Source organism: Pseudomonas sp. PICF141, assembly GCF_002286815.1.
Lineage (GTDB): Bacteria > Pseudomonadota > Gammaproteobacteria > Pseudomonadales > Pseudomonadaceae > Aquipseudomonas.
On record NZ_MUNM01000059.1, the window covers coordinates 1 to 104,066 of the forward strand.

A 104,066-nucleotide genomic window follows, 5' to 3' on the forward strand; every position below is an offset into this window, starting at 1 on the left:
CCCCACTTAGACGCCGGATAGATGAAAGCAAGCCAAACACGCATCAAAAACAGTATTGCAGAAAAGGGGGTAACCATAGATGTAGGAGCGAGGCTTGCCGGCGAAGCTTTTCAAGGCAAGGTCGGTGCATTTGGCACCACCTGTTCCCCAACACAAGCCCCCCGCAACTGCCCCTCGAACTGCTCGATAATCGCCGCCCAACCCTGACGACTCGCATGCTGGCGCGCATTAAGGCGCACGCAACGCAAGGTTTCGCGCTCATCCAGCAGCCAGCGTGCCGCATCGCAAAACGCCTCTTCATCCCCGGGCATGGCCAGAACGCCGTTGTAGCCATGGCGAATATGCTGGGCCGCCGCAGCCTGATCGTACGCCACCACCCCCAGCCCCGCGGCCAATGCTTCAAGCACCACATTGCCGAAGGTTTCGGTCAGGCTTGGAAACAGAAACACATCCCCCGACGCATAATAACTGGCCAACGCTTCGCCACGTTGTGAGCCGCAGAAGATCGCCTCGGGCAGTTCCTTCTCCAGTACCGGTCTTTGCGGTCCATCACCGACCACAATCAATTTCATGTTTCGCTGTGGATAAGTCGTTCTCAGCGTGTCGAAACACCGTCTGAGCAAGCCAAGATTCTTCTCTGGCGCCAGGCGTCCTACATGGATCAAGGCAATATCTTCCTCGGCCAGTCCCCATTGCTCACGCAGCGGTTTCAGCCGTTTGGCCGGATGGAACAACTGGCTGTCGACACCTCGAGAGAGCAGCGCCAGGCGCTCGAAACGGCGGCGTTCCAGTTCCAGTCGCTGACTGGCGCTGGGCACCAGGGTCAGGGTCGAGCGATTGTGAAACCAGCGCAGGTAGTGGGTCAGCAAGCGGGTCAGCAGCCCGAAGCCGTATTGGCTGGAGTACTGCTGAAAATTGGTATGAAAGCCGCTGACCACCGAAATCCCCAGGCGCCGTGCCGCGCGCAATGCCGACAACCCCAGCGGTCCTTCAGTGGCGATGTACAACACATCCGGGCGATGGCGTTTCCAGCGCCGCAGCAATTTGTGCATCGACGACTGACCCCATTGCAGCCCGGGATAACCCGGCAGCGGCCAGCCTCGACACAACAGCAATTCATCGTCGCTGCCGATGAGCGGGTCGCCACCCTGGCGTGGCCGCACCAGCTCGACCTGATGCCCGCGCGCGCGCAAACCGTCGAACAAGCGGCCAAGGGTATTGGCCACGCCGTTGATTTCCGGTGGGAACGTTTCGGTGATCAGGGTGATATGCAGAGTTGTCGTCATGACCCCAGTGTCGGCTGAGGCCATGTCGTCATTGTGACGGTTGGATGATGGATTTGTGACGCGATCAGCGGCGTTCTGCTACCAGATTTTCCGCGCCACGCTCACGCACCCAGAACAGCGTTGCTCCAGCCACTGCTGCCGGCATCATCAGAATGTTGACCACCGGAATCAGCAACACCAGATACACGCTCCCGCCGAAGCCGAGACTCTGCCAGCGTTTCTGCCGCAGCCAGGCGAGCATTTCGTTCCAGCCCAGTTTGTGGTTGTCCGCCGGGTAGTCGATGTACTGGATCGCCATCATCCACACCCCGAACAGCAGCCACAGCGGCGCGGCGATGATGTTGACCACCGGGATCAACGACAGGATGAACAGCCCGATGGCCCTGGGCAGGAAGTAGCCAAGTTTGCGCATTTCCCGGGACAGGGTGCGCGGGATCATGGCGATCAGTTCGCTCCAGCTGAAGGCCGGGAAGTCGTCGGTACCGCGCACCACCACTTCGACTTTCTCCGCGAGGAAGCCATTGAACGGCGCGGCAATGATGTTGGCGAGCATGGTGAAGGTAAAAAACACCATTAACACCACCAACACGACAAAAATTGGCCAGAGGATGTAACTCAGAAAACTCAGCCATTCGGGCAAGGACGGCATCAAGGTATCGACCCACAAACTGAACTGATGGCCGGCCAGATAGATTAATCCGACGAACAACACCAGGTTGATCGCCAGCGGCAACAACACAAACAAGCGCAGGCCAGGGCTCAGGACCAGCTTGAGGCCCTCGCGCAAGTATTGCGGGCCAGACAGAACGGGGGCGGGCATAACGTGCTCCGAGCAAAGGGTAAACGCGCCGACCTTACCGGCTTTGCCTGACAGGCGAAAGCGCGGCAGCGGCATCGACATTAACTGTAACAAAGGCGTCTATAAATTCACTGCGACGGGATAGAGACCGCCTATGAGCTGGATTGTTAAACCGTATTTCCTTAATCTTCGCCCCCTCGATACGCTGCACCCATTCTTTTACAGGACTGTCGAGCCCAAGCCTTCCCCAAGTGCTTTCAACGGTCCTTTTTTATTCCCGCCGGCAATCCGGCGTTCCGCGCCCGATATGTCGGGCCCGGTCAACAGGAGCAGGTCATGTCTGAAGTTCGTCATTCGCGGGTGATTATTCTTGGTTCCGGCCCTGCCGGTTACAGCGCCGCGGTCTATGCCGCCCGTGCCAACCTCAAGCCACTGCTGATCACTGGGATGCAGGCTGGCGGGCAACTGACCACCACCACCGAAGTCGACAACTGGCCGGGCGACGTCCATGGCCTGACCGGCCCGGCGCTGATGGAGCGGATGAAAGAGCACGCCGAACGCTTTGAAACCGAGATCGTGTTCGACCACATCAATGCCGTGGACTTCGCCGCCAAGCCGTACACCCTGATTGGCGACAGCGCGACTTACACCTGCGACGCACTCATCATCGCCACCGGCGCCAGCGCCCGTTACCTGGGCCTGCCGTCGGAAGAAACGTTCATGGGCAAAGGCGTTTCGGCCTGCGCCACCTGCGACGGTTTCTTCTATCGCAACAAGCCGGTGGCTGTGGTCGGTGGTGGTAATACGGCTGTGGAAGAAGCCCTGTACCTGGCCAACATCGCCAGCACCGTAACCCTGATCCACCGTCGCGAAACGTTCCGCGCCGAGAAGATCCTGATCGACAAACTCAATGCCCGGGTTGCCGAAGGCAAGATTGTCCTGAAGCTGAACTCGACCCTGGATGAAGTGCTGGGCGACAACATGGGCGTGACCGGTGCTCGCCTGAAGAACAACGACGGCAGCTTCGACGAACTGAAAGTCGACGGCGTGTTCATCGCCATCGGCCACACCCCGAACACTTCGCTGTTCGAAGGTCAGCTGACATTGAAAGACGGCTACCTGGTTGTGCAGGGCGGCCGTGACGGCAACGCCACGGCAACCAACCTTGAAGGCATCTTCGCCGCCGGTGACGTGGCTGACCACGTTTACCGTCAAGCCATCACCTCGGCCGGCGCCGGTTGCATGGCGGCACTGGACGCCGAGCGTTACCTCGACGATCTGCAGAACGCATGATTCTGATTCTGTAGAAGGCAAAAAACCGGCTTCGGCCGGTTTTTTTGTGCCCACGATTGGGTGGTCGATCAAAAAAACTGTGGGAGCGGGCTTGCCCGCGATGGCGGTAAGTCAGTCGACACTAAGGTTGAATGATAAATCGCTATCGCGGGCAAGCCCGCTCCCACAGGGATCGTGGGGATTTTTACTTCAGGTCAGCTTCGCCAGGCACGCCTCAAGAATATCCAGCCCTTCCTCCAGCACGACGGCTTCAGTGGTCAACGGCGCCAGCAGCCGAACGATGTGGCGCGACTTGCCGCTGGGCATCAACAGCAAGCCCGAGTTGCGCGCCAGGGCCAGCAATTGTGTCAGCTGCGCCGAAGCCGGTGTGCCATCGGTATTGATCAACTCGATGCCGCGCATGGCACCGACGCCGGTCAAGCGGCCCAGATACGGTGACAGTTCGCGGGTTCGCCAGGATTGGTAGCGGCTGACAATCGCTTCTTCCTGTTGCGCACCCCAGGCGTGCAGATGCGCGTCAGTCATTTCGTCCAGGGTCGCCAGCGCGGCAGCACAAGCGATGGGATTACCTGAATAGGTGCCGCCCAATCCGCCCTTGGGCAAGTGATCGAGTAGCGACTTACGCCCGACAACCGCCCCCAGCGGCACGCCGCCGGCAATGCTTTTGCCCAGCAGGATCAGGTCCGGCTCGATGCCCAATCGCGAGAACGCAAACCGCTGGCCGGTGCGGCCGAAGCCGGACTGGATTTCGTCGGCGATCAGCAGGATGCCTTTGTCATCACAGAACTGCCGCAGCGCTTGGGCAAATTCCACATCCATCGCCAGGAAACCCGCTTCGCCCTGTACCGGTTCGACGATAAAACAGGCCACGTCGTCAACATCGATCTCAACGCTGAATAGCCGCTCCATTGCCTTCAGTGCCTCGGCGCAGGTCACGCCGTTGTCTTTGCTGGGGAAGGGCAGGTGGAACACCGGCCCAGGCAGCACGCCGACTTTCTGCTTGTACGGCGCGACTTTGCCGTTGAGGTTGAGCGTGGCGAGTGTGCGACCGTGAAAGGCGCCATCGAAGGCGATGACTGCCGTGCGAGCGGTGGCGCCACGGACGATCTTCAGGGCGTTTTCCGCCGCTTCCGCACCACTGTTGGTAAGCATGCCGCTGACCGGGTAATCCACCGGGATAAACGCCGTCAGGCGATCCATCAGTTCGAGGTAAGGCGCATGCGGGGCGGCATTGAAGGCATAGTGGGTCAGCCGGGTGGCTTGTTCACGAATGGCCTCGACGATGCGCGGGTGGCAATGGCCGAGATTCAGTACGCCGATACCACCGACGAAATCGATGTAGCGTTTGCCATCGGTGTCCCAGACTTCGGCATTTTTGCCGTGGCCGAGCGTAACGGGATGAACGATATTGATGGACCGACTGATGTTTTCGCTGCTCATGGATTACCGGACTCAGAAGAAGGGATGCTTCTTTTTATCTAAGCCGCGAGCAGCAGTGCCCGGCAAACGAAATAAAGTCACCGGGTCAATATTAAAAGTCGGGATGTGCGGTAGGAGATGAATGGCAAAAGGTCAAAAGATCGCAGCCTGTGACAGCGCCTGCGTGGGAATCGCGTACACCCATGAAATATTGGACGGACACAAATTCTGTAGGAGCTGCCGCAGGCTGCGATCTTTTGATTTTGATCTTCCGCGAATCAGCGCCGAGTCAGCGGCTGCTGAGTGAACTTCACACCGGCCAGGCCATGGGCGATCAACGCGCGGATATTGCCGTGATCGCTGCCTTGCGGCGTGGCCACTACCGAGCGGTAATGTTCGCCAAACGCCAACAGCGCTTCTTCATCGCTCAAACCTTCCAGCAATGCCAGACCCAGGGTCTTGCACGAACCTTCGTTTTGCCCGGCGGCATTTTCCACGCCGCCGTTATTGAACGCCTGGGGCTGATAGTCGTAACCGGCGGCGATGAACGCCAAGGTATCGGCGAAAGCGTGTTCGCCGCTCTTGAGGCTGGCGCGCAGGGTGTTCAGATCACTCATTGGGTTTTCCTTTGGCGAACGCCGCTTGTTGATCGGCGCTGGCTTCTTTCTGGTATTGGGCTTTCCACTCGGCGTACGGCATGCCGTAAATCACTTCGCGGGCTTCATCGAGGCTGACCTCGATCTGGCGTTCGTCGGCGGCGGCCTTGTACCACTTGGACAGGCAGTTTCGGCAGAAACCCGAGAGGTTCATCAGGTCGATGTTCTGCACGTCCTTGCGGCTGTCCAGGTGGGCGACCAGCCGACGAAAGGCGGCGGCTTCGAGTTCCAGGCGTTGTTGATCGTTCATGGGGGTCTCTGCGAGACAGCTTTGAGCAGCAAGCTTCAAGCTGCAAGATGGGTTGCGGTGCCCTTAGCTTACCGCTTGAAGCTTGAAGCTTGAAGCTTAGCGACTTGCCGCGAGCGTGATCGACACTGATTCGGCAAAGCGCAAGGCATGAGGCTTGTCGACTTCGACTTCGGCGTACAGCACCGACTCATTGACCATGATCAGGTCCAGCAATTCCTGGGTCAGGCGTTCGAGCAGGGCAAAGCGATTGCCCTCGACGTGGGCGATGATTGCCTTGGTGATGGTGCGGTAATTCAATGCGTGATCGATATCGTTGTCACGCACGGCATCTTGAGCGGCGTACAGGATGGTCAGGTTGATCAGCACATCCTGCTTGTTGAGGATTTCGTCCTCGTTGATCCCTATGAAGGTTCGCAAACACAGGTCCTTGACCCGGATGCGTGCCATTCCTGGTTGAAGTTGTGGCATTGCTACTTGCTCCGTCCAATCAATTGCAGGAACTCCTGGCGGGTGTTACTCGACTCGCGAAAGGCGCCAAGCATCACCGAGGTGTTCATGGTCGAATTCTGTTTTTCCACGCCGCGCATCATCATGCACATGTGCTGGGCTTCGATGACCACCGCGACACCGGCGGCGTCGGTCACTTGCTGCACGGCGTCGGCGATTTGCCGGGTGAGGTTTTCCTGGATTTGCAGGCGGCGGGCGAACATATCCACAAGCCGCGCAATCTTCGACAGGCCCAGCACCTTGCCCGTTGGAATATAAGCCACATGAGCCTTGCCGATGAAGGGCAGCATGTGATGTTCACAGAGCGAGTACAGCTCAATATTGTCGACGATCACCATTTCATCGTTGTCGGAGGCAAACAGCGCGCCGTTGACGATTTCTTCGACACTTTGTTCGTAACCATGACACAGGTATTGCATCGCCTTGGCGGCGCGCACCGGGGTGTCTTGCAGTCCTTCGCGGTCGGGGTTCTCACCCAGGCCGATCAGGATCTCGCGATAGCTCTGGGACAAGGAGTTGTGTGGCGGGAATAACGTCATGGGACATCCTCGCGGGAGCGGCTTATTTGACGTGCCGTCCGCCGTTGACGGTCAGTGTCGTGCCGGTGACATAAGGGTTGTCGAGCAAATAGCGCAGGCTCTGGTAGATCACTTCGCTGCCTGGCTCGATGCCCAGTGCCGATTTGGCCAGGACTTTGGCGCGGTACGCTGCGTCGTCATCCGGATTGAACAGTAGCAGGGCTGGCGCGATACCGTTGACCTTGATGCCGGGCGCGTACTTCGCGGCAAAGGACAGCGTCAGGCTGTCGAGCCCGGCTTTGCTGGCGCAGTAGCCGATGTGCTTGCTGCTGCCCCGGCGGGTCACATCATCGCTGATGTGCACGATGTCGGCGGGGCTTGAACGCCGTAGCAGGTCGGCACAGTGCAGGTTGATCAGGTAGGGCGCCAGCATATGCACGTTGAACATGCGGGAGAACGCCGCGGCTTCGGTGCCCGGGGTTTCGGCCAGCCATTCGGAAGCGTTATGGACAATCGCCCGCAAACTGTCGGTGCGGTTTTTCAGTTCGCCGATGAACGCAAGGATCCCGGCCTCGCTGGAAAAATCCGCAAACACCGCACTCGCGCCCAGATCGCGCAGGGCTTGCACACCAGGACGTTCGCTGCGATAGCTGAAAATGACGGCATGGCCATCTTCGAGCAAACGCTGCGCACAGTGCAGGCCGACACGCTGGCCGGCACCGGTGATGAGGATTGGGGCTGCGGTAGAGGTCATGAACGGCTCGCATCGCGGTAAGAGCAAAACTATACCAGCGACGGGAGGCGTACACCTATCGTGGATCAGCGATGCTGAGTTGAGGGGCCGGCGGGCAATGGACGTGCAGATGGGGTATGCAGCCGCCCAGCCAGCAGACGCGTCGACAGCGGAATGAAGCAATACACCATCAGCGTGACGGGTGAGGTAGACATTATGTAACTCCGTAGGGCAAACGCGTCGCACACAGCGCTGGATAGTGGGCTGCGTCTAAAGCAAGCTGATTCTGCCGTAGGACGTCGGTGCCAATTAGTTCAACAACGTGTTGATCGATAATGGGGCTGTGGAGTTAAATGGATCCAATTTTTCCATGGATACACATTTCAAAATGCCTGTGCTGACCGACCTTGCGCCTGGTTTGACCCTCAGCACCTCGCTGGTTCGAGAAGAGCTGTTTCCGATTCGCGAGGTAGCACGCCTGACAGGGGTCAACCCGGTTACGCTACGCGCATGGGAGCGGCGGTACGGTCTGATACAACCCGTGCGCACCGACAGCGGGCACCGTTTGTATTCGATGACCGATATAGAGCGTATTCGTAGCATCCTTGGCTGGATCGAACGCGGCGTCGCAGTCAGCAAGGTCGGCAAGATACTGGCCAAGACCGAACCGCTCAAGGCACTGGCTCAGATCATTCCCAACGAACTCGTTCAAGCCGATTACAACCAATGGCAGCAGCAGGTCAGGGCTGCGGTGAGTGCTTTCGACGAAGTTCAACTGGAGCATGTCTACGGTCAGGTTTTTTCCAGTTACCCGTTGACCGTAGTATTCCAGGACATTCTCATTCCGGTCTGGAAGCTATTGCTACAACGCCATGAAGCATTCGGCCAGGTCAGCGAGTGGCTTTTTCTGGATGGTTTTCTGCGCGCTCGAGTGTTGCAACGTCTGTTGCTGGTGCGAGTCATGCAACCGCGACGAGTGATTGTTTGCGCCTTGGCCGATCAATGCCGGGAACTCGAAGTGTTGGTCACGGCGCTGTATCTGAGCAGCGTCGATTCGGCTATTCAATTATTGGCGATTGGCCAGCCTTTCGAAGAATTGGTTTTGATCTGCGAAAAGATCAGGCCCAAGGCACTGATACTGGTTTCCAACCATGCGCCAGCGGGCGAACTGCCTAGACGTTTGAATCGTTTGGCGATGAGCCTGGATTGTCAGGTATTGCTGGCCGGAGATGCATCGGATCTGGCGCAGGAGAGCCTGGCTGGATCGTCGATCGGTTGTCTGGGAAACGAGGGCCTGTTGATGCGCCAGCGTTTGAAGCAGTTCCTGGCGGGAAACCTGGATACCTGAGCGTAGAAAAAACAGGAAAATCAGATATGCAGTGCGGGATGGGTCAGGCGATGTTGTTGAAGGATGTACTGACGCAGACGTTCGGTTTCATCCTTGTCACTCTGGCTCAATTCGTAGGCGTAATAACCCTGCTCGGTTTCACGCTCGAAGGTACCGCGTAACGCAATCCGCTCATAACCTGACGGGCTGAACCACAGCGCGAAATGCTTTGGCGCCTTGGTCTTGTTGCGAACCTCCAGCAAAACCCCTTTAAACGATATTTCATGCACCCACATGGTGCCGGGTTGGCCCTTGGCATTTTCCAGTGCCACGGGCTCTTCGAGCACCAGGCGCCATGGCCGAATCATCGGCCCGTCTTCATAGATGCTGGGGACGCCAAGACGTAGATGCATGGCGTGAAATTCATCTTCCACCAAATGCAGCGGGAAGGTTATTTGCTGATTTTCGAAATTGGCCTGGATGGTGACTTGTTCATGCGCCGCCAGACGTGTGAGCAAGTCACGAATCTGCGAACCACCGTTGACGAGCAGACTCGACGTGGCATCCCGCACATTGAGTTGCGGGTTGTGCTGCATGTTCTGGATAAAATCCAGCTCATCCTGAGTCAAGAGTGCGTCGCGCTGCATGATTTGCTCGAAAGAAATAATTACAAAGTCATCGGTGATTGTAGTTAATGACCATTAATTCGCAGATTGGTTTGAGCCGTTCGTCGTTTTGAGAGCGGTGATTTCTGCCCGTGCCTCGGCCAATTGCGCTTCCAGCTGCGCGACTCGCTGCTGCGCCTTGACCTGAACCGTGACGTCTTTCTGAACCCCGACGAAATAGGTCCGACCGTCGTGCGGGTTTTCTATCGTGGAAAGCGACAGTTCGTTCCAGAACGGCGTGCCGTCCTTGCGGTAATTCCTGAGGATTTCCCGGCAGGAGCCGCCACTGTCCAATGCTTGGCGAATCAAGGCAAGGGCGGCCTGATCCCGGTCTCCTGCCTGCAAAAAACGGCAATCCTGATAGAGGATTTCTTCGCTGCTGTAACCCGTCAGGCGTTCGAATGCCTGGTTTACATAGATCAGGATGTTGTCCTGCTCGCCTTCCTTTTCAGCAATCACGATGCCATCGTTGGACGCATCGATGGCCATTTTCAGCAGAGAGGCATTGATCATTGCAGAGCCCTTTGCGTATCGATTGATACGCTGCATTCTAAAAGATCAACGAGGGCGGTGCTGTTAATATCTCCTACTTTTATTTAGATTCAGGATCAGATTGATGAAAGTCGCCATCCTTTCCGGCTCGGTGTACGGCACGGCTGAAGAAGTCGCCCGTCACGCTGCAAGTATTTTGAACGCCGCCGGTTTTGAAACATTCCACAACCCGCGTGCGACCCTCGCCGATGTTCAGGCGTTTGGCCCCGAAGCATTTCTGGCGGTGACCTCGACCACCGGCATGGGCGAGTTGCCGGACAATCTGCAGCCGTTGTATTTCGCCATCCGCGATCAGTTGCCGGCGGCCTGGCGTGGTTTGCCAGGTGCGGTGATCGGTTTGGGCGATTCGAGTTATGGCGACACGTTCTGCGGCGGCGGCGAACAAATGCGCGAATTGTTCAGCGAATTGGGTGTGCGCGAAATACTGGACATGCTACGCCTGGACGCCAGCGAAACCGTAACGCCGGAAACCGACGCCGAGCCTTGGCTGGCGGAACTGGTCAGCGCACTGCGAGGCTGACGTGTGGGGGGGGGCTGACAATGGATCCAGGCTTCCCCGTGTACTGACTCGCTCGGCCATCAAGCTGGCTGCCAATGCAACTACCCGAAGTACGAGGGCTGACTAGACTGCTGTAACGCAGTAAAAACAATAAAAAACCAGAAAAATAAAAAAGAGAATTCTTGCCGTGAGCGTAGCCCCCGTCCAATCGCCACACAGCATTAAAGACAAGGTCAGTGCCGCCGAATGGCAGGCTCGCGTCGATCTGGCGGCCTGTTACCGCCTGGTCGCCTTGCATGGCTGGGACGATCTGATTTTCACCCATATTTCCGCCAAGGTGCCGGGCACTGAAGACTTCCTGATCAACCCGTTCGGGCTGATGTTCCATGAGATGACGGCGTCGAGCCTGGTCAAGGTCGATCAGGCCGGCAACAAGTTGATGGACAGCCCTTACGAAATCAACCCGGCGGGTTACACCATCCATAGCGCCGTGCATGAAGTCCGTCATGACGTCGTGTGTGTCCTGCACACCCACACCGCGGCGGGGGTGGCGGTATCGGCGCAGAAGCAGGGCATCTTGCCGATCAGTCAGCAGTCTTTGTTCGTTCTTTCAAGCCTGGCTTATCACGCCTACGAAGGCGTTGCGCTGAACCATGAAGAGAAGGCGCGACTGCAAGCCGATCTTGGCGAAAACAACTTCCTGATGCTGCACAACCACGGTCTGCTGACCTGTGGCAGTACCATCGCCGACACGTTCCTGATGATGTTCACCTTCCAGCGCGCCTGTGAAATCCAGGTGCTGGCGCAGAACGGTGGCGCAGAGCTGATCGCCATCGAACCGCAGATTCTGGCAGGCGCCAAGGCGATGATCGCCGGTGTCACCAAAAGTGCCCAAGGGATGGGTGGCGCGCTGGCCTGGCCGGCGCTGCTGCGCAAACTCGATAAACAAGATCCGGGTTATAAACTCTAAATGGCCCTTGCCGAGATTCCGCTGTGTGTCTGGCGCAAGCGCGGCCAGACGTTCGTATTCCGCGGTCAGATCCTGCGCTACTGGGCCGCGGGGCAAGGCGAGCCGCTGTTGCTGATCCATGGTTTCCCGACCGCCAGCTGGGACTGGCATTACCTGTGGCAGCCGCTGGCGCAGCGTTATCGGGTGATTGCCTGCGACATGCTCGGCTTCGGCGATTCGGCCAAACCGGTGAACCACGACTACAGCCTGCTGGAACAGGCCGATTTGCAACAGGCCTTACTGGCGCATTTGAACGTAGACCAACCCGTTCACGTATTGGCACACGATTATGGCGACAGCGTGGCCCAGGAACTGTTGGCCCGGCATTATGAAACACGTGCTGATATCGCCAGTTGTGTGTTCCTCAATGGCGGGCTGTTTCCTGAAGCCCATCACCCGGTGTTGATGCAAAAGCTCCTGCTCAGCCCTTTGGGCTGGATGATCGGGCGAGCCTTTACCCGAGACGCGTTAGTGAAGAGTTTCCAGCAGGTCTTCGGCCCGCAGACACGGCCCACGGAAAGTGAACTGGATGATTTCTGGAGCCTGGTCGACAGCAATCGCGGGCAACGGATCATGCACAAATTGATCAGTTATATCCCGCAGCGCCGGGTCCAGCGTGAGCGTTGGGTCAGCGCCATGCAGCGTGGCGAGGTGCCGTTGCGGTTCATCGATGGCGAGGTCGATCCGGTTTCCGGCGCGCACATGGTGACGCGCTATCGGCAACTGATTCGCGACCCGGACACCATTCTGCTAGCCGGGGTCGGCCATTACCCGCAGATCGAAGCGCCAGCCCAGGTGCTCAAGCATTATCTGGAGTTTCGCGACCGGCTGGTTTCACCGCCACGCAAGGTGGCCTGTTCCTGACTATCCCGCTGCCTTATTGCCCACCATTCAGCCGCCCCCGTGTTCATTGTGACCGGCAGCCTCGTGGCTGACACTCGCACTCATTGTCCCCTGGCCTGCTGGAGTTTCCCCATGAGTGAGTCTGTGCGCTTCGAAGATAAAGTGGTGATCGTCACCGGTGCGGGCGGTGGTTTGGGGCGGGCGCACGCGCTGTTGTTCGCAAAGCAGGGCGCCAAGGTGCTGGTCAATGATCTCGGTGGTTCGACTCAAGGCGAAGGCGCCAATGCATCGGCGGCCGATCGTGTGGTCGCGCAAATTCGCGAAGCCGGCGGCATCGCCGAGGCCAACCACGATTCCGTCACCGACGGTGACAAAATCGTCCAGCATGCACTCGACACATTCGGCCGTGTCGATGTCGTGGTGAACAACGCCGGCATCCTGCGAGACAAAAGTTTCCACAAAATGGACGACAGCGACTGGGACCTGGTTTACCGCGTCCACGTCGAAGGCGCCTACAAAGTCACCCGCGCCGCCTGGCCGCACCTGCGCGAGCAAAACTATGGCCGCGTGATCTTCACCGCATCGACTTCGGGCATCTACGGCAATTTCGGTCAGTCCAACTACGGCATGGCCAAACTCGGGCTCTACGGCCTGACCCGTACCTTGGCCATCGAAGGCCGCAAAAACAACATCCTGGTCAACGCCATCGCCCCGACCGGCGGCACCCGCATGACTGAAGGCCTGATCCCGCCACAAGTGTTCGAACAACTCAAACCGGAACTGGTCAGCCCGCTGGTGGTGTACCTGGCCAGCGAGCATTGCCAGGAAACTTCGGGGCTGTTCGAAGTGGGTGGCGGCTGGATGGGCAAGGTGCGCTGGGAGCGCAGCCTTGGGGCCGGGTTTGATCCGCGGGTGGGGTTTTCGCCGGAAGATGTGGCGGCGCATTGGCAGCAGATTTGCGATTTTGAGGGCGCAGCGCATCCGAAGGACACTATTGAGGCGTTGAAGGAAATGATGGGGAACTTGCAGAGATATACGGTTTAAGTGGAGCAGGCCACCAAGCTGAGGCTTGGTGGCCGAGTTGCTTGTTAATATTTATTTTCGGTAATAAACTGAGGGGCTTTCCAGTTCGGTCCCTTTACGGTTTTTCCATGTTCATCGCTAGCCAGTACGCCATCGCTGAAGAGCGAGTTGTAAGTGTTTACCAGTTCACCATTTAAAATTATCTCCTGGCGGTGTCGCCCATACATTCTGTCGACCGCTTGGGCAGACCTGAAAAGCGCGAAATACGAAACGACATCTTCTACCGATTCGTTTTTGATGATTTGTTCGATAGGGCTCATTGTTCGAAGCTCCTCATGTCTTTTTCGTACTCTCTTTGGTCTTGTGCATTCATTGCGCTGATTGCTTCTTCGCTATACAAAAGTGTCAATTCGCTTCCTAGCTTGTAGTCCTCAAGAGTAGCCGTATGTGCATTGTTCCATATTTGAGACTCGTCGGAAGGAGATGCGGTGTCGCTATAGCCGAACGCCCTGTAACGCTCTAGTTCTCGTATCTCATGAGTGTAGTAGCGTAAATCTGTGTCAGTTACTTTTCCGTGTTGGCTCAGAATTTTTTCTAGGCGTCGAACCATTATGTCGTTGGCGTCCGATTGATCGAGCCGTGCGATGTGTAATTTCACTGCATCAATTCCGGTTTGGGTAATGACAGCCGTGCGCCAGTCCAGATCGAGTATCGGTCCACCCGCCAGCTCCGGATTGAAAAGACGCCCGCTGTATTTACCTTTGACGTAAGCCCCTTGATAGGGACTGCTGATAACGACATACAGCGGCGCAATACCCGAATCATCTGGAAAGACGATGATGGACCAGTCCCAACCCTCCACCAGTATGGGATGCAAATCCAGACGCCCTTCGAGCGGCACGATTGGGATTCCGGGATACGTCGGCGTATCAGCCTGAACAATCGGCCGTTCGGTCGAGCTGTTACCCGGCGTGACGGCGGGCGTCCAGGTCAGGGTATTGGTTGGCGAGTCAGGCAGGCTTAGCCGATAAACGTTGTTCTGCGCATCGAATGTGGCGTGCCTCACCGGAACGCTGGGGCGAATATCGAACCCGTCGGCGGTGATGACAAACACCTCTGCGCCTGAGCCAATGGGTCTGTAGCCAATCCCGACCGGCAGATCCAGTGTTCCTTGCCGGTCCGCTATCGCTCGCAGTGACGGTGCGCTTTCTGACGTCAGTTCCGCGAGCGGTATGCTCATCGTAAAGCGTTCGTCGTTTCCCAGGCGCGAAGGCGTCAGCAAAGCGGCGAAACCGATCAATACCGAGCCCAGTGTCGCGGCGCCTGCCGCAGTTGCCACCTGCAATGCCGAACGCAGTGCGGTGATTATCGCGGCCGATGTTTCGGGAGCGAGGATGACGGCGGTCGAGGCGAAGGAAAATACCGGGCTGGAAGAGGCGGTCGCTCCCACAGCGGGATATACACGCAGGGTTGCTGAAGCCGCCTGCTGTTTCTCATGCTCCTGCCGTTCAGCTTCAACGCGAAGCTGTTCTGCCTGGCGCTGAGCCTCGGCCAATGCTGCAAGCTGTGCCTGTTCAGCAGCGACTTGTCGCGCGGCGGCTTCGGCGGCAACCCGTGCTTGTTCGACAGCCAGTCGTTGGGCCTCGGCCAGCATCGCAAGCCGTGTCTGCTCCCGGGCACGGATGGCGGCTTGCTCGTTGATTTGGGCCAATTCGGCCGCGACCCGACGGGCTTCCTGTTCAGCCGCCAATCGCGCCTGATCATTGGCTTGCACGGCAGCCAGCCAGTTGAGTACGTTGACGTGTTGCTGATTCAGCATCTGGATGGTTTGCGACAGCAGCCTTGCCTCGTATGCTGCCTTGTACGAGGTCATCCAAGCTTGTATCGCGATACCATTCGCGGGAACTGGCTTCTCCAGGGTCAAGGCTTTTGGATAGAACGCCTGCAAAGGCTTGCCGATGGGGTCTACGCCATAAAAACTATTGGCGATCGCCGTTTTGTGGTGAAAGTCGGCGGTCTTGCGCGCCAGAAGCGTGTTGCGCACCCCCAGTTCGCGAATGATTGCCTCGGCAGGGGGAAGCGGGTGAGTCGATCCCTCGAGTCTTGTGGCTGCCAGTTCTTGCTCGATAGTTTGGGGTAGTTGACTGGATCGGACTTGAAACTCCTGTTCTGAAGTCTTGGTGGTGCTCCGCAATTTGTTCAAGATTGTCCCGACTGCCGGCTGGAAGCCGAAATGTCCGCTATTAGGGTAGTGTGGTGAAGTGGCGGGTACGGGGTGTACGCCCGGAGGCGCTATTGCTGTGGTATGCACAGCTTGAGTTAACACCAATGGTGGAGGTTTTTGCATATTCATATCCTTTTGAATGTGCGCTGTATTCAAGAAAGTATTCTTAGTAAGCGATTGTTTTGCGCAATTTAACGTTACAGCAGAAGCCGCAGGGACGAGTCTGAGAGTGTTGTAAGGAGTTACATATAGAAGAAGCGGAAGTTTCGATGGGGTAGAAATGAAGGCAGGATGTTCCTTCGCATAAAAAGACGTTTCCCATGCTGTTGCAGGAAAGATCTTTCAAAGCTGTCTTCAGAAGCAATGGGAGACGCTATCACCACAAAACCATCCCCCATAAAAAAGGCCGCTGCAAACGCAGCGGCCAAAGCAAGACGTTGGATCAAGGAGCAATAAATCAACGTCAGTGAACACGGGGCGATGAGTCGAAAATAATGCTTCAAATCATCTGGATTCTGTTGGAGGCCATCATCCCCAACGCTTCATGCTTTCAGGCCGTTTGCCGTGAAAGCCCGGCAAGAATAAGGGCTTGAGCGCAAAGGAAAAATAGCGATTCCAGACATGCTCTGTTGCAGTCTGAGCAACAGTCGCAAGCCGGCTTTTTGTAGCAGCTGCCGAAGGCTGCGTTCGGCTGCGAAGCAGTCGCAAAATCAGGTACTGCGTTCTGTCAGGCACACTGTGGGTTCAGGGTTTACGCCTGCTGCGCAGCCGAACGCAGCCTCGCGAGCTCGGCAGCTGCTACAGGCGAATGCGGTCTTCGGCAGCGGCTACGCGCCCGATTCAACCGCGTCCCATGCGCTGCGCTGATAATCCTCCATCCAGCCCATCCATACCTCGCGCAAACCCTCGTCCCAGGCGGACATTCATCCTTTGGAGGTACAACGCGAATACCTCCTTGGTGCGCTTATCGCTATCGGCGCACGGCAGTAGGGTGGGGCCTTCTGTCACTCACTGGGGAAGACGCATGACAAAAATAACAATGCGCGCCATCTTCAAACCGCAAGCGCTGGCCGCTGCGGTGGCCTTGGGCTGTTGTGCCCAGGCGCAGGCTGTTTCATTCAACATCGGCGAAATCGAGGGGCAGTTCGATTCCTCGTTGTCGGTCGGCGCGAGCTGGGGCATGCGTGATGCCGACAAGTCGCTGGTGGGCAGCGTCAACGGCGGTACGGGCCAGTCTTCGACCGGTGATGACGGGCGCCTGAACTTCAAGAAAGGCGAGACCTTCTCCAAGATTTTCAAAGGTATCCACGACCTCGAATTGAAATACGGCGACACCGGCGTGTTCGTCCGTGGCAAGTATTGGTACGACTTCGAGCTGAAGGACGAAGACCGCGAGTTCAAGCAGATCAGCGACAGCGGTCGCAAAGAAGGCGCCAAGTCTTCGGGCGCACAGATTCTCGATGCATTCGTCTATCACAACTATTCCATTGCCGATCTGCCGGGCACCGTGCGCGCCGGCAAGCAGGTGGTCAGTTGGGGTGAAAGTACCTTCATCGGCAACTCTATCAACAGCATCAACCCGGTCGACGTTTCCGCGTTCCGTCGTCCGGGGGCGGAGATCAAGGAAGGCCTGATTCCGGTGAACATGCTGTTCGCTTCCCAAGGCCTGACCGATCAGCTCACGGTGGAAGGTTTCTACCAACTGGAGTGGGACCAGACGGTGCTCGACAACTGCGGCACTTTCTTCGGCGTCGACGTGGCGGCGGACGGCTGCAATAACGGTTACACCGTCGGCAGCCCGGCGATTGCCCCGTTGGCGCCGCTGGCGTCAGCCTTTGGCCAACCTATTCAGGTCACCGGCGAGGGCGTCATCGTGCCCCGTGGCGGCGACCGCGATGCCCGGGATTCAGGGCAGTGGGGCACCGCCTTGCGCTGGCTCGGTGACGACACCGAGTACGGCCTCTACTTCATGAACTACCACAGTCGCACACCCAGCGTCGGCACTACCACCGCGGGGCTGTCGACACTGGCCAGCCTGCCGGGCATGGTCAGCATTGCCAACCGTCTGGCTCCGGGCAGCGGTTCGGGGCTGGCACAAAGCGTAATGCTCGGGCGCGGCCAGTATTACCTCGAATACCCCGAGGACATTCGTCTGTACGGCGCAAGCTTCTCCACCACGTTGCCCACCGGCACTGCCTGGACCGGCGAAATCAGCTACCGGCCCAACGCTCCGGTGCAGGTCAATACCAACGACCTGACCCTGGCGTTGCTAAACCCGATCGCCGGCGGCGCCGCATCGCCTGTCGCGACCCGGCCAGGTGCCGACAACACGGGTTATCGGCGCAAGGAAGTGACCCAGGTCCAAAGCACCCTGACGCACTTTTTCGACCAGGTTCTGGGTGCTGAACGCCTGACACTGGTCGGTGAAGCCGCCGTGGTACGAGTGGGGGGCCTGGAGTCGCGCGACACGCTGCGTTATGGCCGGGATTCGGTCTACGGCCAATACGGCTTTGGCGGCGACACGGAAGGCTTTGTCACGTCCACCTCCTGGGGTTACCGCGGTCGGGCGATTCTCGATTACGCCAACGCCATCGGCGGGGTCAACCTCAAACCGAATCTGTCCTGGTCCCACGACGTCGCCGGCTACGGCCCCAACGGGCTGTTCAACGAAGGCGCCAAGGCGGTGAGCGTCGGTGTCGATGCCGATTACCGCAACACCTATACCGCGAGCCTCAGTTACACCGACTTCTTCGGCGGTGACTACAACGTCCTGGAAGACCGTGACTTCCTGGCGCTGAGCTTAGGTGTGAACTTCTGATCTGGCTGAGAAGGATAATGTTAATGCGCAAGATGATTCTGCAATGTGGCGCCTTGGCCCTGAGCCTGCTGGCCGCCAACGTGATGGCGGCGGTCTCGCCGGAAGAAGCCAACAAGCTGGGCAGCACACTCACGCCGCTGGGCGCCGAGAAAGCCGGCAACGCCGACGGCTCGATTCCGGCGTGGACCGGTGGCATCCCGAAAAACGCCGGCGCTGTCGACAGCAAAGGCTTCCTGGCTGACCCATTCGCCAATGAAAAACCGCTGTTCACCATCACCGCCGCGACGGTTGCCAAGTACAAGGACAAGCTCTCGGATGGCCAGGTGGCGATGTTCAAACGCTACCCGGAAACCTACAAGATCCCGGTCTACCCGACCCATCGCACCGTGGGGCTGCCGGCGGAAATCTACGAGTCGGCCAAGCGCAGCGCGCTGAATGTGAACAGCATCAACGACGGTAACGGCCTGGCCAATTTCACCGGCAACCGCTACTACGCGTTCCCGATTCCGAAGAATGGCGTCGAGGTGCTGTGGAACCACATCACCCGTTATCACGGCGGTAACCTGCGACGCATCATTACTCAGGTGACCCCACAGACCAACGGCAGCTACACGCCGATCCGCTTCGAAGAAGAGATTGCCGTACCGCAATTGATGAAGGACCTGGACCCGGAAAAAGGCGCCAACGTGCTGACTTTCTTCAAGCAGTCGGTGACCGCGCCAGCGCGGTTGGCGGGTAACGTGCTGCTGGTGCATGAAACCCTCGACCAGGTGAAAGAGCCGCGCCTGGCGTGGATCTACAACGCTGGTCAGCGTCGGGTACGTCGCGCGCCGCAAGTGGCCTACGACGGGCCGGGCACCGCCGCTGACGGCCTGCGCACGTCGGATAACTTCGATATGTTTTCCGGTGCACCTGATCGCTACGACTGGAAACTGATCGGCAAAAAGGAAATGTACATTCCTTACAACAGCTACAAACTCGACTCGCCGAGCCTCAAGTACGATGACGTGGTGAAGGCCGGGCACATCAATCAGGACCTGACCCGTTATGAATTGCACCGGGTCTGGGAAGTGGTCGGCACGGTCAAGTCGAGCGAGCGGCACATCTACGCCAAACGCCACATGTACATCGACGAAGACAGCTGGCAAGTAGCGCTGGCGGATCATTACGACGGTCGCGGTCAACTGTGGCGAGTGGCCGAAGGTCACGCCCAGTATTACTACAATCACCAGACCCCGGCCTACACCCTGGAGGCGCTCTACGACATCATTGCCGGCCGATACATTGCCCTGGGCATGAAGAACGAAGAGAAGCACAGCTTCGAATTCGGCTTCAACGCCAAGTCTGCGGACTACACTCCGTCGGCCCTGCGCGCCGAGGGTGTTCGGTAGAGACACATTCAAGCCGTAATGCGATCCGTAGCAGCTGCCGAGCCCGCGAGGCTGCGTTCGGCTGCGAAGCAGTCGTGAGTCTGGCTGATGCAATCTGCCTGACGTACCGCAATTTCTCATTTTACGACTGCTGCGCAGCCGAACGCAGCCTCGCGGGCTCGGCAACTGCTACGACGAGTAGTGGCTGAAATTGCTTAACTGGCTCGCTTTTTATGGGCGCCAATCAGCGTCCTGAATACTTCTCAACAAGCGGGTTACAGAGGACTACGGTGGCCGGACAATTATAAAAAGGCACGCCGCAATGACCGCCATGACTCCGTGTCTGGACCGTTCTGGATTCCTGCCCCGTCTGTCCTCTCATCACCTGTTGCGGGCTCGTTTGAGCGAGCCGTTATTGGCTTCGACGGCCCGGGTGAAATTACTCTGTGCACCCGCCGGCAGTGGCAAGAGCGCGTTGCTCGCTGAATGCCTGTTGCAGGCGCCAACCCAATGCCGGGTGCATTGGTTGCCCATGTCTGGCGTGGCGTGGAGCGCGGCGGATTTTCGTCAGCGTCTGGCAGAAACGTTGGGGCTGGCCTCATCGGATGAACCCGGGTTGCTGGACGGTCTGGCGCGATTGCAGACACCCGCCTGGCTGTTTCTGGATGACTATTGCCGTCTGCCGAATCCGGAGCTGGACCCGTTACTCGATCGCATGCTGGCGATCAGCAGCCCGATGCTGACCTGGTGGCTGGGTACCCGACGCCGGCCGCAATGCAACTGGCCAAGGTTGCTGCTCGACGCTGAGTTATACGAGTGCGAGAGCGCTTCGCTGGCGTTCACCCGAGGTGAAGTCGAGCAGATATTGCAGCCCTGGGTACCCGAGCAAGCCGCCAAGGTGGCGGGTCGGATCATCCAGCGCACCGGCGGCTGGTGTGCCGGGGTACGGATTGCATTGCTGCACAAGTGCGACTGGTCACGTCAGGACAATTCCCTGGGACGGGCCGCCACCTTGCTCGATTATCTGGAGCATGAGTTATTCACCTCACTGACGCCTGAATTGAGTGAGGCCTGGCGCGTACTGGCCCACTTGCCCCGCTTCAATGCCCGATTGTGCGATCACCTGTTCGGGGCCGGGGAGGGCGCTCAATACTTGCGGTCCTTGCAAGCGCTGGGTTGCTTTATCGAGCCTTGGCAAGACTCCAGCGACTGGCTGCAGATTTTTACCCCTTTCACCCAGTTATTGCGCAACGAACAATGGCCGGCGGGACGCTCTTGGCATCGGCGCGCCTGCCAGTGGTTCTGTACTGAACAGGACTGGAGATCGGCTTTCGAACAGGCCTTGCTCGCCGAGGAATACGAAGTGGCGGTCAGCCTGTTGCAGCATTTCAGTTTCGAGCACTTGTTCGAAGAGCAAACGGTCGTGCTGTTGCTGCGTTTGCATGAGCAGCAAGGCGAAGAACTGACGCTAGGGAGCCCGCAGTTGGTGGGCTTGATTACCGCAGCGTTGTTGTTCGCCGGGCGTTTCGAACAGGCGACTGCCTGCATTGCTCATTTGGCGTATTTCACGCCTCAACCCTCGGCGGTGCTGCAGCGTCAATTGATTGCACGCTGGCAGGCCCTGCAGGGTTGGTTACTGCATTTGCAGGGACGAATGCAGTCTTCGCGCGCCCACTTTCTTGATGCATTGAGCGCGCTCGATCCCGACTGCTGGACGGCGCGTCTGATGTGCTTGTCCGGTCTGACCCAACAAGCGCTGCTGAGGGGCGAACTCGATGTGGCGCAAGCCCATAACCGCGAGGCGCTGTGCCTGGCGCGGGCGCAGGGTTCGCTGGTGTTCGAGGGCTTGATGGAACTCGATCATGCGCAATTGCTGGAGCAGCGGGGGGCTCCCGGGCGCGCTGAAAATCTGCTCGCCAATATGCATGAACTGCTTTGCCTGCAATCAGACCGAGCAGTGCCTCTACTGGGACGAATTGCCTTGCGTCGAGGGCGCTTGGCCTTGTGTCAGGGGCTGGATGAACAGGCCGCGGATTTTTTTCAGGCCGGGCTGGAGGACTGCGTTCGCAACCATGACAAACGTGCGCTGTACGGTTTTCTCGGGCAGGCACAACTGGCGGCCAATCAGGACGACTACGCCCAAGCCTTCGTTCGCCTGCGCGATGCCGAGCGATTGATGCAGCAGCGGCAGATTCCCGACACGGTCTACCGCAGTGCCTTGTTGCAGGTCAGCAGTCAGTGCTGGTTGCAACAGGGGCGTCCCGAATTGGCGCATGAGGCGTTGAGCCGGGTGCTCAAACACTATCGGGGGCCACAGGCCCGGCAGGCCCCCCCGGCGACACTGGAGTTGATTCCACGGATTGAGTGTTTGTTGATTCTGGCCGAGATCAAACTGCAACGGGTGGCGGATCCCTTGGCTCGACTCGCCACGCTGCTTGAGGACACACAAGCGAACGGGATGGCCAGCCTGGAAGCCGAGCTTCTGTTGGCGATGGCCGAAGCGGCCTTCATGCTGGGCGAACAGGGGAAGGCCCGGCAGTTTTTCGAAAAAGGTCTAGCGAAGGCGAACCGTTGTAACGTGCAGTCGTTGTTGGCGCAGTTGAACAGGCGCTGTCCCGGTCTCTTGTCGGAACTGCACCGGATCGATAATAACGAGCCATTGCCTGACAAGGATATTAATGAAAGTCCACTGAGCCTGAGGGAAGTGGAAGTGCTTGAGTTGATTGCGTCAGGAAATTCGAATCGACAAATAGCTGATAAGTTGTTCATCTCATTACATACCGTTAAAACACATGTCCGACGGATTCATGGAAAGTTAGGTGTTGAACGCAGGACGCATGCAGTGGCAAGGGCAAGAACGCTGGGGTTGTGCGGTTAATTGTTTTTTAATTTTGTTGTGCGTCTGTTTTGATATCTGGGTTGTTTAATGTTTTGCAAAGAGTGGTGGATATTATTATTGGTTTTGACTGCGGTAAGTTAATTGCACTGGGTTCAGGCAATGTTTCGTTGTCTGATTTTTTAAGGTGCATTAATGGAAGTGTATATGAGTATTCAGGAAACACCGTTGATACAAGAAAGTCTTGCAAAGGTGGTTGAAAGTTCTACCGCGTTGGAAGCAGTGGTGAACAAAGCCCCATCGTTTAAATCAATCGTGCAGGACGTTTTGTTAAAGGAACTTCAGCAATTGTTGCCGGAGGTCTACATCAGCAAGACTTACATCAATGCCCGACGTTCAGGCATTGCGAATCAGGAACCGACCGGTCTGTTCATGGACGTGTTCATGGAATGCCTGAGTCGTGGGCGCGCTCCTGTTTACGACGCGAATCAGTACGGCGTCTATGACTGGCCCGACTCCATGGATGAGCTGGACCGGGTCGACGGTCTGGACGTGGTTGCCCTGGGGGCGCTGATCGGCGATGTGCTGGGTGCGCTGGGACAAAAATACACGCAGGTTCTGGAGCAATACTGGGCGGCACCTCTGGGCAGGGATGCCCAAGGTCGTGAATCGGTCTCTCGCAGCAGGGATTTGCGGGACGTGTATGCGGCGCTTTTCTGGCAAGAGTTGAAAGCAACGGTACAAATGCAAGGGGTGGGGGCGGACCTGGGAAAGAGCTACGAAGTTTACATCAGGGATAACCCCCAGACGCCGGCTTACAGTCTTTCTCTGGAGCTGGAAAACGGACGATTTGCAACGCTGGCTTGTTGTTTTGTCATGTATTCAAGTGGCCGGTCCATGGATGAGCTTGTACCTGCCAATGATGATTGGGTCATCCTTTACACCCCCCCAAACGGGCTGGAAACTTTCCAGACATCGGCAATAATGCACCGCTCGCTGGAACAGCGCCTGAGCGATCCGAACAGCCGGGCGCAGTTGCTCAAGGATATTTCACTGGAGGATGCTGAACAGGTCATCAGTGTGCCTGATATCCGCTATTTAAAAACCCATGGCGAAATTTTCCAGAATGTCATCGACAACCTGCTGGATAAACAACGGCGTGATGTTGCTTATGGCATTCGCCGTTTGCTGGAGCCCGCGGCAGATCTGCCAGGCATCATCCAATCCATTGAGCAGACTCAACGCCTGTATGAGTTGAACAGTGATGCCAAGAGCCGCACCGCACGTCTGCTCGCATTGATGACGATGAACGCCAGGCCGCAATGGCTGAAGGACGCGTCCACCCCCCATCAGCAAACATTTGCCGCTTTGGAACGGGCGTTACTCAGCAGTCAGGTGACATTGCATGAGGCAATGGGGGGGCTGTCCTCCTTTCAGGACTATGTGCGGCGTATCGTCGAAGAACATATCTCCCAGGGCGATACCAATCGCGTTGACCCCGATACCGTTTGGGTATCGGTAAAGCATTCGGTGCGTATGGGCGCCAGGAACATCGAGCATGTTCAGCGTAAAACCCTGACACAGCTATTCATGTACGGTGTGCATGATGTTGCAGGGCGATACACGATTCAGTTTGAAGAATTCCATTACAACCCACGACTGTCAGCGTCCCATATCGAAAAGGCCATCCGGGAATTTGATCTGCGTTTGAGGTACGCCACTGAACGAAGTAATCACCTTAACGATCCGCAAGTTAAGGACGCCCTGCGAGAAGTACTAAGTCAACAGATTGCACTGAGCAACTTCGCCGCGCTGCTTCAAAAACATATCGGCCCGCAAGCACAGGACATCGCCCAGCGCTATCTGTTTGGCGATCCGGCAGTGGAGGCATGCGGCGTTGCTTTTCGCAGCTATTACCGACCGTTCAAAGACATGATCGTTTACCGTGCCAGAGGTGCAATGCCCGATCTTTCGATGCATGTGCTCTATGCGCCTGGCGCACCGACGGGGCAGCTATGGTATGAGTTCCCCGATCTGATGGCGTTGAAGCGACAGTTCATTGCGTGGGGTTTCGAGCAGCGCGATCGCGACTTCCTGATCGGGCAGGCTTTCAGTACGGATCGTGAGCAGTTCGTGAAGGATTATCTTTCCTACGTCGAACCGGGGCCGGTGTTCCAGCCCTGGTGGTGGGGCGGTGTCACTTTGGTGAAATGGGCCAGCCGGATGGAAGATGGACCGTTGATGGGCGCCATCCACACTATTGTCGGCTGGGAAATTGCCGAAGAACAGGTGGTCACACCCGATTGGTACAGGAAAGCCGCGCCACAAGATCGCGAACTTTTCACCAGGCTGAACACAGATTTCAAAGCCATCTACCAGGTGTCAAAAGAACTACTGCACATTGAAACGCTTGCCGCCTTCTCGCGAAAACTGGTCATGAAAGCGTTGAACGATTATCTGCGTCGATCCGGCCCACATCCGGAAATCGACCCGGATCGGGTGAGCGTCAAATTGCGTGGACACGATTGGATGACACTCACCAATGTGTTCATACAGTGGCAGATTTGGCGGGCTGATGAACCGGTGGCGTTCAGTTCCCTGGATAACTCATCGCTGGGGCGCTTGAATGAGGCCGCTGTCACGGCGCTGATCAACTTAATGCCGGGTGAGAAATATGAGCAGTACCTACGGCAGGGTTTTCTGACAACGCCTTCTTATGATCTGAAAGCAAAGCTTTACTGCAAGACCGTGCAGAACGAAATGCTCAGGGCGGCATTGACACAAAAGATTCAGGGCTCTCTTTCCGGTGAACGCTTCAATTGGCTCAAGGGGCTGATCGAGGATCTGGATCATGATCGTACGGTTCCGTTGCCGACGGGGGGCGCCCCAGGCGAAGGCGTTTATACGCTGGCGCTGGAGGGGCGACGGTTGGAGGGTGCCTATACGTTCGGGCGCAACGTGGCTGGCAGGTTGGAATACTTGATCTACATTCCGAAAGCACCGGATGGCCTGGCATTTCGTCCCATTGAGTCATTGACCCAGGACTTGAAGGGATACGCACTGGGCGATCAGGTTGTCGGCCTTGTCAGATTGGAAGACAGAGGCGTAGTGCAACGTTTTGTCGACAGTTGCCGCAACGCTTCAGATGCCTTGCCGACGCCAAGGTTGCGAGACAGTTACCTTGTGTCCCACTTCAGGTTCGAATACGACAGTATGGTGTCGCGGCTTATCTACGACGTCGACTATCAGACGAGCACGCGTGGGGAAATCTTCTGGCGTAACGTGATGATCGGCGCAGAACTGGTCGTAGATGTCATCTCGCTGTTTATCCCACCGGTGGCTCTGGTGGCCAGCGTCCTGCGTATCACGCGTTCGATCGTTCAGGGTGTGATTGCCTACAGCCTGGGAGATGAAGATGCCGGCAAAGCCTACCTCGCCTCGGCGTGGAGAGGCACCATCCTCTTGTATGTGGGCATCGTCGCGGGAATTGGCACGTCGACTTCGGCGGTGGGCCTGTTGTCGCGGATCAAGGACATCTCCGAAATTGTGTCGACCGCGACTGGCGTTCCGGTGGGCGTTGGTTATGTCACTGCGGTGACATCCGCGTACCTCATTCAGGACAGTGAAACCCGAATCACAGAGTGATCCTGCCAGGTCTTGCCGTTACTCAGGCTGATACCCCATCCGCCAACTCACGGCCCGCGTCGCCGCCAACAACCGCTGCGCCGCCGGGCCGTTTTCATCGGCATGGAACAACGAGGCCGGGCCGACAATGGTCATCACCGCCGCTACCTGTCCGACCGTATTGAACACCGGCGCCGACAACGCATCCACGCCGGGCATCAGCAAGCCGTGAACATGGTGCAAGCCGCGTTCGCGGATCTGCTCGCACAATGAGGTGTAAGCCCGCTCATCGGCCAGCGGATGCATGTCGACAGCGCGAACTTCGAGATCGCGCAACTCATCGGTTTCGCGGTGTGGCAAATAGGCGCTGAACACCAGCCCGGTCGAGGAGCTGAGCAACGGCAGGACCGAGCCCAATTGCGTGACCACCGTCACTGCCCGCACTGCCGGTTCGATATGCACCACGGTCGCGCCCTGATTGCCCCACACCGCCAAAAAACAGGTCTCATTCAAATCGTCGCGCAGTTCAGCCAGGGGCAGGGCGGCGACTTTCAGCACGTCCATACTGTTCAGGGCAGCCAGACCGACCCGAAGCGCCTCACGGCCCAGGCCGTAATGGTTGGTGGCGGGGTTCTGCTCGGCAAAACCGCTGGCGATCAGCGCCTGTAAATAGCGATGAACCTTGCTCGCCGGCATTTGCACGTGTTCGGCCAGACGCGACAACGAGGTCGATGGCGACAGCTCGGCAAGCGCCTTGAGGATATCGGTGCCGACCTCGGCCGAGCGGACTTTCTGTTTACCGTTGCTTTCGCTGGTCATGAGGCGGTGTGATCCCGGGACGAATGGGCGTCTTTATAGCTTGACGGTCAATACCAATCAAATTACGTTATGCGTAATCGAATTACGATAAAAATAACCCAGGCGTGCCAATCCCTCTGCCGCAGAGTGACAGGCCATTGCCAACTCCCGTTCAGGAGGCTCCATGAACCTCGATTCAACGGCGCCAGCGCTGGCTTATCAGTCAGGTTTTGGCAACGAATTCAGCAGCGAAGCGTTGCCCGGCGCATTGCCTGTCGGCCAGAATTCCCCGCAAAAAGCCCCTTACGGCCTGTACACCGAACTGTTCTCCGGCACGGCGTTCACCATGGCTCGCAGCGAAGCGCGGCGGACCTGGATGTACCGTATTCAGCCGTCGGCCAATCACCCGGCATTCGTCAAACTGGATCGGCAACTGGCCGGTGGCCCGTTGGGCGAGGTAACGCCCAATCGCCTGCGCTGGAACCCGTTGGACATTCCGACCGAGCCCACTGATTTCATCGATGGGCTGGTGAGCATGGCCGCCAACTCGGGCGCGGAAAAGCCGTCCGGGATCAGCATTTATAACTACTGCGCCAACCGTTCCATGGAACGGGTGTTCTTCAATGCCGATGGTGAATTGCTGCTGGTACCGCAACTGGGCCGCTTGCGCATCGCCACCGAACTGGGCGTGCTGGAGCTGGAACCGCTGGAAATCGCTGTTCTGCCTCGCGGGTTGAAATTCCGCGTCGAACTGCTCGATCCGCAAGCCCGTGGCTATATCGCCGAAAACCATGGCGCCCCTCTGCGCCTGCCGGATCTGGGGCCGATCGGCAGCAACGGTCTGGCTAATCCGCGAGACTTCCTGACGCCGGTGGCTCATTACGAAAACCTTAAGCAACCAACCACGCTGGTGCAGAAATTCCTCGGTCAGTTGTGGGGCTGCGAGCTCGATCATTCGCCGCTGAACGTGGTCGCCTGGCACGGCAATAACGTGCCGTACAAATATGACCTGCGCCGTTTCAATACCATTGGCACGGTCAGTTTCGATCATCCGGATCCGTCGATTTTCACCGTCCTGACTTCGCCGACCAGCGTGCACGGTCTGGCTAACCTCGACTTCGTGATCTTCCCGCCACGCTGGATGGTCGCCGAGAACACATTCCGTCCGCCGTGGTTCCACCGCAACCTGATGAACGAATTCATGGGCCTGATCCAAGGCGAATACGATGCCAAGGCCGAAGGCTTCGTGCCTGGCGGTGCTTCGCTGCACAGCTGCATGAGCGCCCACGGCCCCGACGGCGAGACCTGCACCAAAGCGATCAACGCGCAACTGGCACCGGCTAAAATCGACAACACGATGGCCTTCATGTTCGAGACCAGCCAAGTGTTGCGCCCGAGCCGATTCGCCCTGGATTGCCCACAACTGCAAAACAATTACGACGCCTGCTGGGCCACGCTGCCCGCGACTTTCGACCCGACCCGGAGATAACCATGACTCAGACTTCCATCACTCGTAGTTGGGTTGCTTCCGCCAACGGCCACGCGGACTTCCCGCTGCAAAACCTGCCGTTGGGCGTGTTCAGCGTGAAGGGCTCCGCGCCGCGCAGTGGCGTGGCCATTGGCGACCACATCTTTGATCTGGAAGCGGCACTGGAGGCCGGGCTGTTCGAGGGCGCTGCGCGCGCCGCAGTCGAAGCCACCCGTGGCGGTCAGCTGAATGCGTTTTTCGAACAGGGTCGCGAGGCACGCGTGGCCTTGCGTGAACGCTTGATCGAGCTGTTCAAGGAAGGCAGCACCCTGCACGGCAAAATCGAAGCCCAAGGTGCCAAACTGCTGCCACTGGCGGCGAATTGCGAAATGCACTTGCCAGCGAAGATCAACGACTACACCGACTTCTACGTTGGCATCGAGCATGCGCAGAATGTCGGCAAACTGTTCCGCCCGGACAACCCGTTGCTGCCGAACTACAAGTACGTGCCCATCGGTTATCACGGCCGCGCCTCGACCATTCGCCCGTCCGGCACTGACGTTCGCCGTCCGAAAGGTCAGACCCTGCCGGCCGGCCAGACCGAGCCGACGTTTGGCCCGTGCGCACGTCTGGACTATGAACTGGAACTGGGTATCTGGATCGGTCCGGGCAATGAGATGGGCGACCCGATCGCCATCGGTGACGCCGCCGACCACATCGCCGGTTTCTGCCTGCTCAACGATTGGTCGGCGCGCGACATCCAGGCTTGGGAATATCAGCCGCTGGGGCCGTTCCTGTCCAAGAGCTTCATCACCAGCATTTCACCGTGGGTGGTGACGGCAGAAGCGCTGGAGCCGTTCCGTCGTGCGCAGCCTGCACGCCCTGAAGGCGATCCGCAGCCGTTGCCATACCTGTTCGACAAACGCGATCAGGCCGCCGGTGCTTTCGACATCGAACTCGAAGTGCTGCTGCTGACCGAGTCGATGCGCGAGCAAAATATACCCGCCCAGCGCTTGACCCTCAGCAACACCCAACACATGTACTGGACCGTTGCCCAACTGGTTGCGCACCACAGCGTCAACGGCTGCCAGTTGCAGGCTGGTGACCTGTTCGGTTCGGGTACGCTGTCCGGTCCTGAAAACGGGCAGTTCGGCAGCCTGCTGGAAATCACCGAGGGCGGTAAAAAGCCGATCGAACTGGCCTCGGGCGAGGTGCGTAAATTCCTTGAGGACGGCGACGAAATCATTTTGCGCGCGCGTTGCCGCCGCGAGGGTTTTGCTTCGATCGGTTTCGGCGAATGCCGTGGCAAAGTGCTGCCAGCGCGCTAAGAGGATCGGGTCATGGAACTCTATACCTACTACCGTTCGACCTCGTCTTACCGGGTGCGGATTGCGCTGGCGTTGAAGGGGCTGGATTACCAGGCGCTGCCCATCAACCTTATCGCGCCGCAAGGGGGCGAACATCGGCAGCCGACCTATCTGGGCATCAACCCGCAAGGCCGGGTGCCGGTCTTGCGCACCGACGAAGGCGAGTTGCTGATCCAGTCACCGGCGATCATCGAGTACCTGGAGGAACGTTATCCACAGGTGCCATTGCTGTCCAAAGACCTCGTCGCCCGCGCTCATGAGCGTGGCGTGGCGGCGGTGATCGGTTGCGATGTTCACCCTCTGCACAACGTCAGCGTGCTCAACAAGCTTCGGCAGCTGGGGCACGATGAGCCGCAGGTAGTGGAGTGGATCGGTCACTGGATCAGGCAAGGATTGGCGACGGTGGAGCAATTGATCGGTGACACCGGTTACTGCTTTGGCGATCAGCCGGGGCTGGCGGACGTTTATTTGATCCCGCAGTTGTATGCGGCCGAGCGCTTCAATATTTCCCTTGAGGCCTATCCGCGAATTCGTCGAGTGGCGGCATTGGCGGCGACCCATCCGGCCTTTTTCCTGGCCCATCCGGCGAATCAGCCCGATACCCCTTAATGGCTCACATAGACCTGATGTGGGAGCGGGCTTGCCCGCGAAGAACGATAACGCGGTATTCCTGATGGACCGAGGCGCCTGGTTCGCCGGCAAGCCTGGCTCCTACAGGGCGCGGTGATATCGGTTGGATCGCATCTGACCTTTGTAGGAGCGAGGCTTGCCCGCGAAGAACGATAACGCGGTATTCCTGATAGACCGAGGCGCCTGGTTCGCCGGCAAGCCTGGCGCCTACAGGGCGCGGTGATCGCATCTGACCTTCGTAGGAGCGAGGCTTGCCCGCGAAGAACGATAACGCGGTATTCCTGATAGACCGATGCGCCTGGTTCGCCGGCAAGCCTGGCGCCTACTGGGAGCGGTGATTAATGCACGACCGATTTCGGTGGCAAATGCCCGAGCCGTTCGGTCAGGCGAATCCGCTGGATCGGGTCGTCACAGAGCAGCAGCGCGTGTTCCAGGTCAAAACGCTCGGCATTCGGGCAGTCCAGCCGTTGATAGAGACTGGCCCGGGCCAGGTAGTCGGAGGCGCAGGCGTTGCCCAATTCAAGCACGCGCTCGGCGTCGATCAGGGCGTCGATGTAGTCATCATTCGTGAGGTACAACTGGCGCAAATTGCGTGACAGCCGCTGCAGCATCTGCACCGGTTCAGCCGTCAGTAAATGCTCGGCGCTGAGTTGCATGTTCGGGCCGTACTGGCGTTGCAGTAACTCCCGGCAGTCGTTGGGGTACAGCCGTCGCCCACCGCACGGGTCGAGCAAGTGATCGGCGCCTTGTACCCGTAGCAGGAAATGCCCGGGAAAGTTGACGCCGACCATGGGAATCTCCAGCCTTCTGGCCAGTTCCAGTGCAATCAGGCCCAGCGCCAGCGGTTGGCCTCGCCGGCGTTCCAGCACCTTATTGAGTAACGCCACTTGCGGGCGCAAGGGCGTGGAATCGTCCTGAGCGAACCCCAGGTCATTCATTCGGCGCAACAACGGTTGGGCCAGCTCACTCACCGACAGCATCGGCAACCCGTAGCTGACCCGTTGCTGCAGGTCCTTGAAATCCGCCAGCACCGCCTCCGGATTCAGTTCCTTATCGTGTTCGACGGCCATCCACAGCGCCGCCTCGAACAGCGCGGGCGGTGATCGTTGCAGACAGTCGAAAAAACGTTGGCGCGGGGTCATCAAAATCTCCGGAGAATGCCTCGTTTTAGCCCCGTCGCGGGCTTTCGTCCAGTGTCGGGCACAGGCGGTAGCAGGTTATGTCCGAAAGCCTGAAAAGCGACGCCGCTTATTCCGGGGCGTTTCTGCAATTTTTGTGCACAAGCCTATACTGGCGACTACAAGAAGTGATTCGGGAGCCCTACGATGTTCGCTCTCATGCAAAGCACTCGCCTTGAATCGCTGCACCTGAGCGTCGATCCGGTCACCGGGTTGAAGGCGGTGATTGCCATCCACAACAGCCGTCTGGGACCTGCCCTGGGCGGGTGTCGTTACCTTGCTTACCCCACCGATGAATCCGCGATCGAGGATGCGGTGCGCCTTGCTCAAGGCATGAGTTACAAGGCGGCCCTGGCCGGCCTGGCTCAGGGCGGTGGTGTTGCGGTGATTGTTCGCCCGGCCCATGTGGAAAACCGCGCCGCGGTATTCGAAGCGTTCGGGCGCTGGATCAATCAGCTCGATGGTCGCTACATCACCGCCATCGACGCCGGAACCTCCGTGGCGGACATGGATTGCATCGCCCAACAGACCCAATTCGTCACCAGCACCACCGCCGCGGGCGACCCGGCCCCGCACGCCGCCATGGGCGTATTCGCCGGTATTCGCAGCACTGCCATGGCCCGTCTGGGCAGCGATAATCTCGAAGGCTTGCGCATCGCCATTCAAGGCCTGGGCAATGTCGGTTTTGCCTTGGCCGAACAGCTGCATGCGGCCGGTGCCGAACTGTTGGTCAGCGACATTGACCAAGGCAAAGTGCAATTGGCCATGGAGCAATTGGGCGCTCATCCAATCGCCAACGATGCGCTGCTCAGCACACCGTGCGACATACTCGCCCCGTGCGGTCTGGGCGGTGTGCTTAACAGCAACAGCGTGGCGCAACTGCGCTGCGCGGCGGTCGCAGGTTCGGCAAACAACCAGTTGATCCATATCGGCATCGCCGATCAGCTGGAACGTCGGGGCATTTTGTATGCGCCCGATTACGTGATCAATGCTGGCGGGCTGATCTACGTGTCGCTCAAACACCGCGGGGAAGAGCTGACGACCATCACCGCGCACCTGTCGAAAATCAGTTCACGGTTGACCGAAGTCTTCGCCCATGCCCAGGCGGAAAAACGCTCTCCGGCCCGGGTGGCAGATGAGTTGGCGGAGAAAGTGCTATACCGCTGATGTTGTACTGATCAACAGTTTGAACCAATGAAGGAGTGAGGGCCTATCCGGTCGACTTGCTCTTCAAGCCCCGCGTCACAAGCGTCGGGCTGAACAATGCACGCCGACTCCCGCGTGCCAGGAGCCCTGTGATGCTTCACAAGGTTGAGCTGCCGTACACCCGTTTTTTATCCCCTGATGGCCAGCCACTTGGCGATCTTCCTGCCTGGTCCGACGATTTCAATTTGTTGACGCGTCTGTATCGGCAAATGGTCCTCACCCGCCTTTTCGATCAGAAAGCTGTCGCCTTGCAACGCACCGGGCGCATCGGCACCTACGCGCCGACTCTGGGCCAGGAAGCCATAGGCGTTGCGATCGGCAGCCTGATGCACGCCGAAGACGTACTGATCCCGTATTACCGCGACACTGCCGTGCAATTGATGCGCGGTGTGCGCATGGAAGAAATCCTGCTGTATTGGGGCGGCGACGAGCGTGGCAGCGACTTTGCCGACCCGGCGGTGGCCCAGGATTTCCCGATCTGTGTGCCGATCGCCACCCAGGCCCTGCACGCCTGCGGCGTCGCCAGCGCCTTCAAGATCCGTGGCGAGCATCGGGTCGCTGTCACTACGTGCGGCGACGGCGGAACCAGCAAAGGTGATTTCCTCGAAGCCCTCAACGTCGCTGGCGCCTGGCAGTTGCCGGTGGTGTTTGTGATCAACAACAACCAATGGGCAATCTCGGTGCCGCGACGAATCCAGTGCGGCGCCCCGACCCTGGCGCAGAAAGCCATGGGCGCCGGCTTCCACGGCGAGCAAGTCGATGGCAACGACATACTCGCCGTTTACGACCGCGTGCAAGCGGCCCTTGAACGGGCGCGCCACGGGAAAGGCCCGGTGTTGCTCGAATGCTTGAGCTATCGCCTTGGCGATCACACCACCGCCGACGATGCCACGCGCTACCGGTCGGCGGGCGAGGTCAAGCAGGCCTGGCTTGAAGAACCGATCAAACGCCTGCAACGTTTCATGGCCGGGCAGGGCGTGTGGAACGAAGGCCGTGAGCAGGCGCTGGTCAGCGAATGCCAGGGCTTGGTGCAGCAGGCGGTGGATAACTTCGAAGCGGCGGGAATGCAGGCACCGGAATCGGTCATCGATTACGTCTACGCGCAATGGCCACAAGCCCTGGCCGAACAGCGCGAAGAGTTTTTGGAACGGGTGGCGCGCCGGACAGGAGGTTCGAGCGATGAGTAACGGCAAAGTGACGCTGCTGGAAGCGGTGAATCTGGCGTTGCATCGAGCCATGAGCGAAGACGAGAACGTCATCGTCCTCGGTGAGGATGTCGGGGTGAATGGTGGCGTGTTCCGCGCCACGCTGGGCCTGCGCGACAGCTTCGGTTTCAAGCGGGTGATCGACTCGCCGCTGGCCGAAACCATGCTCGGCGGGCTGGCGGTGGGCATGGCGGCCCAAGGCCTGAAACCGGTGGTGGAAATCCAGTTCATGGGTTTCATCTACGCCACCATGGAGCACCTGGTGTCCCACGCCAGCCGCATGCGCAATCGCACGCGCGGGCGGATTACCTGCCCGATGGTGATGCGCTCGCCCATGGGCGCAGGGATTCGCGCGCCGGAGCATCACAGCGAAAGCACTGAAGCACTGTTCGCGCACATTCCGGGGCTGCGGGTGGTGGTCCCGTCCTCGCCGGCCCGGGCTTATGGCTTGTTGCTCGCGGCCATCGACGACCCGGATCCAGTGATCTTTCTCGAACCCACCCGACTCTATCGAATGAACCCGCAACCGCTGCTCGATGATGGCAAGCGCCTGCCGCTGGACAGCTGTTTCACTTTGCGTGAAGGCAGCGACATTACCTTGATCAGTTGGGGCGCCAGTGTGATGGAAACCCTGCAAGCCGCCACACAACTGGCCGAGCAGGGCGTCTCGGCGGAAGTGATCGATATCGCCAGTATCAAACCGCTGGACCTCGACACGATGGAAGCCTCGGTGCGCAAGACTGGTCGCTGCGTGATCGTGCATGAAGCACCGCGCTCCTGCGGGGTCGGCGCGGAAATCGCCGCCAGTCTCTACGAACGGGTGTTTCTGGAATTGCAGGCACCGATCCAGCGAGTCACCGCGCCAGACATTCCGCCGCCGCTGTATCGACGGGAATCGCTGTACATGCCCGGCGTCGAAGACATTCTTCATGCCTGCGACACCGTCATGCAGCACTACCCCTGAACACACGCCTGAGGCCGAGGAGGTTGCGATGAAATATTTCAAACTGCCGGATCTGGGCGAAGGCTTGCAGGAAGCGGAGATCGTCCGTTGGCACGTCAAGGTCGGCGATACCGTCAAGGCCGACCAACTGCTGGTGTCGGTGGAAACCGCCAAGGCGCTGGTGGACATTCCCGCGCCCTACGATGGTGTGGTGGCGAAAACCTTTGGTGGCGCGGGCGACATCCTTCACGTTGGCGAACCTCTGCTCGGTTACGAAGGCGAAGCCGATGCGGGCACTGTGGTCGGGCGGCTGGAGGGCGGCGGCACGGATCAGGAAGATGCATTTTTTATCGGCGCCGCGCCTTCGACTCGTGAGCATCTGGCGAGCCGTGCCACGCCGGCGGTGCGTCAATTGGCGCGGCAGCTCGGCGTTGAACTGAGCGGCTTGACGGGTTCCGGCCAGGAAGGTCAGATCACCCGCAGCGACGTGGAAAACGCAGCCCAGACGGAACGTGAACGTTTCGGCGGCGAAAAACTGCGCGGGGTGCGACGCAGCATGGCGCTGAACATGGCCAGGTCCCATGCCGAAGTGGTGCCGGTGACGATCTTCGGCGATGCCGATCTGCATCGCTGGGGGCAGGCGCGAGAACCATTGATTCGTCTGGCCAAGGCGATGGCGGCGGCCTGCGCCGTAGAGCCCGTGCTCAACAGTGCCTTCGATGGCAAAACCCAGGCGCTCAAACAACATGAACGACTCGACCTGGGCATTGCCGTGGACACGCCGGACGGCTTGTTCGTGCCGGTGCTGCGCGATGTAGGCCATCGCACGGCGGCGGATCTGAAAGAAGGTGTGATGCGTCTGCGGGCCGACGTGCAGGCGCGCTCGATCCCGCCCCAGGAAATGATGGGGGCGACCCTGACCCTGTCGAATTTCGGCACCTTGTTCGGCCGCTACGCCAACCCGGTGGTGGTGCCACCGCAAGTGGCGATCCTCGCCGCCGGGGCGATCCGCGATGAACCGGTGGCGGTCGAAGGCGCGGTGGTGGTGCATCCGATCCTGCCGCTGTCCCTGACCTTCGATCACCGTGTGGTCACCGGCGGCGAGGCGGCGCGGTTCTTCAAGGCGTTGGTCGAGGCGCTGGAACAACCCGAGGTCTAGGTTCCCGCCGGCATGAAAAAGGCCCTGAGCCATTTGACTCAGGGCCTATTCAATTCGGGCATTGCTTACTTGGGTGTCTTGGCGGCTTTGGCTGGCTTGGTCGGCTCAGCGCTCGCTGCTTCAACAGGTTCAGTGGCTTTAACAGGTTCAATGGCTTCGGCGGGTACATTCAACAGTTCGGACAATGCGTCCGGCTGGCTCTTGAATGCCTTGGCGAATACATCGCGGTTCTTCGCCATGTAGATCCCGGCTTCTTCCACTTGCTGTTCGGTCAGGGACGGAACGGCTTTTTGCAACACTTCAGCCAGCAATTCGGCCAGTTCGAGCATTTTGTCATGACGGTCAGCTTCGGCTTTATCCATGAACAAGCGCTCCAGATCTCGGCTGCTGCGGTATACCACTTCGACGGCCATTCACCACCTCACATGCCTTTACATTAGTTGTCTGTTTCGACCACTGTATTTATATACAGCGAAAAGGATAAGCGAATCCCTGCGCTTTGGGTAGTGGCTTTTTAATGTAGACCGAATTCAGGGTTTGTCAGGTGAACCGTGTCCGCTCCCATCGCGAGCACCGCTGAACCCTGTGGGAGCGGGCTTGCCCGCGATGGCGTCCGTCCAACCACCACCAACGTGTCTCATGTCACGCAGCCACCATCTCACCCACACTATCTGGCCTTTTTTCTGCATGCAGAACAACCGTCACGTCCATCCCGCATCATCCGCTCGAACCGAGCTAAGGAACAATCAAAGTGAAAATCAACTGGGCCGAGAACCTGCGGCAGAGCGTGCACCAACTGGCCGAGTCCCTGGGCAACCTGTTCGTCGAAACCTTCCACTACCTGGCACTATTTGCCATCGGAGCAGTGACCGCGTGGGCGGCGGTGATGGAATTCCTCGGAATGCTCGAAAAGGGGCATATCAAGATCGATGACATCTTGCTGCTGTTCATCTACCTGGAACTGGGGGCGATGGTCGGGATTTACTTCAAGACCAACCACATGCCGGTGCGCTTCCTGATTTATGTGGCGATCACCGCACTGACACGCCTGCTCATCTCCAACGTCTCGCACCACAATCCACCGGACCTGGGAATCATCTACCTGTGCGGCGGGATTCTGCTGCTGGCGTTTGCGATTCTGGTGGTGCGTTACGCCTCCTCGCAGTTTCCTTCGGTGAAGATCGAACACCCGCAACGCAAGATCGGTGCGGGTTCCGGTGAACATCCCGAAGTGGAGAAGGGCGAGATTTAAAGCCCCATTGAAGGTCGGGGCCGGGATTTGACCAAGGGCGGCGGGGTGCGACTGTCGCCGTCGGTCATGGCTTCAAGGATGGCCACGGCGCTGTGGCCTTGTTCGATGGCGATGCCAAATTGAATGCTTTGCACCAGGCGTTTGAGGCGCTTGGGATCATTGCGCTGTTCGGTGCTGATCATCCGTTTGGCCACCACGCGACCATTTTTGGAGAGGGTCAGCATGATGCTGCCGTCCAGACCCTGAATACTCAGGTTGACTTGATAATCCGGTGCAAAGGCATCGGTAATGAGTTGAAAGGGGTTGTCCATGATGCGTCACCGCCTGATTGAACGTGCAGTTGTTGACCGGCCATGATCGGGATTAGTTCGCCACACCAGACCATCGGCCTTCCATGTTCATGTACTTTCATCCGTGCCGCGTAGGAGACATAGCAAGGGACATGCCGGAAAAATGGTCGAACAATGAACACGGCAAAAAAGTGGCGGGCACTCTGGCTAATGCCAGTCAGTCAAGGACAAATCGGATCTGTAGGAGCCAGGCTGGCCGGCGAAAGCGCACTTAAGAACGCCTTCGCCGGCAAGCCTGGCTCCTACGAAAAGCGGTTTGCTCGCTTGACTGACCGGCATTAGGCACTCTGGCCCGCCTTCTTTTTGCCTGCCCGTTTCAGGGCATGAATGAGTAAATGATCGCAGACAGTGCAATCAAACCGATCAACACCACGAACACGTTCGAGGCCAGGCCCGAATACTGGCGCAAGGCCGGCACGCGGCGGATGGCGTACATCGGCATCAGGAACAACAGGCACGCGATGATCGGCCCGCCGAGGGTTTCGATCATGCCCAGGATGCTCGGATTGAAGGTCGCCACGGCCCAGCAACTGAGGATCATGAACAGCGCAGTGATGCGGTTCAGCCAACTGGCGGACATGACGCGCCCACGGCCACGCAGGCTTTTCACGATCAGGCCCTGAAAGCCTTCGCTGGCGCCGATGTAATGGCCGAGAAAGGATTTGGTGATCGCCACCAACGCAATCAACGGCGCGGCGTAAGCGATGACCGGTGTCTGGAAGTGGTTGGCCAGGTACGACAGGATCGAAATGTTCTGCGCCTTCGCAGCGGCCAAATCAGCCGGGGACAAGGCCAGCACACAGCTGAAGCAGAAGAACATCACCGTCACGACCATCATGATGTGGGCGATTGCGAGAATGCCGCTGCTTTTGCGTTCGGCTTGCTCGCCGTAACGCTGTTTCTGATCAACGGCGAACGCGGAAATGATCGGCGAATGGTTGAACGAAAACACCATCACCGGAATCGCTAGCCACAAGGTCTGGAAGAACAGCGGCAGCGGCATGCCTTCGCTGGCGGTGGCGAAGAACGCGCCGTTCCAGTTCGGAATCAGGCTGATGCCGAGCAGCAGCAACGCCGCGACGAACGGGTAAACCAGCACGCTCATGCATTTGACGATGACACCCTGGCCGCAACGCACAATCGCCATCAAGCCGAGAATCAGCCCCAGCGACAGGATTGCCCGAGGCGGCGGGGTCATGTGCAACTGATGCTCCATGAGGCTGCTCAGGGTGTTGGTCAGCGCCACGCTGTATACCAGCAAAATCGGGAATATCGCGAAGAAATACAGGAGCGTGATCACTTTGCCGGCACCGATGCCGAAGTGTTCTTCCACCACTTCGGTAATGTCCCCGGAACGCCCGGACAACACGAAGCGCGTCAGGCCGCGGTGGGCGAAGAAGGTCATCGGAAAGGCCAGCACCGCCAGGAGCAGCAGCGGCCAGAAACCGCCGACGCCGGCGTTGATCGGCAGGAACAATGTGCCGGCGCCAATCGCCGTGCCATAGAGGCCAAGCATCCAGGTGGTGTCGTGTTTGCTCCAGCCTTTGTGGGTTATTTCTCTATTACGTGTCAGATCTACAGCAGGATTATCGGCAGCAGGTGTACGTACATCGGTCATCGTTTTTGCCTCGTTATTATTCTTGCTCGGGCTCACGTTTTGCGGACGGTCAGGCAGGCACCTGCTTCGGAGTGCTCTTCAGCACTCCACCCAGTTGACAGCCAGGCCGCCCCGTGAAGTTTCTTTGTATTTGTCGTGCATGTCGGCACCGGTATCGCGCATGGTGCGGATCACCCGGTCCAGGGAAATGAAGTGTTTGCCGTCACCGCGCAGGGCCATTTGTGTGGCGTTGATCGCCTTTACGGCAGCGATTGCATTGCGCTCGATACACGGTACCTGCACCAGGCCGCCGACCGGATCGCAGGTCAGGCCGAGGTTGTGTTCCAGGCCGATTTCGGCGGCATTTTCCAGTTGCTCGGGAGTTGCTCCGAGTATGTCGGCCAGGCCGGCGGCGGCCATGGCGCAGGCGGAACCGACTTCGCCCTGGCAGCCGACTTCGGCGCCGGAAATCGAGGCGTTTTTCTTGCACAGAATGCCTACAGCGGCAGCCCCCAAAAAGAACGCCACCACGTCATCGTCCGACGCGTCCGGGTTGAATTTCATGTAGTAGTGCAACACGGCGGGAATGATCCCCGCCGCCCCGTTTGTAGGCGCGGTCACCATGCGTCCGCCAGCCGCGTTCTCTTCGTTCACGGCGAGGGCGAACAGGTTGACCCACTCCATGGCTGACAGGGTGGAACTGATGACATTCGGTTTGCTGATTTCCAACAGGCTGCGGTGCAATTTCGCGGCGCGGCGCGGAACATTCAGACCGCCGGGCAGGATGCCTTCGTGACGTAAACCTTGCTCGACGCACTCGCGCATCACCGACCAGATATGCAGCAAGCCCTGGCGAATCTCGGCGTCGCTGCGCCAGGCCCGTTCGTTGGCCATCATCAATTCGGAAACCCGCAGACCGTGCTGGTTGCAGAGTTTGAGCAATTCGGCGGCGCTGGAAAAATCGTAGGGCAGCACCACATCGCTGGCCGGTGCAATGCCGGACTCGGCTTCCGCGGCTTCGATGATGAAACCACCGCCTACCGAGTAGTACGTCTGCTCGAACAGTTCACCGGTTTCGCCAAAGGCTGTCAGCGACATCGCGTTGGGGTGGTAGGGCAAGCTCTCGTCCAGCAGCAGGAGATCGCGCTGCCAGTTGAAGGCAATGGTCGATTTGCCGGCCAGACTCAGTTCACCGGTTTCATGCAACGCCTGGATTCGGTTGTCGATCGAATTCGGATCAATGCTGTCTGGCCATTCGCCCATCAGGCCCATGACACAGGCACGGTCGGTGGCGTGACCGACGCCAGTGGCCGAAAGCGAACCGTAGAGGCGGATTTCTACCCGCCGTACATCGGCCAGTAAATGCTGGTCAATCAGTGCCTGGGTGAAGGTTGCTGCGGCGCGCATCGGGCCGACGGTATGGGAGCTGGACGGACCGATGCCAACTTTGAAGAGATCGAAAACACTGATAGCCATGCTAAAGCCTATACAAGCAATGGAAGAGAAATCGCCGCCATTTTTGTAGGCCAAGCGCAAGGTGGGCGATACTGCCAACCTCGGTCCTACGTGACCAACGAAACTTCCTAAGACAGCCTTTAGCAGGACTAAACAATGAGTCGCCAATTGCATGCCCAGACCTACGTCTGGCTGCACGTGTTTTCGTGTGCCGCGCGGCACTTGTCCTTCACCCGTTGCGCCGAGGAATTGCACATCACGCCGGGTGCGGTCAGTCAGCAAATTCGCCAACTGGAAGAGCGGCTGGGTTTTCGCCTGTTTCATCGTCGCGCCCGGGGTGTGGAGTTGAGCGCCAAGGGCCAGCGATTGGCTATCACCGTCAATGAAGCCTACGGCAGCATCGATGCGGAATTGCGACGACTGGACGCGGGAATGATCAGCGGGATATTGCGGCTGCGCTCGATTCCCTCCTTCCTGAGCAAATGGCTGACCCCGCGCCTGCCGCGTTTGCAACAGCGTTTTCCGGACATTCAGCTGCGGCTGGTGGCCGAGGACAGCAGCGTGCCATTGCATGAGGGCGACTTCGATTTGGCCATTGACCTCAATGACGGCAGTTATCCGGGATTGTTATCCACAACCTTGCTGGATGAGCAGATCTTTCCGGTGTGCGCCCCTGGCCTGTTGCGCGCAAGGCCGCCTCTGCATGGCCCGGCGGACCTGGTGCATTTTCCGTTGCTGCACGACATCACCGCCTGGCGCGGCAGTTACGAATACGCGGAATGGGAGTTCTACCTCAACGCCATCGGCTTCGAGGGCGCGGATGTGCGGCGCGGGCATACTTTCAATCGCAATCACCTGACCATTGAAGCGGCGATTGCCGGGATGGGCGTGGCGATTGCGCGGCGAACGCTGCTCAACGATGAACTGGAGCGCGGGACGCTGATCGTGCCGTTTGGCCTGGCGGTGCCCAATCACAAGCGTTACGTGCTGCTTTATGCGCCGGGTGCGCTAAGCCATCCGGGCGTGCGCGCGGTGCATGACTGGCTGGTGGAAGAAGCGGGGGTATTTCGTAGCCTGCACCCGCTGGCGGAGCGGCAGATGTGACAGCAGCCTGGAACATCAGCCAGGGGCGACCGAACTCCCGACATTAACAGCGCTTTTACCCGTTGTCCGGCTTTTTTTGCGAATGAATATTTATCTTTTTTTAGGGGTTGAAATGTTTTGCGCGCACACCGATTGTGTAACCAAGAGGTCACGGTGATGAAGCCCAAGGGCCAGCCGAAGGGGCCTCTCGCGAGCTAGCTGAAATAAGGGATGAACTATGCAAATCCAAGTCAATAGCGATAACCATATTCAAAGCAGCATCCGACTGGAGGAGTGGGTACGTACTACCATTGAGAGCACGCTCGAACGTTATGAAGAGGACCTGACCCGCGTCGAGGTCCACCTGCGGGATGAGAACGGCGACAAGCCCGGTCCCCACGATATACGCTGTCAGCTGGAAGCGCGGCCAAAAGGCCATCAACCGATTTCTGTGACCCATAAAGCCGCTAACCTGGAAATGGCGATCGACGGTGCGGCTGAAAAACTCGAACATGCGCTTGAACATCTGTTCGGCAAACTGCGGGGCAAACCACGTGCCGCTGTGGTGCCGTTCGAAAGGCCTACGGCCGATGCGCTGCTGGAAGACGAGTTTCTGGAGAACGAACAGGCTGCACAAAACGGCTGAGGCTTGATTCACTTTTTACCTTTCCACTTTCTCTCCACCTGAAAAACGGGCCTGCTTATGCAGGCCCGTTCTTGTTTGTGGTATTCGCTGGCTCCTGTGGAAACCTGCGGCGAGGGGCTTCTGTGGTGAGGGGGCTTACTGTGGTAAAGGGGCTTACTGTGGCGAGGGGGCTTGCCCCCGTTCGGCTGCGTAGCAGTCGCAAAACCTGCTATCCGGTTTTGCCTGACACAACTCATTGGATTGTTTTGGGACTGCTACGCAGTCCAACGGGGGCAAGCCCCCTCGCCGCTCTAGCCATCATTGAATCAAAACGCGACGGAAGTCTGCATATACACCGTGCGCGGTTCTCCCACGTACTTGCCTTTGTTGTTGTCATCGAACGAGCGAGTGAAGTACTGGTGGTTGAAAATGTTCTTCACCCCCACCGCTATATTCAAGTCCGCCAACTTTGGCCCGAAGTCATACGCCGCACGGCTGCTGAACAACATGTACCCCGGAATCTTGCCGGTGCTGCCATCGGCGCTTTCGGCCGAGGTGTTGGCGTTGTCAGCGAACTGGTCGCTCTGGTAGCTGCTGTCCAGGTTCAGTTTCCAGGCGCCTTCGGTATAGCCGACGCCGATTGTGCCTTTGTGTTTCGAAGAGAATGGCACGCGATTGCCCTTGTTCGGACCGTCTTCGCGGATAGTTGCGTCGACATAGGCGTAAGTCGCGTACACATCGAAACCGGCCAGCGCCGGGCTCAAATCGTCGAGGGCGTAGTTGATGCTGGTTTCAATGCCTTGATGACGGGTTTCGCCACGGGCGATCACCGAATCATTGGTTTGATTGCTTTCATACTGATTGTCGAAATTGATCAGGAACGCGCCAATCTCGGCACGCAATGGGCCATTGTCGTAGCGGGTGCCCAGTTCCCAGGTGCGCGCCTTCTCCGGTTTGACTTCGCCGCTGGTCACCCGGTTAGGCATCTGGCTGTACTGCACGCTGCCAAATGAACCTTCGGTATTGGCGTAGAGGTTCCAGCTGTCGGTCAGGTGATAGAGCACGTTCAACGCTGGCAGGGCGGTGTTGTAGTCGCCTTTGTATTTCACGTTGGTCAGGTTGTTGGTCTGCTGCGACTCGATCATTTCGTAGCGGATGCCCGGGGTGATCGTCCACTTGCCGATGTCGATCCGGTCATCGACGAAGAACGCATTGGCCTCGGTGCCACCCCGCGTATCGCGGTCGTTGCGGCTGTTGGTGGTCGGAAGTTCGTTGCTGGCGATCGGCGTGCGGTAGCGCAGTTCGTGGCTGGCTTCGTTGATGTAGCGATAGCCGACGCCGACTTCATGGCTGGTTTGGCCGAGGTCGAAGCCTTGGGCGAAACGGGTTTCCAGGCCACGTACCCAATACTCGCGTGGCGACAGCGAGAGGAACGTGCCCTGGTCCAGATAACCGCTGCGCAGGGTTTTGGTAAAGAAGGTATTGGCGGTGAACTCCCGGCGATCTTGCTGATAGCGATAGCCGAAATTGAACATCGTGCGGCGGCCCCAGAACTGGTCTTTCGGGCGGGTCGACTGGTACGGGTCGGCGTCGTAGTCGGCGACGTTCAGCCCGCCGGGCATGTCTGCCTTGCCTTCGTAATACTGGGCCATGGCGTTGAAGCTGTTGGCCTCGTCGAGCTGGTATTTGCCCTTGAGAATCAGGTCATCGATTTCGGTGTCGCTGTGTTCGCGCCAGTCGCCACCACGGGTGCCCGAGTACAGAATCGCGCCGCCCAGACCGTTATCGGCCGTGCCACCGGCCAGCAAATTGCCGGTGGTTTTGAAGCCGTCATGGCTGGACGATGGACTGGTTTCGGTCTGGAAGCCGCCCTTGACCGTCGGTTCATCGGGAATGGCGCGAGTCACGAAGTTGACCACACCGCCGACGTTCTGCGGCCCGTAGCGCACTGCACCGCCGCCGCGCACCACGTCGACCGCGTCCATGTTGCCCATGCTGATCGGCGCGAACGAAAGCTGCGGCTGACCATAAGGTGCGAAGGGCACCGGAATGCCGTCCATCAATACCGTGGAGCGCGAAGCCAGTCGAGGGTTGAGCCCGCGAATGCCGAAGTTCAGCGCCATGTCATGGCTGCCGGTGCCGTTGTTGTCCGGCGCATTGACCCCCGGAATGCGATTGAGCACATCCTTGGCCTGAGTCGCGCCCTGGCGTTCGAATTCTTCGCGGCGGATCACATCGCGAGCGCCAGGATGTTCGAAGACGTTGGTTTGCGCCGCATCGCCGAGCCAGTCGCCGACCACTTTCGAGGTGTCCAGCTCCAGCGCCGCATCACCCGCCGGTTGCAGGCTGAAAGCATTGTCGCCCTCGGCGCGAGCTTGCAGGCCGGTGCCTTCGAGCAACGCGTTCAAACCCTGGGAAGGGGTGTAGTGGCCTTCCAGGCCGCGACTTTGCACACCGCTGGTGACTTGCGAGCCAAAGGAGATCAGCACGCCGGCTTCGCGACCAAACTGGTTGAGGGCGTTTTCCAGCGAGGACGGCGCGATGTGATACGGCTTGGTGTCGGCGGCATGCACCAGCGGCAGTGCTCCGAAGCTCAGGCTGGCGCCCAGCAAGAGTTGGCGCAAGGTGCGGGTTAGCGGTGTGACGCGGATGGGTTGCATGAAAGGCGATCCTGAGAAGGTTGAATCAAGGGGGCTTTCCTTCTCTGTCACGCCAGATCTGAAAAACGGCTCACTTTTTTTTTGAGATTGAAGATCGTTCCCATGCTCTGCGTGGGAATGCCTCAACGGACGCTCCGCGTTCGGCTCTGGAAGTAACGCGGAGCGTCACGGGCTGCATTCCCACGCAGAGCATGGGAACGATCATTTACGCGCGCGCCTCGACCGTCACCCAATACCGGGTAAAACGCCTCACCTTCACCGGCAAACTGATTTCCAGCAGATCAAGAATCCGCTCGCTGTCGTCCAGTGGATAAGTCCCGGAGATCAGCAGGTCGGCAACATTCGCCGCGCAATTAAGCTGCCCCCGGCGATAGCGACCGAGTTCATCGAGAAAATCCCCCAGGCGCATGTGCGCGGCCACCAGCATGCCCTCGGCCCAGGCGCCGCTGTTGGCGTCCAGTGGCCGGGGAGCGCCGATGCCGCGTGTGTCGAATCTCGACTGCCGGGCAGTTTGCAGCATCAGCGGTGCGCCGCCATCGGGCGTCAATTCGACGCTGCCTTCGAACACCGCCACCTGAGTGTGATCGGCAAACTGCCGCACATTCAGGCGCCCACCTTGGGTTTTCAACAGGCCTTGTGCCGTCTGTACTTGAAACGCTTGGGCGGCAGTCAGCAGCATTTCGCCTTCAAGCAAGCGGATCAGCCGTTGCTGACCGTCGATTCGCACATCGACCGAACTGGCAGTATTGAGCTGCACCTGGCTACCATCGCCGAGCGGCACTTTACGTCGCTGGCCGATCGGGCTGCGGTAGTCGGCCAACAATGGCGTCAGCGCAATGTGCTCGCGCATGCCCCAGGTGACCGCCGAACCCGCGCCGAGAATCAGCAACAGCTTCAATGCCTGACGGCGCCCGGCGGATTTCGGTGCGTTGAGGGCCGCATGGGCCAGCGGTGAAGACACACCGCGCAAGCGCTGGTTGACCCGTTGAATATGCTCCCAGGCCCGGCGATGCTCACTGTGAGCATCGAGCCATTGCTGCCAGGCGATTTGCTGACGCGGATTCAACGGCCCTTGCTGGACTTGCATCCACCAGTGCACGGCCTGCACGGCCACTTGAGAGGAGAAATCCGCAGGGCTGTTCATAGTGCGAAGTAGCAGCGCATCGCCGCTTTGTTCAGGTGCCGTTTGACCGTGGCAATGGAAATGCCCAGTTCGGCGGCGATCTGTGGATACGTCAAGCCATCGAGCTGAGCCAGCAAAAAGGCGCGTTTGACCAGGCGTGGCAAACCGTCGAGCAACTGGTCGAGTTCCATCAGCGTTTGCAGGATGATCGCCCGATCCTCCTCCGATGGCGCGACGATTTCCGGCCTCTGCGCCAGCGCGTCGAGGTAGGCGCGCTCTATATCCTGACGGCGGTAATGATTGAACAGTACACGCTTGGCGATGGTAGTGAGGAACGCCCGCGGTTCGATGATCCGGGGCGTTTCCCGTGCCGTCAGCACTCGAATGAACGTGTCCTGGGCCAGATCCGCGGCGCTGTCAGGGCAGCCGAGTTTGCGCCGCAGCCAACCGGTGAGCCAGTTGTGATGGGCCTGATAAAGAACTTCGACGGTAGTGGCTGACGACAACGGAACCGCTCCGGACGCATTTGGATACGTTAGAGAACAAGAATTGTTCGCATTGTAGTGGCGAGGGCGGCATCCGGCAATCGGCTCCTGGCTGCTATCTCTTCAGACTCGTTAAAAAAGCTGCGACGGCTCCATCAACGTTCGCCTCCCGTGTAGGAGCTGCCGAAGGCTGCATCTTTTGATCTTGCTTTACCGCAAAAACGCCTGCCGATACTCCCCAGGCGTGCCACCCAACGCCTGGCGAAACCGGTTAGTGAAATGGCTCGCACTGGCAAACCCACAGGCCAACGCAATATCCCCCAACGGCTGCGACGTTGTGCGCAACAAGTCCCGCGCGCGCTTCAGTCGCCGAGCCAGCACATATTGATGCGGCGGCAAACCGAAGCTCACACGAAACATTCGCGCAAAGTGGTATTCCGACAACGCACACAATGCAGCCAACTGCCCAAGGCTGATCGCTTCCGCCAATTGATGGTCGATGAACGCCATCAACTGCCGCCGTTGATGTGCCGCCAACCCGCCTTTGAGTCGCAAGCCCTCACGTAAACCAACCTGGCTGAGCAGGGCATGGCTGAGCATTTCGTGGGCCAGGCTGCTGGTGAGCAGACGTTCGCCCGGTTCATCCCAGTTGAGGGTGATCAACTGCCGAAAGCGTCGGGCTTGCTGCGGGTCTTCGAGGAACGTGCGCTCGCGCAACTGCAATTCCCGAGGTTCGCGATCCAGCAGCGTGACGCAACCAAGGGCAAATTGTTCGGGGCTGAAATACAGGTGGGCCAGGCGAATATCGCCGTTGATCACCCAGCCTGACTGATGGTCGGCCGGCAGAATGCACAGCTTGTCCGGGCCACCCTTGGTGCCGGGCTGGTCGCGGCGAAAAGTACCGGTGCCGCCGGCGATGTAGCAAGACAAGGTGTGATGGCTCGGCGCTTCGTAATCCTGGGCATCGTGGTGGTTGTTCCACAAAGCTGCGGCCATGCCGTCACCGAGCTCGGCGCTGTGCTCCAGGCGAGCATTGGGCGAGCGGTTAAGCGCTTGAAAGACTTGCAGGGTTTCCAGTGCGGCCATGATCGGTTCTCTCCAACGCCTTGCATCCTACTCCGTAGATGTTGGCCTGCCAGCCCGGCCGCCGACAAAACCGCAAGTTTATGCAAGTGCAAAAATGTTTCGCGCCAGACACTGAAGGCCTATTCAGGAGTCTTCACCATGAACCTTTCGTTGTATCTACTGACCGTGCTGATCTGGGGCACCACCTGGATCGCCTTGAAATGGCAACTGGGCGTGGTGGCGATTCCGGTGTCGATCGTCTATCGCTTCGGCCTTGCCGCGCTGGTGCTGTTCGTGATGTTGCTGCTCAGCCGCCGTCTGCAAGTGATGAACCGTCGCGGACATCTGATTTGCCTGGCGCAGGGCTTGTGCCTGTTCTGCATCAATTTCATGTGCTTTCTTACCGCCAGCCAATGGATTCCCAGCGGTCTGATCGCCGTGGTGTTTTCCACCGCCACCCTCTGGAATGCCTTCAACGCACGGGTGTTATTCGGTCAGAAAATCGCTCGCAATGTACTGATGGGCGGTGCACTGGGTTTGCTCGGATTGGGCTTGTTGTTCTGGCCGGAGCTGGCCGGTCATACCGCCAGCCCTGACACCCTGCTCGGGTTGGGCTTGGCGCTGCTCGGAACCTTATGCTTTTCGGCCGGCAACATGCTGTCGAGCCTGCAACAGAAAGCCGGCCTGAAGCCTTTGACCACCAATGCCTGGGGCATGGCTTACGGCGCGGCGATGTTGACGGTGTGGTGTCTGGTCAAAGGTATTCCGTTCGATATGGAATGGAATGCCCGCTACATCGGGTCGTTGCTGTACCTGGTGATTCCGGGTTCGGTGATCGGTTTCACCGCCTACCTGACGCTGGTGGGGCGCATGGGGCCGGAGCGGGCAGCGTATTGCACCGTACTCTTTCCGGTGGTGGCGCTGAATGTGTCGGCGTTTTTCGAAGGTTATCAATGGACCGCGCCAGCACTGGTCGGGTTGGTATTGGTGATGCTGGGCAATGTGCTCGTGTTCCGTAAAGCCAAGGTGTCGATAATGCAAAGAAGCGGCACCGAACAACTCAGCGCTCGATCCTGATGGCCACATAAATCAGCACCGGCACTATGAAATCGACAATATTTCGAGCCCAGTCCTTGGCGTTCCAGGTGAGTGACTCATCCATGTTGAACCATTCGATGCCAATGACTTGTAGAACGACGTAATAGATAAAAATGGCAACCAATAGCCCAATGATCGCAAACTTTTTTGCTTCGTGAAAAACCTCGGAAGAAGCATTGATGTTTTGGTAAAGATGGAACGTGCCCAGCAGGCAGAAAGTGGTAGAAATTACTTCAAGGGTAATAATGACCCAATAAATTCGGTGGTGAAGTATGGGTGAGGTAATTGCCCGGTAACTCAAGTTTGAATTTTCCCGGGTGGTGTCCATGCTCAGGACGTGGCCGACGTACTCATAATTGGCTGCGTAGTCGGTAAAGTTGCTGAACATCACCATCAGGCCAAAGAAACTGATATAGGCCATCAATATTATTTTGCTGTATCTGATGAGATGGTCAGTTGTCGACGAGTTCAAGCTTTTGCTCTCCATGGCTAAGTCCCGTAAGGGTACGGGTCAGTAATGGAGAGTCTATCGTGGGTGTCTGTTTTATGACGGCGGACTGAATTGCAAATTATGTAATGAGCGGGCAGGCGTTTGAAACGTCTGCCCTTATTTAATCAGCCTTTCCACACTTGTGGGTTCACCAGATCTTGCGGCCGTTCACCCAACAAGGCACTGCGCAAGTTGGCCAAGGCACGGTTGGCCATGGCTTCACGGGTTTCATGAGTCGCCGAGCCAATGTGCGGCAAGGTCACGGCGTTTTTCAGTTGGAACAATGGCGACTCGGCCAGCGGTTCTTTCTCGTAGACGTCCAGCCCGGCGCCGCGAATCCGGTTGTTCTGCAGCGCTTCGATCAGCGCCGCTTCGTCCACTACGGGGCCGCGGGCGATGTTCACCAGGATGGCGCTCGGTTTCATCAGCGCCAGCTCACGGTGGCTGATCAGGTGCCTGGTTTTTTCGCTGAGCGGCACCACCAGGCAGACAAAATCGGCTTCGGCCAGCAACTGGTCGAGGCTGCGCAACTGCGCGCCGAGTTCTTGTTCCAGTGCAGCCTTGCGGCTGTTGCCGCTGTAGATAATCGGCATGTTGAAACCCAACCGGCCGCGACGGGCGATGGCCGCGCCGATGTTACCCATGCCGACAATCCCTAAGGTTTTGCCATGCACATCACTACCGAACAACGGCGCGCCGACGGTGGCTTGCCATTGGCCGGCCTTGGTCCAGGCGTCCAGTTCAGCGACGCGGCGGGCGCTGCTCATGAGCAAGGCGAAGGCCAGGTCGGCGGTGCTTTCGGTGAGGACGTCGGGGGTGTTGGTGAGCATGATTCCGCGTTCATTGAAGTAGGCGAGGTCGTAGTTGTCGTAGCCGACCGAGACGCTGGAGACCACTTCAAGTTTGCTGGCGTTTTCCAGTTGCGCGCGACCGAGTTTGCGGCCAACGCCGATCAGGCCGTGGGCGTGGGGCAGGGCTTCATTGAATTGGGCATGGATGTCGCCGTTTTTCGGGTTCGGCACGATCACGTCGAAGTCTTGTTGCAGACGTTCGATCATCGGTGGGGTGATACGGCTGAAGGCGAGGACGGTTTTTTTCATTGGAGGCGGCTCGTCGGGCTTGGAGAATGCCAAGCACGCTAACATTCTTCCCGGACATTATGCGAGCGCTCGGATTGCCGGGTGTACACCATCCAAAACTGTAGGAGCGAACTTGTGGCAAGGGGGCTTGCCCCCGTTTGAGTGCGTAGCACTCACAAGATATTTGGTACATCAGCGATTGGGGGGCTACTTCGCAGCCCAACGGGGGCAAGCCCCCTCGCCACAGTTCGCTCCTACAGGGGTCAGCTGTGTGGCGCGGGTTTGGGTACGTTGAGGTTATCCAGCATCCGGTTCACCGCCAGCTCGGCCAGCATGACGATTTGCTGAATCGCCATCGCCGTGTGCCGATGTGGTCCTTCCAGATACCCCGCAAAATCAGTCGCCATCACACTGGCCTGGGCCAACGATTCACAGGTGTGAGCCAACAGGTCTTCATCTTTCATATCCGGCGCAACCATGTACATCGTGCTTGGCTTGCGAGCCACGGGGGATTTGAGAGCGGCTGGATTGAGGTAGTGATCGAGCGCGCGGTTAGCGGCATCGTGGAGCTTTTTTGAATCGAGGGATTCGTAGGGGGAAACGTCGTCGGTTTCAGGAGGATTCGGTGTTTCTTTGATCATGCGGAAGTTACTCATTGGCAGATGAAGTGGAACTGCCATCTTTCGTTTTCCAGACGAAAGGGTGGCAGCTGCGCGCGGACTGGAAAAACCGGAACATCCACCAAACCCGGCAGACCCGAAGGTCTCCCGCGCACAGCCGCCATAACAAGGAATTGCGTGCAGAAAAAAGCGCCGCAGTATGCCATGGGGTTTGGTAAGTGTTCGCCAGGTTTTCCAGACCTGATCGCTGATTTGGTAGCGCCCCCCAAAGCCTACCCATTTCGTTTCCGAAGCAACAACCGTCAAAACCTGTGGGAAACATCCTCAAAAATCACCCCGTCTGTAGGAGCTGCCGAAGGCTGCGATCTTTCGATCTTCCGGCGCTATCAATGACGTAAAGATCGAAAGATTGCAGCCCTTCGGCAGCACCCACAATGTCGCCATCAAAAAACTCGGACTTCCCCTACACGCAAAAACGATTCGCCCGGCATCCCCCCTTGAGCCCACTCGCCAAAGTCTCCCATTTCCAAGGAACGGGACACGAGCGTGACCAGACTCATCCCCCAAAACCAACTCGCCGGCCAAAGCGGCCAGGTGCTAGACAGCCATCAAGCCGTCGCCGACCTGCGCCAGGCCCTGAGCTATCCCTACGACCTGCAAGGCTTCGACGATCTGCTTGGCGCGATCGGCGCCAACCGCTCCAACTACATGCAGGCCGCCAATCAGCAGAAACTCATCAACGCCGTTAGCAACGGTGATTGGGTCATGGTGACGCCTCGCATCGATCCCGAAAACGGCGGTGCTTCATGGAATGCCTTCAAACCCAAACCCGAACCTCCACCGGCGCAACATCTGGTCGAAGAACACGCCTTCGCTCTGCCCAAACCCGTGGAGTCGGGCTTCTACATCATTCAGCAGCCCATGACCCTCGAAGCCCTTGAGCGCTCACTGTACGAAAACCCGCCAAGCGATGCACTGCGCCGGGAATTCCGCTCGCTCAATCGCCATCTCGATGAGCGGGTGAAACCGGGGCAAATGGTGATTTTCAGCGATTCACGGCATTACATGTGCCGCCGCGAAGAGGCGCAAATGATGATCGCGGCGCAGAAGGTCAACGAAGCATTGAAGGATCTGAGTGATGAAGAGGCATCGTTTTTAGTCGAGCATCATGAAGTGATCGAGCCTTTTTTGGAGGTGTCGGCGGGGTCGTTAGGCGTAGCGTCGTTCATGATCGGTCAGCATTTGGAGAGTCTGAAAACGACCCTGAAAGAACTTGATGGGCTGCATCAGCAGCAATTCCGTAAACACGGCCATTTGCACTCCCCTGAGTTTTTTTCCCAGCGCAAGCGGTTGATGGCCAAACTCGATGCCGGCCTAGGGGGGCTTGTACGAAAAGGCACCGGTATTCCGGATCATCCCAAGCTCAAGCGTGCCTTGGGCCTTTCTACTCGTAGAACGATTCATCATTGGAACAAGGCTGGGGCACCAACACAGTTACCTGGCTACGCCTCTAATATTGATGGTGTGGCGAAGGCCGCCAAGTTTATGAAGGCGGGAGGCTATGTAGGAATAGGACTTGCAGCAGGTGCAGCCACCATGCGCATCAACGAGGTTTGCCGAACAGGAAGCACCGAAGACTGCAGGCAGGTGCAATTTTCCGAGGGCGGTAAACTGTCTGGCAACGTAATTGGCGGGGTTACCGCAGGCGTTGTGACGGGAAAAGTCACCTTAAAGTACTGCGCCGGTATTGCTTTGAAGACCCGCGGCTTAGGCGGTATCGTTTGCGCGTTAATTCTCAGCGGGGGCACAGCATCGGTCGGAGGAAATATCGGGGCGAAGTTGGGAGAGGCAAGTGGAGAATTGATCCACGAGGCAACCACTCCATGAGCCAAGAAAAAATCCTATATGGAGCATGCGCCCTACTTTTATTGGTATGTATGCTAATAAATTTGGTCGTAATTTTATATGTGGCTTTTTTCAAACTTGACGAAATTGAAAAGTATCTTAAGAAGTCCTCTGTTTTAGAAGAAGATCAGTTGATGGGCAGCGGAGCCATTAGCAGATTAATGCGTTTGAGCCGAATTAGCGGATTGCTTTGCGCCAGCAAGTCATTTCTGCAGCGAACTGAGCCTCTGACAATCTCGGATCTATCGCAACTTCCTGCGACGCTTAAGTTGTGGGTCAATATTCCATTTCATATTGCAACGTTTTTCATTGTTTGCATGGTGGCTTTATGGGCTTGGGGCAAATACACCGGTCTACTGAATTAAGACTTCTCAGACATTCAGGGTTTTCCTGACGCAGTGATTGTCTGTTTGTTCGTTCTTCGCAGTGATAGCGCTTTGGGGATTGGGAGAGGCCACTGGACTGCTGGGCTAACCCGCAGTCCACACACCTCAATTCGCCAACCGCGCCCCACCCAAACTCCCACTCAACTCATACGCCGCCAATTCCGCCTGATGCGCCGCCAATATCTCCGGCAACGACCCGCGCAAGTACTCGACCCAGGTTTTGATCTTCGCATCCAGATATTGCCGCGACGGGTAGATCGCATACAGATTCAATTCCTGTGAACGATAGTTCGGCATCACCCGCACCAGCGTGCCGTTGCGCAGCCCTTCAATCGCCGCGTACACCGGTAAAACGCCAACCCCCATACCGCTGGTGATCGCCGTTTTCATCGCATCAGCGGAGTTCACCAAAAACGGTGAGCTGTTGATGGTGACCATTTCCTGGCCGTCAGGGCCGTCGAAGGCCCATTTCTCCAGCGGGATGACCGGGCTCACCAGGCGCAGGCAGGCGTGGTTGAGCAAATCGCTGGGTTTGTGCGCGCAGCCATTGGCTTTTACATAGGCGGGCGATGCGCAAACGATGCTGTAGGTGATGCCCAAACGCTGGGAGACGAAGCCTGAGTCGGGCAGTTCGCTGGCGAGCACGATGGACACGTCGTAGCCCTCGTCGAGCAGATCCGGCACGCGGTTGGCCATGGTCAGGTCGAAGGTCACGTCCGGGTGGGTTTTGCGGTAGCGGGCGATGGCGTCGATCACGAAGTGCTGACCGATGCCGGTCATGGTGTGCACCTTGAGTTGCCCGGCCGGGCGCGCGTGGGCGTCGCTGGCCTCGGCCTCGGCTTCTTCGACGTAGGCCAGGATCTGCTCGCAGCGCAATAGATAGCGCTTGCCGGCCTCGGTCAGGGCAATGCGGCGGGTGGTGCGGTTGAGCAGACGGGTTTGCAGGTGGGCTTCCAGGTTGGAGACCGCACGCGAGACGTTGGCCGTGGTGGTGTCGAGTTGCACGGCGGCGGCGGTGAAGCTGCCGGCCTCGGCCACGTAACTGAAGGCGCGCATGTTTTGCAAAGTGTCCATGGGGTGCTCTCTTGGCGAATGGCAAATTGTGACACGAAGTTGCTGGCTCTTTACAGACGACTAAAGACGCGACCGAGGGATTATCGCGTTAACGGTAACAAAGATTCACAAGAATCCCGGCTTATCGCCAACAAGGCCCACCCCTAGAATTGCGCCCTGTAGGCATGGGCTTGTGTGGCGAGGGGGCTTGCCCCCGTTGGGTTGCGAAGCGACCCTGAAATCGGTCACCGCGATCTTCAATCAGAATTGCAGTAACCGGTTTACGACTGCTGCGCAGCCGAACGGGGGCAAGCCCCCTCGCCACAAAAAAACCGTCCCCAGAAGTTCTCTGTATCTCTCCCACCTCAGGAAATCGCAGCAGTGCCGCGTCGCATCAACAGAGCGCTCAAGACGCTCAGTGTTCTGGCTTTAACCCTGGCAATCAGCGGCTGCATCGGCACCGCAGGGATCGCCCCGCAAGACAAGGCACTGGAGGCCAATTCACTGGCCACCGACGATGCCATCCAGAGCGCCGAACAAGACGCTCATTGGCCCACCGCTCAATGGTGGCAAGCCTACGGCGACCCGCAATTGAACCGCTGGATCGACCTCGCCCTGCAAGGCAGCCCGAGCATGGCCATGGCCGCCGCGCGCGTGCGGCAGGCGCGGTCGATGGCCGGCCTTGCCGAGTCCGCCGAGTCGTTGCAGATCAATGGCCAATCCACCCTCAAGCGCCACAACTGGCCGACCGATCAGTTCTACGGCCCCGGCGAACTGGCCAACACCACCACCTGGGACAACAACGCCGCGCTGGGTTTCAGTTATGCCCTCGACCTCTGGGGTCGAGAAAGCAACGCCACCGAACGCGCCGTGGACATGGCGCACATGAGCGTCGCCGAAGCGCGGCAGGCCCGGCTCGAATTGCAGAACAACATCGTGCGTGCCTACATCGAACTCTCGTTGCATTACGCGCAACGGGACATCGTTGCGGCAACGTTGAAGCAGCAACAGCAAATTCTCGACCTGGCACAGAAACGTCTGGACGGCGGCATCGGCACCCATTTCGACGTTAGCCAGGCCGAAACACCCTTGCCGGAAACCCATCGGCAAATCGATGCCCTGGACGAGGAAATTGCCCTCAGCCGCAATCAGCTCGCCGCGCTGGCCGGCAAGGGACCGGGGGAGGGCGCGCAGTTGCAACGGCCGACGCTGTCGTTGGGTGCGGCATTAAAACTGCCGTCCTCGTTGCCGGCGCAGCTGCTCGGTCAACGCCCGGACGTGGTTGCCAGTCGCTGGCAAGTGGCGGCCCAGGCGCGGGGGATCGATGTGGCCCACGCCGGTTTCTACCCCAACTTTGATCTGGTCGGCAGCCTCGGCTATATGGCCACCGGCGGTGGGGCGCTGGAGTTTTTGACCGGCAAGAAGCTCAACTACAGCGTCGGCCCGGCGATCTCCTTGCCGATCTTCGACGGTGGCCGCTTGCGTTCGGAGCTGGGGGAAGCCTCGGCCGGATATGACATCGCTGTGGCGAAGTACAACCAGACGCTGATCAATGCGCTGAAAAACATCTCCGACCAGTTGATTCGCCGCGAGTCGATGGACAAGCAACAAACCTTCGCCGCCGAGTCGGTAGCCACGGCGCAGAAGACCTACGACATCGCGATGATCGCCTATCAGCGCGGGCTCACCGATTACCTCAACGTGCTGAATGCGCAGACGTTGTTGTTCAAGCAGCAGCAAGTGCAGCAGCAGGTTCAGGCCGCACGCTTGAGTGCTCATGCCGAGCTAGTGACGGCGCTTGGCGGGGGACTCGGGGCGGGCAACGATGTGCCGGAAGACAGCCAGACCGATGCACCGAGAACCCCGGCCCTTCTTAACAGCCTCTCGAATTGAACACACAACCTGTGGGAGCGGGCTTGCCCGCGATGGCGTCATCACATCCGACATTGATGGCGCCTGACACACCGCCATCGCGGGCAAGCCCGCTCCCACAGGTTCTGCGTCTTAACCGAATATCAATGAGCAAAATCCCATGACTCCCTTGCCCGCACCGTTGCGCTGGCTGTATTCCCTTGAATGGCGCCGGGGGTTCTTCGACTGGGCACGCAGCGACGGCGTGACCTGGGTGTACATTTTCAAGGTGCTGTTCGCGGCATTCCTGACCCTGTGGCTGGCCATGCGCCTGGAGCTGCCGCAACCGCGCACCGCGATGATCACCGTGTTCATCGTCATGCAACCGCAAAGCGGCCAGGTATTCGCCAAGAGTTTCTATCGCTTCCTCGGCACCTTGGCGGGGTCGGCGGTGATGGTCGCGTTGATTGCCCTGTTTGCGCAGAACACCGAACTGTTCCTCGGCTCGCTGGCGATCTGGGTCGGCCTCTGCTCGGCCGGGGCGGCGCGTTATCGCAATTTCCGCGCCTATGGCTTTGTGCTCGCCGGTTATACGGCGGCGATGGTCGGCCTGCCTGCATTGGCTCATCCCGACGGCGCATTCATGGCAGCAGTCTGGCGGGTGTTGGAAATCTCCCTGGGGATTCTCTGCTCGACGCTGGTGAGCGCCGCGATCCTGCCGCAAACCGCCAGCGCCGCGATGCGCAATGCCTTGTATCAGCGCTTCGGCGTGTTTGCCTTGTTTGTCACCGATGGCTTGCGCGGTCGCAGCCGGCGCGAGGCGTTTGAAGCGAGCAACGTACGGTTTATTGCCGAGGCGGTAGGTCTGGAAGGGCTGCGCAGCGTCACGGTGTTCGAAGACCCGCACATGCGTCGACGCAATGGTCGGCTCAGTCGCTTGAACAGCGAGTTCATGGGCATTACCACGCGCTTCAATGCGCTGCATCAGTTGCTCGAACGCCTGCGCAACAGTGGCGCCGATCATGTTGTCGCGGCGATCAAACCGGGGTTACAGGATCTGGCTGAAGTGCTCGACGGCTTCAGCGGTCGGGCCTTGACCAGCCCCGACGCTGCACGCCTGGCCAGCGCTTTGGCGACCTATAAGGAAAACTTGCCGGCGCGGGTTCGCAGCCTGCGGGCGACCTTTCAGGAGAGTGATCCGAGCGACGCCGAGCAGCTGGATTTTCACACCGCCTATGAGCTGCTTTATCGCTTCGTCGACGACCTGCACAGTTATGCACAGACCCACGCATCGCTGGCCGATCACAGCCACGAACGGGAACGTTGGGACGAGCCCTTCACCCCGCAAACCAACTGGCTGGCCTCGGCGGCATCGGGCATTCGCGCAGCATTCATTCTCGTGGTGCTCGGCAGTTATTGGGTGGCCACGGCGTGGCCGAGCGGGGCGACCATGACCCTGATCGCCGCCGCCACCGTCGGCCTTTCAGCGGCGACGCCGAACCCCAAACGGATGGCGTTTCAGATGGCCTGCGGAACGTTGTTCGGAGCGCTGATCGGTTTCGTCGAAATGTTTTTCATCTTCCCCTGGATCGACGGCTTTGCGTTGCTCTGCGTGATGCTCGCGCCGGTGATTGTGATTGGGGCGTTCCTGGCTTCACGGCCGCAATACGCCGGGGTTGGCCTGGGGTTGCTGATTTTCTTCAGCACCGGTTCGGTGCCGGACAACCTCACGGTCTACAACCCTTACGCCTTCATCAATGACTACCTCGCCATGATCATGGGCATGCTGGTGTGCGCGGCGGCCGGGGCGATCATCTTGCCGCCCAACAGCCGCTGGTTATGGCGGCGTCTGGAGCAGGATTTGCGTGAGCAAGTGGTGTATGCCATCAGCGGCAAACTCAAAGGGTTGGCGTCGAGTTTCGAAAGTCGCACTCGCGATCTTTTGCATCAGGCCTATGGCCTCGCAGCGGGACAGCCGCAGGTGCAAGGGGACTTGTTGCGCTGGATGTTCGTGGTGCTGGAAGTCGGCCACGCGATTATCGAGTTGCGCAAGGAACAGGCGGTTCTGCCGGTGCATCCCGCTTATGCCCAAGCCCAACCGTGGCGCCAGTCAATCCGGGCGATGGGGCGTTCGCTGGTGCGACTGTTTTTGCAGCCGGGCCGGAGCAATCTGGAACGTGCGCTGGTCGCGGTCGACCACGCGATCAGCCGTGTGCAGGCCACCGATGAGCCCTTCGCGCCGCACTTCGATACCTCGGCGTTGCGTCGGGTGAAGAGCTACCTGCACTTCATCCGCACCTCGCTGCTTGACCCGCAATCGCCTCTGGCCGGCTACATAAAAGCCAGTGCCATCGCCAAGCCCCAAGGACTTGAACATGCCTCGTGAAATCGCGTTCCACGGCGTGTACATGCCGACCATGACCCTGATGTTTTTCATTGCCGCAGCGCTGGCCTGGGCGCTGGATCGGTTCCTGTCCGGGTTCGATCTGTACCGCTTTTTCTGGCACCCGGCGCTGCTGCGCCTGAGTCTGTTTACTTGTCTGTTCGGCGCTCTTGCGTTGACTGTCTACCGTTGACTCTCTACCACTGACTCTCTATCACTGAAGAAGGCCCTGATGAAAAAGCTTTTCAGCCTGCTCGCGACCCTGTTGGTGTTGGCCCTTGCCCTGTGGATCGGCCGGACCCTGTGGGTGCATTACATGAACACCCCCTGGACCCGTGATGGCCGGGTGCGCGCCGACATCATCAACGTCGCTGCCGACGTGACCGGTGAAGTGGTGGACGTGCCGGTGCGCGACAATCAGCAAGTGAAGAAGGGCGATTTGCTGATGCGCATCGACCCCGAGCATTACCGCATCGCGGTGAAACAGGCGCAGTCGCTGGTGGCCTCGCGCAAAGCCACGTGGGAGATGCGCAAGGTCAACGCCCATCGCCGCGCCGACCTCGACAACCTGGTGATCTCCAGGGAAAACCGTGACGACGCCACCAACATCGCCGACTCGGCCCTGGCCGATTACCAGCATGCCCAGGCGCAACTGGAAGCCGCCGAACTGAACCTCAAACGCACCGAAGTGCGTGCGGCGGTGGACGGTTATGTGACCAACCTCAACGTCCATCGCGGCGACTACGCGCGCATCGGCGAAGCGAAAATGGCCGTGGTCGACATGAACTCGTTCTGGGTTTATGGCTTCTTCGAAGAAACCAAACTGCCTCGCGTGCGCGTGGGCGATAAAGCCGACATGCAATTGATGAGCGGCGAAGTGCTCAAGGGGCATGTGGAAAGCATTTCCCGGGGCATCTATGACCGCGACAACCCGGAAAGCCGCGAGCTGATCGCCGATGTGAATCCGACCTTCAACTGGGTGCGTCTGGCGCAGCGGGTGCCGGTGCGGATTCACATTGATGAAGTGCCGGAGGGCGTGCTGTTGGCGGCGGGGATTACTTGTACCGTTGTGGTGAAACAGGAAAGTGGCGAATAACCTTGTGGCGAGGGGGCTTGCCCCCGTTCGGCGGCGAAGCCGGCGCAAAACCAGAGCATGCGGTACATCTGGAAGAACGGGATTGCAGGTTTTGGGGCTGCTGCGCAACCCAACGGGGGCAAGCCCCCTCGCCACAAGGAAACGGTTTCAGCCCTGACAAAACGTCTCATGCAAATGCCGCCAAACCACCTTGCCATCGGCCTGTTTCTCGAACACCACCGAGGATCGTCGATCAGAATGCAACCCCGTCGCATCGGTCTGCCGCTCACGATAACTCACCACCGCGCCACCGTCGTACAGCGCAACACCACGCAACTCGCTGAGCTCAATTCTGAACCCGAGCTTTTTCCCGCCCGCCAGCAGAAACAGTTCATTCAACGCCTTGAAATCCAGCGCCCGGCCCAACGGCGAGATCATGGAAAACCGGGGCGAAAAACGCGTCAATAACTGGTCAAGCCTGGATTCGTCCTGCTCCTCGGCCAGCCATTGTTCGATGGCTATGTGGGCCTGGATCACTTCGTCAAAGTATTCGGTGTAGTCGGTCATGTTGTTTCCTGTAATTTCGCAGCGCCTGTCCTGACGTCTTCGCGGGCAAGCCTCGCTCCTACAGGTTATGCACCCATTTTGGGCCCTCATCCTGTAGGAGCGAGGCTTGCCCGCGAACGCGTCGACCCGGTCTCAAAGTTGCCCGCGCAAGCCAAACCGCTTCATCAAGCCCGACTCCAGCAACCCTTTGGGCAACAACCGCGCCATCAACGGCAACGCCCGGCTGCCATTGCCCAAGCGAATCAGGCGTGGCGGCTTGCTTTGCTGTACAGCCTTGAGCAAACCGGCGGCAAATTCACTGGCCGGCGTCGGTTTGTCCTGAGACGCCTTGGCCCGTGCGCGAATACCTTCACGTAGCGGCCACCACGGCGATTGCTCGGTGATCAGTTGCTCAGCTTCTTGGCCGGCATTCTTGGCGAAGCTGGAGGCGATGGCGCCTGGCTGAACTTCCATGACCCGCACACCGAACGGTGCCAGCTCCATGCGCAACGCATCGCTCAAGGCATGCACCGCGGCTTTCGAGGCGCAGTAAGCGCCGGCAAATGGCGTGACCAGAACCCCGGAAACACTGCCGATGTTCACCACCATGCCCCTGGCGCGACGCAGCACCGGGAACATCGCGCGAGTCACGCCGACAATCGCAAACACGTTGGTTTCGAATTGCCGCTGCATGGCCGGCACACCGCCGTCGAGCAGCGGCCCCATGGCGCCATAACCGGCGTTGTTGATCAGTACATCGAGGCCGCCAAGCTGCTGATTGATCCGCTCGCTCAATTGTTCGAGGGCCGGGCCATCGTTCACGTCCAGTTGCACGGCAGTGAACCCGGCGGCACTCAGGGCCGCTACGTCTTCAGCCTTGCGGGCGCTGGCCCAGACTTCGTAACCGGCATTTTTGAAAGCGTCGGCGAGGGCGCGGCCAATGCCGCTGGAACAACCGGTAATCAACGCAACGGGCATGGCGCGGTCCTTGTGCAAAAAGAAAAGGGATCAGTCGGAGAAGCTACCTTGCAAACGCTCGGCGCGAAACTCCAGGGTTTGCGGGCGATAACCAGGACGCAGGGGCGGCATGGGCAAGCAGTCTTCCCAAGTGCCGCCGGCCTGCAATTCGCCAGGCCCGCGATAACGCGGTGCGGCGTATTGATTGTCAGCCAGATTGACCGTATCGCCCGGTGCATAAGCGGCGATTCGCCAGCGCAGTTCGGTCAGCGGCACGTCGTTGCCGTTATTCATCGTCAACTTCAAGGGGCGATCCGCCGGGCAGTGCTCGGGCGCATAGCTGATACGCAGCTCCAGGCGCGCCAGTTGCTTGACCTCGCGGGTGTCCAGCCAGAACACCCACACCGCCACCAGGCCCAAGCCGACAGCGGCGGCCATGGACACCGGCACGGCCTTGGCCGGGTAGCGCAGCAGCAGGATCAGCCAGGTGATGACCAGCAGGACGCCGATGAACATGACGCGAAACCTCGGGAAGGGAAAGAGCATCCTACCTAAGCGTAGGCGGGATTGGCGATGGGCATTCATTCAGCGGCGGCTGGTCAGGCACCATCATGAGCAGGCTCGCTCTCGACAGAATCAGGACGCTGATTCGGTGAACGACGCCAATCCTCTGTGGGAGCGAGCCTGCTCGCGATGAGGCCAGTCGAATCAAAAAAATAAAAAAAAGCCCCCGCCCAACCCACTGCGGATAGGGAACGCAGCGGGCTGGACGGGGGCTTCTTGTTTTAATGAGCGTTACTGCGCGATGGTTTTCACCGACACGCCACGCTCGATCGGGTTGGAGCGACCGTAGATATCTTCAAACCGCTCGATATCGTCTTCGCCCAGGTAGCTGCCCGATTGCACTTCGATGATCTCGAGTGGAATCTTGCCCGGGTTGCGCAGACGGTGGACCGAAGCGATCGGGATGTAGGTCGACTGGTTTTCAGTGAGCAGGAACACGTTTTCGTCGCAGGTCACTTCGGCTGTGCCGCTGACCACGATCCAGTGCTCGGCACGGTGGTGGTGCATCTGCAGCGACAGGCAGGCGCCCGGCTTGACCGAGATGCGTTTGACCTGGAAGCGGCCGCCCATGTCCACCGAGTCGTAGGAGCCCCACGGACGATAGACTTCGCAGTGGGTCTGGGTTTCGCTGCGGCCCTGCGCGTTGAGGGTGTTGACCATCTGTTTCACGCCTTGGACCTTGTCCTTGTGGGCGATCATCATGGCGTCCTTGGTTTCGACGACCACGATGTTTTCCAGGCCGATCACCGACACCAGTTTGCCGTTGCCGTGGATCATGCAGTTCTTGCTGTCCTGGATCACCACGTCGCCTTTGGTGACGTTACCGTTGGCATCTTTTTCATTGACTTCCCACAGCGACGACCAGCAACCGACGTCGCTCCAGCCGGCGGTCAGGGGCACGACGCAGGCGCGCTGGGTTTTTTCCATCACCGAATAGTCGATGGAATTGTCCGGGCAGCAGGCGAAAGTGGCAGGGTCGATGTCGACGGTGTCGGCGTCCTGGGCGCTACGCTCCAGCGTCAGTACGCAGGTGTCGTAGATGTCCGGATCGTGCTTTTTCAATTCTTCGAGGAAGCGGCTGGCGCGGAACAGGAACATGCCACTGTTCCAGAAATAACCACCGGACTGGACGAATTCGGTGGCGCGTTTCACGTCGGGTTTTTCGACGAAGTGCGAGACACGGCTGACGCCTTCCGGCAGCAGGGCATCGTTGGTGGATTTGATGTAGCCGTAACCGGTTTCCGGTTTGGTCGCCGGCACGCCGAACAGCACCATCTCGCCACGCTCGGCCGCTACGGTGGCCAGGGCCAGGGCGCGTTGCAGGGCTTTCTGGTCTTCCAGCACGTGGTCGGCCGGCAGCACCAGCATCAACTCGTCGCGACCTTCATTGACCAGCATCATCGCGGTCAGGGCCACGGCCGGGGAAGTGTTGCGGCCGAAGGGTTCCATCAGCACGCGCTGCACGTCCAGGTTGCGGGCGCTCAACTGCTCGTTGACGATGAAACGGTGTTCCTTGTTGCAGACCACGATCGGGGTGTCCATGCCTTCGAACACCAGACGTTCCAGGGTTTGCTGGAACAGCGTGTGTTCGCCGGTCAGGGCGAGGAACTGCTTGGGGAATTGCTTGCGCGAAAGCGGCCAAAGACGTGAGCCGCTACCACCTGACAAGATCACCGGAATCATGTTGTTACTCCTTTAAAATCGATTGGGTCAGGCCTTTGTGGGAGCTGGCCTGCCAGCGATGGCATCACCTCGATGCTTCTGATAAACCGAGTTGTTTGCATCGCCGGCAGGCCGGCTCCCACAGGGGGGCCAGGTCAGTTCGTAAAATGTGTTAGCGCGTCGATACCGGGCGTTTGACCCACACTGGCGACAGGTTGCTGCCGCTGCCGGTGACGTACAGCACTGCGGCTTCACCACGTTCCAGGGCAACCGGCTTCACGTCGCCGATTTTGGTGGCGCCGTCAAACAGGGCCAGGCTGACTTTCACCGGGTTGATTTCACGCTCGCCACGACCCTTGGCAGCCACGGACGGAACCACTTCGGTCTTGCCATCGGCGGTTTTCAGGGTCAGGGCCTTGTCGCTGAGGTTCTGTACGCGAACCAGGGATTTCTGCTTGTTCTTGAACGGCGGCTCTTCGATCAGTTGCGGCGCGCCGCTGGCGTTGTTGACCAGGGTGTAATAGTGGTCGCCGGCCAGTTTCACCGGCAGGGTCTGGCTGCCGACCTTGGCGCTGTAATCGCCGCCCGGCATGAAGCTGAAGTCGGTGCTGGACAACGGCGCGACTTCACTCAGGTTGGTGCTGCCAACGGTGGCGCTGACTTCAGCGTTGGCGGCGTTGTAGATGCGCACGAAGCTGGAGCCTTTCGGTGCGGTCGGGCCGTAGAGTGCGGCGTCACCGGCGAAGGCCTGCATCGACAGCACGCTCATGCCGGCGACGAGGGCAACTGCTTTCAGAGAACGAGCAGCGAGACGGCGAGGAGTAGTAGTGAAAGTCATGGAAGTACCTCTCTTTCAGTTTTGCGCCCGGTCGGGCGTCTCGGATTTGGTGTTTGCAGCTACGTTTTGTTGGCGCGCGCCGGCTTGTTTAAGCTCTGCGACCCACTGCGGGTCGGCGTCACCGATTTCGTTATTCACAGGCAGATATCGTTCAGGGAACTCCCAGATCAGCACTTGTGGCGGGCTGTTCTTGAAGGCATCGCTTTTCAGGTAGCTGAGCATCGGCAGAATCGGGCCATGGCCGTCTTCGGCGTAATTGACCACGTCGCTGCGCAGTGCTTCTTTCAGCGCACCGACGAAGTTCCAGTTCGGGTTGGCGCTGTAGCTGGTGCCGATCAGGGCCACCGGCACTTCAGTGTTGGCGAACAGGGCGTCGTCACCAGCGGGCTGATCCTGGGCCGCCACGGTGTTGCGCTTCTGCAAAGGCTCTTGCGCCGGCATCAGGTTTTCGAACAGCGGGTCCAGCGGCAGGAACAACCGCAGGTCGCCCTTGTGCGTCACCTTTTCCGCAGGCTCGGTGACGAAGTTTTGCGGTTCGCCACTGAGCGGAGCCTTGTCGGCAATGGTTTTGGCCAGGGTCTGGGCAGCGACTTGCGCGCCTTCCGGGGTCCAGTGGGTGTCGGTGCGCAGGAACACTTGCTGACCGTCCTGCTTGGCCTTTTGCATCGGGCCGAGCAGGTCAGGGGCGAGGATCTTGTCGGCCGCCACACGAGCATGGAAGTCCTTGTACAGATTGGCGTGGATACTTGCCGGCTTCTCTTCACCCAGATGTTCCGGGTACAGACGGGTCTTGGCCGGGACAATCGCCATCACCAGTTGCACACCTTGTTTTTTCAAGGTCTGGCGCACACCTTCGACCAGCGCGTAGTTGCCCTGCAGGTTCAACTCTTCGTTGACGATCGGGTGGAACTCTTCATCGCTGTAGAGCCACTGATCGCGACCGAGCACCACGCCCGGACGACCTTCATTGAACAGTTTGAAATCCAGCGCGGCCCACAGGTTGGTGCCCAGACGCTTGATCGGGAACTCGTCGTCATAGTGCGTTTCGACGGCTTTGCTCCAGCGACCGTTGAGCACGGTCGCATCGGCGTTGGTACTGAAGCCGAAGAAGCTGCGTACCGACCACACGCCCAGGACCAGCAAGGTCATCAGGAACAGGGCGATGTAGAAGATGCGTAATGAGCGGGTCATAGTCAGATCCCTCAGAACTGGAAGTAGAGGAACGGCGAGAAGCTTTGCGCCGAGAGTTTGAGAATCGAGGCGATGAACAGCAGCAGTACGACGGCGCGCATCACGTAACGGGACCAGTCAGCGGTCCAGTAGGCCGGTTGCACCATCGCTTCAACGCCGACGGTGTAACCCGGTTCGTGGATGCTGCCCGGGTTGTCGCCCGGTACGGCTTTGATCAAACCTGGCTGAGCAGCGGCCGGGCCATCGGTTGCGGCATTCGCCGCAGGCGTGGTCTTGGCCGGTGGCCGGTTGGTGTAGAAATCACGCAGACCGAAGTACGCCAGGGTTGCGTAAGCCACCACCAGGGTTGCCACTTGCAGACCGGTGAGGTTGGCCTCGTTGAGTTCTGACAGCGACCATTCGCCGAAGCTGAACATGGCACCGTACATGCGACCGGCGACGTGCAGGTTCTCTGCGCGGAAGATCACCCAACCCATCACCACCAGCAGGAAGGTCAGGGCCCAGCGGACCGGGTTGAAGGTACGCGGCGAAGTATTCAGGCCGATGGCTTTTTCAATGGCCAGCCACATGCCGTGCCAGGCACCCCAAATGATGTAGGTGATGTTCGCGCCGTGCCACAGACCACCGAGCAGCATGGTCAGGAACAGGTTGCGATAGGTCATCAGCGTGCCTTTACGGTTACCGCCGAGGGTGATGTACAGATAGTCACGCAACCAGGTCGACAGGCTGATGTGCCAGCGACGCCAGAACTCGGTGATCGACTGGCTGATGTACGGCTGTTTGAAGTTTTCCATGAAGCGGAAACCCATCATCAAGCCCAGGCCGATGGCCATGTCGCTGTAGCCGGAGAAGTCAAAATACAGCTGCGCGGTGTAGGCCAGGGCACCGAGCCAGGCGTCGCCCGTGGTCGGGTTTTGCAAGGCGAAGCAATGGTCGGCCACCACCGCCAGGGTGTCGGCGATGAAGACCTTCTTGATGAAGCCTTGCATGAACCGCGTGGCACCTTCGGAGAACTTGTCGAGGGTGTGGGTGCGGTTGTTGAACTGGTCGGCCAGGTCACGGAAGCGCAACACGGGGCCGGCGATCAAGTGCGGGAAGATCGCCACGAAGGCGGCAAAGTCGATCAGGTTGCGGGTCGCCGGGGTGTCACCACGGTAAACGTCGATGATGTAGCTGATGGACTCGAAAATGTAGAACGAGATCCCGATCGGCAGCAGCACGTGGGTCAGGATGAACGGCGACAGACCCACCGAGGTCATCATCGCGTTGATGCTGTCCACGCCGAAGTTGGCGTACTTGAAGTAGCCGAGGATGCACAGATCCACCCCGACGCCCAGGAGCAGCCAGCGCTGGGCCGGTTTGGTCCGAACACCTGCCGCACCGACTTTCAGGCCGATCCAGTAGTTCCACAACGTGACGGCTGCGAACAGCGCAAGGAAGTCCACACGCCACCAGGCGTAGAACACGTAGCTGGCGATCAGCAGCAGCAAGTTGCGATAGCGTATTCCGCTCAAGTAATACATGCCGAGAAAGATCGGCAAGAACAGAAACAGGAACACGTTGGATGAAAATACCATCCCGATCTCTCCATGTTTAACCAACAGTCAAGGGCCGCAGCCCCCCCAAACCCCCCATCAAAATCTGGAGAGTTACGATCGTTCCCACGCTCTGCGTGGGAATGCCTCACTGGACGCTCTGCGTCCGCTTCGGCATGTGACGCGGAGCGTCACGGGCTGCATTCCCACGCGGAGCGTGGGAACGATCAGCCCTAAGAACCTTTTTTGCCTTTCTCGCTGGCCGGGTCGTAGACCCTGGTCAAATCCCCGCCGAGGCGGAAGGTCTTGAACGGCTGCATTTTGTGTTTCTGTGCCAGCACATCCGGCGTGCAGGTGTAGAGCGAGCAGAACGGTTCGAGCCAGGCGAATTTCGAATCGACCTTGAGGTCGGTCATGTCCTGTTCTTTACCGTTCTTCTCTTCGAATTCATCCGGGTCTTTCACGCCTGCAAGCACGCGATCGCCCAGGCGTTTCAAGGCGCCGTTGTTTTCCTGACGCAAATCGACACCGTTGACCTGAGCGAAACTGGCGATCATCGCCAGTGGCGGCAGGGCATAGTTGTGATAGGCGAGGGCGCGTTGCTGGCGCTTGAGTTCGTTGGGTAAGAAGCCTTGAGCGTCGACCTGATTGACGCCGACCTTGTATTCCTTGACGGCCCAATCGAACAGATCGCGGCGGTTGGTGGCGATCGACGTGGCCATCACCGACCAGGCTGCCCAGTACGAGTGGTTGTTGGTTTTTTCGAGCGGCAAGTTGTCCCAATCGCTGACCACCTGATCGGCCATTTTGCTGAACCAGGCTTCAATCACTTGCGCCTCTTGCGGGTGGTTGGCCAGTGGGCGCGAGTCAGAAAACTTCAGGCGGATATAGGACGAAGCCATGCTGCCCAACGCCCATTTGCGCATGGACTTGCCGGTGTGGTTGAAGTCCTTGGACATCAGTGCATCGGCCTTGGCCCAGGCGGTCAACCAACTCAGGGTGCATTCCAGTTGTTCCGGACGACCATCACGCATGAACTTCATCACTTGCTTGCTGGTGCTGCGCTCGATCTTGGTGATGTCGGCGGTGGTCTCGCGGAACGCTTTTTCCGATGCCTCGTTCAGAGTCGAACGGGCCTTGTCGGAGCCTTCGTATTTGCTGCGAAACTGCAGGGCACCGGTGTAAGGCGTCGGCATCGCGTCGCAGCCTTCACTCTTGTCGCCGGTTTTGACTTTTTCAATGGGCGCAAAGTAACCCTGGGGCGGACGAAGTGGCGCGGCAGCCTGGGTGGCGCCGGCGAACATCGCCAGCGTCAGCAGGGAGGGCGCGAGTATCTTTTTCAGCGTTCGGGTTTGCATGCAGTTCATAAGAGGTAGCCTCATTGCCCGGCTTGAGCGATACGCTGCCCAGTGCTGGAGAACACGTTGCGTTTGCAGATTTTCGCTTCGACTTTCTGAGGCGTGGCACCTGGTTTTTCAGGTCCCTGGACTTCGACGGCCAGCAGATTCTGCGAAGCCCAGTCTTCGTCCGTACGCAACTCGAAGGCGAAACGCCCGTCGGTTTCGGAGGTTTCCGGTTTGTCGATCTTGATGTCCTCGTGGCGTCCGTTCATGTACCAGAGGGTGGCTTGCAAGGTTTTCACCGAGGTGTCGGCGAAGCGGATGTCGACCTGGTGGCTGCTGTTGCGCAGGTCCAGGTTCTTGCTGTTGACCATCAATTCGTTTTTGCCCGGTTTCAGCGTGGCACTGGCGCTCATTTGCGCGTCTTTGCCTTCGCAACCGTTGTCCAGCAGCGCCATCATCTGGCGGTAGATGGTTTCCTGATCGAGGCGATAAAGCGGCGAGAATTCCCAGATGAGGATTTTTGGCGGTTTGGTCTGGAACTCTTCGCTGCCCAGGTACTGCAGCATCGAACCTTCGAAGCCACCACCGGGGAATGCCACGTTGAGAATGTCGGCGCCGATGGCCTCTTCAAGGAAACCGGCGAAGTTGTAGTTCTTGCCACTGTGGCTGGTGCCGACCAGGGTAATTTGCGGATTGCCGGAATCACTGAACAGATCGCCATCGCCCGCTTCGCCTTTTGGCTCGGTGGTGAACTGATCCATGTACTGGATCGCATAGCTGGTGCCACAGAGTTGACCCGCCATGTTGTGCAACGTTCCGGTCTTGCCCATGCGACCCGACTTATGGGTCTCGAATTCACGCTTGGGAATGTCGGCGAAGGTCGGCAATTGCTTGACCTTCTCGGCGACGATTTTCGCTGTGCGCTGGGCGCCATACGGCGTCCAGTGTTGGTCGCCGCGGAAGTAGAAATCGTGGGCCGGCAGGGTTTCGGGCAGCGATTCGTTGGTCAGTGGCGACAGGTCCGGGACCACGTAACCCATCTGCGCGAAACGCCCGAGCATGGTTTTGTAGTTCCTCAGCGCCTTGTCGAAGTCGTAACTCGCCTTCTCTGCCGGGTTCAGTTTGTTGCGGTTCACCAGACCACGGGTCGGCTGGTAAACGATGACCAGTTCCACGCCTTTGCTCTTGAACGCATCGTGCAATTGTTTCAAGCGTTTGTAGCCAGCGGGCGTGGTGTCGAACTCGGTGCGCAAGTCTTCTTGCGTACGGAACAGCCAATCGCCCTGCGCCTGCACCAGCGTGGTGAAGTTCTGCTGATAACGGGTGGTGTAGTTCTTCGGGTCGTGGGCTTCGGGGCAGAGATTGCAGCAATCATCGGCCTTGAATTTTGGTGCGCTTACGCTGGCGGCGTTATCGGCGCGAACACCGCCGCTGGCCGCGAGAATGCCAGCGGTCAGGGCCGACAGGCTGAGTAATTTGATCAAGTGTGGGTGCATAAAATTATCCTCAGTCCCGCATTTCGGTCTGGCGTTCGACAGGGTCGATCAGCACGGCTTTCTGCTGGCGCACCAGCAGGTCGAGAATTTCATCCTGGCGCTCGCCAAGAATCCCCGAGAAGCTGATGCCGCTGGATTTGGTCGGGGCGAGCATCGACACGCGATACAACTCCACGCTCAGCGGCGAGTCGATCGACAGTGGTCCGCTGCCGTTGGCGGCCAGTTCACCGCCGACCACGATCAGCGACACCTGGGCGTCGAACGGATCGAGCTTGATGTCGCGGTCGGTGTTGGTCAGGTCTTTGATGTGCCCGTAGACACCGGTCAGGCCGTTGGCCATCGAGATGTTTTCGTACAGGCGAATGTTCACGCTGTTACGAATACGGATGCCGTGGCGCTTGTTGCTGATCACCTTGTTGCCCCACAACAGGTTGTCAGCACTCTCATAGAGGGTGATGCCATCGGTGTGGTTCTTGTAGATCTCGTTGTAGGCGATCAGGTTGTTCACGCTGTTACGGTCGATCACCAGGCCCGACAACTTGTTGTCGTAGCTGCGGTTGTTGAAGATGAAGCTGTCGTTGACCTCACGGGAAATAATGATCCCGTGCTTCTTCCTGGTCCCGTACACCGTGTTGTCGGCGATGATCAGACCGTGGGAGCGGTCATGGGGGTCGATGCCATAGACGATGTTGTCTTTATAGGTGTTGCCCTTGACCACGAAGTCGCGGGTTTCGTAGCAGTAGAAGCCGTACCACATGTCCGAGAACTCGGAGCCGACGATCCAGCCGGACGGTTCCGGGCGCTTGAGCACCTTGGCCATGTTCGGGGTGTATTGGGAAATACTCACGCCGTAGGACTTACTATTGGCGTAACCGAAACTGGCAATCTTGCTGTTGGCAATGTACGTCTCGGTGCCACCCCAGGACAGCAGGAACGGACGGAATTCCTTGGGCGACTTGAAGGCCGCCGGGCCGTTTGCCTTCTCGCTCCAGCCAGTGATTCTGGTATCACGCACGAACAGCTGGCCGTCATTGACCAGGAATGAACCGCTCTCTTGGGACAGACGCAGTTCCTGGGTCTGCTTGTCGATTTCCAGAATGCCCTTGTTACCCACCACGATCGGCAACTTCGCCAGGAACACGCCCGGCGAGGTTTCGCTGAAGTACTGCTTGGGCAGCTTCCTGGCCAGGTCCTTTAGGTTCATGTAGCCGTCGTCGACGAAGATCGCCTGCGGGATGCCGTGCTGACGCACCACCCACTCGGCCATCTTGTTGTCACCGCCGATGAAGTCCTTCAGGGCGTTTTCCTGCATCATCCGGCGCACGCTGATCTTGCCGGGCTTTGTGCGCACGACTTTCGCGGCGATGGCTTCGGCGGTGTAGCCAGAGGTGTCCGGCAATGTCGGCTTGGCCAAGTCCAGCGGCGCGGTTGGCGCGCTGCTGACGGTGTAGGTCTTGGCCTGTTGCAGTCCCTTGGCCATGGTCGTCGGTTTTCCCGCTTGCACAGGCTGGGCCGGTTCGACGGTGGCGAAGGCCGCTGTGCTGGCGAGCAGCAGCGCGCCGGCCAGCAGGCTGATCGAGCCTTTCTTGGCGCTGTTCATGTCAGGCACTCCCTTCGCGGTTTGCATCAGAAGCGCCAGACCACGTCGACAAACGCGCGGTGCATGTACGAGTCGACTTCTTTGCCATACGCATCGCCAGGCTTGAACACACCGCCACGGAACCGCACCAGCGCCGAAGGCTCATCGATCGACTGGCTCAGCGCCGCCGGCAACAGGCCTTGCTTGAAGTACTTGGTGACCACCAGGTCCATTTCCTGACCGAGGTCTTTGTTGCCATCTTCCAGCGGCAGCGAGGTGCTGGAGAGAATGGCGCCGGTCACGTCGTCGGTATTGTTTTCGACGGCGTTGATGCCATTGCTGCCCACCGGCTTGTTGCCATCCACGCGCCAGAACTTGTGGTAGATCAGGCTGGCGTCGTATTCGTCGTTGAGCATCCACGAACCGAACAGGGTAGCGGTCTGCATGTTGTTCATTTCGCCACGGAAGGCTTCGCCGAAACGGTGAACCCGCGAGCGTGTACCGGTGTAGTTCGAGCGGTTGCTTTCCAGGCCGGTCTGTTCGTATTCGGCGCTGGCACGGGCATAAGCCGCACCGACTTGCCACTGCGGATCGAGGCGCAAACGCACGCCGATATCGGTGGCCCAGCCATTGAGGTCTTCACTGCGCTTGGCTTCGGTCGGGCGCGTGCCATCGGCGTTCAGCGGGTTGACCGTGTCGGTGTCGCCGCTCATGCCGGTGATGCTGCCCCAGTAATTGACGGTGTTGGTGTTGCGCCAGTTGTAGGCGTCGCTGTCGGCGGTGAGGCCGAGCCAACTGATGTCACCGTTTTGTTTCTTATCCAGCGAATCGCCGGCAACGCCCGGTTCCGGGTAGTCGAGCTGGCCGTCATCGTGGGTGTGATGACCGCGAATGCCGACCCAGTTACCCGGCGACCATTGAGTGGCGACGTCGCCGAAAACGTGCAGGCGATCCTCATCCTTGGGGGCCAGTTCTTTCAAGTCGGTGCGGTATTCGCTGAAGCGTTCGGCGATACCGACGTTGGCGCGCAACAGGGTGGTGTCGAAGGTCCAGTTCAGGGCTTCGATGTTGGTGTCGCGCCATTGGCCATCGTCGTTGCGCAGGCGTTGGCGACCCAGCTTGAGGATCTCGCCAGGGTAGGGCGTGAGGCCGCTGTAGCCGATCCAGAACTCACGCATCGCCAGGTAGTTCTTCTTGGTTTTGCGATCACCGTTGTCGGTGGTCTGGGTACCGTCGCTGTCGGACTGTTGCAGGGTATCCGTTTCGATGATGTCGGTGGACGTCACGGCCTGGCCCATGGCGTAGGCACTCCACGCGCCGCTTTCGCCGTACACCCATGGACGCAGGTCGAGGCCGACGCCGGAAACGTCGCCGCCGCTGGCAGTGCCCAGGTCACGGTCGTCTTCCGACTGGCCGGTAATTTTGACTTCGAGGCCGAAGTTCTTGTCTTCGGTCATGGCTGCCAGGGTCGGGCACGACCACAGCAGGGCGAATGTCAGGCCAATACCGGCCTTCACGAATGGATTGAGTTTCATAGGGATTCCTCGCCGTCTTCTTCTTGCAGAGCGTGCAGTTCCAGCGTGTCCGGACTCACGGCACTACGAATGGCCTGTTCTTGTTTCAACAGGCGTTGGGCCTCGGCCAGCCGGTCAGGCGGCAGTTGCGCTTCGATGGTTTGCGCAAGCTCATTGGCTTGTGGGGTGTTTTGAGCCTTCGCCAATTGGCTGAAGACATAAGCGTTGACCGGGTCGGGCCGGGTGCCCTTGCCTTGGGAGAACAGTTGGGCAATGGCGAAATCGGCACTGTTCTGGCCGTTACGCGCAGCGGTCAGCAGGTGATCCAGGGCTTTTTGCGGATAGACCTTGCCCAGGTAACCACGACGGTAAATCTGGCCGAGGTAGTAATCGGCGGCGACTTCCCGGCCGACGGCTTTCTTGAAGTGCTCTTCGGCGACCTTGGCATCGGCCGGCACCATTTTGCCTTCGAAGTAGAGCTTGCCCAGCAACAGTTCGGCGCGCGGCTGGTCGGCGGCGCGACCGTTGTCCAGGTACTTCATCATGGCGTCGACATCACCCAGTTCAGGGAAGTCGTAGAGCAATTGCGCCAGGCTGACCCAGGACGCCGGGTAGCCAGGTGCGATGCCCTCGAGCAGCGACTGAGCGGTTTTTTCGTCGGTCTTGCCCAGGCTCGCATCGCCCAGCACACGGGCCACACTGTCCACCCGTTGCGCAGAAACGACGCCACGGCTGTGGCCGGCCTGCATTTGTTTGATCAGTTCGGCCTGTTGTTCTGGCTGGCCGCGTTTCTGATAGACCGTGGCCAGTTCGACGTAACAGATATCGGTAGTGTTCAACGCCGCTTTGCAGATTTTTTCCACGTCATCCAGATGCTGGTCGTACGTGCCCTGGGTGCGATAGAGCAACACTTGCGCCAGACCGGCTTCCGGTTTGCCTTGGGCGCGCCATTGGCTGATCTGCTGCTGTGCGTTGACGTTCGGGAAACTGTGCGGGTATTGCAGGTACAGCATCGCCAGCGGGATCAGGGTATTGCCTTCGCCATTGGCCGAGGCTTTCTTCAACAGCGCTTCGGCTTCGTGATGTTCGGCTTCGCTGGCACCGGGTTTGGCCACCAGCAGACGTCCCAGGCGAGCCTGGGCCCGCGGCGAGACACTGGCCGCGGCGCGGTAAGTCGCCTCGGCCTTTTTGATTTGCGCCGGGTCACGGCTGTCGACCTGCAGATCGGCCAGGCCAACCTGAGCTTCGCTGTAACCCAGATTTGCCAATTGCTGGTAGTTCTGCGCCGCCAGCGCGGTGTCGCCGCGCTTGAGGGCTTCATTGGCCAGACGCTGGTCGGGCAGGCCGGCGCAACCGGCCAGGCTCACGGCCAGTGCAAGTGAGCACACCACATAACCACTGTGGGAGCGGGCTTGCCCGCGATTCAGGCGACTCGGTACTTCAGAAAGACCGCGCTGATCTAATCGCGGGCAAGCCCGCTCCCACAGGGTTCGCGGTGTTTTCAGGAGACTGAATAGGGTCACGGGCATGTCCTCTGTTTAAAGACCGGCGGCCATGGCTTTGTTGATCAGCCAGCTCAGGTTCGGGCCACGAGTGCTGTTCACTTCCACCGGGCGACCGGCGAAGGCGCTGTCCAGCGGCTCGTCAGGTTTGATCTGCACACGGATGTCGGATGACAGGTCGGCGCTTTTCAGGCTGGTGCTGCTGACAATCTTGCCGGTACGGGTTTGGTCTTCGCCGGAGATCTGGAAGGTGACAGTGGTGCCAGGACGCACGTCGCTGAACTGGCGATAGGAGAAGCGTGCTTCAACGTTGGCCTCGGTGTTACGCGGCACCAGTTGGAAAATCACATCGCCTTTGCTGGCGTACTGACCGTTAGCCACCAGTTGCTGAGCCACGGTGCAATCGCATGGCGACGTCAGGGTGCCGGTCATTTGCTTGCCGAACAGTTCTTCAACCTTGGACGGTTGCAGTTGACCTTCGTCCAGATGGCCCTTGAGTACGTCGAGCATGCTGGTGCTGAAGGTCGCCAGTGGGGCGCCTTTGGCGGCAATGCCGTCAGCTTTGATCAGGCTCTGCACGGTGCCGTCGCGCGGCATGGTGATGTTCATTCCCTGCACGCTGACCAAGCCAGCCTGGGCGTGGCTGATGAAGTACATGCCGTACACGGACTTGAAGATGAAACCGAACGCCACCAGGCCGACCGCGAAGATACCGGCGCTGAAGGTCACCGCCTTCAGACGGCCCAGCGCAGTCATGCCGTGACCACCATCCTTGACCTTGCGCGCCTTGGTGAAGTTGTCGCGCTGCAGGGTCGCCAGCATTTCACCCACGCTGACGATGTCGCCAGCCAAGTGCGAAGTGATCAAGTGGCGCAGGGTGGAAATGTCACGGGGTTCCAGGTTCTGGAACTGGCAACCGGTGCGACCGGTCTGGCGATCGACGGAGCGGATTTGCAATTCCACGTCCATGGCCAGACCGAGGTTATCGATCACGAATTGCAGGCGAGCCTTGTGCACATCGCCGACTTTCAGCGGCAGCTGACCAGCGTTGAACGCCAGGCCGCCAGCGGAAAGGTCGATGAGCCGGGCTTCAACCGGGGTCCGGTCAGGACCGAAGAAACGCAGCTTGGCCGGAATTTTCACACGAGCGTGTTGGCGCTGGGCTTCGGATTCGTGCACTACGTTGGAGTTGACGGCGGTATTCATATGGGCGATTTCCTAGTTAATTCAGGCGAGTTCGGTCAGACCATCAACAGCAGCACGGCGACAAAAATGCTGCCGGCGGAGAAGGTCATGGTCCGAGACGACCAAGTGTTGAACCAACCTTGAAAGCTGGCGAGATCACGGGTCAGGGAAGTGGGCTGGCGACTCCAGGACTGTCGGTCGAGGCGGAAGAACACGTAGATCTTCACCAGCGCGCCGACGATCTGGTTGTAATAGAGAATCGCCGGGTAAGCCGGGCCGATCCGGTGACCGGAGCAGGACAGCAACACGGTCAGGATCAGGCGGGTAATGCCGATCCACAGCAGGTAAACCAGGATGAACGCGCTGCCATACTTGAAGGTGGCGATGATCGCGACGGTCAGGCCGAGCAGCGAGGTCCACATCGACACGCGCTGATCGAACAGCACCACCGATGTGAACGCACCAAGGCGCTTCACACCAAGGCCCAGGGCGCGGGAGTTCTGCCGCAGGTTGTTGCCGTACCAGCGGAACATCAGTTTGCGACTGGCCTTGATGAAGCTTTTTTCCGGCGGGTGTTCCACGGTATGGATCGCGGCATCCGGCACGTAGAAAGTGTCATAGCCCAGACGCATCAGGCTGAACCAGCTCGACTTGTCGTCGCCGGTCAGGAACTTGAAACGACCCAGGCGCCAGTGTTGCAGCGAGTCGCTTTCCACGTCAGCGATGAATTCGGGATTGGTCACCACGGTGGCGCGGAACACCGACATGCGGCCAGTCATGGTCAGCACGCGCTTGGACAACGCCATCGAACACATGTTGATGTGGCGCTGGGCGAATCGCAGCTTGTGCCATTCGCTCATGATGTAGCCGCCGCGTACTTCGCAGAACTCGTTGGTGGTCAGGCCGCCGACGTTGCCGAACAGCTGGAACCACGGCACGGTCTTGAGCACGACGCCTTCAGCCAGCACGGTGTCGCCATCGATCACGGCAACCACGGCGCGGTCGTCCGGCAGGTGGCGCGAGATGGCGCGGAAACCGTAGGCCAGGCCATCGCGCTTGCCGGTGCCGGGAATGCGCACGAAGTCGAGCTTCACATGCGCAGGCGGGTTCATCCGCTTCCACAGGCTTTTCACCAGCAGTTCATCGGACATTTCGACGATGGAGCAGACCACGGTGGTCGGCAGGCCGCAGTCGATGGCCTCGCGGATTACCGAGCTGTAGACCTGAGCGGTGGTCAGGGCGTCGATACGGAAACTGGTGACCATCAGAAATACATGGGACGGGTCTGCCTCTTTGCCCAGCTTGCGCACTTTGCGCCGCAGGTACGGATAGACCACGTACAGAAAAAACATGCCGCGCACAAAGTGCGTGGCACCCATCGAGTAACGCCAGATACCGACGATACCGATCAGGAAGATAAAGTCCTTCGATTCGGAGTCGAACGTGGACGCAGGCAGCGCCATGGCGATGCCCATCAATAAACTTAGGTAAAACAGCCAACCGGCGGCCTGAAGTAGGCCGTGCTTTAGCCTGTGCATAATCTGCATCCGTCTCGATCTCGGGCGAGCCTGTGGGGTGGCCCGATGGGGTTAAGGCAGGCCTGTGAAAACTGGCGAGGGTCATGTAGGAGCTGCCGAAGGCTGCGATCTTTTGATCTTGATCTTCCGGGTTCACTCGGGACTCAAGTGCCCCGGGAAAGATCGCAGCCTCGCTTCGCTCGACAGCTCCTACACCGCGTTCACGCAGTTGTTGCGTGTCGCCGCACGGTTACCAGCAGATGCCTTCAGTCCGGCCGCTCACGCTGGTGGCTTTGGACATGAAGCCAACCAGGTCGACCACTTGCTTGCCGTGTGGCGCTTCCTGCGCCAGGGCGCGGAATTTCTCGTCACGGTTGCCCAGGATGATCACGTCGGAGTTTGCGATCACGTCGTCGAAGTCGGCGTTGAGCAAGGAGGAGACGTGAGGGATCTTCGACTCGATGTAGTCCTTGTTCGCACCGTGAACACGGGCGTACTCGACGTTGCTGTCGTAGATGCTCAGGTCGTAACCCTTGCCGATCAGCATTTCCGCCAGATCGACCAACGGGCTTTCGCGAAGGTCGTCGGTGCCGGCCTTGAAGCTCAGACCCAGCAGGGCGACTTTGCGCTTTTCGTGGCTGGAGACGATGTCGAACGCGTTCTGCACCTGGGACTCGTTACTGCGCATCAGCGAGTTGAGCAGCGGTGCTTCCACGTCCAGGGAGCCGGCGCGGTAGGTCAGGGCGCGCACGTCTTTTGGCAGGCAGGAGCCGCCGAACGCAAAGCCTGGGCGCATGTAGTACTGGGACAGGTTGAGTGTCTTGTCCTGGCAGACCACTTCCATCACTTCGCGACCGTCGACGCCGACAGCCTTGGCGATGTTGCCGATCTCGTTGGCGAAGGTCACTTTGGTGGCGTGCCACACGTTGCAGGTGTACTTGATCATCTCGGCAACGGCGATGTCCTTGCGGATGATCGGGGCGTCGAGCTCTTCGTACAGCGATTGCAGAACGTCACCCGAAGCCTTGTCGAACTCGCCGATAACGGTCATTGGCGGCAGGTCGTAATCTGCGATCGCGGTGCTTTCACGCAGGAACTCAGGGTTGACCGCCACGCCGAAATCGACGCCGGCTTTTTTGCCGGAGCAGTCTTCGAGGATCGGGATCACCACGTTTGCCACGGTGCCCGGCAGGACGGTGCTGCGAACCACGATGGTGTGGCGGGTGGCCTTGTCACGCAGGACATAACCGATCTCGCGGCACACGGCTTCGATGTAGTTCAGTTCCAGATCGCCGTTCTTCTTGCTCGGCGTACCGACGCAGATCATCGACAGGTCGGTGTCGCGAATCGCCTCGGCGAAATTGGTCGTGCCGCGCAATTTGCCCGTCTCGATGCCCTTGTGCAGAAGTTCGCCCAAGCCCGGTTCAACGATCGGCGATTTGCCTGCGTTGATCATATCGATTTTGTCTTTGGCAACATCGACGCCAACGACGTCATGGCCCCGTGCAGACAGGCAACCGGCACAGACTGCGCCGACGTAACCCAAACCAAATATGCTGATGCGCATCGCAATTACCTCTCAGTTAATCAAACCTGTTTCATAAGCCATTACATGGCCGGAGTTAATGGTGTTCAGCGGTCATAGTGCACTCGCAAGTGCGGCCTTAAAGGCGTCACAATGCCGGGTGCAGGCATACTAAGTTCCGAGTGTCTAAATAAGTGCACTCAAGATGTGCGCAACCAGGCCTTATTGTTATGACATGCCCTGTTATGCAGCCGACCCTCTAATCAGAGGACGTTCGTGCAAAGGTCTTGCGCGCTCAATACCAGGCCCGAAAGCCCGTAAATCAAGCGGTTGGGTGCTCGGGTGAGCACGTTTATAGGGGCGCAGCCGTGGCCTTGTAGGGGATAGTAATGGTGCGTTATCTCCTGTCCTTCATGTATTGCCCAAATAAGTGATCCGTAAGCCAAAGTGAGTGTGACAACTTCGCTATAGGGATCTCTTGTCTGTGTAAGTTATCTCGCACAATCGCCGAGAGAATCGTTACCGGTGGTATGAGCGGCGCATTTGGACATAGTTCCTGTCCGCCCATCGCGAATTCTGAAATTTCTTGAAATGTCGAAAAAGATGGCACTGCTTTCATATTGATAGCACTTGCCGTTCGGCCCTTTATATATGGGGCTATTATTGCGCGGGATACTTTTTTGCCACTACGCGTAAAAAAATTCAGTGCCACTACTGAAAAAAATGATCAATGTCGAATGAAACTAAAGTTAAGAAATGAACTGATAGTTTTTTGGCGTCAATAAAGCGGCGAAAAGACAGGGGATTGTTCGACGATCGAAGGAGGGCGCACGACGAAGTTATCGCTATCGTGCGCCGATCAAAAGCAGCTTGATTATTCCGGTGCGTAATCGCGCAGGAAGACCAGATTGTCCGGTTTGGACTGTTCGGCGCTGTAGCGATAACCCTGAACGTCGAACTGCTTGAGGGCGACCGGATCATTGATGCGCTCTTCGATGACGAAGCGACTCATCATTCCGCGAGCCTTTTTCGCGTAGAAGCTGATGATCTTGTACTGGCCGTTCTTCAAATCCTTGAACTCGGTATTGATGATGCGTGCGTTCAAGGCGCTGCGTTTGACGGCCGAGAAGTATTCGTTGGAGGCCAGGTTCAGCAGCACGTCATCGCCTTGATCGGCCAAGGCTTCGTTCAGCCATTCGCTGATCCGCGTCCCCCAGAAGGCGTATAAGTCCTTGCCCCGGGCATTGGCCAGTTTGGTGCCCATCTCCAGCCGATAGGGCTGCATCAAGTCCAGGGGGCGCAACAGGCCATACAAGCCGGAGAGCATGCGCAAATGCTGCTGGGCGTAATCGAAATCGGCTTCGCTGAACGTTTGTGCATTCAGGCCGGTGTACACATCACCCTTGAAGGCCAGCAACGCCTGCTTGGCGTTGGCAGGAGTGAAGGCCGGGGTCCAGCTACCGAAACGCGCGGCATTGAGACCGCCGATCTTGTCGGAGACATGCATCAATTCGCTGATCTGCGTCGGCGTCAGGTCGCGCAGTTGCAGGATCAGCTCCTGAGAATGGTCGAGGTACTGCGGCTGAGTGAAGCGCTGGGTCGCCGGCGGTGTTTCGTAGTCGAGGGTCTTGGCGGGGGAAATCACCATCAGCATGAAGTCGTCTCCTTTAATCGTGGAGGCGATTCTAGGGGGTTGTCCTTGTTGACTCCAGCTATCAAGTCCATAGGTGATCGGTAGCCATGTACAAAATCTGTAGGAGCGAGGCTTGCCCGCGAAGGCGGTGTATCAGTCGGCATCATCGGTAACTGGCACACCGCCTTCGCGGGCAAGCCTCGCTCCTATGGGAGATCGGTGCTGGCGGGAATGTGAGCGCGATCGGCTATAGTGCCGCGCGGGTTTTGTTATGGAGACATCCCATTGCGTATCGTTTTTCTATTCTCGGCCTGGCTCTTGAGTTTTGGCGCCTTTGCCGCGCCGGGCGATGTGGCAACGCTGGATCGCAGCACCTGGCCTGAGCAGCTCAGCAGCCCGACGCTGTTTGATGTCGCTTCGCGCGCCGAAATCCTCATGTTCGCCCGCGTTCTGTTGGCCAGTGAATCGCTGGATGAAGCGAGCCTGGCTCAACGCCTGGGCCTGCGCACCCTCAATCTGGAGTCGGTCAACCAGCTGCGCCAACGCCTGTGGCAGCGTTTGCTGAGCAATTACAACTTCGCTCAGCAAAGCTGCGATCAAGATGCTTCTTTCTGTTTCCTGGTCGAGGACATGGCCACCCTGCGCGAGCAAGCGGCGAAGTTTCAAGTGGGCGAGGACAGCTATTACATCAAATGGGCCGAGCCGAGCCGGTTGTTCCACGCCCAGTACCTGGACGAGCAGTTGCGCAAGGCCGCGCTGTTCCCGCAGACCAGCAGCGAAGTCGATCGTTTTGGCGACTATGAGCGCAATGGCGAGGCCATGAATGATCGGCTGTTCCTGCTGACCTTCGACAGCGCCGCCAACGCCGCGCCAGATAACACCGCCTGGGTCACCGAGTACCTGCGCAAATCCAGCATGAGCGCTACGTTCTTCGTCCTCGGCAAAGACATACAGGCCCGCCTCTCCGAGCGGTCAGTGGCCAGCCTGCAAGGGACTTATTCGCAGCAATGCGTGGGCGTGCAAGGCTGGGAATTCCGCTCACACAGCCATTGGCAAGCCTGGCAGGACTCGGTGCGACGCAGTGTCGAGCTGGTCAAAAGCAAGCTGCCGGAGAATTATGTGCCGCTGTTTCGCCCGCCCGAGGGGCAGCGTCGATCCGATGCCGAAGGCTTCTTCACGGCTCAGGGCTTGCAGGTGGCATTGTGGGATATCGATGCCCAGGACGGCGCCGGCAAGCTCAAAGGCAACCAGAGCGCACAACGGGTATTGACCCTGATGCTGCTGTGGCGGCACGGGGTGATCAATTTCAATGTGAAGCAGGATGCGCTGAAAACGGCGATGCCTTGGCTCATTACGCAAACGGCGCCAAGCGGGATCGGTTGGGCAGACTGTCAGGAGGCGTTTCGCTGAAAACGGCAAAAGGCCGCAAACATGGGATGAAAGGCGATTTTTGCAGAGAAATCGGTGCAGGCGGACTTCCGACTTTAACGGCACATTGCCTGCACGCCAAGGGCTATTCGTCACTCTGAAAAATAAACTTCAAAAAAGCGTCAAAGTGCTTTTTTCTGTCACAGGTTTTGGAGTATTACGAAGACAGACCGCCGAAACCTGCAACACAGGTGGCGTCTCCCAAGACCCAGTTTGTGTGCAGTTCACTTGACTCCTCGCAGGTGAATTCGGCGGCCACTTCGAGGCGCAGCACCGTTATGGTATTGCGTCGACTGGCTCCCACAAAGGTGACCGAGTATGGATGATCACGGACGTAGCCCTTCCTCCAACCAGCCAATCCTTTATGTACTCGATACCAACGTATTGATTCACGATCCAAACGCCCTGCTTAATTTCGAAGAACACCACGTCGCCATCCCGATGACCGTGCTTGAAGAGCTGGACAAGCTCAAGAGCGGGCATCACAGCGTGGCCGCGGAATGCCGCCAGGCGATTCGCCTGATCGACAAAACGTTGGGCGATGCCAGCCCCGAAGACGTCGAACTGGGCGTACCGATCCAGCGCGGCAAGAGTGGGCCCAAGGGTTTGCTGTCAATTCTGATGAGCAAGCGCACTGAGCCGAACATCATTCTGCCCGAGCATCTGAACGACAACATCATCATCAACCAGTTGATCGACCTGCGCGCACGCGATGCAAAATTGCCCGTGGTGCTGGTCACAAAAGACATCAACATGCGCCTCAAGGCCCGGGCTTGCGGGATTGCGGCCGAGGACTACAGCACCGACCAGTTGGTCGACGACGTTTCATTGCTGCCCAACGGTTATCACAACATGACCGGTTCATTCTGGGATCGGGTCAGCAAAGTCGAAACCCGGCAGGATCATGGCCGCACCTGGCACCAGGTGCAGTTGATCGACAACCTGCCTGCGGTACACGTCAACGAGTTCATCATCGACGAACAGGGCTTTGTTGGTTGGATCAAGGAAATCCAGGTCGACAAGTTGCTGATCCTCGATCTGCATCAGGAACCTCTGCTGCATCAGGAAGCCTGGGGCCTGAAACCGCGGGACATCTATCAAAGCCTGGCGTTGTATGCCTTGCTTGATCCGGACATTCACCTGGTCAACCTGTCCGGCGCGGCCGGTTCCGGGAAAACCATCCTGGCCCTGGCGGCGGCCATCGAGCAGACCATGGTCAGCAAACGCTACCGGCGCATCATCGCCACCCGTAGCGTGCAGGGGCTGGACCAGGAAATCGGCTTCCTGCCCGGTACCGAAGCGGAAAAAATGGAGCCTTGGCTCGGCGCCATCACCGACAACCTCGAAGCCTTGCACATGGATGACGAAAGCACCCATGGCAGCGTCGACTACATCCTCAGCAAAGTGCCGTTGCAGTTCAAATCCCTCAACTACATCCGAGGCCGCAGCTTCCAGCAGAGTCTGATCCTGATCGACGAATGCCAGAACCTCACGCCGCACCAGATGAAAACCATCATCACCCGTGCCGGCGCCGGTTCCAAAGTCGTGTGCCTGGGCAACCTGGCGCAGATCGATACCCCTTACCTGTCCGCGACCAGTTCCGGGCTGACGTACTTGACCGAGCGCTTCAAGGACTTTCCTAACGGTGTACACATCACCCTGCAAGGGGTGCCACGCTCGATTCTGGCCGAATACGCCGAATCGCATCTGTAACCCTCACCAGAACCGGGGCGGCCCAAAACCGCCCGGTTTTTTATACCCGACCCATAACCCCTTGTAGGAGCGAGGCTTGCCCGCGAAGACGTCGGCACATCCGACATCAATGTGACTGACACATCGCTTCGCGGGCAAGCCTCGCTCCTACAGGGGCATGTCTATCCGATAATCAAACGTGCGGAAAATTGACCCGCAGGTTTACAATCGATGCTCCTGATCAGGAGTATCCCTGTGCTGACTCATCTCGATTCCCAAGGTCGCGCCCATATGGTCGACGTCACTGAAAAAAATGTGACGTTCCGTGAAGCGACGGCCCAAGCGCTGGTGCGCATGCTGCCCGAAACCCTGCAGTTGATTGTCACGGGCGGCCACCCCAAGGGTGACGTGTTCGCCGTGGCGCGAATCGCCGGCATCCAGGCGGCGAAAAAAACCAGCGATCTGATTCCTTTGTGCCACCCATTGATGCTCACTGGCGTCAAGGTTGAGCTCAGTGCTGAAGGCGACGACACCGTGCGCATTGTGGCGCGCTGCAAGTTGTCCGGGCAGACCGGTGTCGAAATGGAAGCGCTGACCGCCGCCAGCGTCGCGGCGCTGACCATCTATGACATGTGCAAGGCCGTGGATCGCGGCATGACCATCGAAAGCGTGCGGCTGCTGGAGAAACTCGGCGGCAAGAGCGGCCATTTTCGGGCGGATCAGCCATGAACATTACCGTGAAGTTTTTCGCCCGCTACCGTGAAGCGCTCGGTGTGGACTCGGTGAAAGTCGACGGTGATTTCGCCACGGTCGACGATGTGCGCACGCTGCTTGCCCAGCGTGACGGCGCCGAGGTACTGGGCGAGCAAAACCTGATGTGCGCCCGCAACGAAGACCTCTGCCAGCTCGACGAGCCGGTGAGCGATGGCGATGAAGTGGCGTTTTTTCCGACTGTGACCGGGGGCTGAGCCATGGCGATTCGGGTGCAGTCCACACCGTTCGACCCGGGTACTGAAGTCAACGCCATGCACGCTGCCAATGTGGGCGTGGGAGCAGTGGTGAGTTTTGTCGGCTACGTGCGCGACTTCAATGACGGCCTTGATGTCGCCGGGATGTTTCTGGAGCACTACCCGGGCATGACCGAAAAAGCCCTGGGCAAGATTGCCGCGCAGGCCGAGCAGCGCTGGCCACTGTTGAAGCTGGAAGTGTTGCACCGCATCGGCGCGCTTGAGCCGGGCGAGCCGATCGTGTTCGTCGGCGCCGCCAGCGCCCACCGTCAGGCAGCATTCGATGCCTGTGCCTTTGTCATGGATTATCTGAAAACCCGCGCGCCGTTCTGGAAGAAAGAAAACACCCCTGACGGGCCGCGTTGGGTAGAGGGGCGTGACAGCGATCATGCGGCGGCGGATCGCTGGAAGCAGTAAGCACTCGATCAGTGTTCACAGGTCGATTCCTGAAAAACACTTGAAAGTTAATCGGTTCTTAACCGGTTTGTCGCTTATTCCTTGTGGCGAGCGAGCTTGCTCCGGGCGGCTTTGGGCTGCGTAGCGGCCGCAAAAATCCGAGCGCCACGTCTCAAGCCGGAGCAAGCGCCTCGCCACAGGCTTGTCGCCGGCTCAAGACGCTCGTGAACAGCAGCGTGTAGACTGGCGGGCAACCGGTATCAGACCAACAGTGGTCGCGCTTGCCACCAGTCGGCATATCGAAGACAACATCAGTGCGGAACAGCCGCTGCAAGCGCAGCCGCTGACGAGCTGATCTACAGAAACAAAAGGGAAACGCGATGAGCGAGGAAACCATGCGGTTGGGACGTGAACGGCGCTATCTGGTGTTGCTGGGCATCATCTGTCTGGCGCTGATCGGTGGCGCGCTGTACATGCAAGTGGCTTTGGGCGAGGCACCGTGCCCGCTGTGCATCCTGCAACGCTATGCATTGTTGCTGATTGCGCTGTTCGCCTTTATCGGCGCGGCGATGCGCACCCGCCGCAACGTCACGCTGTTCGAAACGTTGGTGGTGATCTGCGCCATTGCGGGCGCGGGGGTGGCCGGGCATCACGTCTATACCCAGTTTTACCCGGCGGTCAGTTGTGGCGTCGATGTGTTGCAGCCGATCGTCGACGGCCTGCCGCTGGCGAAGATCTTTCCACTGGGTTTCCAGGTCGATGGCTTCTGCTCTACGCCTTACCCGCCGATCCTCGGCTTGTCCCTGGCCCAGTGGGCACTGCTGGCTTTCGTGTTGATCGTGGTGTTGGTGCCGCTGCTCACTTTGCGTAATCGCACAGCCCTGCGCTGAGTCGGTACGCCAGACCGTTACAGGCAAAAAAAACGCCCCGGTTCTCGTTGAGAGACCGGGGCGTTTTGCATATTTGCAGGTCAAGTAAAACGCCTTGATGCTCGACAAGAAAGGATGCGACACGTGTGCGACACGTTGTCACAGCTTGAGTGTCGCCAGGCATTTCAAATTGCTGATTGAGGGCATCGCTTCGCAGCAAAAACCTGCTCTTCCAGGCGCTGTCGGTTTCAATGCTCGTCGGTCGAAACAGGCAGTTTTAACGGGGCCTGGAAAATTGCCAAAGCCCTTGTCACATACGGGGTAGAGCAGGGTCGAATGCGAGCGCAGAGCCTTGGAAGCTGTCTGAACTTCGCGTGGTAGACCTACTATTTTTGGTGTTTTTGTTGAGAATGAATTTCGATACCATGGCGCACTTTTGCAGAAGCCGTTAGTGATTGTTGTCGGGACGGATATAAATTATTTCGGGATGAGACATGGTTTATGAATCGCTACATATCTACAATCGCCCGCACTGAATTCCCGGCACTGCTCACCCTTGCTCAGGTGCATGAGCAGAATCAGGGTGTCGAGAGGCCCGATGGCTTCGTGCGACTCCCAGGTGTCGGTGCCTTCCGACTATCCGCACCAAATGGAATTGGTCTGTAACAAGGCCCTTGACCACGAATTCGAATAAGAACTCACCGCAGGCCCGGCAATTGTCGAACCGCGTCTGACGCGCGACGGGCAGGCCCTTATTCAATCCAAGAAAAATGCCAACCCTTGGCAGGGTGAAGTGTTGGCGATCAAAACCCAACTGCATTGCGCAAGCTGCTTTAGAGGTCGTGAGATGAGTAAAAACAGGTACCCCAGACTACTAGGCTTATTGCCGCTGCTCGGCACTCTGTTGCTGGGAGGCTGCAACATGACCTTGCTCGATCCCAAGGGCCAGGTCGGCCTGGATGAGCGAAACCTGATCATCACCGCAACGCTGCTGATGCTGTTGGTCGTCGTGCCGGTCATCGTCATGACCTTCCTGTTCGCCTGGAAATACCGCGCTTCCAACAAGGACGCTGTCTACACGCCGAAATGGTCGCACTCCACCAAGATCGAAGTGGCGGTGTGGACTATTCCGGTACTGATCATCATTGCTCTGGGTTACATCACCTACAAGTCGACCCACGCCCTGGATCCTTACAAACCGCTGGAATCCGACGTCAAGCCAGTCACCATTGAAGTGGTCGCGCTGGACTGGAAGTGGCTGTTCATCTACCCGGAACAAGGTATCGCCACGGTCAACAAGATCGTGTTCCCGGCGCACACGCCGATCAACTTCAAGGTGACTTCGGACGCCGTGATGAACTCGTTCTTCATCCCGGCCCTGGGCGGCCAGATCTACGCGATGGCGGGCATGCAGACCAAACTGCACCTGATCGCCAACCAGAACGCTGAAATGGACGGTATCTCCGCCAACTACAGCGGCGCGGGTTTCACCGGCATGAAATTCAAGGCGATCGCCACTTCTCAGGAAGATTTCGACGCCTGGGTAAGCGAAGTCAAAAAGGCACCTAAACAGCTTGAACAAGCTGAATACGCAGCCCTTGCCAAGCAAAGCCAGAACAACCCAGTCGAGCTCTACTCCTCGGTCACGCCGAACCTGTTCCAGATCATCGTCGACAAGTACGAAGGCATGAAACCGGGTCCGAAGGTCAAGCACGAGAAGAAAGAGAAAGAAGTGGCCCATATGGAAGGGATGGACATGAGCTCGCATTCAGCTGCCGGGGCAGAGGAGTAAACGATGTTTGGTAAATTAAGTTGGGAAGCGGTCCCGTTCCACGAACCGATCGTGATGGTAACCATCGCCATGATCGCGCTCGGTGGTCTGGCGCTGTTCGCTGCAATCACCTACTTCAAGAAGTGGACGTATCTGTGGACCGAGTGGCTGACGTCGGTCGACCACAAGAAAATCGGCGTGATGTACATCATCGTCGCCATGATCATGCTGCTGCGCGGTTTTGCCGACGCCATCATGATGCGTACCCAGTTGGCCATGGCCACCGAGGGTTCGCCTGGCTACCTGCCACCTGAACACTATGACCAGATCTTCACCGCTCACGGTGTGATCATGATCATCTTCATGGCGATGCCATTCTTCACCGGCCTGATGAACCTTGCAGTGCCGCTGCAGATCGGCGCGCGTGACGTTGCCTATCCGTTCCTGAACTCCCTGAGCTTCTGGCTGCTGGTGTCCGGCGTGGTGCTGATCAACCTGTCCCTGGGCGTCGGCGAATTCGCCAAGACCGGCTGGGTTGCCTATCCGCCGCTGTCGGGTCTGCAATACAGCCCGGGCGTGGGGATGGATTACTACATCTGGGCGCTACAGCTATCCGGGCTAGGTACTACGCTGACGGGGGTCAACTTCCTGGCCACCGTGCTGAAAATGCGTACCCCGGGCATGAAGCTGATGGACATGCCGATCTTCACCTGGACCTGCACCTGGGCCAACGTCCTGATCGTGGCTTCGTTCCCGATCCTGACCGCTACCCTGGCACTGCTGACGCTTGACCGTTACATGGATTTCCACATTTTCACCAATGAACTTGGTGGCAATCCGATGATGTACGTCAACCTGTTCTGGGCCTGGGGTCACCCCGAGGTTTACATCCTGATTCTGCCGGCGTTCGGGATCTTCTCCGAAGTCATCTCGACCTTCACCGGCAAGAAACTGTTCGGCCACCATTCGATGATCTACGCCAGTGGCGCGATCTCGATCCTGGGCTTCATGGTCTGGCTGCACCACTTCTTCACCATGGGTTCGGGTGCCAGCGTCAACGCCTTCTTCGGTCTGGCGACGATGCTGATTTCCATCCCGACGGGTGTGAAACTATTCAACTGGTTGTTCACCATCTATCAAGGCCGTCTGCGGTTCACCAGCCAGGTTCTCTGGACCCTGGGCTTTATGGTGACCTTCGCCATCGGCGGCATGACTGGCGTATTGCTGGCCATTCCGGGTGCCGACTTCGTTCTGCACAACAGCCTGTTCGTGATCGCGCACTTCCATAACGTGATCATCGGCGGCGCGGTATTCGGCTACATCGCAGGTTTCGCGTTCTACTTCCCGAAAGCGTTCGGCTTCAAGCTGCACGAAGGCTGGGGCAAGGCAGCATTCTGGTTCTGGATCAGCGGCTTCTTCGTCGCGTTCATGCCGCTCTATGCACTGGGCTTCATGGGCATGACCCGTCGTCTGAACGCCACCACCAACCCTGAATGGGTGCCGTACCTGTACGTTGCCATGTTCGGTGCGCTGATGATCGCCGTCGGTATCGCCTGCCAGTTGATCCAGCTCTACGTCAGTATCCGTGACCGCAAGCTGCCGCAGAACATGTGTGAACATGGCGACCCGTGGAATGCCCATACCCTGGAATGGTCGACTTCCTCGCCACCACCGTTCTACAACTTTGCCGTGCTGCCAAAAGCAGAAACCATCGACCCGTTCACCGAAGCCAAGGAAAACGGCACCGCCTACAAGGCTCCGGCCAGGTACGAGCCGATCCACATGCCAAACAACACCGCCACCGGTGTGGTCATGGGGGCTCTGTTGACCGTGTTCGGTTTCGCGATGATCTGGCACATCTGGTGGTTGGCCATCGCAAGCCTGGTCGGCACTGTCGTGTACTTCGTGATCCACGCTGCACGTGATGATCAAGGCTATATGGTGCCGGTCGACGTAATCGAGCGCATCGAAGCCGAGCAGCACAAGCGTCTGGTAGCGGCCGGGAAAGTTCCAGCCACCGCCACCCGTGTTGAAACCTCGTTGGAACAGGCTTAAACCATGTCGAACTTAGTGACCAATGCTGGACACACCCATGTCGATGGACATGGGCATGATGACCATCACCACGACTCGGGCGAGATGACCGTATTCGGTTTCTGGCTCTACCTGATGACCGACTGCATTCTGTTTGCGTCGATCTTCGCGGTGTACGCGGTACTGGTTAACAACGTAGCGGGTGGCCCGTCGGGCCACGACATCTTCGAGCTGCCATACGTACTGGGCGAAACCGCTCTGCTGCTGTTCAGCTCGATCACCTACGGCTTCGCCATGCTGGCGTTGTTCAAGGGCAAAAAGAACCAGGTACTGGGCTGGCTGGGCATGACCTTCCTGTTCGGTGCCGGCTTTATCGCCATGGAGATCAACGAGTTCCACGTACTGATCGCCGAAGGCTTCGGCCCTAGCCGCAGCGGCTTCCTGTCCGGGTTCTTCACCCTGGTCGGCACCCACGGTCTGCACGTGACCAGCGGTCTGATCTGGATGGCCATCATGATGTATCAGGTGCAGAAAAACGGCCTGACGGCGACCAACAAGACCCGTCTGAGCTGCCTGAGCCTGTTCTGGCACTTCCTGGACGTTGTGTGGATCTGTGTATTCACCGTTGTTTATCTGATGGGGACTATGTAAATGGCTAACGCTCATTCCCACGATGGCCACGAAGCCAACCACGGCAGCGTAAAGTCCTACGCCATCGGCTTCATCCTGTCGGTGATCCTGACCGTCATTCCTTTTGGCCTGGTGATGTACCCATCCCTGCCGAAAGCCATGACCCTGTGGATCGTTCTGGCCTTCGCTGTGATCCAGGTGCTGGTGCACCTGGTTTACTTCCTCCACCTGGACCGCTCCGCCGCCCAGCGTAACAACGTGGTTGCGTTTGTTTTCGCCGCGATCGTAATCGTCCTGTTGGTCGGCCTGTCGCTGTGGATCATGTTCAGCATCCACACCAACATGATGGCGAAGTGAGGTAAGTCCGCATGTCCCTCAAGCACTTTATCCAAATCACCAAACCGGGGATCATTTTCGGTAACGTGCTTTCTGTGGCAGGCGGATTTTTCCTGGCCTCCAAAGGGCATGTCGATCTGGCCATTTTCCTGGCCGCCATGATCGGCACGTCCCTGGTGGTGGCTTCCGGTTGCGTGTTCAACAACTGCATCGACCGCGACATTGACCTTAAGATGGAACGCACCAAGAACCGTGCGCTGGTCCAGGGCCTGATTTCGCTGAAATTGGCCTTGGTGTTCGCAACGGTGCTGGGCGTGGCCGGGGTGGCGCTGCTGTACAAAGTGGCCAACCCGCTGGCCGCATTGTTCGCGGTAATCGGTTTTGTCATCTACGTCGGTTTCTACAGCCTGTACCTCAAGCGTAAGTCGGTTCACGGCACGCTGGTGGGCAGTCTGTCGGGGGCGATGCCGCCGGTGATTGGCTACGTGGCTGTGACTAACAGCTTCGACATGGCCGCACTGACGCTGCTGGTGATGTTCAGCCTGTGGCAGATGCCGCATTCCTACGCCATCGCAATCTTCCGCTTCAACGATTACCTGGCCGCATCGATTCCGGTGCTGCCAGTCAAGCGCGGAATTGAAGTGGCCAAGAAGCATATCCTGCTCTACATCCTGGCGTTCCTCGTGGCGACCTTGATGCTGACCTTCAGCGGCTACGCCGGCATGAGCTACCTCGCCGTCGCCGCGGCCATGGGCATGTACTGGTTGTACATGGCCTGGACCGGTTACAAGGCAGTGGATGACACGGTCTGGGCACGCAAGCTGTTCGTGTTCTCGATCTTCACCATTACCGCGTTGAGCGTAATGATGTCGCTGGACTTCAAAGTGCCGAGTGAGCTGTTGCTGACTTACGCGCCTTAAGCTTCGGATGCTGTAAAAAAAGCCCCGCCCTTCGAGAGAAGGGCGGGGCTTTTTTATTTAGCGTTACTGCGCGGCGATGCTGTAGCCGTCGAACGCAGTTTGCTGCTGCAGTGCGGTGATAATGTTCTTGCGGTTGACCGCTTGTTCCGCCCCGGCATTGTCCAGGAACGTCTCGCTTTCCAGCTCCGCTTCTTCGCCTTCGCCGACGAAAGTGAAACCCAGGAATTCCAGTGCTTCACGGTCAACGTTCAGGCGCGAGCGCGGGGTGCGCAGGGGCAGGGTGACGCTGATGCCGTCCTTGCTGATGGTGAACACTTCAACTAACTTCTTTTTTGGCGCGAGCCGCTTTGCTCTTGCCGCTGCTCGGGTTGCTGATGGCCTGGTGAGTCTGGTTCAGCACTTTCAGCGCCAGGCCATAAACGATTTCCTGAAACGCCGGGTCGTCCTTGAAGCTGGACAGAATGCGGCTGATCGGGAATTTGCTGCTCAGGTCTTCCAGGGCGGCAATGTCGGCCGCTTCGGCGTCTTTCAGTTGCTTGAGTTTGCCCATCAATTCGTAGGCTTTATCGTCGTCGAAGCTGTCGTGAGCCTGGCGAATCGCGGCGCGCAGTTCGCGGATCTGGTCGCTTTCCCGGGTGGATTGAAAAGCATCCAGAACCATCTCGCTGATGGTTTTGGCCTGAGGCACGTGTTGTGAAAGATTGATGGAGTTTTCGTATTCCGCTTTGGACGACAAGGTGACTACGGATTCAGCGGTATTGGAATCGGACATTGAAATTTCACTACTTCTTTTAACTTGGATTGAGGCGAGAAAGCACGAGGCCTTTTCAGGCCGCCTAATCTATTGGACCGGCGCTGCGTTGTCACGGATCAACAGGCGGCTGGTCAGCATTTCTGGCGGGAGGTCTGGACCGAACCATCCACTGTTCCGCCGTTTGCTCATCCACCGGCAAGGAGAAGCGAAAAGTCGCGCCGCGTCCGGGCACATCGATCAGCTCAATCTCGCTTCCATGCAATTGCAGGATCCGGTGCACGATCCGCAGCCCCAGCCCGCCATCGCGCCGTGCGCCGCCGATGTTGAACGGACGCAGGAACAGACCTTCGCGCAGTTCGGGAGCGATTCCCGGGCCGGTGTCGCTGACGGTCACTTCGATAAAAGACCCTTGAGGGCGCAGGCTGAGTTCGATCTCTCCACCTTGAGGCGTATGGCGCAGGGCGTTGTCGAACAGGTTGGTCAGCACCCGCTCGATCAGCCCCAGATCTGCACAAGCCGCCGAGACGTTAGGGGCGAAAGTGGCCTTGAGTTCGATCTGGCGCGCTTGGGCGCTGAGTTCGAATTTCTGGAAGATGTCCTGCACCAGATCGGTCACGGAGAAGCGCTCCAGCACTGGTTGCACGAAACCGTGTTCCAGGCGCACCAGTTCCAGCAGCGATTGCGCCAGGCCGCCGACCTTGCGGCTCTGATCCAGGGCAATCCCCAAATAACGGCGGCGGTCGGCGGGGGACAATGTGGCGTCCTTGAGCGACAGGGTTTCCAGGTAACCGTGCAGCGAGGCCAGCGGTGTGCGCAGGTCGTGGGAAATGTTCGCCACCAGTTCACGACGCTCCTGATCCTGACGGGTCAGCGAGTTCCATTGTTCTCCAAGGCGCGCTTGCATCTGCCGAAAGGCCGCATCGAGGATGGCAATTTCATCCTGGCTGGCGGCTTTTTCTACCGGTTCAGGCTCAGGCTCGGGCGAAGCGGACGGAATGCCGTTGATATCGAGCTGACTGACTTTTTCGGTCAGACGGCGCAATGGCCGGGTGATCAGGGCAAATGCCGTGAGGCCGGCGATCAGGCACAGCAACGCCACCAGCCCGATGGACAACAACGCGGTATTGAGCGCAGCACTGGTGGCGCCACGCTCGGCGAGGCGATCGTGCTCTTCGCTGAGCAACACCACATACAGATAACCGGCCGGTTGACCATTGACCCGCAACGGCGCAGCGCTGAACACCTTGCGACCATCGATGCTGCGCGGGTCGTCGCCGAGAATCGGCAAGGCCTCGCCTTTGAGCAAACGCTGGATCGGCACCAGATCGACCCGTTCCCGGCGTATCCGGCCTTCGGGCGCGGCGCTGCCGACAATTCGGCCCGCGGTGTCGAGCAGATAGACTTCGACACTGGGATTGACCCGCATCAGCTGGCTGAACAATTCACGCACGGCATTGGGCATCGGGCCATTGCGATCCATCAGCACCGTGTCTCGAGCGATGTGTTGCGCCAGATCCCGCGACAACCCCTGCACCACTTCCAGTTCATGCATGTGGTTGGAGCGCACCTGCATCCAGGCCGAAGTGCCGTAGCACAGCAGCAATAGCACGGCGAACACCAGGGACAGGCGTTGGGTCAGGGTCAATTTCATGGCTGATCTGCACTCGTCGCGAATTTGTAACCACGACCCCACACCGTGAGGATGCGCGCCGGTTGCGCCGGATCGACTTCGATCTTGGCCCGCAGGCGGTTGATGTGGGTATTGACCGTGTGCTCGTAGCCTTCATGGCTGTAGCCCCACACCGCGTTGAGCAGGTCCATGCGCGAAAAAACCTTGCCAGGCTGGCGGGCGAAGAAGTACAGCAAGTCGAACTCTCGCGGCGTGAGGTCCAGACGACGACCATCGAGGGAGACTTCACGGGTGATCGGGTCGATGGACAGGCCATCGCTGATCAGGCTGCCAGCGTCCATTTTCAGGTTGCGGGCCATGGCATCGACCCTTCGCAGCAATGCCTTGACCCGCGCCACCAGCTCGAGCATGGAAAAGGGTTTGGCCAGGTAATCGTCGGCACCCAGTTCCAGCCCCAGAATCCGATGGACTTCGCTGGAGCGTGCACTGGTAATGATGATCGGTGTGTAACGGGCCATGGCCCGGGCGCGGCGGCAGATTTCCAGGCCGTCGACGCCGGGCAGCATCAGGTCGAGGATCAGGGCATCCCAGCTTCCTTGCTGCAGCAGGCGCATGCCTTCATCGCCGTCGGCGCAGTGCACCACCTCGAACTGCTCATCACGAAGATGCAGGCAGATAAGGTCGGCGATGTGCAGGTCGTCCTCAACCACCAGAACGCGTTTGGTCGGTTCCATGGAGCTCAATCCCTTGTGACGCAATGAACCCATTGTGCGGCTTTTCGTGAGGCTCGGTTATCACGAATTGTTTAACTTCTCGTGAGGATTTGGCGATCAACTCAAGCCTAGGCTGTGTTCCATGCAAGGCACCTGAAATTTTGGAGAAGGCCCATGTTTTCACGGCGACAGTTTCTTGTAGCAAGCGGCGGGCTGGGGGCTACAGCCTTGGTGATGGGTGTATTGCCAAAATTTTCCGCAAGCGTTGCGTTGGTCGACGAGGCCCGCGCGCTGGAGGTTTTCGAGGTGACTCACAGCGACAGCGAATGGCGCGCCCTGCTCAGCGCCGAGCAGTACGTGATCTTGCGTGAGGAGGGCACCGAACGGGCCTACAGCAGCCCGCTGAACAACGAGCACCGCAAAGGCATTTTTGCCTGCGCCGGTTGTGATCTGCCGTTGTTTTCCTCCGACACAAAATTCGACAGCCGCACCGGATGGCCGAGCTTCTGGGCGCCACTGGACAACGCGGTTGCCACCCGTCAGGACCGCTCCTTCGGCATGCTGCGCGAAGAGGTGCATTGCCGTCGTTGCGGCGGTCACTTGGGTCATGTTTTCCAGGACGGGCCAAAGCCCACCGGCTTGCGCTACTGCATGAACGGCCTGGCGCTGACTTTCAAGCCTCAGGCCTAATCCATGGGCACTTTCTTTCACTCACTTCATACGGGTCGACGTTATGTGGCTGCTGGTTCTCGCTTATCTCGGTGGTGTACTGACGATCATCAGCCCGTGCATTCTGCCGGTATTGCCTTTTGTTTTCGCTCGAACCGGGCAGCCGTTTATGAAAAGTGGCTTGCCGCTGCTGGCGGGGATGGCGCTGACCTTCGCGCTCGTCGCCTCGTTGGCGGCGGTGGGCGGCGGTTGGGTGGTGCAAGTCAATCAGTACGGTCGCTGGCTCGCGTTGCTGTTCGTTGCACTGTTCGGGTTGACGCTGTTGCTGCCCCGGTTGGCCGAGCGCCTGACGCGTCCACTGGTTGCAGCCGGTGGTCGGCTGTCGCAAGTCGCGGCTGCCGATACCCGGCCGCGTCCCGGCGCTTCGTTGTTGATCGGTGTCGCCACGGGCCTGCTCTGGGCTCCCTGCGCCGGGCCGATTCTGGGCCTGTTGTTGACTGGCGCGGCGCTGCAAGGGGCAAACGTCGCCACCACCTTGTTGCTACTGGCTTACGCGGCCGGCGCCGCCACCTCCCTTGCCGGGGCTCTGTTGCTGGGCGGTAAAGTCTTCGCTGCGATGAAGCGCTCGATAGGCGCAGGCGAGTGGCTGCGTCGAGGCTTGGGGGGCGCGATGCTGGTGGGTGTGGTGGCGATTGCCCTGGGGCTGGATACCGGAATTCTGGCGCGGGTCTCGACAGCCTCCACCGGCGATATCGAACAGGCGCTGGTCAACCGATTGGCCGTTAAGTCGCCCAGCGACGGTGGGGCAATGATGTCGCAGATTCCACGGGGCGGCGAACAACCCGTCGGCAGTATGAAAATGAGCGCCAGGGTTCCGGGCGAACTGCCGATCGAAGGCAGCCTTCCATCGCTGGACGGTGCGGTGCAATGGCTCAATTCACCCCCGCTCACCGCCCAGGCCTTGAAAGGCAAGGTTGTGTTGGTGGATTTCTGGACTTACTCCTGCATCAACTGCTTGCGCACTCTGCCGTATGTGAAGGCCTGGGCCGAGAAGTATCGTGATCAGGGCTTGGTGGTGATCGGCGTCCATACGCCTGAGTTTGCCTTCGAACGTGATGTCGGCAACGTCACCAAAGCCATGAAAGACCTGGGTGTCACTTATCCGGTGGCAATCGATAACGACTACAAGGTCTGGCGTGCCTTCAACAACCAATATTGGCCGACCCACTATTTTGCCGATGCAAAGGGGCGCATTCGTTATCACCATTTTGGCGAGGGTAAATACGCCGAATCGGAGCGAGTGATTCAGCAACTGCTGCGTGAGGCGGGTGCCGAGACGGTCGCGGATGGGCTGATCAATGCCCGTGCCGAGGGCGTTCATCTGGCTCCAGACATGAATGAAGTGCAATCGCCGGAAACCTACGTCGGCTACCGACGGGCAGAGCATTTCGTTGCTCAAACCGATCTGGCGCCAGACAAGGTGACGGCTTATAGCCCGCCGTCAAAATTGGCCCTCAATCACTGGAGCCTGGAGGGCCAATGGACGGTCGGTCCGGAGCGGGCCGTTTCGAACGCACCGGCCGGTCGAATCGTCTACCGCTTCCACGCTCGCGATTTGCATCTGGTATTGGGGCCCGGCGCTGATGGCAAACCGGTGCGTTTCAAAGTGTTGATTGACGGCAAGGCCCCAGGTAATGCCCGCGGTGTCGACGTGGCGCCTGATGGCAGCGGCAGCGTCACCGAGCAGCGGTTGTATCAACTGGTACGCCAGACCGCAGGCGTAAAAGACCGGACATTCAGTATCGAATTTCTCGATCCCGGTGTGTCGGCGTATGCATTTACCTTTGGTTGATAGCCGTTTGGTTGAAAGCCCCATTCATTGAGGAGACAGCCCATGAAAACCTCATTCAACTGGCGTCGCACCTTGCTGGGATTGGCCGCCGCCAGTGTTATCGGTCCGTGCGCCGCGTTCTCTTTTGGAGGCGCCGAAGAGGCGGTCATCATTGCGCCACCAACGCTCGATGAGAACACTCAAGCACGCAGTGAAACGGCAATTTTTGCCGGCGGTTGCTTCTGGGGCGTCCAAGGGGTATTTCAACACGTCAAAGGGGTGAAGAATGCCGTCTCCGGTTACGCGGGTGGCACAGCCGATACTGCTCAATACGAGCGGGTCAGCAATGGCGATACCGGTCATGCGGAGGCCGTCGAAGTCACCTACGACCCGGCCCAAGTCAGTTATGGCAGCCTGTTGCAGATCTATTTCTCGGTGGCCCATAACCCCACCGAACTCAACCGCCAGGGGCCGGATCGCGGCACTCAGTATCGGTCGGCGCTATTCCCCAAAAGCGCCGAACAACAACGCATCGCCCAGGCTTACATCGCCCAGCTGGACGCTGCCCGTTCGTTTAAAAAACCCATCGTCACCAAACTGGAAAACTACAACGGCTTCTACCCGGCCGAGGAAGAACATCAGGACTTCCTGACCGAACATCCGACATATCCCTACATCGTGATCAATGACCTGCCGAAAGTGGCGCAGTTGAAGAAGTTGTATCCGGATCGGTATCAGGAGAAACCGGTGTTGGTGAAGGAGGGCATGTAGACACTCATCCCGAAATCACATTCTTGCCCGCAATCTTCGACCGATACAGCGCCTGATCGGCCCTGGCCAGCAATCCGGTCTGTTGCTCATCTTCAAAACGTTGCACCACGCCAAAACTCATGGTCACTTGAAAGTCCCCGACCGGCAACAGGCTCGACAGCCCATGGCGGATTCTTCCGGCGAGTGATCTGGCGTCGGCCAACAAGGTGTTGGGCAGGATCATGATGAACTCGTCACCGCCCCAGCGCGCCAGCAAATCACCTTCACGCACGCAGCGCTTCACGCGCTCGATTACCTGTACCAACGCCGCATCACCCAAGGCATGGCCGTAATGATCGTTGATGTTTTTGAAGTCATCGATGTCCATGGCGATCAGCGACAGTGGCTGGCGGAAGCGTTGGGCGCGATCGCATTCCAGGGGCAAGGCTTTTTCCAGGCGATAGCGATTGGCGATGGAGGTCAGTACATCGGTTTCGGCCAGTTTGCGGTTTTCTTCGAGTTGGAGTTGCAACTCCTTATTGACCCGAGACAACTCGCGGGTGCGTTCTTCGATAATGGCTTCGAGGGATTGATTGCGCCGTTCCATTGCTTCGAACAGGCGTTTCTTGGCTTCGATACTGCGGTGCGCACCGACCATTCGCGCTACCGAACCGTCGGCATTACGTGCCAGCACATAGCCGCGATCCTCGATCCAGGTGTAAGTGCCATCCTGCTTGCGGCAACGATATTCGGCCTGGTAGCCGGTTGCGCGCTGATTCAGGTAGTCATCAAACAGTGCCATGACCTGTGGATAATCGTCGGGATGGATCACGTTTTCCCAGGTCAGCACATTGTTGTCCAGAGAATGGGGCGTATAGCCGAGCATCTCGTACCACCCGGGGTTGCGGTAGACGAAACCGGTGTTGGCGTTCCAGTCCCAGATGCCATCGCTGACCAGTTCCAGGATGGTGTGCAGCATGTCCTCGTTAAAATCTGACAGATTGAACTTCAATGGCTCGATATTCGATGCCTCACCCATCATCGGTCTCCCTGCCGAACTGATATCAACGTGACTCGCCAGTCGAGGAGATTAGTTCATGGGGTATTGCCCCTGCTAGAGGGGTTCTCAATTACTTTCCTTAGCGCTGCAGGGAATTAATTGAGAGCGCCACTTACGGCTTGCCCCACCTCTGCAGCGCAAAGTCGACGAAGCTGCGCAGTTTTGGCAAACGGTAGCGGTCCTGGGCGTAGACCAGATTCATCGGCCGACTCGGCAATTGGTAGTCCTGCATCAAGGCCACCAGTTTTCCATCCTGAAGGTCCTGCTCTACCAAGGCATCGGGCACCATTACGATGCCCATTCCGGTGCGCGCCGCTTGATGCAGCCCCGCCGAACTGTTGATCAGCATTGGGCCGCTGACCGCTACCATGACTTCGCCTTCAGGTCCTCTCAGGCGCCATTGTTTGGCTACCGAATGCCAGTCATCTCCGGCCGGGTAAGCGAAGGCAAGACAGTCATGGTGTTGCAGATCGGCAGGCTTTTCTGGCGTGCCGCGACGCGCCAGATAGTCCTTCGATGCACACAAGGTCATCGTGTAGTCAATGAGCGGGCGGGCGATCATGTTGGACATCTCGGTAGTGCCCAAGCGAATCGCCACGTCGAAACCGTTGTCGAGCAGATCCAGGCGCTGGTTGGTCAATACGACGTCGAGTTTGACCTGCGGACAGCGCAAGGTGAATTCGCTCAGGGCTGGCGCCAGCCGTTCGGTGCCGAAGGTCAGCGGTGCGGTGATGCGCAGGGTGCCGCTCGGCTCGTCGAGGGTCTGTTCGGCCAGCCGTTCGGAATCGGCCACCAGCCCCAATACCTCAAGGCAACGTTGATAGTACGCGGTGCCGAATTCCGTCAGCCGCTGGCGTCGTGTCGTACGGTTGAGCAGGCGCACCCCCAAACGTTGTTCCAGGGCCCGAAGATGATTGCCGACCATGGTCGTGGACATTTCGCACTCCAAAGCGGCGGCGGTCATGCTGCCGGCTTCCACCACTCTTACGTATACGGTCATTGCGTGGAATAAATCCATTATCAAGCCCAGCTTTAAAATGATTGAAGTTTTGCAGTGTTTATCCAGCTCTGGTGGCTAACCATACTGCAAAAACACCCACAAAAACGGAGTTTGATGTCATGACCGCCGCCTGCCTGATGAGCACTTATCAACCCTTGGCCCTGAGTTTCAGCAAAGGCATGGGCACGCGTTTGTGGGACCAGGCCGGTCGCGAATATCTGGACGCGGTAGCGGGCGTAGCGGTGACCAACGTCGGCCATTCCCATCCGCGAATCGTGGCAGCTATCAGTGAACAGGCCGGGCTGTTGTTGCACACCTCCAACCTGTACAGCATCGATTGGCAGCAGCGGCTGGCGCAGAAACTGGTTCGGCTGTCGGGCATGGAGCGGGCGTTCTTCAACAACTCTGGCGCCGAAGCCAACGAAACCGCACTGAAACTCGCGCGGCTTTACGGCTGGCACAAAGGCATCGAGCAGCCGCTGGTGGTGGTCATGGAAAACGCCTTTCACGGTCGTACGCTTGGGACCCTGTCCGCCAGTGACGGCCCGGCGGTGCGCCTGGGGTTTAACCAATTGCCGGGGGATTTCATCAAAGTGCCATTCGGCGACCTCGCTGCGCTGGAGGCGGTGCAACACGCCCACGGTCCACGCATCGTGGCGATCCTGATGGAGCCGGTTCAGGGCGAAAGCGGTGTGCAAATGGCGCCGCCCGGTTATCTCAAAGCAGTGCGCAAACTGTGCAACCGGCGCGCCTGGCTGCTGATGCTCGACGAAATCCAGACCGGCATCGGCCGCACCGGTCAATGGTTTGCGTTCCAGCACGAAGGTATTATTCCGGACGTCATGACCCTGGCCAAAGGCTTGGGCAACGGCATCCCCATCGGTGCCTGCCTGGCCCGGGGCAAAGCCGCCGATCTGTTCACCCCTGGCAGCCACGGCAGCACGTTCGGCGGCAATCCATTGGCGTGCCGAGTGGGGTGCACCGTTCTGGAGATCATTGAGGAGCAAGGGCTGCTGGAAAACGCCAGGCTTCAGGGCGAACGCCTGCTGGCCAGATTGCGTATCGAACTGGCCGATGTCCCTAACGTTCTGGCGATTCGCGGCCAGGGTTTGATGATCGGTATTGAACTCAAACAACCGATTCGCGACCTGACCCTGATTGCAGCCCGCGATCATGGCTTGCTGATCAACGTGACGCGGGGCAAGACCATTCGCCTGCTGCCACCGCTGACGATTGATGAGCGGGAAGTGGAAATGATTGTCAGGGGTATTGGTCGAGCGCTGAGCGCAGCCTGACTTCTATTGAATGGATGCATTCCCCTGCAGGAGCTGTGTCTGTGTCTGTGTCTGTGTCTGTGGAATCAGGAACGATCAGTCGATTTGTTGCATCGTACGAACGAAAGCGGTGACTTCATCTCGATTCATCAGTTGAAGTTTCGAGCCGCTAAACCCTTCGAACAAACGCTGATGCGCGGCAAATCCACTGGAATCGTCGCGCGTACGGTAGCTATCTGCCCAGTCCTGTAACGCCATCAGCAAGTCATCGTTATCATCGCGCTCTGTTTCACGCTGGCGAATATGACTGACGCAGACTTCGTCCTCCAGGCACAGCCAGATGAGTGACGTCGCCTGTTCCACCAGTTCAATGACTATCCACCCATACACACCCTCGATAACCCAGTGCTCTTCATTCGCTGCCACCCGCGCCATGCCCAATGCCTCGGCGCGGGGACGAGCGATGCTGTGTTCATCAGATATCCAGTGAATCAGGTCGAGATCGATCCAGGGCACTTGCAAATGCTCGGCCAGTCTTTTGGCCAGCCAACTCTTGCCCGAGCCGGAATTTCCAATGATCAGGGTTCGGGTGAGGTTCATGCTGTGCAGGTAATTGCTCATGGCAACTCGACCAAAGTCATTCAACCGCTTCGGAAATTTCAGGCGCCACCATTCGCGTCTTCGGCGAACCATCCGCGTTGTGCTGATAAATATCCAGTGGCTGGCCCTTTTCATTAAAGAACACCTGGCCAATCCCCGCCGAGTTCCATAACCGCTCGCCCGCCTCGGCATGCTCCGGAACGTGCGGAACAATGCGCATCCGCCGACGCTTGGTCAGCCAGTTCAGTGGTGAGCGGGGCGAGTAGAGCCAGCGGTTGAGGCGGTCGAACCATTCGAGCAGCGCTGGCGGAAACTCGTTTTTGATCCCGCTGCTGGTGATCTGCCAGATTCGGGGGCCCGCCTTGCGATGTCGGATCAATACTTCGTAGACGAAGGAATAATGCACATCACCGGACAGCACCACGTAATTACCGGGAGTGCGGGAGTGTCGGAAAATGTTCAGAATGACCTGGGCGGCGCCGCGATGGGCCATCCAGTTCTCGGCATCTACCAGTAACGGATAGCCGCACCAGCTAAACACCCGTTGCACGGTTTCTATCAATTTGACGCCGAAAATCGGCGCCGGCGAAACGATGATCGCCGAGGGATGATCGAGCAACTCCTGCTGCAGCTCGCTGAGCGCTTCCCAATCCAGCAGACCGGATGGTTGCCTGAGCGTCATTTCGCTGCGCCAGCGCCGAGTGCGAGTGTCAAGCACCACCAGCGCCGGGCGAGTGGGCAGCACGTAATGCCACTTCTGAAAGCTCAACAGCTCATCGATCAAGCTATCCTGGATGTCGCTGTCCAGGTAACGGTCTTGCCCAGAGGCGCTCAACAGTCGGGTTCTTTCCAGCATGCCGCCAAACGCATCCGGATTGTTGCCCCAGCCTTGGCACAGCATATAAGCGAGCAGCGCGTTGCCGATGATGCGCTTGGAGAACGGATGGCCGTAGGCCGTTTCCTCCCATTGCGCGGAAAGATTCCAGTCATCGGTAATGTCATGGTCATCGAAAATCATCAGGCACGGCAGGTGCGCCATCGCCCGCCCAACACCACCCAGACCTTTCTTGAACTCCTCGATGCGCGTCTGCTCCAGGGCATAACGCTTGCGTCGTTCGGGCGTGAGAGCCGGTGGTTGTGGCGCGATCAGAGTCCAGGACGTTGGCGACCATACTAATAAATACATGGCCATGACCTCGGCGAAGGTCACCAAATGGTTGTCGGCGCTGCTACTGGTGAAGATCGGCTTACGCGCTCCACCGAAAAATCGTTCGCGCAGGGTTTCGTTGCTCTCAAGCGCCGGTAACAAATCCGCACGGTGGTAATAACTGGCTGGGTGCTCGTAGAGTTTCGCGCTATCGCTGACCACCGCCCCGTCGAGGCGTTCATCGAACAGCCCTAGACGCTCGATCAAGGCATGGATCGCCCGCAACATCGGCCCCGCGACATCATCCGCATACACTTGATCGCCACTCATCATTAACAGCGTGGGGCGCTTGCAAGCCTCCGGCTCAGACTCCAGCAATCGATCGACGCACAGCAAGCCATCAGCCGCCGGATGGTGAGGTTTACGGCAGGAGCCATGCAGTAATTGATCGATCCGCGAGCGCAACACGAAATTCGGGCAATGCGCCTCGCCATACAGCAGATGAGGCGCCCATTCGAGAATGCCCGAATGAATGCCATTCCTGTCGGTGATTAGCAGGTCGTACTCGATCAGCACATCGCAGGGCAGGGCGGCATCCAGTGGCACATCTATCAAATGAATAAAGGCGTGAGTACCGACCGGGATGATTGTGCATTGCCCCGCATCGAGACGGATGTCGACGCCCTGCAGACGCAGCGTCAACGTCAGCGCACGCGATCCTACCAACCACAGTACCAGCCTCGTGGGTTCCAGGCGCCGTAATAGGGGGCCGACGAGGACTGGTGGCAATAGGGAATGATCGGCAGGCAATGGCAAAGATACGGACATCCGGGTTCAAGACTCTTGGTGCAGAGAGGCGGGCGATGATAGCGCAGCTAGGGGTGAGGATTGAGCCTTGTCCATCACAGGGGTGTCGATGAATAAAGCAGGCTGCTTATAGAAGCAGAAATCAGCGCTCGCCTTGAAGTGCTTTGCTAAGAGTAAAAATAATCGCAGCAGGTGGTTGACCATGAAATTAAATGCTGTACTATTCGCCTCCCGCTAACGAGAGATCGGAAGCGCAAGTGGTTGAAGTTGTTGAAGATTCCCAAGCGAAACTTTGAAAACTTCTGAAAATAACCGCTTGAC

The 104,066-nt window shown here is 58.6% G+C and carries 91 protein-coding genes and 2 pseudogenes; 43 read left to right on the forward strand and 50 right to left on the reverse strand.

Annotated elements, in window-relative coordinates; translation table 11 throughout:
• Positions 1 to 110: 110 nt before the first annotated feature.
• Both BZL43_RS16555 and cysZ read right to left on the reverse strand, forming a co-directional pair.
• Positions 111 to 1,310, reverse strand: coding sequence for a glycosyltransferase family 1 protein (locus tag BZL43_RS16555; protein WP_095633303.1), 1,200 nt, complete (start codon positions 1,308 to 1,310; stop codon positions 111 to 113).
• A gap of 40 nt (positions 1,311 to 1,350) precedes the next feature.
• Positions 1,351 to 2,106 (reverse strand): sulfate transporter CysZ, encoded by a 756-nt coding sequence (gene cysZ, locus BZL43_RS16560; protein WP_095633386.1) that lies wholly within the window; start codon positions 2,104 to 2,106, stop codon positions 1,351 to 1,353.
• Between the two features lie 315 nt (positions 2,107 to 2,421).
• Between cysZ and trxB the strand changes: the two genes are divergently transcribed.
• Positions 2,422 to 3,378 carry a thioredoxin-disulfide reductase gene (trxB, locus tag BZL43_RS16570; protein ID WP_008070552.1) on the forward strand — a complete coding sequence of 319 codons (957 nt, stop codon included), beginning with the start codon at positions 2,422 to 2,424 and terminating at the stop codon, positions 3,376 to 3,378.
• Between the two features lie 189 nt (positions 3,379 to 3,567).
• Here trxB and BZL43_RS16575 read toward each other — a convergent pair whose 3' ends face one another.
• The 7 genes from BZL43_RS16575 to BZL43_RS16605 all read right to left on the reverse strand — a co-directional run bounded on the left by BZL43_RS16575 (position 3,568) and on the right by BZL43_RS16605 (position 7,676).
• The gene (locus tag BZL43_RS16575) at positions 3,568 to 4,818 is read right to left on the reverse strand and encodes an aspartate aminotransferase family protein (protein WP_095633304.1); all 1,251 of its coding nucleotides are present in this window, start codon (positions 4,816 to 4,818) and stop codon (positions 3,568 to 3,570) included.
• 257 nt (positions 4,819 to 5,075) lie between these two features.
• The gene (locus BZL43_RS16580; RefSeq protein WP_095633305.1) at positions 5,076 to 5,414 is read right to left on the reverse strand and encodes a HopJ type III effector protein; all 339 of its coding nucleotides are present in this window, start codon (positions 5,412 to 5,414) and stop codon (positions 5,076 to 5,078) included.
• A complete protein-coding gene (locus BZL43_RS16585; RefSeq protein WP_095633306.1) occupies positions 5,407 to 5,703 on the reverse strand; it encodes a DUF1244 domain-containing protein in 297 nt (98 codons plus the stop codon). The genes BZL43_RS16580 and BZL43_RS16585 overlap by 8 nt, the downstream gene beginning before the upstream one ends.
• 96 nt (positions 5,704 to 5,799) lie before the next feature.
• Positions 5,800 to 6,171 (reverse strand): dihydroneopterin triphosphate 2'-epimerase, encoded by a 372-nt coding sequence (folX, locus tag BZL43_RS16590; RefSeq protein ID WP_007901645.1) that lies wholly within the window; start codon positions 6,169 to 6,171, stop codon positions 5,800 to 5,802.
• Positions 6,172 to 6,173: 2 nt separating this feature from the next.
• Positions 6,174 to 6,749, reverse strand: a complete 576-nt coding sequence (folE, locus tag BZL43_RS16595) for a GTP cyclohydrolase I FolE (RefSeq protein WP_095633307.1) — start codon at positions 6,747 to 6,749, stop codon at positions 6,174 to 6,176.
• A gap of 22 nt (positions 6,750 to 6,771) precedes the next feature.
• On the reverse strand, positions 6,772 to 7,482 hold the full coding sequence (gene folM, locus BZL43_RS16600) for a dihydromonapterin reductase (RefSeq protein WP_095633308.1): 711 nt from the start codon (positions 7,480 to 7,482) through the stop codon (positions 6,772 to 6,774).
• 65 nt (positions 7,483 to 7,547) lie between these two features.
• Positions 7,548 to 7,676, reverse strand: a complete 129-nt coding sequence (locus tag BZL43_RS16605; RefSeq protein ID WP_371916216.1) for a hypothetical protein — start codon at positions 7,674 to 7,676, stop codon at positions 7,548 to 7,550.
• Positions 7,677 to 7,831: 155 nt separating this feature from the next.
• Between BZL43_RS16605 and BZL43_RS16610 the strand changes: the two genes are divergently transcribed.
• Positions 7,832 to 8,809, forward strand: coding sequence for a MerR family transcriptional regulator (locus tag BZL43_RS16610; protein WP_095633309.1), 978 nt, complete (start codon positions 7,832 to 7,834; stop codon positions 8,807 to 8,809).
• A gap of 20 nt (positions 8,810 to 8,829) precedes the next feature.
• Here the strand turns inward: BZL43_RS16610 and BZL43_RS16615 are convergent, their stop codons facing one another.
• Positions 8,830 to 9,435: a hypothetical protein gene (locus tag BZL43_RS16615; RefSeq protein WP_095633310.1), complete on the reverse strand. Its 606-nt coding sequence runs from the start codon at positions 9,433 to 9,435 to the stop codon at positions 8,830 to 8,832.
• 54 nt (positions 9,436 to 9,489) lie between these two features.
• Complete coding sequence (locus BZL43_RS16620) at positions 9,490 to 9,966, reverse strand: PAS domain-containing protein (protein ID WP_095633311.1); 477 nt, start codon at positions 9,964 to 9,966, stop codon at positions 9,490 to 9,492.
• A gap of 103 nt (positions 9,967 to 10,069) precedes the next feature.
• Here BZL43_RS16620 and BZL43_RS16625 point away from each other — a divergent pair, with 103 nt between their 5' ends.
• The 4 genes from BZL43_RS16625 (at position 10,070) to BZL43_RS16640 (ending at position 13,400) form a co-directional block, all read left to right on the forward strand.
• Positions 10,070 to 10,525, forward strand: coding sequence for a flavodoxin (locus BZL43_RS16625; protein WP_095633312.1), 456 nt, complete (start codon positions 10,070 to 10,072; stop codon positions 10,523 to 10,525).
• 166 nt (positions 10,526 to 10,691) lie between these two features.
• A complete protein-coding gene (locus tag BZL43_RS16630) occupies positions 10,692 to 11,474 on the forward strand; it encodes a class II aldolase/adducin family protein (RefSeq protein ID WP_095633313.1) in 783 nt (260 codons plus the stop codon).
• Complete coding sequence (locus tag BZL43_RS16635; protein WP_095633314.1) at positions 11,475 to 12,377, forward strand: alpha/beta fold hydrolase; 903 nt, start codon at positions 11,475 to 11,477, stop codon at positions 12,375 to 12,377. It begins immediately after the preceding gene.
• 111 nt (positions 12,378 to 12,488) lie between these two features.
• The gene (locus BZL43_RS16640) at positions 12,489 to 13,400 is read left to right on the forward strand and encodes an SDR family oxidoreductase (RefSeq protein WP_095633315.1); all 912 of its coding nucleotides are present in this window, start codon (positions 12,489 to 12,491) and stop codon (positions 13,398 to 13,400) included.
• A 44-nt stretch (positions 13,401 to 13,444) separates the two neighbouring features.
• Here BZL43_RS16640 and BZL43_RS16645 read toward each other — a convergent pair whose 3' ends face one another.
• On the reverse strand, positions 13,445 to 13,699 hold the full coding sequence (locus tag BZL43_RS16645) for an immunity protein (protein WP_095633316.1): 255 nt from the start codon (positions 13,697 to 13,699) through the stop codon (positions 13,445 to 13,447).
• Positions 13,696 to 15,759 (reverse strand): S-type pyocin domain-containing protein, encoded by a 2,064-nt coding sequence (locus BZL43_RS16650; RefSeq protein WP_256582862.1) that lies wholly within the window; start codon positions 15,757 to 15,759, stop codon positions 13,696 to 13,698. The genes BZL43_RS16645 and BZL43_RS16650 overlap by 4 nt, the downstream gene beginning before the upstream one ends.
• An 868-nt stretch (positions 15,760 to 16,627) precedes the next feature.
• On the opposite strand from BZL43_RS16650, the gene BZL43_RS16660 reads away from it, so the two are divergent.
• From BZL43_RS16660 to BZL43_RS16675, 4 genes are all read left to right on the forward strand, one after another.
• A complete protein-coding gene (locus tag BZL43_RS16660; protein WP_095633318.1) occupies positions 16,628 to 18,421 on the forward strand; it encodes a DUF1302 domain-containing protein in 1,794 nt (597 codons plus the stop codon).
• A 23-nt stretch (positions 18,422 to 18,444) separates the two neighbouring features.
• Positions 18,445 to 19,812 carry a DUF1329 domain-containing protein gene (locus tag BZL43_RS16665; protein WP_095633319.1) on the forward strand — a complete coding sequence of 456 codons (1,368 nt, stop codon included), beginning with the start codon at positions 18,445 to 18,447 and terminating at the stop codon, positions 19,810 to 19,812.
• Between the two features lie 301 nt (positions 19,813 to 20,113).
• On the forward strand, positions 20,114 to 22,669 hold the full coding sequence (locus BZL43_RS16670; RefSeq protein ID WP_095633320.1) for a LuxR C-terminal-related transcriptional regulator: 2,556 nt from the start codon (positions 20,114 to 20,116) through the stop codon (positions 22,667 to 22,669).
• 165 nt (positions 22,670 to 22,834) lie between these two features.
• Complete coding sequence (locus BZL43_RS16675) at positions 22,835 to 26,272, forward strand: dermonecrotic toxin domain-containing protein (RefSeq protein WP_095633321.1); 3,438 nt, start codon at positions 22,835 to 22,837, stop codon at positions 26,270 to 26,272.
• A gap of 18 nt (positions 26,273 to 26,290) precedes the next feature.
• On the opposite strand, the gene BZL43_RS16680 is transcribed toward BZL43_RS16675, so the two are convergent.
• Positions 26,291 to 27,070 carry an IclR family transcriptional regulator gene (locus BZL43_RS16680; protein ID WP_095633322.1) on the reverse strand — a complete coding sequence of 260 codons (780 nt, stop codon included), beginning with the start codon at positions 27,068 to 27,070 and terminating at the stop codon, positions 26,291 to 26,293.
• A gap of 163 nt (positions 27,071 to 27,233) precedes the next feature.
• Between BZL43_RS16680 and hmgA the strand changes: the two genes are divergently transcribed.
• The 3 genes from hmgA to maiA are packed head-to-tail and all read left to right on the forward strand — an operon-like array spanning position 27,234 to position 30,493.
• Positions 27,234 to 28,538: a homogentisate 1,2-dioxygenase gene (gene hmgA / locus BZL43_RS16685; RefSeq protein WP_095633323.1), complete on the forward strand. Its 1,305-nt coding sequence runs from the start codon at positions 27,234 to 27,236 to the stop codon at positions 28,536 to 28,538.
• 2 nt (positions 28,539 to 28,540) lie between these two features.
• Positions 28,541 to 29,845 carry a fumarylacetoacetase gene (gene fahA / locus BZL43_RS16690; RefSeq protein WP_095633324.1) on the forward strand — a complete coding sequence of 435 codons (1,305 nt, stop codon included), beginning with the start codon at positions 28,541 to 28,543 and terminating at the stop codon, positions 29,843 to 29,845.
• Between the two features lie 12 nt (positions 29,846 to 29,857).
• Positions 29,858 to 30,493, forward strand: coding sequence for a maleylacetoacetate isomerase (gene maiA, locus BZL43_RS16695; protein ID WP_095633325.1), 636 nt, complete (start codon positions 29,858 to 29,860; stop codon positions 30,491 to 30,493).
• A 359-nt stretch (positions 30,494 to 30,852) separates the two neighbouring features.
• Here the strand turns inward: maiA and BZL43_RS16700 are convergent, their stop codons facing one another.
• Positions 30,853 to 31,656 carry a SirB1 family protein gene (locus BZL43_RS16700; RefSeq protein ID WP_095633326.1) on the reverse strand — a complete coding sequence of 268 codons (804 nt, stop codon included), beginning with the start codon at positions 31,654 to 31,656 and terminating at the stop codon, positions 30,853 to 30,855.
• A 183-nt stretch (positions 31,657 to 31,839) separates the two neighbouring features.
• Between BZL43_RS16700 and BZL43_RS16705 the strand changes: the two genes are divergently transcribed.
• From BZL43_RS16705 to BZL43_RS16720, 4 genes are all read left to right on the forward strand, one after another.
• Entirely contained in the window at positions 31,840 to 32,859 is a 1,020-nt protein-coding gene (locus BZL43_RS16705) for a Glu/Leu/Phe/Val dehydrogenase dimerization domain-containing protein (RefSeq protein ID WP_095633327.1), read from the forward strand.
• A 131-nt stretch (positions 32,860 to 32,990) separates the two neighbouring features.
• Positions 32,991 to 34,085, forward strand: a complete 1,095-nt coding sequence (gene pdhA / locus BZL43_RS16710; protein WP_095633328.1) for a pyruvate dehydrogenase (acetyl-transferring) E1 component subunit alpha — start codon at positions 32,991 to 32,993, stop codon at positions 34,083 to 34,085.
• Complete coding sequence (locus BZL43_RS16715) at positions 34,078 to 35,067, forward strand: alpha-ketoacid dehydrogenase subunit beta (protein ID WP_095633329.1); 990 nt, start codon at positions 34,078 to 34,080, stop codon at positions 35,065 to 35,067. Before pdhA ends, BZL43_RS16715 begins: the two co-directional genes overlap by 8 nt.
• A gap of 28 nt (positions 35,068 to 35,095) precedes the next feature.
• Positions 35,096 to 36,205, forward strand: a complete 1,110-nt coding sequence (locus BZL43_RS16720) for a dihydrolipoamide acetyltransferase family protein (protein ID WP_095633330.1) — start codon at positions 35,096 to 35,098, stop codon at positions 36,203 to 36,205.
• A 173-nt stretch (positions 36,206 to 36,378) separates the two neighbouring features.
• Here BZL43_RS16720 and BZL43_RS16725 read toward each other — a convergent pair.
• Positions 36,379 to 36,618 (reverse strand): annotated as a pseudogene (locus tag BZL43_RS16725) (YebG family protein); the annotation flags it as partial.
• Positions 36,619 to 36,956: 338 nt separating this feature from the next.
• On the opposite strand from BZL43_RS16725, the gene BZL43_RS16730 reads away from it, so the two are divergent.
• Complete coding sequence (locus tag BZL43_RS16730) at positions 36,957 to 37,457, forward strand: phosphate-starvation-inducible protein PsiE (RefSeq protein ID WP_095633332.1); 501 nt, start codon at positions 36,957 to 36,959, stop codon at positions 37,455 to 37,457.
• On the opposite strand, the gene BZL43_RS16735 is transcribed toward BZL43_RS16730, so the two are convergent.
• The 3 genes from BZL43_RS16735 to BZL43_RS16745 form a co-directional block, all read right to left on the reverse strand.
• A complete protein-coding gene (locus BZL43_RS16735) occupies positions 37,454 to 37,768 on the reverse strand; it encodes a DUF3509 domain-containing protein (RefSeq protein ID WP_095633333.1) in 315 nt (104 codons plus the stop codon). The two genes, BZL43_RS16730 and BZL43_RS16735, sit on opposite strands and share 4 nt — an antisense overlap.
• Before the next feature lie 355 nt (positions 37,769 to 38,123).
• Positions 38,124 to 39,425, reverse strand: a complete 1,302-nt coding sequence (locus BZL43_RS16740) for a serine/threonine transporter (RefSeq protein ID WP_095633334.1) — start codon at positions 39,423 to 39,425, stop codon at positions 38,124 to 38,126.
• Between the two features lie 78 nt (positions 39,426 to 39,503).
• The gene (locus BZL43_RS16745; RefSeq protein WP_095633335.1) at positions 39,504 to 40,880 is read right to left on the reverse strand and encodes an L-serine ammonia-lyase; all 1,377 of its coding nucleotides are present in this window, start codon (positions 40,878 to 40,880) and stop codon (positions 39,504 to 39,506) included.
• 135 nt (positions 40,881 to 41,015) lie between these two features.
• On the opposite strand from BZL43_RS16745, the gene BZL43_RS16750 reads away from it, so the two are divergent.
• Together BZL43_RS16750 and BZL43_RS16755 are read left to right on the forward strand one after the other, a co-directional pair.
• Positions 41,016 to 41,963 carry a LysR substrate-binding domain-containing protein gene (locus tag BZL43_RS16750; RefSeq protein WP_095633336.1) on the forward strand — a complete coding sequence of 316 codons (948 nt, stop codon included), beginning with the start codon at positions 41,016 to 41,018 and terminating at the stop codon, positions 41,961 to 41,963.
• Between the two features lie 217 nt (positions 41,964 to 42,180).
• Positions 42,181 to 42,588, forward strand: coding sequence for an HPF/RaiA family ribosome-associated protein (locus BZL43_RS16755; RefSeq protein ID WP_095633337.1), 408 nt, complete (start codon positions 42,181 to 42,183; stop codon positions 42,586 to 42,588).
• Positions 42,589 to 42,893: 305 nt separating this feature from the next.
• Here BZL43_RS16755 and fecA read toward each other — a convergent pair whose 3' ends face one another.
• The 4 genes from fecA to BZL43_RS16775 all read right to left on the reverse strand — a co-directional run bounded on the left by fecA (position 42,894) and on the right by BZL43_RS16775 (position 47,921).
• A complete protein-coding gene (fecA, locus tag BZL43_RS16760; protein WP_095633338.1) occupies positions 42,894 to 45,227 on the reverse strand; it encodes a TonB-dependent Fe(3+) dicitrate receptor FecA in 2,334 nt (777 codons plus the stop codon).
• A 205-nt stretch (positions 45,228 to 45,432) separates the two neighbouring features.
• Complete coding sequence (locus tag BZL43_RS16765) at positions 45,433 to 46,371, reverse strand: FecR domain-containing protein (RefSeq protein ID WP_095633339.1); 939 nt, start codon at positions 46,369 to 46,371, stop codon at positions 45,433 to 45,435.
• Entirely contained in the window at positions 46,368 to 46,856 is a 489-nt protein-coding gene (locus BZL43_RS16770; protein ID WP_095633340.1) for a sigma-70 family RNA polymerase sigma factor, read from the reverse strand. Before BZL43_RS16770 ends, BZL43_RS16765 begins: the two co-directional genes overlap by 4 nt.
• A 189-nt stretch (positions 46,857 to 47,045) precedes the next feature.
• Entirely contained in the window at positions 47,046 to 47,921 is an 876-nt protein-coding gene (locus BZL43_RS16775; protein ID WP_095633341.1) for an AraC family transcriptional regulator, read from the reverse strand.
• Between the two features lie 138 nt (positions 47,922 to 48,059).
• Between BZL43_RS16775 and BZL43_RS16780 the strand changes: the two genes are divergently transcribed.
• A complete protein-coding gene (locus BZL43_RS16780) occupies positions 48,060 to 48,977 on the forward strand; it encodes a DMT family transporter (RefSeq protein WP_095633342.1) in 918 nt (305 codons plus the stop codon).
• Here the strand turns inward: BZL43_RS16780 and BZL43_RS16785 are convergent.
• From BZL43_RS16785 to BZL43_RS16795, 3 genes are all read right to left on the reverse strand, one after another.
• Positions 48,961 to 49,470, reverse strand: coding sequence for a DUF2165 family protein (locus BZL43_RS16785; RefSeq protein ID WP_095633387.1), 510 nt, complete (start codon positions 49,468 to 49,470; stop codon positions 48,961 to 48,963). The two genes, BZL43_RS16780 and BZL43_RS16785, sit on opposite strands and share 17 nt — an antisense overlap.
• A 143-nt stretch (positions 49,471 to 49,613) precedes the next feature.
• The gene (locus tag BZL43_RS16790; protein WP_095633343.1) at positions 49,614 to 50,588 is read right to left on the reverse strand and encodes a D-glycerate dehydrogenase; all 975 of its coding nucleotides are present in this window, start codon (positions 50,586 to 50,588) and stop codon (positions 49,614 to 49,616) included.
• A 242-nt stretch (positions 50,589 to 50,830) separates the two neighbouring features.
• The gene (locus tag BZL43_RS16795) at positions 50,831 to 51,208 is read right to left on the reverse strand and encodes a DUF6124 family protein (protein ID WP_095633344.1); all 378 of its coding nucleotides are present in this window, start codon (positions 51,206 to 51,208) and stop codon (positions 50,831 to 50,833) included.
• A gap of 156 nt (positions 51,209 to 51,364) precedes the next feature.
• Between BZL43_RS16795 and BZL43_RS27960 the strand changes: the two genes are divergently transcribed.
• From BZL43_RS27960 to BZL43_RS16805, 3 genes are all read left to right on the forward strand, one after another.
• On the forward strand, positions 51,365 to 51,580 hold the full coding sequence (locus BZL43_RS27960) for a hypothetical protein (RefSeq protein ID WP_143517866.1): 216 nt from the start codon (positions 51,365 to 51,367) through the stop codon (positions 51,578 to 51,580).
• Positions 51,581 to 51,733: 153 nt separating this feature from the next.
• Positions 51,734 to 53,074 carry a hypothetical protein gene (locus tag BZL43_RS16800; protein WP_095633345.1) on the forward strand — a complete coding sequence of 447 codons (1,341 nt, stop codon included), beginning with the start codon at positions 51,734 to 51,736 and terminating at the stop codon, positions 53,072 to 53,074.
• A complete protein-coding gene (locus BZL43_RS16805) occupies positions 53,071 to 53,457 on the forward strand; it encodes a hypothetical protein (protein ID WP_143517867.1) in 387 nt (128 codons plus the stop codon). Before BZL43_RS16800 ends, BZL43_RS16805 begins: the two co-directional genes overlap by 4 nt.
• A gap of 126 nt (positions 53,458 to 53,583) precedes the next feature.
• Here BZL43_RS16805 and BZL43_RS16810 read toward each other — a convergent pair whose 3' ends face one another.
• Positions 53,584 to 54,552 carry a LysR family transcriptional regulator gene (locus BZL43_RS16810; protein WP_008070477.1) on the reverse strand — a complete coding sequence of 323 codons (969 nt, stop codon included), beginning with the start codon at positions 54,550 to 54,552 and terminating at the stop codon, positions 53,584 to 53,586.
• Between the two features lie 360 nt (positions 54,553 to 54,912).
• On the opposite strand from BZL43_RS16810, the gene BZL43_RS16815 reads away from it, so the two are divergent.
• The 4 genes from BZL43_RS16815 (at position 54,913) to BZL43_RS16830 (ending at position 59,861) form a co-directional block, all read left to right on the forward strand.
• Positions 54,913 to 56,424 (forward strand): efflux transporter outer membrane subunit, encoded by a 1,512-nt coding sequence (locus tag BZL43_RS16815; RefSeq protein WP_095633347.1) that lies wholly within the window; start codon positions 54,913 to 54,915, stop codon positions 56,422 to 56,424.
• A 139-nt stretch (positions 56,425 to 56,563) separates the two neighbouring features.
• On the forward strand, positions 56,564 to 58,768 hold the full coding sequence (locus tag BZL43_RS16820) for an FUSC family protein (protein ID WP_095633348.1): 2,205 nt from the start codon (positions 56,564 to 56,566) through the stop codon (positions 58,766 to 58,768).
• Entirely contained in the window at positions 58,758 to 58,958 is a 201-nt protein-coding gene (locus BZL43_RS16825) for a DUF1656 domain-containing protein (RefSeq protein ID WP_007896379.1), read from the forward strand. The genes BZL43_RS16820 and BZL43_RS16825 overlap by 11 nt, the downstream gene beginning before the upstream one ends.
• A 39-nt stretch (positions 58,959 to 58,997) precedes the next feature.
• Positions 58,998 to 59,861, forward strand: a complete 864-nt coding sequence (locus tag BZL43_RS16830; protein ID WP_095633349.1) for an HlyD family secretion protein — start codon at positions 58,998 to 59,000, stop codon at positions 59,859 to 59,861.
• A 147-nt stretch (positions 59,862 to 60,008) separates the two neighbouring features.
• On the opposite strand, the gene BZL43_RS16835 is transcribed toward BZL43_RS16830, so the two are convergent.
• The 16 genes from BZL43_RS16835 to yaaA form a co-directional block, all read right to left on the reverse strand.
• Positions 60,009 to 60,407: a DUF4440 domain-containing protein gene (locus BZL43_RS16835; RefSeq protein ID WP_095633350.1), complete on the reverse strand. Its 399-nt coding sequence runs from the start codon at positions 60,405 to 60,407 to the stop codon at positions 60,009 to 60,011.
• A gap of 132 nt (positions 60,408 to 60,539) precedes the next feature.
• Positions 60,540 to 61,364, reverse strand: coding sequence for an SDR family oxidoreductase (locus tag BZL43_RS16840; RefSeq protein ID WP_095633351.1), 825 nt, complete (start codon positions 61,362 to 61,364; stop codon positions 60,540 to 60,542).
• 30 nt (positions 61,365 to 61,394) lie between these two features.
• On the reverse strand, positions 61,395 to 61,859 hold the full coding sequence (locus BZL43_RS16845) for a multidrug transporter (RefSeq protein ID WP_095633352.1): 465 nt from the start codon (positions 61,857 to 61,859) through the stop codon (positions 61,395 to 61,397).
• Between the two features lie 279 nt (positions 61,860 to 62,138).
• Positions 62,139 to 63,590, reverse strand: coding sequence for a mannose-1-phosphate guanylyltransferase/mannose-6-phosphate isomerase (locus BZL43_RS16850; RefSeq protein ID WP_008070455.1), 1,452 nt, complete (start codon positions 63,588 to 63,590; stop codon positions 62,139 to 62,141).
• Between the two features lie 151 nt (positions 63,591 to 63,741).
• Positions 63,742 to 64,407, reverse strand: coding sequence for an alginate O-acetyltransferase AlgF (locus tag BZL43_RS16855; protein WP_095633353.1), 666 nt, complete (start codon positions 64,405 to 64,407; stop codon positions 63,742 to 63,744).
• A 15-nt stretch (positions 64,408 to 64,422) separates the two neighbouring features.
• Entirely contained in the window at positions 64,423 to 65,598 is a 1,176-nt protein-coding gene (locus tag BZL43_RS16860) for an alginate O-acetyltransferase (protein WP_095633354.1), read from the reverse strand.
• An 11-nt stretch (positions 65,599 to 65,609) separates the two neighbouring features.
• A complete protein-coding gene (locus BZL43_RS16865) occupies positions 65,610 to 67,175 on the reverse strand; it encodes an MBOAT family protein (protein WP_095633355.1) in 1,566 nt (521 codons plus the stop codon).
• 191 nt (positions 67,176 to 67,366) lie between these two features.
• Positions 67,367 to 68,500 (reverse strand): mannuronate-specific alginate lyase, encoded by a 1,134-nt coding sequence (locus tag BZL43_RS16870; RefSeq protein ID WP_095633356.1) that lies wholly within the window; start codon positions 68,498 to 68,500, stop codon positions 67,367 to 67,369.
• 11 nt (positions 68,501 to 68,511) lie between these two features.
• Positions 68,512 to 69,972, reverse strand: a complete 1,461-nt coding sequence (locus BZL43_RS16875) for an alginate O-acetyltransferase (protein WP_095633357.1) — start codon at positions 69,970 to 69,972, stop codon at positions 68,512 to 68,514.
• A 10-nt stretch (positions 69,973 to 69,982) separates the two neighbouring features.
• The gene (gene algG / locus BZL43_RS16880) at positions 69,983 to 71,572 is read right to left on the reverse strand and encodes a mannuronan 5-epimerase AlgG (protein ID WP_095633358.1); all 1,590 of its coding nucleotides are present in this window, start codon (positions 71,570 to 71,572) and stop codon (positions 69,983 to 69,985) included.
• Between the two features lie 26 nt (positions 71,573 to 71,598).
• The gene (locus BZL43_RS16885) at positions 71,599 to 73,086 is read right to left on the reverse strand and encodes an alginate export family protein (protein WP_095633359.1); all 1,488 of its coding nucleotides are present in this window, start codon (positions 73,084 to 73,086) and stop codon (positions 71,599 to 71,601) included.
• A complete protein-coding gene (algK, locus tag BZL43_RS16890) occupies positions 73,083 to 74,588 on the reverse strand; it encodes an alginate biosynthesis TPR repeat lipoprotein AlgK (RefSeq protein WP_305884083.1) in 1,506 nt (501 codons plus the stop codon). Before algK ends, BZL43_RS16885 begins: the two co-directional genes overlap by 4 nt.
• Positions 74,589 to 74,603: 15 nt before the next feature.
• Positions 74,604 to 75,773, reverse strand: coding sequence for an alginate biosynthesis protein Alg44 (locus BZL43_RS16895; protein ID WP_095633360.1), 1,170 nt, complete (start codon positions 75,771 to 75,773; stop codon positions 74,604 to 74,606).
• Positions 75,774 to 75,808: 35 nt separating this feature from the next.
• Positions 75,809 to 77,290: a mannuronan synthase gene (gene alg8, locus BZL43_RS16905; RefSeq protein WP_371916217.1), complete on the reverse strand. Its 1,482-nt coding sequence runs from the start codon at positions 77,288 to 77,290 to the stop codon at positions 75,809 to 75,811.
• Positions 77,291 to 77,519: 229 nt separating this feature from the next.
• The gene (locus tag BZL43_RS16910) at positions 77,520 to 78,836 is read right to left on the reverse strand and encodes a nucleotide sugar dehydrogenase (protein ID WP_095633362.1); all 1,317 of its coding nucleotides are present in this window, start codon (positions 78,834 to 78,836) and stop codon (positions 77,520 to 77,522) included.
• 832 nt (positions 78,837 to 79,668) lie between these two features.
• Positions 79,669 to 80,448, reverse strand: a complete 780-nt coding sequence (gene yaaA, locus BZL43_RS16915) for a peroxide stress protein YaaA (RefSeq protein WP_095633363.1) — start codon at positions 80,446 to 80,448, stop codon at positions 79,669 to 79,671.
• Between the two features lie 264 nt (positions 80,449 to 80,712).
• On the opposite strand from yaaA, the gene BZL43_RS16920 reads away from it, so the two are divergent.
• The 11 genes from BZL43_RS16920 to cyoE all read left to right on the forward strand — a co-directional run bounded on the left by BZL43_RS16920 (position 80,713) and on the right by cyoE (position 91,510).
• Positions 80,713 to 81,837, forward strand: a complete 1,125-nt coding sequence (locus BZL43_RS16920; RefSeq protein WP_095633364.1) for a polysaccharide deacetylase family protein — start codon at positions 80,713 to 80,715, stop codon at positions 81,835 to 81,837.
• Positions 81,838 to 82,173: 336 nt separating this feature from the next.
• Positions 82,174 to 83,568 carry a PhoH family protein gene (locus BZL43_RS16925; RefSeq protein ID WP_095633365.1) on the forward strand — a complete coding sequence of 465 codons (1,395 nt, stop codon included), beginning with the start codon at positions 82,174 to 82,176 and terminating at the stop codon, positions 83,566 to 83,568.
• A gap of 234 nt (positions 83,569 to 83,802) precedes the next feature.
• A complete protein-coding gene (moaC, locus tag BZL43_RS16930; protein WP_095633366.1) occupies positions 83,803 to 84,276 on the forward strand; it encodes a cyclic pyranopterin monophosphate synthase MoaC in 474 nt (157 codons plus the stop codon).
• Positions 84,273 to 84,515, forward strand: a complete 243-nt coding sequence (moaD, locus tag BZL43_RS16935; RefSeq protein ID WP_095633367.1) for a molybdopterin converting factor subunit 1 — start codon at positions 84,273 to 84,275, stop codon at positions 84,513 to 84,515. Before moaC ends, moaD begins: the two co-directional genes overlap by 4 nt.
• Positions 84,516 to 84,518: 3 nt before the next feature.
• Complete coding sequence (gene moaE, locus BZL43_RS16940; RefSeq protein ID WP_095633368.1) at positions 84,519 to 84,971, forward strand: molybdopterin synthase catalytic subunit MoaE; 453 nt, start codon at positions 84,519 to 84,521, stop codon at positions 84,969 to 84,971.
• Between the two features lie 359 nt (positions 84,972 to 85,330).
• Positions 85,331 to 85,840: a disulfide bond formation protein B gene (locus BZL43_RS16945; protein ID WP_095633369.1), complete on the forward strand. Its 510-nt coding sequence runs from the start codon at positions 85,331 to 85,333 to the stop codon at positions 85,838 to 85,840.
• A gap of 826 nt (positions 85,841 to 86,666) precedes the next feature.
• Complete coding sequence (gene cyoA / locus BZL43_RS16955) at positions 86,667 to 87,611, forward strand: ubiquinol oxidase subunit II (protein ID WP_095633371.1); 945 nt, start codon at positions 86,667 to 86,669, stop codon at positions 87,609 to 87,611.
• Positions 87,612 to 87,614: 3 nt separating this feature from the next.
• The gene (gene cyoB / locus BZL43_RS16960) at positions 87,615 to 89,645 is read left to right on the forward strand and encodes a cytochrome o ubiquinol oxidase subunit I (protein WP_095633372.1); all 2,031 of its coding nucleotides are present in this window, start codon (positions 87,615 to 87,617) and stop codon (positions 89,643 to 89,645) included.
• A gap of 3 nt (positions 89,646 to 89,648) precedes the next feature.
• Positions 89,649 to 90,275, forward strand: a complete 627-nt coding sequence (locus tag BZL43_RS16965; RefSeq protein ID WP_095633373.1) for a cytochrome o ubiquinol oxidase subunit III — start codon at positions 89,649 to 89,651, stop codon at positions 90,273 to 90,275.
• Entirely contained in the window at positions 90,276 to 90,611 is a 336-nt protein-coding gene (cyoD, locus tag BZL43_RS16970; protein ID WP_095633374.1) for a cytochrome o ubiquinol oxidase subunit IV, read from the forward strand.
• 11 nt (positions 90,612 to 90,622) lie between these two features.
• Positions 90,623 to 91,510, forward strand: coding sequence for a heme o synthase (cyoE, locus tag BZL43_RS16975; protein WP_095633375.1), 888 nt, complete (start codon positions 90,623 to 90,625; stop codon positions 91,508 to 91,510).
• Between the two features lie 63 nt (positions 91,511 to 91,573).
• Here cyoE and BZL43_RS16980 read toward each other — a convergent pair.
• The 3 genes and pseudogenes from BZL43_RS16980 to BZL43_RS16990 form a co-directional block, all read right to left on the reverse strand.
• Positions 91,574 to 92,282, reverse strand: a pseudogene (locus tag BZL43_RS16980) (hypothetical protein).
• Positions 92,283 to 92,373: 91 nt separating this feature from the next.
• Positions 92,374 to 93,915, reverse strand: a complete 1,542-nt coding sequence (locus tag BZL43_RS16985) for a HAMP domain-containing sensor histidine kinase (RefSeq protein WP_095633376.1) — start codon at positions 93,913 to 93,915, stop codon at positions 92,374 to 92,376.
• Complete coding sequence (locus BZL43_RS16990; protein WP_095633377.1) at positions 93,912 to 94,628, reverse strand: response regulator transcription factor; 717 nt, start codon at positions 94,626 to 94,628, stop codon at positions 93,912 to 93,914. The genes BZL43_RS16985 and BZL43_RS16990 overlap by 4 nt, the downstream gene beginning before the upstream one ends.
• Positions 94,629 to 94,781: 153 nt before the next feature.
• Between BZL43_RS16990 and msrB the strand changes: the two genes are divergently transcribed.
• The 3 genes from msrB to msrA are packed head-to-tail and all read left to right on the forward strand — an operon-like array spanning position 94,782 to position 97,878.
• The gene (gene msrB, locus BZL43_RS16995; protein ID WP_095633378.1) at positions 94,782 to 95,297 is read left to right on the forward strand and encodes a peptide-methionine (R)-S-oxide reductase MsrB; all 516 of its coding nucleotides are present in this window, start codon (positions 94,782 to 94,784) and stop codon (positions 95,295 to 95,297) included.
• 43 nt (positions 95,298 to 95,340) lie between these two features.
• Positions 95,341 to 97,128: a cytochrome c biogenesis protein DipZ gene (locus tag BZL43_RS17000; protein WP_095633379.1), complete on the forward strand. Its 1,788-nt coding sequence runs from the start codon at positions 95,341 to 95,343 to the stop codon at positions 97,126 to 97,128.
• A gap of 42 nt (positions 97,129 to 97,170) precedes the next feature.
• Positions 97,171 to 97,878 carry a peptide-methionine (S)-S-oxide reductase MsrA gene (msrA, locus tag BZL43_RS17005; protein WP_095633380.1) on the forward strand — a complete coding sequence of 236 codons (708 nt, stop codon included), beginning with the start codon at positions 97,171 to 97,173 and terminating at the stop codon, positions 97,876 to 97,878.
• A gap of 4 nt (positions 97,879 to 97,882) precedes the next feature.
• Here the strand turns inward: msrA and BZL43_RS17010 are convergent, their stop codons facing one another.
• Positions 97,883 to 98,896: a sensor domain-containing diguanylate cyclase gene (locus BZL43_RS17010; protein WP_095633381.1), complete on the reverse strand. Its 1,014-nt coding sequence runs from the start codon at positions 98,894 to 98,896 to the stop codon at positions 97,883 to 97,885.
• A gap of 133 nt (positions 98,897 to 99,029) precedes the next feature.
• Complete coding sequence (locus BZL43_RS17015; RefSeq protein ID WP_095633382.1) at positions 99,030 to 99,935, reverse strand: LysR family transcriptional regulator; 906 nt, start codon at positions 99,933 to 99,935, stop codon at positions 99,030 to 99,032.
• A gap of 101 nt (positions 99,936 to 100,036) precedes the next feature.
• Between BZL43_RS17015 and BZL43_RS17020 the strand changes: the two genes are divergently transcribed.
• Positions 100,037 to 101,212 (forward strand): aspartate aminotransferase family protein, encoded by a 1,176-nt coding sequence (locus tag BZL43_RS17020; protein ID WP_095633383.1) that lies wholly within the window; start codon positions 100,037 to 100,039, stop codon positions 101,210 to 101,212.
• A 75-nt stretch (positions 101,213 to 101,287) separates the two neighbouring features.
• On the opposite strand, the gene BZL43_RS17025 is transcribed toward BZL43_RS17020, so the two are convergent.
• Positions 101,288 to 101,812 (reverse strand): adenylate kinase, encoded by a 525-nt coding sequence (locus tag BZL43_RS17025; protein WP_095633384.1) that lies wholly within the window; start codon positions 101,810 to 101,812, stop codon positions 101,288 to 101,290.
• Positions 101,813 to 101,828: 16 nt separating this feature from the next.
• Positions 101,829 to 103,766 (reverse strand): alkaline phosphatase D family protein, encoded by a 1,938-nt coding sequence (locus BZL43_RS17030; protein ID WP_095633385.1) that lies wholly within the window; start codon positions 103,764 to 103,766, stop codon positions 101,829 to 101,831.
• Positions 103,767 to 104,066: the final 300 nt, after the last annotated feature.

Bases quoted from the DNA above. Each gene is read 5' to 3' on its own strand.
- BZL43_RS16555 (WP_095633303.1), bottom strand. From the start codon at position 1,310: ATGGCCTCAGCCGACACTGGGGTCATGACGACAACTCTGCATATCACC.
- cysZ (WP_095633386.1), bottom strand. From the start codon at position 2,106: ATGCCCGCCCCCGTTCTGTCTGGCCCGCAATACTTGCGCGAGGGCCTC.
- trxB (WP_008070552.1), top strand. From the start codon at position 2,422: ATGTCTGAAGTTCGTCATTCGCGGGTGATTATTCTTGGTTCCGGCCCT.
- BZL43_RS16575 (WP_095633304.1), bottom strand. From the start codon at position 4,818: ATGAGCAGCGAAAACATCAGTCGGTCCATCAATATCGTTCATCCCGTT.
- BZL43_RS16580 (WP_095633305.1), bottom strand. From the start codon at position 5,414: ATGAGTGATCTGAACACCCTGCGCGCCAGCCTCAAGAGCGGCGAACAC.
- BZL43_RS16585 (WP_095633306.1), bottom strand. From the start codon at position 5,703: ATGAACGATCAACAACGCCTGGAACTCGAAGCCGCCGCCTTTCGTCGG.
- folX (WP_007901645.1), bottom strand. From the start codon at position 6,171: ATGCCACAACTTCAACCAGGAATGGCACGCATCCGGGTCAAGGACCTG.
- folE (WP_095633307.1), bottom strand. From the start codon at position 6,749: ATGACGTTATTCCCGCCACACAACTCCTTGTCCCAGAGCTATCGCGAG.
- folM (WP_095633308.1), bottom strand. From the start codon at position 7,482: ATGACCTCTACCGCAGCCCCAATCCTCATCACCGGTGCCGGCCAGCGT.
- BZL43_RS16605 (WP_371916216.1), bottom strand. From the start codon at position 7,676: ATGTCTACCTCACCCGTCACGCTGATGGTGTATTGCTTCATTCCGCTG.
- BZL43_RS16610 (WP_095633309.1), top strand. From the start codon at position 7,832: ATGGATACACATTTCAAAATGCCTGTGCTGACCGACCTTGCGCCTGGT.
- BZL43_RS16615 (WP_095633310.1), bottom strand. From the start codon at position 9,435: ATGCAGCGCGACGCACTCTTGACTCAGGATGAGCTGGATTTTATCCAG.
- BZL43_RS16620 (WP_095633311.1), bottom strand. From the start codon at position 9,966: ATGATCAATGCCTCTCTGCTGAAAATGGCCATCGATGCGTCCAACGAT.
- BZL43_RS16625 (WP_095633312.1), top strand. From the start codon at position 10,070: ATGAAAGTCGCCATCCTTTCCGGCTCGGTGTACGGCACGGCTGAAGAA.
- BZL43_RS16635 (WP_095633314.1), top strand. From the start codon at position 11,475: ATGGCCCTTGCCGAGATTCCGCTGTGTGTCTGGCGCAAGCGCGGCCAG.
- BZL43_RS16640 (WP_095633315.1), top strand. From the start codon at position 12,489: ATGAGTGAGTCTGTGCGCTTCGAAGATAAAGTGGTGATCGTCACCGGT.
- BZL43_RS16645 (WP_095633316.1), bottom strand. From the start codon at position 13,699: ATGAGCCCTATCGAACAAATCATCAAAAACGAATCGGTAGAAGATGTC.
- BZL43_RS16660 (WP_095633318.1), top strand. From the start codon at position 16,628: ATGACAAAAATAACAATGCGCGCCATCTTCAAACCGCAAGCGCTGGCC.
- BZL43_RS16665 (WP_095633319.1), top strand. From the start codon at position 18,445: ATGCGCAAGATGATTCTGCAATGTGGCGCCTTGGCCCTGAGCCTGCTG.
- BZL43_RS16670 (WP_095633320.1), top strand. From the start codon at position 20,114: ATGACCGCCATGACTCCGTGTCTGGACCGTTCTGGATTCCTGCCCCGT.
- BZL43_RS16675 (WP_095633321.1), top strand. From the start codon at position 22,835: ATGAGTATTCAGGAAACACCGTTGATACAAGAAAGTCTTGCAAAGGTG.
- BZL43_RS16680 (WP_095633322.1), bottom strand. From the start codon at position 27,070: ATGACCAGCGAAAGCAACGGTAAACAGAAAGTCCGCTCGGCCGAGGTC.
- hmgA (WP_095633323.1), top strand. From the start codon at position 27,234: ATGAACCTCGATTCAACGGCGCCAGCGCTGGCTTATCAGTCAGGTTTT.
- fahA (WP_095633324.1), top strand. From the start codon at position 28,541: ATGACTCAGACTTCCATCACTCGTAGTTGGGTTGCTTCCGCCAACGGC.
- maiA (WP_095633325.1), top strand. From the start codon at position 29,858: ATGGAACTCTATACCTACTACCGTTCGACCTCGTCTTACCGGGTGCGG.
- BZL43_RS16700 (WP_095633326.1), bottom strand. From the start codon at position 31,656: ATGACCCCGCGCCAACGTTTTTTCGACTGTCTGCAACGATCACCGCCC.
- BZL43_RS16705 (WP_095633327.1), top strand. From the start codon at position 31,840: ATGTTCGCTCTCATGCAAAGCACTCGCCTTGAATCGCTGCACCTGAGC.
- pdhA (WP_095633328.1), top strand. From the start codon at position 32,991: ATGCTTCACAAGGTTGAGCTGCCGTACACCCGTTTTTTATCCCCTGAT.
- BZL43_RS16715 (WP_095633329.1), top strand. From the start codon at position 34,078: ATGAGTAACGGCAAAGTGACGCTGCTGGAAGCGGTGAATCTGGCGTTG.
- BZL43_RS16720 (WP_095633330.1), top strand. From the start codon at position 35,096: ATGAAATATTTCAAACTGCCGGATCTGGGCGAAGGCTTGCAGGAAGCG.
- BZL43_RS16735 (WP_095633333.1), bottom strand. From the start codon at position 37,768: ATGGACAACCCCTTTCAACTCATTACCGATGCCTTTGCACCGGATTAT.
- BZL43_RS16740 (WP_095633334.1), bottom strand. From the start codon at position 39,425: ATGACCGATGTACGTACACCTGCTGCCGATAATCCTGCTGTAGATCTG.
- BZL43_RS16745 (WP_095633335.1), bottom strand. From the start codon at position 40,880: ATGGCTATCAGTGTTTTCGATCTCTTCAAAGTTGGCATCGGTCCGTCC.
- BZL43_RS16750 (WP_095633336.1), top strand. From the start codon at position 41,016: ATGAGTCGCCAATTGCATGCCCAGACCTACGTCTGGCTGCACGTGTTT.
- BZL43_RS16755 (WP_095633337.1), top strand. From the start codon at position 42,181: ATGCAAATCCAAGTCAATAGCGATAACCATATTCAAAGCAGCATCCGA.
- fecA (WP_095633338.1), bottom strand. From the start codon at position 45,227: ATGCAACCCATCCGCGTCACACCGCTAACCCGCACCTTGCGCCAACTC.
- BZL43_RS16765 (WP_095633339.1), bottom strand. From the start codon at position 46,371: ATGAACAGCCCTGCGGATTTCTCCTCTCAAGTGGCCGTGCAGGCCGTG.
- BZL43_RS16775 (WP_095633341.1), bottom strand. From the start codon at position 47,921: ATGGCCGCACTGGAAACCCTGCAAGTCTTTCAAGCGCTTAACCGCTCG.
- BZL43_RS16780 (WP_095633342.1), top strand. From the start codon at position 48,060: ATGAACCTTTCGTTGTATCTACTGACCGTGCTGATCTGGGGCACCACC.
- BZL43_RS16790 (WP_095633343.1), bottom strand. From the start codon at position 50,588: ATGAAAAAAACCGTCCTCGCCTTCAGCCGTATCACCCCACCGATGATC.
- BZL43_RS16795 (WP_095633344.1), bottom strand. From the start codon at position 51,208: ATGATCAAAGAAACACCGAATCCTCCTGAAACCGACGACGTTTCCCCC.
- BZL43_RS16805 (WP_143517867.1), top strand. From the start codon at position 53,071: ATGAGCCAAGAAAAAATCCTATATGGAGCATGCGCCCTACTTTTATTG.
- BZL43_RS16810 (WP_008070477.1), bottom strand. From the start codon at position 54,552: ATGGACACTTTGCAAAACATGCGCGCCTTCAGTTACGTGGCCGAGGCC.
- BZL43_RS16820 (WP_095633348.1), top strand. From the start codon at position 56,564: ATGACTCCCTTGCCCGCACCGTTGCGCTGGCTGTATTCCCTTGAATGG.
- BZL43_RS16825 (WP_007896379.1), top strand. From the start codon at position 58,758: ATGCCTCGTGAAATCGCGTTCCACGGCGTGTACATGCCGACCATGACC.
- BZL43_RS16830 (WP_095633349.1), top strand. From the start codon at position 58,998: ATGAAAAAGCTTTTCAGCCTGCTCGCGACCCTGTTGGTGTTGGCCCTT.
- BZL43_RS16835 (WP_095633350.1), bottom strand. From the start codon at position 60,407: ATGACCGACTACACCGAATACTTTGACGAAGTGATCCAGGCCCACATA.
- BZL43_RS16840 (WP_095633351.1), bottom strand. From the start codon at position 61,364: ATGCCCGTTGCGTTGATTACCGGTTGTTCCAGCGGCATTGGCCGCGCC.
- BZL43_RS16845 (WP_095633352.1), bottom strand. From the start codon at position 61,859: ATGTTCATCGGCGTCCTGCTGGTCATCACCTGGCTGATCCTGCTGCTG.
- BZL43_RS16850 (WP_008070455.1), bottom strand. From the start codon at position 63,590: ATGATTCCGGTGATCTTGTCAGGTGGTAGCGGCTCACGTCTTTGGCCG.
- BZL43_RS16855 (WP_095633353.1), bottom strand. From the start codon at position 64,407: ATGACTTTCACTACTACTCCTCGCCGTCTCGCTGCTCGTTCTCTGAAA.
- BZL43_RS16860 (WP_095633354.1), bottom strand. From the start codon at position 65,598: ATGACCCGCTCATTACGCATCTTCTACATCGCCCTGTTCCTGATGACC.
- BZL43_RS16865 (WP_095633355.1), bottom strand. From the start codon at position 67,175: ATGGTATTTTCATCCAACGTGTTCCTGTTTCTGTTCTTGCCGATCTTT.
- BZL43_RS16870 (WP_095633356.1), bottom strand. From the start codon at position 68,500: ATGAACTGCATGCAAACCCGAACGCTGAAAAAGATACTCGCGCCCTCC.
- BZL43_RS16875 (WP_095633357.1), bottom strand. From the start codon at position 69,972: ATGCACCCACACTTGATCAAATTACTCAGCCTGTCGGCCCTGACCGCT.
- algG (WP_095633358.1), bottom strand. From the start codon at position 71,572: ATGAACAGCGCCAAGAAAGGCTCGATCAGCCTGCTGGCCGGCGCGCTG.
- BZL43_RS16885 (WP_095633359.1), bottom strand. From the start codon at position 73,086: ATGAAACTCAATCCATTCGTGAAGGCCGGTATTGGCCTGACATTCGCC.
- BZL43_RS16895 (WP_095633360.1), bottom strand. From the start codon at position 75,773: ATGAATACCGCCGTCAACTCCAACGTAGTGCACGAATCCGAAGCCCAG.
- alg8 (WP_371916217.1), bottom strand. From the start codon at position 77,290: ATGCACAGGCTAAAGCACGGCCTACTTCAGGCCGCCGGTTGGCTGTTT.
- BZL43_RS16910 (WP_095633362.1), bottom strand. From the start codon at position 78,836: ATGCGCATCAGCATATTTGGTTTGGGTTACGTCGGCGCAGTCTGTGCC.
- yaaA (WP_095633363.1), bottom strand. From the start codon at position 80,448: ATGCTGATGGTGATTTCCCCCGCCAAGACCCTCGACTACGAAACACCG.
- BZL43_RS16925 (WP_095633365.1), top strand. From the start codon at position 82,174: ATGGATGATCACGGACGTAGCCCTTCCTCCAACCAGCCAATCCTTTAT.
- moaD (WP_095633367.1), top strand. From the start codon at position 84,273: ATGAACATTACCGTGAAGTTTTTCGCCCGCTACCGTGAAGCGCTCGGT.
- moaE (WP_095633368.1), top strand. From the start codon at position 84,519: ATGGCGATTCGGGTGCAGTCCACACCGTTCGACCCGGGTACTGAAGTC.
- BZL43_RS16945 (WP_095633369.1), top strand. From the start codon at position 85,331: ATGAGCGAGGAAACCATGCGGTTGGGACGTGAACGGCGCTATCTGGTG.
- cyoA (WP_095633371.1), top strand. From the start codon at position 86,667: ATGAGTAAAAACAGGTACCCCAGACTACTAGGCTTATTGCCGCTGCTC.
- cyoB (WP_095633372.1), top strand. From the start codon at position 87,615: ATGTTTGGTAAATTAAGTTGGGAAGCGGTCCCGTTCCACGAACCGATC.
- BZL43_RS16965 (WP_095633373.1), top strand. From the start codon at position 89,649: ATGTCGAACTTAGTGACCAATGCTGGACACACCCATGTCGATGGACAT.
- cyoD (WP_095633374.1), top strand. From the start codon at position 90,276: ATGGCTAACGCTCATTCCCACGATGGCCACGAAGCCAACCACGGCAGC.
- cyoE (WP_095633375.1), top strand. From the start codon at position 90,623: ATGTCCCTCAAGCACTTTATCCAAATCACCAAACCGGGGATCATTTTC.
- BZL43_RS16985 (WP_095633376.1), bottom strand. From the start codon at position 93,915: ATGAAATTGACCCTGACCCAACGCCTGTCCCTGGTGTTCGCCGTGCTA.
- BZL43_RS16990 (WP_095633377.1), bottom strand. From the start codon at position 94,628: ATGGAACCGACCAAACGCGTTCTGGTGGTTGAGGACGACCTGCACATC.
- msrB (WP_095633378.1), top strand. From the start codon at position 94,782: ATGTTTTCACGGCGACAGTTTCTTGTAGCAAGCGGCGGGCTGGGGGCT.
- BZL43_RS17000 (WP_095633379.1), top strand. From the start codon at position 95,341: ATGTGGCTGCTGGTTCTCGCTTATCTCGGTGGTGTACTGACGATCATC.
- msrA (WP_095633380.1), top strand. From the start codon at position 97,171: ATGAAAACCTCATTCAACTGGCGTCGCACCTTGCTGGGATTGGCCGCC.
- BZL43_RS17010 (WP_095633381.1), bottom strand. From the start codon at position 98,896: ATGGGTGAGGCATCGAATATCGAGCCATTGAAGTTCAATCTGTCAGAT.
- BZL43_RS17015 (WP_095633382.1), bottom strand. From the start codon at position 99,935: ATGGATTTATTCCACGCAATGACCGTATACGTAAGAGTGGTGGAAGCC.
- BZL43_RS17020 (WP_095633383.1), top strand. From the start codon at position 100,037: ATGACCGCCGCCTGCCTGATGAGCACTTATCAACCCTTGGCCCTGAGT.
- BZL43_RS17025 (WP_095633384.1), bottom strand. From the start codon at position 101,812: ATGAGCAATTACCTGCACAGCATGAACCTCACCCGAACCCTGATCATT.
- BZL43_RS17030 (WP_095633385.1), bottom strand. From the start codon at position 103,766: ATGTCCGTATCTTTGCCATTGCCTGCCGATCATTCCCTATTGCCACCA.